The organism is Aeromonas sp. 604282 (assembly GCF_049170575.1).
GTDB lineage: Bacteria > Pseudomonadota > Gammaproteobacteria > Enterobacterales > Aeromonadaceae > Aeromonas > Aeromonas veronii_A.
Map to the genome: position 1 here is coordinate 57672 of NZ_JAAKMV010000013.1, position 89272 is coordinate 146943.

An 89272-nucleotide genomic window follows, 5' to 3' on the forward strand; every position below is an offset into this window, starting at 1 on the left:
TCAACAACGTCTCCCGCGGGGTCACGCTGGCCAATCAGACCGGGCAGGCCATCGCCAGCATTCAGAATCACGCCGCCAACCTCACCGGTCTGATGGGAGAAATCAGCCACACCCTGCGCGAGCAATCCACGGCCGCCAACGAGGTGGTCTCTACCGTCGGCAACATCACCTCCCTCTCCGAACAATCGGGGGATGCCGCTCGCCATGTATCCCAAGAGGCGGCCAAGCTCAAGCAACTGTCACGGGTGTTGCGTCAGGAGATGGGGCACTTCAAGCTTTAAAGAACGCTGCAAAGCAAAACGGCTGCCCGCAGGCAGCCGTTTTTTATTCGGGGTTATCCCCGTCATTCAGTATCTATCAACCACGCAGGGCGGCGATACGCTGTTCGATGGGCGGGTGGCTCATGAACAGCTCGCTCATGGAGCGCTTGCCGTTGATACCAAAGGCCATCATGGAGCCTTCCAGCTGCGGCTCGGCACCACGGGAAAGTCGCTCAAGGGCGGCAATCATCTTGTCGCGCCCAGCCAGCTTGGCGGCACCGGCATCGGCCCGGAACTCGCGCTGACGGCTGAACCACATGACGATGATGGAGGCCAGAATGCCGAACAGCATCTCCAGCACGAACACGGTAATCATGTAGGCAAAACCGCCAGAGCTGCTGCTCTCTTCCTCATTGTTGGAGCTGAAGAAGTTACTGATAACGCCAGCCACGATGCGGGCGAAGAACATCACGAAGGTGTTCACCACCCCCTGGATCAGGGTCAGGGTCACCATGTCGCCGTTGGCCACGTGGCTCACCTCGTGGGCCAGTACCGCTTCCGCCTCGTCACGGCTCATGCTGTAGAGCAGGCCGGAGGAGACAGCCACCAGTGAATCATCGCGGCGGGCACCGGTCGCAAAGGCGTTCATCTCGGGAGAGTCGTAGATCCCCACTTCCGGCATCTTGATACCCGCTTCGCGGGCCTGACGGGCCACCGTGCTCACCAGCCAGTGCTCGGTCTCGTTACGGGGTTGCTCGATGACCTGGACGCCATAGCTGCGCTTGGCCATCCACTTGGACATCAGCAAGGAGATAAAGGAACCCCCAAAACCGAACACGGCACAGAACACCAACAGCCCGGAAATGCTGGACTTGTTGATCCCCAGAACCGAGAACAGGATATTGAGTACCACCCCCAGCACCAGCATGACGGCCAGGTTGGTCACCAGGAATAGCATAATTCGCTTCATATAGACTCCTTGTGAAGATAAGGGACATGACCGGGGATCACTCGGGATCCCCACCTGATCATGTTAATGTCGACATTCTAGGGAGATTCGATGAATGTTCGCTGAATATGCCGTCAAAGTAGCGGCGAGATATCGAGACGCCCCTGCAAATCGGCTTCAAGCGGATTGTTTATAAACGGAATTTCGCCGAGGAAGGGAGCAGGCAGCAAGCCCCTCAGTGTGTCCAGATTTTCCTGATAATGGCTCATGGAGCCATGGAGCCGATTAATTACCCAGCCCGCTACCGGCAGCTGATCATTGCGAATGGCGGCAAAGGTGAGCAGCGCATGGTTGAGGCAACCCAGCTTGGCCCCCACTACCATGATCACCGCCATGTTCTCCTGTTTCACCCAGTCCGACAGCAGATGCTTGCGATCGAGCGGCAGATACCAGCCCCCTGCCCCTTCCACTACCGCCAGTTCAGCCCCTGCCTGTTCAATATTGCGCAGCCCCTCGCTCAACCCCTGCATGGTGATGGGCTGGCGTGCCTCGCTAGCTGCAATGTGGGGCGCAATCGGCGGCTCATAGGCGAACGGATTGACCACCTCATAGGGCAGCGGCAGGCTCGCCGCCTCCTGCAACAGAACAGCATCCAGGTTGCGCAGCCCGTCCGGGGTGCGGGCACATCCGGCCGAGACCGGCTTGTAACCCGCACACTTGATTCCCTGTGCGCTGAATTCGCGCAGCAGGGTGCGCGCCACCAGCGTCTTGCCCACATCGGTATCGGTGCCGGTGATAAAGAATGATTTCATACGGTTCTCTCCTTGGCAGGGAGTGGCACACTGCCCTGTACACACTGCGATTCCCGGCGCTCAGCGAGGCTTGCTGAGGTGGCCGAGGCACACCCGATAACTGGCGAGCAGCCTGCCATCGGGCTGGCGAAATGCTTCATATGCCTTAGCCAGCTGCTGCAATCTGGCGCGACCGCTCAGACCGGCCGGGGCGGCACTCCCCTGAGTGTCATTGACCTGATTGGCCCCAATCCCCTTGAGATCGCGCAACAGCTGCGGCAATTCAAGATAGGCGAGATCCCAGGTGATACAACGCAGCTCGGGAGCAGATACCCCGGCTCTAGCCAGCGCCTGCTCCAATTGTGGCAGGCTGAGGAAGCGATTGACATGGGCGCGACCATCAAGCTGCTGCCAGGCGGCGCGCAGTTGCCAGAGCGATTCATCAAGCAGGGTGGAGAAGAAGATCTGGCCACCGGGTTTGACCACTCGCAGCAGCTCGGCGAAGGCCTGCGCCGGTCGCTCGCACCACTGCAGCGCGAGGCTGGAGAAAACCCAGTCGAACACGTTATCGGCGAAAGGGAGCTGCTCCGCATCGCCGCAGAGCAGGCGGGCACCGCTGCCACGCAAGGCCGCCTGCTCCAGCATGCCGGGGGCGAGATCCAGCCCGGTCAGCCCGGCGCAGCGGGTGGCAAGATGAGGCAGGAAGAAGCCGGTGCCGCAGCCCAAATCGAGCCCGCAGCCCCGACGCTCCTCACGTACACCAGCCGCGCTCATCAGCTCGAGCAGCGCCAGCCCCACCTCCTGCTGAAAACGGGCATGGGCGTCGTAGTGACGAGCCGCAGCCCCGAAACGGCGGGCGAGCTGCGCCTTGTCCACCGTTTGAAAACGCTCAGCCATGGCAAGCCTCCACAACCGTTGCCTCTGCAGGGCAGGCACCCAAGGCATCGAGCAGGCGATCCACATCCTGCTCGCGGTGGGCTGCACTCAGAGTAATGCGCAGCCGGGCCGTACCGACCGGCACGGTGGGCGGGCGGATGGCGCCAGCCCAGACACCGCGTTCGCGCAACCGCTCGGCCAGTTGCAAAGCAGCAGAGCTCTCCCCCACCAGCAGCGGCTGGATGGGGGTATTGCTGGCCCCGAGTTGCCAACCCAACGCCTCTGCCCCTTGTCGGAAACGGGCAATGAGCTTACCAAGATGGGCGCGGGCCTCATCGGCGGCGCGTACCAATTCGATACTCTTGCTGACCGCGCAAGCCTGCGCCGCCGGCATATGGGTGCTGTAGACATAGTGGCGGGCAAAGTTGACCAGATACTCCACCAGCTCGCGACTGCCGCCGACAAAAGCACTGGCGACGCCAAGCGCCTTGCCAAAGGTGCCCATCTGGATGTGTACGCTGGCCGGGTTCACCCCCTGCGCAGCCAGAGTGCCGCGCCCCTCGGGTCCCAGCACGCCGAGACCATGGGCATCGTCGATCATCAGCCAGTTGCCGCTCCGGGCTGCGAGGGTTGCGAGCTCGCGCCAAGGGCCCTGATCCCCGTCCATACTGAACACCCCTTCCGAAACAATCAGTCCGCGATTTGGCTCAAGCTGCCGTTCAAGGGCAGCCATATCGTTGTGACCAAAGCGCTTCATCTTGCAGGGGAGCTGGCTGCCCATCTCCTGCAGGGAGGCGTGGTTGAGTTTGTCCTGCCACAGCAGGTGTTCCTTGCCGAGCAGCGCTTTGAGCACCGCCTGATTGGCCGAAAAACCGCAGTTGAACAGCAGCACCGCCTCCACTCCGAGCCACTCGGCCAGGGTCTCCTCGAGCTCTTGGTGGGCACGGCTGTAACCGGTCACCAGCGGCGAGGCGCCGGCGCCCGCGCCATAGCGCTCAATCCCCGCTTTGAAGGCGGTCTTGATGGCGGGGTGATCCGCCAGCCCCAGATAGTCGTTGGCAGAGAAATTGAGGTAGTCGCGCCCCGCCACCCTGAGCCGCCCGCTACTCGCCCCGTCGGTCGCGATGCGGTTGCGCAGCAGACCCGCCTGTTCGCGCTCGGCCAGCGCAGCGCCCAATGCAAAGGGGCCCGTTACTGCAGGGCCGTTCATGGCTGCGCGGCCCCGGCTCGGGGGCGGGTGGCGTCATAAAAGAGATCGCTTGGTTCGCTCTGGCGGCTCACCTCGGCCAGCAACTCCTCTTCTTGGACCTGATCCGGCTTCTGGGCCCGCTGGGCGGGACGAATGCCGAGCCGCTTGAACAGCTGCATATCGCTGTTTTCGTCCGGGTTGGGGGTGGTCAGCAGTTTGCAGCCATAAAAAATCGAATTTGCCCCCGCCATAAAGCACATGGCCTGCATCTGCTCGTTCATCTTCTCCCGCCCGGCGGAGAGGCGCACATGGGAGGCTGGCATCATGATCCGCGCCACGGCGATGGTGCGGATAAATTCGAACGGGTCGAGGTTCTCCTGATCCTCCAGCGGCGTCCCCTTTACCTTGACCAGCATGTTGATGGGCACACTCTCGGGGTGGCGCGGCAGGTTGGCCAGCGCCATCAAGAGGCCCGCCCGATCTTTTGCCTGCTCACCCATGCCGACGATGCCGCCGGAGCAGACCTTCATGCCGGCGCTGCGTACATGTTCCAGCGTATCGAGCCGGTCCTGATAGGTACGGGTCGAGATGATCTCGCCGTAAAACTCCGGCGAGGTGTCGAGGTTGTGGTTGTAGTAATCAAGCCCCGCGGCCCCCAGACGCGCCGCCTGATCGGCGGTGAGCATCCCCAGCGTCATGCAGGTCTCCATGCCGAGCCCGCGCACCTCCTCGATCATCCGGATGATGTAGGGCATGTCCTTCTCTTTGGGGTTGCGCCAGGCGGCCCCCATGCAGAAACGGGACGAGCCGTTGGCCTTGGCTTCGCGGGCCCGCTCCAGCACCTTCTCCACCTCCATCAGCCGTTCGGCCTCAAGGCCAGTGTGATAACGGGCGCTCTGGGGGCAGTATTTGCAATCTTCCGGGCAGGCACCGGTCTTGATGGAGAGCAAGGTGCTCACCTGCACTTCGTTCGGGTCAAAGTGGGCGCGGTGGACACTCTGGGCCTGAAACAGCAGATCGTTGAATGGCAGGGCAAACAGGGCCTGAACCTCGGCGAGCGTCCAGTCATGACGAAGGGCGTGACCGCCCGTAGTGAGAGCATTCATACATGGCTTCCGGTTGTTATTGGTGGGATCCTGCGCCCGCCATCCTTGCAAAAGGTCTTTGCAAGAGGTCCTTGCAAGAGCGTGAGCGCAAAACCCGCTGCCGGGCTCGTGCGAATCGAGATCTGCGCAGAGCCAAGTGGCTGAAATTGTTGGCTAGTGTAGAGAGCCCGCGTAGACTGTCAACACAGACCAGATCACACCAATTGACAACAGAACAACAAATGACCAACCAAGAATTCGACCTGCACCATGTGTGGCACCCCTACACCTCTCTCACTCACCCCCTGCCCTGCTATGAAGTAGCCAGCGCCAAGGGGGTGAAGATCACCCTCAGCGATGGCCGTGAACTGGTGGATGGCATGAGCTCCTGGTGGGCTTGCGTGCACGGCTATCAGGTGCCGGAACTGGACGCCGCCGCCACCGCCCAGCTCGGCAAGATGTCCCACGTGATGTTTGGCGGCCTCACCCACGCCCCGGCGGTCGAGCTCTGCCGCAAGCTGGTGGAGATCACTCCGAAGGGGCTGGATCGGGTCTTTCTGGCCGATTCCGGCTCGGTAGCGGTGGAAGTGGCACTCAAGATGGCCCAGCAGTACTGGCACGCCAAAGGGACGCCCAGAGCCAAATTTGTCGCCCTGCGCAGCGGTTATCACGGTGATACCTTCGGCGCCATGAGCGTCTGCGACCCGGATGGCGGCATGCACGAGCTCTACAAGGGATTCCTGCCGGAACACTATTTTGTCGACGCGCCGAGCTGTCGCTTCCACGCCGAGTGGGACGAGCAGTGCGTGGTGGAGCTGGCGACGCTCATAGCGGATCATCACGAGGAGATCGCCGCCATCGTGCTTGAGCCCATAGTGCAAGGGGCTGGCGGCATGCGCTTCTACCATCCCCGCTACCTGCAGTGGGTGCGCGCCCTGTGCGACGAGTTTGGCGTGCTGCTCATCGCCGACGAAATCGCCACCGGCTTTGGCCGCACCGGCCAGCTGTTTGCCTGCGACTGGGCCGGCATCACTCCCGACATCATGTGTCTGGGCAAGGCGCTCACCGGCGGCTACCTCACCCTCTCGGCGACCCTCACCACCGAGCATGTCGCCCGCACCATCTGTGACGGCAAGGCGGGGGTCTTTATGCACGGCCCCACCTTTATGGGCAATCCGCTTGCCTGCGCGGTGGCCAACGCCTCCATCGAGTTGTTGCTCGCCTCGCCGTGGCAGGAGCGGGTGCGCGCCATCGAACATCAACTGCGTACCGAGCTGGTGGAATTGACTCTCAACCCGGCGGTCGCGGATGTGCGGGTGCTCGGCGCCATCGGGGTGGTGGAGATGAAGGAGCGGGTGGACGTGGCACGCATCCAGCGCAAGTTTGTTGAACTGGGCGCCTGGATCCGCCCCTTTGGCAAGCTGGTCTACCTGATGCCTCCCTTCGTTATCACCCCCGAAGATCTGCGGGTGTTGACCGGCGCCATTAGCCAGGCGATTGCCGAGGGCGAGTTTTAAACATCATCGCGGGCGGCCTCACCGGTCGCCCGTCTGTGGCATCCCCATTTGATATATAAAGAGGGCAAGTTTATGCACCTCACCCCCCGTTCACTTGCCGGAATGTGAGCAAAACACCAGACCTGAGGCGCCAAGAGGGGTAGACTGCTGCGGTTTTACCATCAAGAAAGATTGCCCATGCGCCTCTCCATTGCTGCCAAAATCAACTTTTTCCTGCTCTTCATCTTCTCCATGGTGCTGGTCTTCTCCGCCGCCTATCAGGCGGTGCGCGAGCGCGACCTGATCCTGAGCCTCATCAAGGAGCAGAGTCAGGAGCAGACCGAAGCCTACTTCGACGGCCTCAACATGCTGATGCTGACCGGCAAGATGGATGCCCGCGACACCCTGCGCGCCAAGTTTCTCGAGCACGCTCATGTGGAAGATGCCCGCATCGTCCGTGGCGACGCGGTGAGCAAACAGTTCGGGCCGGGGCGCCCCGCAGAGCAGGGCAAGGATGACTATGACCAGCTGGCGCTGGCGGGTAAAGGGAGCCTGGAGGTGGTGCACAACGGCATGCACAGCCGGCTGGTAGTGACCCGTCCGCTGCTGGCCAAGAAGGATTTTCGCGGCACCGACTGCACCAGCTGCCATCTGGTACCGGAGAATACCGTGCTCGGCGCAGTCCGTTTTGATTACTCTCTCGACTCCCTCTTTACCCGGGTCGAGCAGAATATCCTCACCTCGGCGCTGATCCTCACCGGTATCTTCGGGCTGGGACTGCTGCTGACCCTCTGGGTCATCCGCACCTGGATCGTCCGCCCCCTCAACCAGCTGACCCGCTCGATGGAAGAAGCCACCGACATGCATGACTTCGGCCACCGGCTGGAGGGAGACGATGGCGACGAGATTGGCCGGCTGGCGCTGGCCTACAACCAGATGCTCGACAGCGTGGAGCGCCAGCTTGGCAAGCGTCCCGCTTGCAGCAAACCGGAAGCTCGCACTGGCGAATAGCGGACCACACCGCCAGGCATCGGCTAACCGGTGTAATAGAACAGCAGACAAGCAATAAGGATCAGCAGCAGGATCGCCAGATTGACGTGATAGGCATCATCCCTGCGCCGACTGCGCCTCCGCTCCAGCAGCAGTACAGCCAGGGTCAGCAGGCTGCAACCCCACAGGCCATACACCAACCAGGGAGTGAGTGCGGAATCCCAGTAATCGCGTACCTTGATGCCGCCGTACACCAGAAAACCATAGGCAATCTCCGGCCTGGCATAGTGATAGAGCGCAAGCAGGACGATAAAACCGCACCAGCAGATCAGCACCATTGCTCGCAACAGTCGTGTCAGCCAATCCGGCCCTTGTCGCCGCTCTTTCACTCGCCTCTCCTGTCCCGAGGGAACCCTGCTTGGGTGAACCATGCTGAAAACCCCACCAGAGTCCGACATTTTTGCTTGTTTATCAAACCCGCGCGGGTAAGATTGACGGCTTAGTCTGCCATGGTGGGCCATCTGTGCCCGGGCCAGACTCCCTAGTGTTGCAAATAGCGCTGCAAGAACAAGCTGGAGACAATATTTCGATGACGCACGCATCCGTAGTTGATGTGCTGACCGGTAAATATGCGGTTGGCACCACCCTGACTGTACGAGGGTGGATCCGGACTCGCCGTGATTCCAAGGCGGGGATCTCATTTTTGGCCATTTCCGATGGCTCCTGTTTCCATCCGGTACAGGCCGTCGTCCCCAATACCCTGGCCAATTACGAGAATGAAGTGCTGCGTCTGACCACCGCCTGCTCCGTGGAAGTGACTGGCATCATCGCCGAATCCCAGGGCAGCGGCCAGGCTTTCGAACTGCAAGCGACCGATGTGAAGGTTGTCGGCTGGGTCGAAGATCCGGACACCTACCCGATGGCCGCCAAGCGCCACAGCATCGAGTACCTGCGTGAACAGGCTCACCTGCGCCCGCGCACCAACATCGTTGGCGCCGTGACCCGGGTTCGTCACTGCCTGGCTCAGGCCATCCACCGCTTCTTCCACGAAGAGGGTTTTGTCTGGGTAGCGACCCCGCTCATCACCGCCTCTGACACCGAAGGTGCCGGCGAGATGTTCCGCGTCTCTACCCTGGATATGGAAAACCTGCCGCGCACCGACGCTGGCAAGGTGGACTACAACGAAGATTTCTTCGGCAAAGAGGCCTTCCTGACCGTATCCGGCCAGCTGAACGCCGAAACCTATGCCTGTGCCCTCTCCAAGGTCTACACCTTCGGTCCGACCTTCCGCGCCGAAAACTCCAACACCAGTCGTCACCTGGCAGAGTTCTGGATGGTGGAGCCGGAAGTGGCCTTCAACAATCTGGAAGATAACGCCGCGCTGGCTGAAGCCATGCTGAAGTACGTCTTCAACGCCGTCCTGACCGAGCGTCGCGACGATCTGGAGTTCTTTGCCCAGCACGTGGACAAGGATGCTATCGGCCGTCTGGAGCGTTTCGTCGCCTCCGACTTCGCCCAGATTGATTACACTGATGCCATCGAAGTGCTGAAAAACTGCGGCAAGAAGTTCGAGTTCCCGGTCTCCTGGGGCATCGATCTCTCCTCCGAACACGAACGCTATCTGGCCGAGGAGCACTTCAAGTCTCCGGTAGTGGTGAAGAACTACCCGAAAGATATCAAGGCCTTCTACATGCGCCTCAACGACGACGGCAAGACCGTTGCCGCGATGGACGTACTGGCTCCGGGGATCGGCGAGATCATCGGTGGCTCCCAACGTGAAGAGCGTTTGGAGGTGCTGGATGCCCGCCTGGCCGAGATGGGGCTGAAGCAGGAAGACTACTGGTGGTATCGCGATCTGCGCCGCTACGGCACAGTCCCGCACTCCGGCTTCGGTCTGGGCTTCGAGCGTCTGGTGGTTTACGTAACCGGTATGGGCAACGTCCGCGACGTAATCCCGTTCCCGCGTACTCCGCGTACCGCCGAGTTCTGATCAGCGGCATATTGCCACTACATTGCAAAAGCCGTCCTCAGGGTCGGCTTTTTTATTACCCCCGTTATGGGTAATACTCAGAACCAATCGACACAAGGAATGGGTCGTTCATGGGATATCGTCAGCTTCTGACACTCTTGCTGCTCTGGCTCCCCCTGCAATTGCGGGCAGAACCCGTGCACCTGACCACCCTGGAGTGGCCCCCCTATACCAGCCAGCATCTCCCTGATGGTGGCCTCACCGGCCATATCGTCAAACGTGCATTTGCCGAAGCGGGGCTGGAGGTTCAGTTTGACTTCTACCCCTGGCAGCGAGCCATGTTGCTGGCATCCGATCCCGCCCAGCACTACAGCGGCTACTTCCCCAAATACTTCGCCGATGATCTGGATAAACGGTGGCATATCTCCACCAGCGTGGGCAGTAGTGTGCTGGGCATGGCGCAGCAAGCCGGCCCCCCTATCCACTGGCAGCGACTCGAAGATCTCGCTTCCTACCGGATTGGGGTCGTCGCAGGTTATATCAATACCCGTGAATTTGATGCCCTGATGGCCAGCAAGCGCCTCAACACTTTTGCCGTTGGTGGCGATCACCTAAACCTGAGGAAACTGCAGCGCAACCGGCTCGATCTGGCCGTGATCGACCGTGATGTTTTCTACTGGCTCACCTATCACGATGACAAGCTCCACCCCGAAGAGCTGCAGTTCAATCCGAAGACCCTCGGGTACAAGAGCCTGCACATCATGTTCCGTCCCGATCAACAACAGTTGCAGCAGCAAGTGAACAATGCACTCGCCAGACTCGATATCAAGAAGCTTAGCGAACAGTATCAACGTCGCTATCTGCTATCAGCCCCCGCCCCCCGATGAACAGAGTGGCAAAACACCCCTTTTGGCGGAAAAGATGGCTTGAGCCTGCGTTTTTACAGCCTTTTCTATCCTGTTTCGGACCTTTTTCCACCCCTTCCTTACAGACTCATTTCCCATAATGGCGCTTCTGGTGCGCGCGGATGGTTAAGCCCCGAATGATACAACTCGCCAGAATAAGTAATGCCTTTATCAGTACGTGGTTTTTAAGTGGTTTAATCTGAAATTCATCGAGTTATTGAAGTAACTCAATTTTTTCACTTTTTCAGGGGAGCAGAATAGCAACTAACCCTTTTGGGCTAAATAAAACAGACAATGACAATTCATGGTTCAGGTGACCCACGGCAATAAGGGTTGAATCACACGAGGTAATGGAATGATCTTGATGGAATTTTTGGTGGTACTCGGCTGCTTGCTGCTGGGTACCCGCTTTGGTGGCATGGGGCTTGGTCTCATCAGTGGTATCGGTCTCTTCCTGCTGACCTTCGTCTTCGGTCTGGTTCCGGGCGAACCGCCGGTGCAGGTAATGCTGACCATTCTGGCGGTGATCGGTTGTGCCGCCACACTGCAGACTGCCGGTGGCCTCAACCTGATGATGCAAGTGGCCGAGCGCCTGCTGCGCCGTCACCCGCAATACATCACTATCCTGGCACCGCTCACGACCTGGACCCTCACCTTCCTGTGCGGTACCGGCCACGTGGTCTACACCATGTTCCCCATCATCGCTGACATCGCGCTGCAAAAGAACATCCGTCCCGAGCGCCCGATGGCTGTCGCCTCCGTTGCCTCCCAGATGGCCATCTGCGCCTCCCCGGTCTCCGTTGCTGTGGTCTCCATGGTCTCCATTCTGGCGGCTGGTCACGGTATCGGTCAGGCTTACGGCCTGCTCGACATCCTGATGATCGCCATCCCCTCCTCCCTGACCGGTGTCATCGTGGCAGCCCTGTGGAGCCTGCGTCGCGGCAAGGATCTGGACAAGGACGAAGAGTTCCAGGCCAAGATCAAAGACCCGGAGCAGCGCGCCTTCATCTACGGCGGTGGTGAAACCCTGCTCAACACCAAGTTCCCGAAAGAGGCCTACTGGTCTACCTGGATCTTCTTCGCCGCCATCGCCGCCGTGGTATTGCTCGGTGCCAACGAAGGTCTGCGTCCGGTGTTCACCATCAAGGACAAAACTGGCCCGCTCTCCATGAACCTGGTGATCCAGATGATGATGCTGATCGCCGGTGCCATCATCCTGATGCGCTGCAAGGTCAAGCCAGGCGAGATCGCCAACGGTGCCGTCTTCAAGGCGGGTATGGTCGCCATCTTCTCCGTATTCGGGGTGGCATGGATGAGTGAGACCTTCTTCCAAGCTCACATGCCGCTGCTCAAAGAGACCCTGGCCCACGTGGTACAGGCCCAGCCCTGGACCTACGCCCTGGTGCTGTTCCTCATCTCCAAGCTGGTGAACAGCCAAGCCGCAGCCCTCACCGCTATCGCCCCCATGGGTCTGGCGCTGGGTGTCGAGCCCAAGCTGCTGATTGCCTTCCTGCCAGCAAGCTACGGCTACTTCGTGCTGCCGACCTACCCGAGCGATCTGGCCTGTATCGGTTTCGACCGCTCCGGCACCACCCGCATCGGCAAGTTCATCATCAACCACAGCTTCATCATTCCAGGGCTGATCGGGGTGGTGACCTCCTGCTCGCTGGGCTTTATCCTCACCAGCATCCTGCTCTAATCGCAGCGGTGTTTACCACGCTATTGCAATACAGGCCCCCGCTTCGGGGGCCTGCTTTTTTCCAGCTCCGTTACCTCAACCACTTCCCCGCCGCCATTTCCGGACACTATGCCTTTACCTCTGCCCCCGCCGCTGGGTAGCATGCCCCCTCGTTCACCACCGGAATCTCATCCATGTCTCGCGTCATCCTGCTCTGGAGCGGTGGCAAAGATGCCATGCTGGCTCTCTGTCATGCCCGTCAAGCGGGCCATCAGGTGGTGGCACTGGCCACCTTTGCGCCGCCAGAGCCCCGATTTCTCGCTCACCCCTTGCCGCTGGTGCGCCGTCAGGCGGAAGCCCTCGGGCTGCCCCATCTGCTGGTCACCATCGAAGCGCCGTTCGAGCAGAGCTATGAGACGGCGCTGAGCCACTTGCAGCAGGAGTGGAACCTCGACGGGGTAGTGACCGGCGATATCGACAGCGTGGGGGGCGCACCACACTGGATCCGAGAACGCTGCCGCCCGCTCGGGCTCACCGTCCACACCCCGCTCTGGCAGCAATCTCGCCAAGCCTTGCTGGCGGATATGCTGGCCCGCGGCATCGTCGCCCACCTCTCCTGCATCGATACCCGGGTGCTGGCGCCGGAATGGGCCGGGCGAATGCTGGATGCGGCCACCCTGACCGAGTTGCAGCAACTGGCCGAGCGCGAGGGCTTCGATGCCTGCGGCGAGCAGGGGGAGTACCACACCATGGTGACTGACGGCCCGGGCTTTGCCGCCCCGCTGCGCCTCGATGGCTGGCAGGTAGCACGGCAGGATCATCTGGCCTATCTGGCTGAGCCACAGGGGTAACGGCCTCAAGCCATCTGGCGCGCTCGTTCAGGGACGCGCGAAAAATCGAGATAAAAAAAGGGAGGCAACAGCCTCCCGTTTGGAGTGGAGCGGACCAATTTTGAGCGGGCCATGATGACCCGAACAAGGGATAAACCGGCTTATTTCGCCAGCTTGCCCAGCACCCGCTGCAGCAGGCGGATGCGCGGCTCGATGCTGTCCAGCAGCAGGAATTCCGCCTCCGAGTGAAAACCGCCCCCCATGGGGCCGAAACCATCGAGGGACGGCACCCCCGCGGCGGCGGTAAAGTTGGCATCCGAACCGCCACCGGCCTCCAGCCAGTTGAAGGAGATCCCCTCCTCTTTCGCAGCCGCCTCCACCAGCGCCATCACAGCTTCTGTATCGCCGCTCGGGCGCATCGCCGGCTTGAAGGTCTGGCGATCCACCTCGACCCGACAGCCCGCAAGGAAGGGGTTGTTGGCCATAAAGGTGAGCCGCTCGTGCACCGCAGCGGCCTCTTCGTTACTCCAGAAACGCAGATCGACGATTGCCTCGGCAAAGTCGGGCACCACGTTAACGCCGGTGCCGCCCTGTACCACGCCGACGTTCATGGTGGTGCCCGTGGTCATGTTGACCTGCTCGTTAATGGCCAGCACCCAGTGCGCCAGTTCGGTAATTGCAGAGACCCCTTCGGTCAGAGCCGAACCGGCATGGGACGCCTTGCCGTGAAAAGTGATGCGGTACTTGGCATTGCCCTTGCGGGCGCTGATGAGATCCCCGTTGGGGCGCGCCGCTTCGGCCACCAGCACGCAGCCGCTCTGTTTGGCCTTCTCCACCAGCCAATCTTTCGACCAGGGGGAGCCAATCTCTTCGTCGCAGTTGCAGCAGACCAGCACCTTGAGCTTGGCCAGCTGCACCGGATCCATCTCTTTAAGTGCATAGCAGATAGAGAGCAGGCCACTCTTCATGTCCGAGACACCGGGGCCAAAGGCTTGATTGCCTTCGATTTTCAACGGGCGCTTGGCCGCTGTTCCCTCGGGGAAGACGGTGTCCATGTGGCCCACCAGCATCACGTCGTAGTGAGCGGCACCCGGTGCATTGGTTGCCTCGAGGCAGGGGCCGCACTCGGCAGCAAACTGGTGGCGGGTCACCTGCCAGCCGATGGCCTCATATTTCTCGGTCATGATGTCGGCCACTTTGGCCACCCCGGCCGGGGTGCGAGTACCGCAATCGAGGTTGATGAGCGGGGCCAGATCTGCCAGGTAGGCATCCAGAGAAAAAGCGTTGCGAGAGTCTGTCATTGTCATCTCCTGGGACGGGAGGGCAGGCCTCCCGTCCGACAGCCGAGTGAAAGGGGCGGACAGCTCGTGCCGTCCGCCACCCGCTTACATAAACAGCAGATAGTTGAGGGTCAGCGCCGTCACCAGCGCCCCCGCCATCGGCACGCTGGTCCGTTTGACCACGGTAAAGGGCGACACCTTGGCAATCCCCGCACAAGCGATCAGCACCGCCGCGATGGGAGAGATGGTGCGGCCGATACTGGAAGCGAGCTGCATCGGCAGCAACATGGTCACCGCAGGCACGCCAAACTTGGCCGCCACCGCCGGTGCCAGGGTCGAGAAGCTCAGGAACGCCGCGTTGCCGGAGCCCATGATGACCGCCGCCACCATGATGAGGCCCACCATCACCAGGGTCATCAGGCCGCTGCCGATACCGGCATTGCTGGCAGAGTGCAGCAGGGTATCGATGGCGCCGATGGCCTTGAGAGATTCGGCAAACAGCTCGGCACAGACGATGAGCGCCACCACAGGGCCAAACACCTTGCCCATGCCATCGAGGAAGCTCGACAGCCCCGCGAATGCGGTTCGCACCGAGCGGCTACGCAGCAGCTCGCACAGCATGCCGATAAAGACCGACAGCAGCATGGCCACCTCCACGCTCATCTTGATGTCGCTCACCAGCAGCTTGGAGAAGGTCATCATCAGCACGAAGGGGATTATCGGCAGCAGGGCATACCAGGTGGGCGCCTGCACGCTCTCGGTGCCCTGCTCGTCCAGCTCGGCGTGATCGCCGCGATGGAGCGCAGGATCCCAGCCATCCTTGCGATCGCAGTGACGCTGCCAGAAGAAGTGCAGCACCATGGTCACCAGCAGCATGGGGGCCACCAGCCAGATCTGGTAGTCAACGAAATAGCTGGTCGGATCCATGCCGGATTGACCGGCGGAGAAGATGGCGTTGGTCTGGGTCGGGCCAATTTCAAACGCCTGGGAGGTGGCGATGACACCACAGGCGGAGGCCGGGCTGATGCCGAGGTTGCGCATCACCGGATACATGGTGACCATCAACAACAGGCCAAGGCCGGTGGCGGAGGTGACGAACAGGGAGACAAAGACCGCCACCAGATAACAGATGGCAAGCATCAGGTAGCTGGACTGGATGCCCGCCACCGGCTTGACCGCCACCCGCACCAGCGCCTGAGAGGCCCCGATATGGGACATGTAAGTGGCAAAACCCGCCACCGCCATGATGGTGAGGCCGAGGCCCGCCGCGCGGTAGGAGAAGATCCCCCTGAACACTTCGAACAGGTCGAACAGGGCGAAGCCGGTGCTCTTGTCAGCGGGGAGAATGGGGTGCAGCCCCAACCAGTAGGCCACTGCAAAAATGGCCATGCCCGCCAGCGCCAGCACCGCCTGCGGGTTGTAATCCTTGATGATGCCGTAGACCACGGCGACCAGAACGAGCAAGACGAATAAAAGTTCCAATATTCACTCCTGATAAATTTATCGAGGAGCGAAATCTAGTGATCTGACTACTGTTTGCCTTTGATCCCCATCAATAAAGGTGACGACATTGGGCTTTGACAGCACAATATGTTAGCCAAGTGCCAAATTTTCGTTTTTTCACCCACAGAAAAACCTTTACCATTCTCGGAAAGAGAATTGTCTGACGCGACTCCCCTCTTTTTTGCGTTGGATCAACATACGACAGCGCCGAAGTGGCGAAGATGCGCTTCGACATATAGCGACCATTTCGCGCCGGAGAGAGTTATGACAAGCCAAGCCACCGCAGGTGTCTCGACCTGCGACTACAAGCTGTGGGACATCCTCGTCGAGTCTGCAAAGGAACGCACTACCATTCGTTATTCCAAACTGGCCAAGCAGGCCGGGCTGGAACAGTGCCAGGATGAACTGCGCACCCTGCTGCAGCGCATTCGCATGTACTGCACAGAAAACAACCTGCCGATCCTCTCCGCCATCGTCGTGGACGACGTGGGCAAATACACTGGCCTCTCTTCCAGCCTGCCTGATGCACCCTGGGAACGGGCCCGGGTCTTTGACCATGAGTGGGCCCCCCTGCACTGATTGAGGTGCTTGATGATGCCAACCAAGACGCGCCCGCTGGCGCGTTTTGGCTATCTGGCGTTTGCCCTTTCTCTTTTTCTCCTGCGATAGCGGCTCTTCTCCCGCAATACCCGCCCCATCGGGCATACCCGCCGCACTGCTTCTGATCTTGATCTTGATCTCAAAATCGCCGTTCAGGTGTGACCAGTTCCGGTAAAACCCGCGAGCCGGACCATCGGCGTTGCCATGGGATTGCCACAATGCCAGAATCGAGCCCTTGCACTCTGTTGATTCGGATTTTCGGGCACGGCCACGGCCAGCGCCCACAAGAGAAGGACTCCCCATGGCCATCACCCTCTATGGCATCAAGAACTGCGACACCATCAAAAAAGCCCGCAAGTGGCTGGATGAGGCCGGTATCGACTACCGCTTTCACGACCACCGCGCCGACGGCCTGAACCCGGACGATCTGGACAGCTGGCTAGCACAACTCGGCTGGGAAGCCCTGCTCAACAGCCGCGGCACCACCTTCCGCGCCCTGCCGGACGAGGCCAAACATGGACTCGATACCGCCAAAGCGCGTGCCCTGCTGCTGGAACATCCGGCCATGATCAAGCGCCCGCTGCTCGACCGTGACGGCGAACTGACTCTGGGTTTCAAGGCCGATCACTACCAATCCCTCTTCTCCCGTTAAGGACAACTAAGGACAACTGATGTCGGATGTCATCGCACTGGCCAAGGATCTGATCCGCCGCCCCTCCGTTACCCCCCTCGATGAAGGGTGTCAGACCCTGATGGCGGAGCGCCTCGCCAAACTCGGCTTTGTTATCGAGCCCATGGTGTTTGAGGACACCACCAATCTCTGGGCCCGCCGTGGCAGCGAGGGGCCGCTGTTCTGCTTCGCCGGTCACACCGACGTGGTGCCCGCCGGGCCGCTGGACAAATGGCACACCCCGCCGTTCGAGCCGACCATAAAGGATGGTGTGCTCTACGGGCGCGGCGCCGCCGACATGAAGGGCTCGCTGGCTTCCATGGTGGTGGCGGTCGAACGCTTCGTGGCCGAGCATCCGGATCACACCGGGTCCATCGCTTTTCTCATCACCTCCGATGAGGAGGGGCCCTTTATCAATGGCACCACCCGGGTGATCGACACCCTGGAGGCCCGCAACGAGAAGATCCGCTGGTGCATCGTCGGCGAGCCCTCCTCTACCGCCGTGGTAGGGGATGTGGTGAAGAACGGCCGCCGCGGCTCCATCACCGGCGATCTGCTTGTACGCGGGGTGCAGGGGCATGTGGCCTATCCCCATCTGGCTGACAACCCGATCCACAAGGCGGCGCCAGCGCTGGCCGAGCTTGCCGCGACCGTGTGGGATGAGGGTAACGCCTACTTCCCCCCCACCAGCTTCCAGATCGCCAACATCTCGGCCGGCACCGGCGCCTCCAACGTCATTCCGGGCGAATTGCAGGTGCAGTTTAACTTCCGCTTCAGTACCGAACTGACCGACCTGGATATCCGCGAGCGGGTCGAGGCGCTGCTGGATAAACATGGCCTCGATTATCAGCTGAGTTGGACCCTCTCCGGCCAGCCGTTCCTCACCGACACCGGCAAACTGTTGGCAGCGGCGGTCTCCGCCATCGAGGCGGTCAATGGCCAGCAGCCAGCCCTGCTCACCACCGGCGGCACCTCGGATGGGCGCTTTATCGCCCCCACCGGCGCCGAAGTGATCGAGCTCGGCCCGGTCAACGCTACCATCCACAAGGTTAACGAGTGTGTGAAGGCGGATGATCTGGATCTGCTGGCGGACATGTACCAAGGGGTGCTCGAGAGATTGCTGGCATGACCCAGGAACAACTGCTGGGGCTCGACGAGAGCCACCTTATTCTGGTGGGGCAAGGCCCTCATCGTCTGACCGCCGCCACCGCGGCGGTCTTCAACGACATGCAGGTAGCCGCCGCCCACGCTGGCTTCAATCTGCAACCGGCCTCCAGCTGGCGCAGCTTTGATCGCCAGCTCGCCATCTGGAACGGCAAGTGGCGCGGCGAACGGCCACTGCTCGATGCCAACAGCCAGCCCATCGATGCCCTGCAACTGAGTGACGAGGCGCGGCTGCACGCCATTCTGCGCTGGAGCGCCCTACCGGGCACCAGTCGCCACCACTGGGGTACCGATCTCGACATCTACGACCCGGACTGCCTGCCCGCCGACACCAAGCTGGCGCTGGAACCCTGGGAGTATGAGGCCGGGGGCTGGTTTGCAGATCTCAGCGAGTGGCTAAACGACCATATGAGCGACTTTGGCTTCTTCCTCCCTTATGCCAAACCGGTCGGGGCGGGGAGCGGGGTCGCTTACGAGCCCTGGCATATCAGCTTCGGGCCCGAGTCCCGTGCGCAACGGCTCGACCCGACGACGCTGGCACTTTGCCTGCAACAGGCGGATATTGAAGGCAAGGCGACCATATTGGCCAACCTTGATGAAATTTTGGACCGTTATGTCACCACCAGTCCTGACGAAAGGAAAATCCCATGAATCTCTGGCTGTGGATAGGGTTGCCGCTGCTGTTCCTGCTCGGGCTGTTTCTCAATGCCATCAAAGACATGAAACGGCTGGAGAAGCAGTTGCCCAACTACAAGGACAAGATCCGCGAAGTAAAGGATGACGAGGACGACTGAGTCCCGCTCCATCCCGTGGGGAGCGCCCTTGTGCTCCCCTCTTTCTCTGCCGTGTCATTTCGCTTTTCCCCGCCCGCTCCTCTCTGCGCATCCCGATATCGATGCACCTTTTACACTGCTTTCGTTAACCCCGTCACAGTCAGAATATGGCGTAGCCATGAGGCAAAAAATGTAAAAAAGTGCAAATTGATGCACAAATAAGCCACACAAAGGGGACCTAACTGCATATAATGTGCCTACTTTGCACATTACCAAGAAGGAGTTCGCCCTTGGATGCCGCTACCATCAACAGTTTCTTTCTTGTCGCTGCCCTGTTGGTGGGAGCCAGCGTACTGTTGAGCGCACTCTCTTCCCGCCTCGGCATTCCCATTCTGGTCATTTTCCTCGCCGTCGGCATGCTGGCGGGTGAAGATGGTCCAGGTGGCATCCACTTCGCCGACTACTCCGTCGCCTATCTGGTAGGCAACCTGGCGCTAGCCATCATTCTGCTTGACGGCGGCATGCGCACCCGGGTCTCCTCGTTTCGGGTGGCACTCTGGCCAGCCTTGTCGCTGGCCACGGTCGGGGTGGCCATCACCACCGGCCTGACGGGCCTGGCCGCCGCCTGGCTGTTTGACCTCAACCTGATGCAGGGGATGCTGATCGGAGCCATCGTCGGCTCCACCGATGCGGCGGCGGTCTTCTCCCTGCTCGGCGGGCGCAGTCTCAACGAGCGGGTGAGCGCCACCCTGGAGATAGAGTCAGGCAGCAACGACCCCATGGCGGTGTTTCTCACCGTCACCCTGATTGAGGTACTTGCAACCGCCCAGCAGGGGCTGGATGCGGGCTTCCTGCTGCTACAACTGGTCAAGCAGTTTGGCCTTGGTGCCGGGATCGGCCTTGGCGGCGGCTGGCTGCTGTGGCGCCTCATCAACACCGCCCGCCTGGCCCCGGGGCTCTATCCGCTGCTCACCGTCAGCGGCGGCCTGCTCATTTTTGCCCTCACTACTGCCGTAGGCGGCAGCGGCATTCTTGCCATCTACCTCACAGGTCTGTTGCTCGGCAACCTCTCCCTGCGCAGCCGTAGCACAACCCTGTCGGTACTGGATGGACTCACCTGGCTGAGCCAAATCGGCATGTTTCTGGTGCTGGGGCTGCTCGCCTCGCCCCACAAGCTGCTACCCATCGCCCTGCCCGCACTGGCGCTGGCAGCCTGGATGATCCTGTTTGCCCGCCCGGTGTCGGTCTGGATTGGGCTATTGCCGTTCAAGAACTTCGCCCCGCGCGAGCGCTGGTTTATCTCCTGGGTTGGCTTGCGCGGCGCCGTGCCGATCATTCTGGCGGTGTTCCCCATGATGGCAGGACTGCCCAATGCCCAGCTCTACTTCAACGTCGCCTTCTTCGTGGTGCTGGTCTCGCTGATTTTGCAGGGTAGCTCGCTGCCGCTGGCATCAAAACTGGCACGGGTCGAAGTCCCGGCACCACCGTCACCCATCAATCGCTCAGGGCTCGAGATCGATCTCGACAGCCAGTGGGAGACCTTCGTCTACCAGCTGGGGGAAGAGAAGTGGTGTATCGGCTCGCCGCTGCGGGATCTGCAGATGCCTGCCGGCACCCGGATCTGTGCCCTGTTTCGTGGCCGCGAGCTGCTCCACCCCTCGGGCAGTACCTGTCTGCAGGCCGATGACATTCTCTGCGTGATCGGTCACGAACGTGACCTCCCCGCCCTCGGCCAGCTGTTCAGTCAGGCGCCGGAGCAAGATCTCGGCCCCCGCTTCTTCGGTGACTTCCTGCTGGAAGCAGCGGCACGGCTGGTGGATCTCGCCCCTCTCTACGGGCTGGATGTGAGCGAGGTGGCGGATCAGACACTGGGTGATTTTATTGCCAGCCAGTTGGGCGATAATCTGGTGGTCGGTGACAACATCGAATGGCAGGGCCTGATCTGGACCGTGGCCGAAATGGACGAGAGCGTGCCGAGCAAAATCGGGGTGCGCTTTCAGGAAGAGGACCCGGTCTGACCGACCGTCCCGTATCAAGTCCCCAGCAAGAAGGGAGAGCGTTATGCCATATCAAAGTTTGCTGTCCGGCCCCCTCCCCCCAGCTGCCAATCTGGGGGTCATTGAAGGTTTTTTTGGCAAGGGATGGAGCTGGCAGGCCCGCGCCCGCTACGCACAGTGGCTGCCACGCCACGGTTACGGCTTCTATATCTATGCACCGAAAGAGGATGGCTATCTGCGCAAGCACTGGGCCCTCCCCTGGCCCGAGCAGCAGCTGGCGGATCTCGCCGAGCTGGCGCGCCAGTGCCGCGCCAACGGGCTCGCCTTCGGGGTGGGCTTAAGCCCCATGGGGGCCCATCACGACTACGATCGCAAACGCCCGGCGCTGCTTGAGAAAGTGCGCTTCATCGACGAGATGCTCCAGCCCGATATCCTGGCGGTGCTGTTTGACGACATGAAGGGGGATACCCCGGATCTGGCCCGTCACCAGCTCACCATCGCCCACGATATCGCGGCCCACAGCAAGGCGACCCGCCTCATCTTCTGTCCCAGCTACTACTCGACCGATCCGGTGCTGGAGAAGGTGTTTGGCGCCATGCCTCCCCGCTATCTGGAGGAGCTTGGCGAGCAACTCGACCGCCGTTTCGAGATCTTCTGGACCGGCCCCAAGGTCTGCTCCAGCGAATATCCGGCCAGCCACCTCAAGCAGGTGACCGACCTGCTCGGCCGCAAGCCCTTCCTTTGGGACAACTACCCGGTTAACGATGGCAGCAAGGCGAGCAGCTACCTGCACCTGCGCGCTTTCGAGAACCGCCCCGCCGAGCTGGCGGAGCTGGTCTCTGGCCATGCGGTCAACCCGATGAAGCAGGCGGCGCTCTCCGCCCTGCCCCTCGCCACCCTGCCAATGAGCTACCGACTCGGCAAGCAGTACGACCCCGGCAAGGCGTTGCACGCCGCCCTCAACGCCACCTGTGGCCCGCAGATCTCGGCGATGTTCGAGGCCGACCTGCCGCTGTTTCAGGACATAGGGCTGGCCCAGCTGACCCCTGAGCAGGTGGCCCATCTCAAGGCCCGCTACCTGCCGTTTCGCGACCAATCCTGTGTCGACGAAATCGTGCGCTGGCTGGACGGGGAGTATGTGTTCGACCCCGACTGTCTGACCGATTGATCTGCCTCGGCAGGCGTGATGGGCACAGCCACTCTGGACAAGGTGTGCGCACAGTTACGGCAACGAAGAGTTAATCACTGAGAATATCGGGCATAACCCGGGGCCAGGATGGCAGTTAAACAGCCCTGACAAGATGGTTTCAAGGGAGCTTGTATGGATACACATCTGCTTTACCAGAATCTGGCGGTGATCGCCGCCTTCTTGCTGATCTACAGCCTGATCGCGGGGCGCTTCGAATCAAAACTGGTCAACGGCCCCCTGCTCTTTCTGCTGACCGGCTGGTTGCTGGGGCCTGGCGGGCTGGAGCTGCTCTCCCTCTCTATCGACAGTGACGGCATCAAGCTGCTGGCCGAGCTGACGCTGGTTATCGTGCTGTTCAACGATGCCGCCAACACCAACTGGCAAGTATTGCTGGCCAACCGGCAGCTCCCCATCCGGCTGCTGATGATCGGCCTGCCTCTTACCCTGCTCTGTGGCGCCCTATTTGGTCACTGGATCTTCCCCGACCTGCCACTGCTGGAGATGGCTATCCTCTCCACCATTCTTGCCCCCACGGATGCGGCGCTCGGCAAGGCGGTGGTAAGCAACCCGGCCGTACCGGCACCGGTGCGTGAAGGGCTCAATCAGGAGAGTGGCCTCAACGACGGCATCTGCGTACCGGTGCTGCTTCTGCTGCTGGCTCTTATTGCCCCCACCGAACAGCATGCAGGCACCGCCACTCTGGCCCTCACCCTGATGCTGGAGGAGATCGGCATTGGTCTCCTGGTCGCTTATGTACTGACCAGCCTCACTATCCGGCTGCTGAAAATCTCCTATCTCAACGGCTGGCAACTGCCGCTCTGGCGCCAGCTCACCATGCCGGGGCTGGCCCTGCTCTGCTTTGCGCTGGCCCAGACTCTCGGAGGGAGCGGCTTTATCGCCGCCTTCGTTGGTGGCCTGCTAATGGGACGCCGCCTGGGCGAGCACAAGCACGCCTATATGGACAGCTGCGAAGGCTACGGCGACCTGCTCTCCGTGGTGATCTGGATGGTGTTTGGTGCCACCCTGATGCCCATCCTGCCCGAGCTGCTGCACTGGCAATACTGGCTCTATGCCATTGCCAGCCTCACCCTGCTGCGGATGGTGCCGGTCTGGCTGAGCCTCATCGGCACCGGCCTCAAGCCCGAGCTCAAGCTCTTTATCGGCTGGTTCGGGCCGCGGGGCCTTGCCAGCATCGTCTTTGCGGTGATGGTGCTGCAAAACCAGCCTGCCCTTATCGGCCAGCGGCCCATCATCGCCACTGTGCTCTGCACCATCATATTGAGCGTCGTCCTGCACGGCCTCACCGCCAACCCCTGGGTCGAGCGTTTCAAACCGCGCTGAGCTACCCTGCGCCCATTAAAAATGCCACCGACCGGTGGCATTTTTCTTTGGTGGCATGGGTCACTGACGGCTCTTAACCGAGCGCCAGCCAGACCCCCACTCCCAACATCAGGGTACCGGCGATGCGGTTCATCAGGGTGACGTTGCCGCTCTTGGCGAGGAAGTGGCGCAGGGTACGACCGCCGCTGGCGTAGAGCAGCAGGCAGGAGAATTCGATGACCAGGATCAGCGCCACCAGCGCGCTGATCTGCGGCGCCATCGGCTTGTCGGCGGAGATAAAGGGGGGCAGCAAGGAGATCATAAAGGCCCATCCCTTTGGGTTGGCAATGGCGGTGACAAAGCCCTGCACCGCCAGCCCCATGGCGCTGGTCTGCTGACCGGCCGAGAGATCCGCCGGAATGGCCATCTTCCCCTTGGCCTGCCACATCTGGATACCTAGCCACACCAGATAGGCGCCCCCTACGTATTTAAAGGCGGCGAAGATCCCCGGATAGTTGAGCATGATGGCAGCAACCCCGATCACCGACAGCACCGAGACCAGGCCGACGCCGATCAGCTCCCCCCACATCATGTGCAGGGTGCGACGCACACCCAGGCTCATCCCCAGCGTCATCGACAGGGTCATGCACATGCCGGGGGTCACCGAGACAAAGAAAAAGGTCGGAATAAACAGAGCCAGAATGGCCGGATCGATCCAGCTGGACACAGCACACCTCCATATGACGAGAGCGAGAAATCACGAAAACGGGACAGGGTTGACACAACCCGGCCAGTTGTACCACATATTCAGGGGATTAAGCGCTCAATCATGCCTATATGGTGCCTTTCGCACAAGGAAAAACCTTTTCTTCAGCAAATTTCAGCAATAAAAGACTGTGACAGCTCCTGACGTAGATGTGTAATATGTCAGCTCCTCCCATTTCGGATTAGAGCCATTTATGTCATTGAATAATCTATCAATACGTGTCCAGGTCCTGATACCGCTGCTGCTGGCCAGCCTGCTGATGATGGTAATGATCGCCATCAGTAAACAGGGGCTGGACGATGCCATCCGTGACATAGATGAGACGACCCAGAGCGTAGTCCGGCACAAGGACGATATTGCCACATTGATCCACACCACCTACCGGCTGCGCACCAGCGCCATCTATGGCCTGTACGATGCCAAGCTGTTTGCCGCACTGCCCGCGAACCTCAACAGCGCCGAGCAGGAGATCAATGCCATCCTCGGTCGCTTGGTTGTCCCCGGTGCCGAGCAGGATAACCGTCAGGTCGCTGCTGCCCTGCAGGCCTACCTCAGCCACACCCGAAATAATATGCTGCCGTTACTGGCAGAAAAGCATCAGGGAGGTGGCGATCCGGTCGCCTACGAGGCGGCCCGCCTCCATTTCCGCGAACTGGGTGAGCAGCTGATCAAACAGATCGACAGTATGTCCGCCCACATCAACCAATTGATCCAGCAAGAGCTGGCCGAAGAGCAGGCTCACTATGACGCCACCCTGCTACGTACCCTGCTGCTCACCGCTGGTACCCTGCTGGCGGCGCTGATCTGCGGCTGGGTCCTCTCCGGTCGCATCGTCAGCCCCATCGGTCAGCTGCAAGAGGTGATGCACGCCGTGGCGCAAGGGCGCTTCAACGTGCGCGCCAAAGCGGAGGGCAACAACGAGCTGACCCGTCTGGCCAAAGATATCAACCTCACTCTGGGGCAACTTGGTAGCACCATCGAGAACCTGACCGGGATCAGCAACAGCGTCGCCTCCGCCGCCACCGAGCTGGCCGCCGTGATGACCCAGTCCGAGGCCAATGCAAAGCAGCAGCACAGCGAGATCGAACAGGTCGCCTCCGCCGTGACCGAACTCTCCAGCACCGCTGACAACGTCAACCACAACGCCGCTATCGCCGATGAGCTGGCGCGGGAGGCCAATGGCAGGGTTGAACAGGGGCTCGCCCTCTTTACCGAAAGCATCGCAGCCAACAGCCGGATGGCAGGCAGCCTGGAAGATGCCGCCGCCATCGTAGCCCAGCTCAAATCCCAGTCCGAGCAGATCGGCAAGGTGATTGAAGTGATCCAGGGGATCTCCGAGCAGACCAACCTGCTGGCGCTCAATGCTGCCATCGAAGCGGCCCGTGCCGGCGAAACCGGACGCGGTTTTGCCGTCGTCGCCGACGAAGTGAGAATGCTGGCAGCCCGTACCCAGGACTCCACCAAGGAGATCCAGGCCATCATCGAGCGGCTGCAGAGCCAGTCCCAATCCGCCAACAACGGCGTGCAGGAAACCCTGGAGATCCTCGGTCATAACCAACGCCTGTCAGCTCAGGTGCAGGATCTGCTGAGCGGCATTACCGGTGCAGTACGCCAGATCAACGACGCCAACGCCCAGGTCGCCACTGCCGCCGAGGAGCAGTCCTGCGTCACTGCCGACATCAACCGCAACATCACCAATATTCACGAGATCGTGAGCCAGAGCTCCGCCGGCATCAGCCAGAGCGCCTGTGCCAGCAACGAACTCTCGCAGCTCGCCGAACAGCAACGCAAGCAGCTGGCCCAATTCCAGCTGTAAGCGCACAACGTGGATCAGACAAAAAGGCCCGCAAGGGCCTTTCTTGTTGATGGTGCAATGGCTTTGTCTCTGTTTTAAACGCCATTTTTTGGCTTGCGGAGCCATAAGGGGCTGGGCTGAGGGGGCAAATGTGAGTATGGTAGAGGCACGTCACTTCCCCTCACGTGAGAACACCATGAGCCTGAGATTCAAGAAACCCGCCTTTATTGCCCTTGGGCTCATCGCCCTCATTTCTGCCGCCTGGCTCGACTACTACCTGCCAGAGCACACCATCGCCACCATCACCGGGGTCGAGGTGAAGCGCACCGACAAGGATGGTCCCATCAGCCAGAAGAACCCGGCTGACGGCCCGACCACCGACGTCTACTACATCTATACCGAACGCCCCGGCGAGAAGATCCGGGTGTTCAGAAATGAGGATACCGAGTGGGGCTGGCCCTTCTACTTCAAGTTCAACGCCGCCGACGTGCAGGCCAAGGCCAAGTCGATGGAGTTTGAAAAGCGTCTGGCCATCATTACTTCCTACGGCTGGCGCATCAACATGTTCTCCATGTTCCCCAACGTCACCAAGATTGAGAGTACCGAGCCTGATGCTTCCACCTGGAGCTTCTTCCGCTGGTTCTGGTTCGGTCTCTGGGCACTGGTGATGGGCAAAGCCGCCATCGCAACCTGGCGCTACTTCGATCGTCTTGAGGACGAGATATGAGCGAGCCGAGCAAGACCCGCACCAGCTTCTACCGGCGGCTCTACGTGGCCTGGCTGATCAGCCAGGGCACGGATACGGTGCCCGCCATCATGGAGGCGACCGGCATGCCACGCCGCACCGCGCAGGATACTCTAAGCGCGCTGGCCGAACTCGATATCAGCTGCGCCTTCGAGCAGACCGAGGGGGCGCGCCACCTGCAGGGGCACTACCGCATCAGCGACTGGGGCCCCATCAATCCGGCGTGGATCAAGGCCCAGCTGCCGCTTATCAAAGAGACGCTGAGCTATCCCTGATCCGGGAACTGCTCTGCAATCACACCCAGCGTTGAATTAAAGAGGGGCCAGCCGGCAAGGCTGGCCCCTCTTTTTTCAGGCCGATGGTGTGGTAGGTTGCCCTACTCGGGCAATGCCGAATCCTCCAGCTCCCCGTCAGACTCGCCACGGGTGCAGTCGATGATGGATCGCTTGGGGTTGTTGGGGTCGCGCAGCAGCAGGGGCGCCACACCCTCGTCATGCTTCTGCTCGTCGCCAAACTCGCTGCCGTAGGCGTTATGGGTCAAGCGGCGGGCGTTGGCGATGGGGGTATCGACAAACAGGGCGTGCACTTCGAAGCTGGAGGCGGGCACGATAAAACCGACCACCGGCAGGCCGTGCAGCTCCTCGTGCACCTTGTACCAGGCAAAGCCGTCGCTCACCTTGTAGGGGGTGTAATTGGCCAGTTGTAGATTGGCGGCCCTGCCCGTCTCATTCACATAGAGATCGGTAAATTCACAGGTCGCCAGCCCCTGCCACATCCGCTCGAATGGCGTCGCACAGCCTGTCAGTTGCAACCCGGCCAGCAGCGCCAAGCCTCTCTTCCACATTCCCCGCCCCTTCTTGCAAAAATGAACCGGCGCTCAGTCAAACGCCCGCAGCCGCGTCACCAGCAGATCGATAAAGCCCGGACGATCCAGCCCCAACAATACCAGCGCATTGGCTGGCTTGCCGGTCAGACCATAACGATCCACCACCGTCATCCCCACGGTATGCTCCCCCCGGGTCTCGATATCGACCCGGCACTCGACCCCGTGGAACAGCTCGGGAGCCAGCAACCAGGCAATGGTACAGGGGTCGTGCAGCGGCGCGCCAGCAAATCCCCACTTGGGATCCCGATGGTAGATCATGAAAAAGTCGAGCAGCCCGGCCACGCACTGGGCCACCGGATTGGTGATGGCGCGCACCCGCTCGATATCCTCGTCCATCACCTGCGCCTCGTGGGTCACATCGAGGCCGCACATGGTGATGGGAATGCCCGACTTGAACACCATATCGGCAGCTTCCGGGTCCACATAAATATTGAATTCCGCTGCTGGTGTCCAGTTGCCGGCCCCTGCGGCGCCCCCCATCAGCACGATGCGGGCAATCTTGCTCTTTAGCTCGGGGTGAGCAGCCAGCAGCAGGGCGATGTTGGTGAGCGGGCCGGTCGGCACCAAAGTCACGGGCTCCGGGCTCTCGCGCAGACATCTGGCCATCAGCGCGATCCCCGTCATCCCCTGCGGTGCAAAGGCGGGATCCGGCAGTTTGGGGCCATCGAGACCCGATTCGCCGTGAACGTTGTCGGCGATGATCAGCTCGCGGGCCAGCGGTTTCGGTGCCCCAGCCGCCACCGGAATATCGTCCCGCCCCAGCAGGGTGAGGATGCGCAGGGCATTGTTGAGGGTCTTGTCCGGCGTCTGGTTGCCCGCGCTGGTGGTAACTGCCAACACGTCAAGTTCAGGGCTGGCAAGCGCCAGAATGAGGGCGATGGCGTCGTCGTGGCCGGGATCACAATCGAGAATAACGGGCAGTGCCATGGGATGAGTCCTTACAACATAACAGGGAGCCATACCTTAACAAGCAAGCCTCGGATGAACTCGGGAAGGGGTCACAAAACGGGGCCTTGTTGCTGACCAGGGCGGTTTGCACGGCACACCGCCTCTCTCAACGCGGCTCATTATCAAAAGATTGCATGACGTCATTCCGTTCATTTTCCGAGGCTGCGCACCACCCATTCGCCCGGCCGCGCCGGTTCGGGTATGATCGCACCCTGTTTCCAGCCTGTGCCACCTATGTCCGTTATCGTCGACACCTTTATCGCCCCGCCCTGCAAGGCCTCCATCGAGATCCTGTTCGAGGATGAACACCTGCTGCTCATCAACAAGCCGAGCGGCCTGCTGAGTCTGTCAGGCAAGAACCCGCAGAACCTCGACTCGGTTCACTATCGACTGGTGCAGGATTTCCCCGGCTGCACCCTGGTGCACCGCCTAGATTTTGGCACCTCAGGCATCATGGTGGTGGCCAGAAACAAGGCCATCAATGCCCTGCTCTGCCAGCAGTTCAGTCAGCGGGCTGTGAGCAAGGCCTACAGCGCCCTGCTGTGCGGTCATCTGATTGACGACGAAGGGGTTATCGACGCCCCCATCGCCAAGGATCCGGCCCTCTTTCCGCTGATGAAAATCTGCGCCGCCAGCGGCAAACCCGCCCGCTCCCGCTATCAGGTGATTGGGCGGCTGGAGTTGCAGATGCAGGGGCAAATTGTGCCATTAACCCGGGTGCGACTGGTGCCGGAGACCGGCCGCACCCATCAGCTGCGCATCCACAGCCAGCTGCTGGGCCACCCTATCCTCGGTTGCGATCTCTATGGCGGCCTGCTGCCGCCCGGCTGCGAACTGGCGCCGCGGCTGATGCTGCATGCCAGCGAGCTGGATTTTGCACATCCGGTGAGCGGCGAGCCGATGCAGATCCGCTGCTCGCCCCCTTTTTAGAGGTAATGAGTAGAGACAACCAGCGCGAGTGCGACGGGATCAGTGAAAGGGGTGACGGGAGAGGAAAAGCGGTAAACGGCGGATAAAGATAGGGGCCGTGCTTTCGCAACGGCCCCCACCCCCCACTCTTTGTGGTGCTATCAGATCAGCTTGCGGGCAGCGCCCAGTACGATCTTGATGGCATCAGATTCGGTCTTCGCCATGGTTTCGGCGTTCGGGATCTCTTGCTGGGTACGGTTGACGATAACGCCAGCTACCATACCGGCACGCAGGCCCTGGCTGGAGCACATGGTCAGCAGGGTTGCAGATTCCATCTCATAGTTCAGCACGCCCATGGCTTGCCACTCTTTCATGGAACCCTGGAAACGGCTCACTACGCGGCCGGATACGGTGTCGTAACGCTCCTGACCCGGGTAGAAGGTATCGGAAGAGGCAGTCACACCGATGTGCAGCTTGGAGCCCATCTCTTTGGCGGTGTTGACCAGCGCGGTGGTGCAGTCGAAGTCGGCAACCGCCGGGAACTCCATCGGTGCAAAGTGCAGGCTGGCACCGTCGAGGCGCACGGAACCGGTAGTGACGATCACGTCACCCACGTTCAGGTGCGGCTGGATGGCGCCGGTGGTGCCGATACGCAGGAAGGTGTTGATACCCAGCTGGGCCAGCTCTTCTACCGCGATGGAGGTGGACGGGCCACCAATACCGGTAGAGCAGATGATCACGGCCTTGCCGTCCATCTCGCCGCGCCAGGTAGTGAATTCACGATGGCTGGCCAGGTGCACCGGGTTATCCAACAGCTCTGCGATACGCTTCACGCGCTCGGGGTCACCGGGGACGATCGCCAGGGTGGCGCCTTGCAGATCCGCTTTCTTCAAACCCAAGTGAAATACATCAGACATATTGGACTCCTGGTTGTCCCCTGCCAGCATGGTCAGGGCACAAGTTAAGATGATTCTTTATGATACTTTCAAGCCTTTACCCCCCTCTTCGGGGAGGCGCCAACTATGGTCGAAAGCGCTTTCCAATTCCTTGAAGCGCCTCACACTTCCACGCATTGACAGTGACAAACATTGCGCAAAACGTTTGCTAACTCAATGAAATAATTGACAAACGTTTTTCTGCAAATCGAGTCAGATGCGGGAAAGTCAAGCCTGGTTCAGCGCTTAATTAACGACTCGTGATCGACCCCGTAAAGTTGTAAACAAGATGCTTTTGTATCCCTTTCTAGATGGTAGCCTAGCTCTCAAATACCACTTAATGGCTAACTATAGGAAGTCCATCATGGCTACATTCAAGTTCTATATTCCCGCTATTAACCTGATGGGTGCCGGCTGTCTGCAAGAGGCCGCCGCCGATATCAAGGGTTACGGCTATCGCAAGGCGCTGATCGTCACCGACAAGATCCTCAACCAGATCGGCGTGGTCACCAAGCTCACCACCCTGTTGGCTGAACATGGCATTGAAAGCGCTGTTTTCGATGAGACCAAACCCAACCCCACTACCAGCAACGTCGAAGCGGGTCTGGCGATGATCAAGGCCAACGGCTGTGATTGCGTCATCTCGCTGGGTGGCGGCTCGCCCCACGACTGCGCCAAGGGCATCGCGCTGGTCGCCGCCAACGGTGGCAGCATCAAGGATTACGAAGGGGTGGATCGCTCCGCCAAGCCGCAGTTGCCGCTTATCGCCATCAACACCACCGCCGGTACCGCTTCCGAGATGACCCGCTTCTGCATCATCACCGACGAAGCGCGCCACGTGAAAATGGCCATCATCGACAAGCACGTTACCCCGCTGATGTCGGTCAACGATCCCGAGTTGATGCTGGCCAAGCCGGCTGGTCTCACCGCAGCCACCGGTATGGATGCCCTGACCCACGCCATCGAGGCCTATGTCTCCACCATCGCCACCCCGGTGACCGATGCCAGCGCCGTGATGGCTATCGAACTGATTGCCAAGCACCTGCGCACCGCCGTTCACCATGGCGATGACCTGCATGCCCGCGAGCAGATGGCCTACGCCCAGTTCCTGGCCGGCATGGCCTTCAACAACGCAAGCCTGGGCTATGTGCACGCCATGGCCCACCAGCTGGGCGGTTTCTATGACCTGCCCCACGGTGTCTGCAACGCCGTGCTGCTGCCCCACGTTCAGGCGTTCAACGCCCAGGTGAGCGCGGCTCGTCTGAAGGATGTCGCCCGCTACATGGGGGTGGACGTGAGCGCCATGAGCGACGAACAGGGCGCCGCCGCTGCCATTGCCGCCATCAAGCAGCTGGCGCTGGATGTGAAGATCCCGGCCGGTCTGGAGCAACTCGGCGTCAAGGCCGATGACTTCGATACCCTGGCCAGCAACGCCCTGAAAGATGCCTGCGGCTTCACCAACCCGAAACAGGCGAGCCACGAAGAGATCGTCGCCATCTTCCGCGCTGCAATGTGATTGTTGCCTGATTGCCAGAAAGGGTCGCAGTGCGACCCTTTTTATTGGCTGATGGATCAATGGCTTTTTACTTCCGTGGAGGGAGTCGGTATGATTTGCCGAGCCAAAAAAGACTGTATGGATGATCTGAACTCGATATGCGGATGAAACACCTGATTGCCGCGGCCTTGACCGCCCTCACCCTCTCCGGTTGCAGCCTGGTCTATCGTATCGATATTCCCCAGGGCAACTATGTGGAACAAAAACAGGTCGACAAACTGCGCCAGGGGATGACCCGCGAGCAGGTCAGCTATGTACTGGGAACCCCCATGCTGCGTGACGGCTTTGATCCCAACACCTGGTACTACCTCTATGAGTTCCAGCCGGGGCGCGGTGAGAAAGAGCGCAAGGAGCTCACCGTCACCTTCGCCAATGACAGGCTGACCACAGTGACGGGTGACTTCCCGCTGCCAGCAGCTTTCAATACCCCGCTCTGATATACCGCAAAACCGGCCTCGTGCCGGTTTTGTTTTATCCAGCCTCCGCACTATGTATCCTGCCCGTTATCCTGTCAGGGAATGTCGTGTCATATCCTCCCATTGCAGCTGCCTGCAAATTGGCTGATGCTGATCAGAACCATCATCGAATGAAACCGGGAGAACACCATGAGCCGGATCCTGATTGCCGGAGCCAGCGGCCTGATCGGTCGCGAACTGGTGCAGCAACTGCCTGCCGAACATGAACTGACCCTGCTCTGTCGCAAGCCGGGCAAGGAGGCGCACCACTGGCTACCGGTCAATTTTGATGATCTGGCCAGCGTCACACTCTCCCGCCCGGTGGATATCGCCTTCTGTGCCCTCGGCACCACCCGCAAGGAGGCGGGCTCTGCCGAGGCGTTTCGCCGGGTCGATCTCGACTATGTGGTCGCCTTTGCCGATCTGGCCCGCCGCCACGGTTGTCAACGGCTCATCGTGGTCTCAAGCATGGGGGCCAGTGCATCGTCCCCGGCTCTCTATCCGCGAACCAAGGGGGAGATGGAGCAGGCCCTGCTGGCCCAATCCTGGCCACGGCTCGCCATCGTACGGCCCGCTATGCTGCTCGGGGATCGCCAGCCACCGCGCCTCTCCGAGCAGATCTTTCAGACCATCTACCCACTGTTTCGGCCACTGCTGGTGGGCAAGCTCGCCCGCTGGCGCGCCATCGAGGCCCGTCAGGTGGCCCGCGCCATGATCGCCCTCTCGAAACTGCCCGCCGGGTGCGAGATTGTCGAGAACGAGCAACTGCTGACCCTCTGAACTAGGCCTTCCCTACTACTTACGCACAGTGCTGCAAAAACAGAGCCGCAAAAACAGCAGGGCAAGCCAATTGGCTTGCCCTTTGTCTATCTGTTGGCGAGGTCCCCTGACCGCCTCTTGCCATCACAGGCCGCGCTCGACTGTCAGGGCAACATCCATCAACCGCGAATATGGTCGATAAAGGCGTCGATCTGCTCGCGAGTGCAGGCAGGGTTCATAAAGACTGCCTTTTCCCCAGCGATGTAGGAGTACTTGCCACGGGCGTCATAGTCGGAATGGGCCACCGCCTCCACCCAGTTGGTGTAGAGCCCCACCTTGCCGCGCCCCTTGAACAGGCTGCGGTGGTAATCGGTATTGCGCTGCAGTCGCACCTTGTAGGCAGGGTCACTGGAGCGGGCCAGCTCGAAGGCAAATTCGGCCTCCGGATCGCTCACCCACTCGGGGTTGTAGATCTTGAAGCCGACGCTCGGCCCCTGATTCTCCTGCGCCACCAGCATGACGTTGCCCAGCTGGCTTAACCGGAAGCGGAAGTAGTTGGCATTTTGCAGGCAGTGGGCCAGCACGGTGCGATACCCCTCCACCCCCATATAGTTGAGCGCCGCATAGGCACCGAACAGACCACTCGCGCCGCGGGAGCACTCGATGGTGGATTGCAGGTGGGTCTGGCCCTGAATATCCCGCTCGAAGTAGGAGAAGTTCTCCGGGTCATTCTCCATCGCCTTGAGGTCATCCTGCTCTTTAATCATCACCAGACTGGAGGTGTAGGGTACATAGCCCCACTTCTGGAAGTCGACGGTGAAGGAGTCGGCATATTTGAGCTCGGCAAAGCGCGCCACGTTGCGCTCGATCCCCGCCAGAGTGGCGCTGTTGATGGCGAGCGGGTTGGCGGCAAAGTCGTAACCCAGGAAGAAGATCATCGACCAGCCGATGGCGGCATCGACGTGGATATGGGGCTTGACCGCCACCTCGAACTGCTCGCAGAGGCGATTGCGCAGCTCGAACACGGGTTTCACCTGATCTACCCCGAAGGTGTCGGTGGTGCCCATGGTGAGCATGATGGTGGGCACCACGTGTTTCAGGGCAAAACAGGCGGTCAGGGTGCGTTCGAGGTGGTCGAGATCGATGTCATTGTTCTCCCCCACCTGAATGCGGATGGTCTTGTTCTCGATGTCGACCCCGAGCAGGGAGAGGTTGGTGATGTTGGAGTAGTGACCGCCCTGGGAGTTGATGATGCGGTAATCCTGATAGTGGCCGAGCCCCTTGTGCTTGGCTTCGGGCAAGGTTTTGCGAATGCCGAGCAGGTAGCCGTAGAGGTTACAGAAGGTCCCCCCCTGGGTGAAGATGCCGGTGGCACGCTCGGGGTCATAACCCGCCAGCAGGGCAATCTGGCGCACCACCTTCTTCTCCAGCTCCTCGGCGACCCCGGCATATTCGGAGTAGACCAGATTGGGGTTGGCCAGAATGCCCAACTGGGCACCGTAAATGGCGGGATCCGCTGACATGGTGATGACGTTCTCGACGCTGGAGGGGTTCTCCCAATCCTTCGATAGAGCAGCGGCAAACAGCAACTCGGCCATCGGCTCGCCCGGGGTGCGCATGGTGGCGGGCACCGGCATGGTCTCGCAGAGATCGGCCAGGCGGGCACGGCCATCAGGCCAGGCGTTCAGGCGGGCATCCGGCGCCAGGCCACGGGCCCGAAATTCGTTGAGGGTGGCAAATCCGGGTTCGCGAAAAACGGGCCAGAGATCGGGATTACGCGAGAAAAAGTTGGCTTTGACGGTGGCGAAACGGGCGGAGAAATCGGGGTGGACGGCATTGACGCTGTCGTCTTTAAGATAAACTAAGTCACTCATTTTTATACCATTAGTACAGCAAGTGTGCGGCCGTTATACCCCTGTGTCAGCGGGGCCAACAGTGACAATATCTAATGGCCTACCCTACTTTTTGTCATGTATCAGCCATCACAAGGGCTGGCAAAAAGGCGCCTTTGAGGCGCCTCTTTATATTTCGTGATCTTGCTCCCATCCTGGCTGACAGCGCCCTCACTACCGGACCGCCATCAGCGCAGCCCTCAACGCAGGGAGGCCAACAGCCACTCGGCAAACTCCGTCAGCTCACTCTGCTGCTGCGGAAAGGCCGCCAGCCAGGGCTGCAGGCGAGCGGAAACAGCCTCCGCTCGATAGCCGCAACCCGCCAGTTCGGCCGCCAGCCGATCAAACGGGGCCGGCTCCAGAGTATCGCTAAAGAGCTGCGCCCGGGTGATGACCCCTTTCTCCACATCAAAGTGCAGCTCCACCCCGCCCCAGCTGAACCGCTCCTCCAGCAGATGGGTGAAGGCGGGCGCGTGGCCATAGTTCCACTCCCAACTGCGCTGGCGAGCGAAGGTCTCGGCAAAGCCCGGCAGATCCGGCATCTGCTCCGGGGAGATATGCTCGGGCTCAACTCGCGCGCCGTAATGATGGAAAAAGGCCTCCTGCAGCGCCTCGCTCACCTGTTGATGGTCGATCCCCGGCTGCAGTTCGCACAGATTGGCCACCCGGCTGCGCACCGAGGTGATCCCCTTGGCCGCCAGCTTCTTGGGGTCGGGGTTGAGGTAGTTGGCAAGGCGGCCGAGATCGGCATCCAGCAGCAGGGTGCCGTGGTGGAACCCGCGATCCAGAGTCTCCCGATAGGCCGACCCCGATACCTTGCGCTCCCCGTCCGGGGTGACCACCAGCAGATCGTTGCGACCGGAGGCAAACGCCTCGATCCCCAATCGCTTGAGCCCGTCCAGCACGATGGCGGTGGAGACGCTCTTGTCATACTCCGGCTTGCCCGCCATGAAGGTGAAGCAGCTGTTGCCAAGGTCGTGGAACACGGCGCCACCACCGCTGCTGCGACGCGCCAGGGTGACCCCGTCTTCTTCCATGCGGCGGGTATTGCACTCCTTCCACGGGTTCTGGGCACGACCGATCACCACGGTATTGGCATTGCGCCAGAGGAACAGCACCCGCTGGCCGGGGTCCATCTGGCGGAAGATGCACTCCTCAACGGCCAGATTGAACAGGGGATCGTGAGAGTCGGAGACAAGCAGACGCAAGCGGGACATAAAAAGACCTTATCCGGAACTGGGGGCAGCATGATAACACTGACGGGGTACCATCACTGAGCCATCGCACATTAACCGATGCGCAGCAGCCGCGATACATTTGCGTCACACCTGACCGCCCCATAAAAGTATCTATTGATATAACGACACAGCCTGACGTGCAACCACCGAGGAATCGCGGTTAAGCCGCAATCGAAACAATAAAAACGGGAGAAAATGGCTAGAATGCGACCACAGAGATAAGCCATATGGATCTCTTATTAATCACCTGGCTTACGAGAAACAGCATGTATATATCCAGTGTGATGAATGACAACAAAATGACTACCCAACCCACCGATGCCTCGTTGCAGAGACTTGTTCTCCCCTTGCAGGTTACAAAGAAGTGCTTGAGTCCAGCTTAGAATCTGCTGCTGTTTCACCACGACCGCGACCATGGTCCGTTCTAACGCGCAGCGAGGCACGAGAGGTAAGGTTGATCGCTCCCCAAAAGTGGAGTTCACCCGATAATCGCGCCAATCACGGCAATGCGCGACACCACAGCCCCGGCCCTGCGGGCTGTGTGGCTAGTGCAGAGACATCAACAGACCCTGGACACAGCTCCCGAGAGAAACATTGTATGACGGAGAACGCAGCCCCTCGCCAGCACCTCAGCTGGTTTCTGCCAATGCTGGTCGGTATGGTTATCGCCACTCTGACTTCAATCCCCGTGCGAGCCCGGGAGCAAGTCATCGTCCAGTTGCCATGGCAACACCAGTTCCAGTTTGCTGGTTACTATGCGGCCATCGCCAAGGGGTTTTATCGGGAGGCCGGTCTGCAAGTGACCCTGCGCGAAGCGGATTCCCGCACCGATGTGGTCAGCGAGGTGATCTCGGGAAAGGCCCATTTTGGCATCAGCGGCAGTGATCTGCTGCTGGATCGGGCAGCCGGTCGTCCGGTAGTGGTGCTCGCCGCACTGCTGCAGCACTCGCCTCTGGTTCTGCTCACGCGGGATCGGCCAGATATTCGCAACCCGGCCGATCTGGCCAACAAGCGACTGATGCTGGAGCCAGGCTCCAACGAGCTGCTGACCTACCTTTCCCACCAGACCCGCAGCCGCGACTGGGTCACCCTCCCCTACAAAGAGGGGATACAAGCACTGCTGGCGGGCAAGGTGGATGCCATCAGCGCCTACAGCACTACCGAGCCCTTCTATCTGCAACAAAAAGGGATCCCCTATCGGGTCTTCAGTCCGCGCACCATCGACTTCGACTTCTACGGCGACAACCTGTTTACCTCCGAGCGGGAGCTGATCACCCGACAGGATCGGGTATACGCCTTCCAGCAGGCCAGCCTCAAGGGGTGGCGCTATGCAATGGAACACCCCGAAGAGATGATCAACCTGATCATGGCGCTGTATCCCAACGCTGCAAGTCGTGAACAGCTTGAGTTCGAGGCCCGCGAAACCAGAGAATTGATGCAACCGGACCTTATCGAACCCGGGTATATGCAACAGGAGCGCTGGCAGCAGATCGCCAAAACCTATCTGGAGGCAGGCATGCTCACGGTATTGCCAAACCTCGACCGCTTTATCTACGACCCCACGCAGGAGCGGCTGCGCCAGCAACGGCAACTGCTCGACAAGAGCGTGGCGGTGGCCATGCTTATCACCTTTACCCTGATGACCCTGCTCGGCATCTTCTTGCACCTCTACCTGCGCCTGCGTCAGGAGGCGCTGGATCGCCAACGGCTAACCCGCGAGCTAGCCCAGAGTGAGCAACACTACCGCTTCGTAGCGGAGAACAGCGCCGATGTGATCTGGACCATGGATGCCGCCAGCTTGCGCTTTCGCTATATCAGTCCGGCCATCGCCTCCCTGAGCGGCTACGAGGCCCCAGAGCTGTTTGCCCTGCCCCTCAAACAGCTGCTGCCGGATGCTTCAAGACAACTGCTGCGCGAAGAGATCTCTGCCACCCTGGAGGCATGGTTACGGGGAGAGCATGACCAGACCCGCCGCGTCATTCGCACCCAGTTGCGCCACAAGGACGGCCATCTGGTAGCGACCGAGACCATTACTACCCTTCATGGTAACCACAAGACCCAACCGGAGGCGATCCTCGGGGTCACCCGGGATATCACCGAGCGGGCGGCGCGGGAGGAGATGATGCGCCGCCTCGCCTTCTATGACTCCCTCACTGGCCTACCCAATCGCCGCTTGCTGCAACAACGACTCAAGGAGCTGCTGGAGCAGGAGACGCCTCGTCCATTGGCTGTGATGTTTATCGATCTCGATCACTTCAAGCCGATAAACGATACCTTCGGCCATGAAACCGGGGATATCTTGCTCAATCTGGTGGCCGAGCGGATGAGCCACTGCGTGCGCAAACAGGACCTGGTAGCACGGCTGGGGGGCGACGAGTTCGTTATCTTGCTGCCGGAGACTGGCGACGAAGTGCTGGCGGTGGCCGACAAGCTGCACCAGCAGTTGCGCCATCCATTCCAACTGGAGGAGCAGAAGCTGCTTATCTCCAGCAGTATCGGGCTGGCGCTCTATCCCGAGCACGGGGAGGATGCCAAAACCCTGATGCACCACGCCGATCAGGCTATGTATCAGGCGAAGCATCGCGGCCGCGGCCGGGTCTGCCTCTTTACCCCGGGCCTTGATCCGGAACAGGGTGCCCTGCAGTGGCAACCCGGCCACGAATGCGGTCACCCGCGTATCGATGCCGAGCATCGTCAGCTGTTCGTGCTGACCAATCGGCTGCTGGAGCGGATGAAAGCTCAGCACGACAACCCTGCTCCGTTTTTGGATAGTCTTGAGAGACTGTTAGAGATGGCCCGCCATCACTTCGCTTTTGAAGAGCAGATGCTGGTGGAGATCGACTATCGGGAACTCGCCAGTCACCGTCAGGATCACCTGCGCCTGCTCAACAAGGCAAGCCAGTTGCTCCTCGCCGCCAAAGCGGGGACGCTGGGCAACGACGAGCTGCTCAACTTCATCATTCAGGAGCTGGTGGTCGGACACATGAGTCAGGCGGATCGTCGTTACTTCCCCCAGTTCAGACCAGAACGCTGCTTGCCTATTGCGGAAGGGACCGCCTAGTCTCCCCGCAGGGCGACCACGGGATCGAGGCGTACCGCCCGCAAGGCGGGAGCGACCCCGGCCAGCAGGCCAACCAGAGCGCTGCAACCGAGCGCCAGCAGCAGATAGAGAGGATGGAGGGTGAGCGGCAAGCCGGCCGCCAGCAGGGTGAGCAGCAGCTTGAGCCCGCCGAGCAGGGCCAGTCCCATGGCCCCGCCCAGCAGCGCCAGCACCACGGCTTCGAGTAGGAACAGCAATAGAATACGCCGCCGCGGACAGCCCAGCGCCATCAGCAGACCCACCTCGGGGATCCGCTCCTGCTGGGCGATGCTCATGATGCTGAAGATGCCGACCGCCCCGATCAGCAGCGAGATAATGCCGAGCCCGCCAACCACCAGCTTGATGATAGAGAGGATCTTGTCGAGGCTGGTCAGCATGTCCTGCTGGGAGGTGAGGGTGAAATCCTCGGCGCCGTGGCGGGCGATCAGCACCCGCCGGATCTGGGCTGTAATGTCGGCCTCCGTCTGCCCGGCGCGATAGATGACATCGATCTCCTGCAACCCCTCCTTGTTGAACAGCGCCTGGGCGTGAGCGGCGGGCAGATAGATCATGTCGTCCAGATCAAAGCCGAGAAATTGCCCTTTGGGGGCCAATACCCCGGCCACCCGAAAACGGCGATCACCGGCGCGCAGCAGACTGCCAGGCGCATCGCCGCCGGGAAACAGCTCTGCTGCCACCTTGGCACCCAGCACCGCATAGGCACGGGGCATGGCACTGTCATCCGCGGGCAGAAAACGTCCCTGCACCAGGGTGAGCCGCCAGCCTGAGAGCGCAGCCGGACCTGTGCCCAGAATGGCGGTGCTGCGGGTCAATCCGCGGCTGCGCACCTCCCCCTGCCCCTGCACCACCGGCAGCGCCGCCTCTACCCCTGCCAATCTGGCGAGGGCATCGGCATCCTCCAGCAGCAGGGGACGGCTGCTGGAGAGGATGCCGGGCGGGCCGCCGGCGGTTTCGGTCTTGCCCGGGGTTACGGCGATCAGCCGGGTACCAAATTGGGAGAAGCTGTCGAGCAGATAGAGCCTGAGCCCCTCGCCGATGCCGGTGAGCAGGGTCACAGAGGCGATCCCGATGGCAATGCCGAGCGCCGACAGCAGGCTGCGACTGCGCCCCGCCAGCAAGGCGCGCCAGAGCCAGAACAGCAGATCGGCGGCGCGCATCAACCACCGATCCACTGCCCGCTGCGCAGGCTACTGACCGGATCTTGCCGTGCCGCCCGGGAGGCGGGCAGCCAGCTAAAAAACAGCCCGGTCAGCAGGGCCGCCGGTATGGTGCAGAAAGTAGCAAGCAGAGGAACCGCCGCCGGAAATCCGGGCCAAATCACTCCGGCGAGGGCAACCAGGGCATAGCCCAACACAGTGCCAAACAGCGCGCCACTGCCGCTCAGCAGCAGCGCCTCCCACAAAAACAGCTGGCGGATCTGGCGGCTGTCGGCCCCCAGCGCCTTGAGCAGGCCGATCTCGCCGGTGCGCTGGCGGGTGCTGATCAGCGCCAGATTCATCATCATGATGCCCGAGACCAGCAAGCTGATGGCACCGATGCCGGCAACTGCCAGGGTGAGAGTCGAGAGAATGGTGGAGAAGGTGGCCAGCATGGCGTCACGGCGCACCACGGTCACATCGAGCACCCCGTGGCGCCCCTGCATCAGCTGCTCCAGTCGCGTGACCAGCGGGGGCACGGCTTGCCCCGCCAGCGGCTGGATCAGCAGCCGAAACAGCCCCTCGGTGTTGAACAGCCGCATGGCGCTACCGGCCGGGATCAGCGCCGCCTCGGCCATATCCATCCCCAGATTGCTGCTCTGGCTGGTGAAGACCCCCACCACCCGAAAGCGGCGATTGTCAAAACGCAGCCACTGGCCGACCGGATCGACCTGACCGAACAGCTCACGGGCCACCTTGGCCCCGAGCAGGACGGCCGGGCGATCCTCTGCGGCATCCCCCGGCAGCCAGCGGCCGGAGAGCAGCTCCAGCCCGTGGGTATCACGCAGCCCGTTGCTGCTGCCAAGCAGCATGGTCTGGCGCAGCCGCGCCCCCTGCTTGGCCTCGGCAAAGCCCATCACCAGCGGCACCAGCCGCACGTTTGGCTGGTGCTGGCCAAGGTAGTGCATATCATCGAGAGTGATCTGCCGCAGACTGTTTCCGGTGACCGGCGGCAGCCCGCCGGTGGTCTCCTTGCGGCCCGGGAACATCACCAGCAGATCCTTGCCAAGGGAACTGAACTGGTCGGCCACATAGCGCCTCGCCCCCTCTCCCAGCGCGGTGAGCAGCAGCACCGAGGTGACGCTCAGACTCACCGCCAGGATCAAGACCAGCGCCCGTGAACGCTGACGCAACAAGGCCACGGCGGCAAAGCGGATCACATCGGGGCGCCGCATTCAGCCACCGCCGCTATCAATGTTGATGCGGCCATCGTTCATCAGGATCCGCCTGCCCGCCCGATCACCGAGGCGCGAGTCGTGGGTTACCACCACCAGCGTGATCCCCTGCTCCCGGTTGAGCTCCTCCAGCAGGGTAATCACCTCCTCCCCGGAGCGGGAGTCGAGATTGCCGGTGGGCTCGTCGGCAAGGATCAGCCGCGGCGCCATTGCCATGGCCCGGGCGATGGCTACCCGCTGACGCTGACCGCCGGAAAGCTCGGCAGGGCGGTGTCCGGCCCGGTTCTCCAGCCCCAGCTCCCCCAGTAACTGCTGGCTGCGGCGATGGCGCTCGGCGGGGGCGATCCCGCACAGCATCAGCGGCAGCTCGACGTTTTCACGGGCGGTGAGGCGGGAGATGAGGTGAAACGACTGGAACACAAAACCGATGCGATGGCCGCGCAGCTGGGCCAACGCCGGCTCTGACAGGGTGGCGGTATCCTCCCCTCCCAGCCAGTAACGCCCCTCATCGGGCCGATCCAGCAGCCCCAGCACATTGAGCAGGGTCGATTTGCCGGAGCCCGAGGGGCCCATCACCGCCAGATACTCCCCCTCGGCAACCCGCAGGGAAACGCGATCGAGGGCGGCCACTTCGCTCCCCCCCAGAGTGAAACGACGGCTGACGGCATCAAGGCGAATGAGATCACTCATCCGCCTGCTCCGTAGCGGCGCCAAAAGGGCCCTCCCCGACAATCTGTCCGGGCTGGGCGGCCAGCCGATCACCGGCGGCGAGCCCCTCGGCGACTTCAATCCAGTTCCAGTTCTCCACGCCCCAACGGGGCACCACCCGCACCAGCTTATCCCCTTCCAGCCGCAGCACACTGCCATCGTCGGCCCGGCTGCTGGCCGCTACCCGCAGCACATCGGTGGCGCGGGTCACCTCGACCTCAAGGTCGGCACTGTAGCCGATAAGCAGGGGTACATCGGTGGGCACAGCGGTGAGCGCCGCCTCCACCTCCACGGTGCGGGCCTGCTTCTCCAGCTCCTTCACATAGGGGGCGATGCGGGTGACGGTGGCGGCAAAATCGCGCCCGGGCATAGCATCGAGCAGTACCCGGGCAGACTGGCCCACCTTGAGGCGGGCGGCATCCACCTCATCGATGGGGGCTGAGACATACAGACACTTATCATCGATAAGATCGATCACCGGAGGCATGGCCACTCCGGGCGGTGAGGGGGTCATGTATTCGCCCAGCTTGCTGTTGACCTCTGCCACCACACCGGCAAACGGCGCCTGCAGGCGGCGCTCGCTCAAGCGAGCCTCCACCTGGGCGACCTGCGCCTCGTCAACCCGCTCCTGCTGACGGGATGCCTGACAGACATAGCGGCGGGTATCGGCCAGATTCTGGGCCTGCTCGGCGAGGGTGCGGGAGGTGAGGTTTTTGGCCAGCAAGGTGGCCAGCCGGTTGGCCTCCCGCTCGTAGTAGGCCGCCTCGCTGCAACGCTCCTCGCGCTGGGTCTTGCCAAGGGCCTGCTGGGCACGGGCACGGGCAAGATCGGCGTGAATATCGTCACTCCAGAGGGTCAGCAGCAGATCTCCCCGGGCTACCCGCTCCCCGGCCTTGACGGCGATCTGCTCCACCACGCCGCCTCCGGGCAGACTGAGTCCGGCCCGCTGGCACGACTTGATGGTGCCAGCCCGGGTGTTGACCACAGTGACCAGCACATCACCCCGCCCGACCTCAGCCAGCCTGATCGGCGTCGGCTGCGGTTGCCACCACCATGCCACAGCAGCCGCCGCTACCACAGCGCCACTTCCCCACCACAACCAACCTCTCTTCATCGCGCATCCTTTCGCTAGTGACTCCCGTCATGTGCGTCGGGAGAGCAGGGCATAATAGAGCAAGGGTATCACCACCAGGGTGAGCAAAGTGGAGACCAGGATCCCGAAAATCAGGCTGATGGCCAGTCCGTTGAAGATGGGATCATCAAGGATAAACAGGGCCCCGATCATCGCCGCCAGCGCCGTCAGCATGATGGGTTTGGCCCGCACCTGCGCCGCTTCGATCACCGCCTGCTCGAACGCCACTCCGGCGCTGCGCTGCTGCTCGATAAAGTCCACCAGCAGGATGCTGTTGCGTACGATGATCCCGGCTAGCGCAATCATCCCGATCATCGAGGTGGCGGTAAACTGGGCCCCCAGCAGGGCGTGGCCCGGCATCACCCCGATGAGGGTGAGCGGAATGGGGGCCATGATGATGAGCGGCACCAGATAGGAGCGAAACTGGGCCACCACCAGCAGGTAGATGAGGATCATCCCCATCCCGTAGGCGATGCCCATATCGCGGAAGGTCTCGTAGGTGATCTTCCACTCCCCGTCCCACAACAGCGCCACCGCTCCCAGTTTGTCGGGCTGCTGCACGTAATATTGGGGCAGGTTGATGTCGGCACCGGCGGCAAACATGCCGTAGAGCGGGCTGTCGGTGTGACCGCCCATGTCGGCCACCACCATCACCATGGGCTGCATATTCTTGTGCATGATATAGCTGGGGGCCACCTCATCGCGGCGACTCACCAGCTCGGAGACCCGCACCAGCTGGCCGCTCTGGCTGCGCACCTTGAGCGCTAATACGCCCGCCAGATCCCGTTTGTCACCGGGAGCCAGCTCGATGCGGATCGGCACCGGATACTTGGCGCCGTGCCCCTGCAGCCAGCTGGCATCCTGATAACCCACCCCGCCATTGAGGGTGTTCACCAGATCGCCGAGATCGACCCCGATCAGGGCCGCCTTGCTGCGATCCACCACCAGCCGCCACTTGGGCTGCGGGTCGGTCAGATAGATATCCACATCCACCAGATCCGCGGTGGCTACAAAGCGGGCCTCTACGGCGCGCGCCGCAGCTTCTCGGGCAGCCTGAGTCGGGCCATAGATCTCGGCAACGATGGGTGACCAGACCGGAGGACCGGGGGGCACCTCAACGACTTTCAGGTTGCCACCCACCGCGCTGGCGATGGCCTGCAGCGGGGCCCGAACCGACTGGGCAATCTGGTGACTGCTGCGATGGCGCTCATGCTTGTCCACCAGATTGACCTGAATATCCCCCACGTTGGCACCGCTGCGGATAAAGTAGTGACGCACCAGCCCGTTGAAGTTGATGGGGGCGGCACTGCCGGCGTAGATCTGGTAATCCTTCACCTCGGGCACCTTGGCAAGCTCCCGCCCGACCGCCAGCAGAGTGCGCTCGGTCTGCTCCAGAGTCGCCCCCTCCGGCATATCGAGCACCAGCTGAAATTCCGATTTGTTGTCGAAGGGAAGCATCTTGAGCACTACCCACTGCACCATGGGCATGGCAGCGGCTCCCGCCACCAGCAGCAGGATAGCCAGCCAGAGCTTGTGCCTCGCTCTCCTGGCGCCAGCGCCAATCAGGAAAGGGGTCATCAGCCGCTGGAAGAGGCCGGCCCTGGCCTCGCCGTGGGTACCGTGCACCGAATCCTTGAGCAAATGGCTCGCCAGCCAGGGGGAGAAGATAAAGGCCACCAGCAGGGAGATGAGCATCCCCATGCTGGCATTGATGGGGATAGGGCTCATGTAGGGGCCCATCAGACCGCTGACAAAGGCCATCGGCAGCAGGGCCGCGATCACGGTCAGGGTCGCCAGTATGGTCGGCCCCCCCACCTCGTCCACCGCCCCCGGAATCAGATCCTTTAGCGCCCCCTTGCCCAAACCGCGATGGCGGTGGATGTTCTCCACCACCACGATAGCGTCATCCACCAGAATGCCGATGGAGAAGATCAGCGCAAACAGCGACACCCGGTTGAGGGTAAAGCCCCAGGCCCAGCTGGCGAAGAGAGTCAGTGCCAGGGTGATAACGATGGCCACCCCCACCACCAGCGCCTCACGCCAGCCCATGCTCACCAGCACCAGCAGCACCACCGCCGTGGTGGCAAAAATCAGCTTGCCGATCAGGGTGTTGGATTTGGTCTCGGCGGTGACGCCGTAGTCCCGGGTCACCGTCACCTCGACGCCAGCCGGGATCAGTCGGTTCTGCAAACTCTCGACCCGCGCCTCCACCCGCTTGGCCACATCGACCGCGTTCTGGCCCGGCTGCTTGCCGATGGCCAGGGTCACCGCCGGATAACTGGCTTGCCCCATCCCCATCCAGCTGCGCTTGGTCGGGGTCTCCTGACCCAGAGAGACCCTGGCCACCTCCCCCAGATAGACCGGCTTGCCGTCGTGCAGCCCCACTACCAGCTCTCTAGCCTCCTGCTCGCTTTGCAGGAACTGCCCCACCTGCACCTTGATCTCACTGTTGTTCTGCTCGATAGCCTGTGTGGTGCCTACCTGATTGGTGGCAGCCAGTCGTTGGCTCAGCTCGCCCCAGCTGATGCCGTGGGCGCTGAGGGCCGCCGGATCCGGCATCACCCGCAACACGGCGCTCTGGCTGCCCAGCGTGTAGATATCGCGGGTACCGGGAATGCGCTTGAGTTCAGTCTCCAGCTCATGGGCGACCCGGGTCAGCTCGGGAGCCCCCAGTTGTTTGCTCCCCTCTTTGCTCCATAAGGTCAAACTGACGATGGGGACATCATCGATCCCCCGGGGTTTCACCAGCGGCTGACCGACTCCGATCCCCTGTGGCAACCAGTCGCGGTTGGAGTCGAGCTGGTTGTTGAGATCGACGATGGCCTGCTCGCGGCTCACCCCCACCTTGAACACCACCACCAGCAGGGCGCCATCGGGCTGGGAGAAAGAGTAGAGGGTATCAATGCCCTTTATCTGGGAGACCACCTGCTCGGCAGGGGTGGTGACAAGAGACTCCACCTCTGCCGGGGTGGCTCCCGGGAAGGGGATGTAGACATCGGCGAAGGTGACATCGATCTGCGGCTCCTCCTCCTTGGGGGTCACCAGCACAGCAAACAGGCCGAGTAAGAGCCCCACCAGCGCCAGCAGCGGCGTGATGGCCGAGCCCTGAAACAGCGCGGCCAGCCGACCGGCAGGCCCCAGCCTCTCCTTGTTGCCGTTCAGCTCGCTACTCATGGGCCACCTCCTGCTGCTGCGCCCAGGCATCGGGAGCCAGCTTGTCACCGGCTTGCAGCCCGGCCAGGATCTCGCACTGCCCTTCAAAGCAATGGCCGACCCGCACCGGCGTCAGGGCCCAGCCAGCGGGCTGCTGCAGATAGACGCCGTTGAACTCCCCTTGCCGCAGCAGGGCGCGATCCGGCACCTGCAACACCTGACGCTCACCCTGCTTGAGCTGCACCTTGAGCCACATGCCGGGCAATACCCCGGCGGTTTGCGGCGGCAAGTCGAGACGCAACCTGAAGGCGTGGCTCTGGCTGTCGGCATAGTTAAAGCGGGTCAATTTGACCGGGGTAACAGACTTGCCATCCGGCAGCAGCACCTGCACATCCGCAGGCTCACGAGCCAGCGTCAGGGCGGATTGGGGCAACTCCACCTCCACCCGCAAGGTGTCGAGAGAGAAGCCGGAGAGCAGCGGGGTACCGGGGGCGACAGTCTCCCCCAGCTCTACCAGCCGTTTGGTCACGACTCCGGCGTAAGGGGCCAGAATGCGGGTATAACCGTAGGCCTCGCGGGCCTGAGTGAGGGCCGCATCGGCAGCGTTCACCTCGGCGCGGGCGGCGCGATCCGTCGCCTGGGCATTATCGAGCTGGGCGCGGGTGATCACCCCCTTGGCAATCAGCGCCTGAAAGCGGGCAAGCTGGCGCTCGGCTTCCACTTGCTGGGCCTGCGCCCGCGCCAGCCGCGCCTCGGCACCCGTGACGGCGGCAAACTGCTCTTTGCCGCTGATCTCCAGCAGCGGTTGCCCCGCCTGCACCTGATCGTTCACATCCACCAGCATGCGGGAGACCCGGCCGCTGGTCTGGGCCGCCACCGTCCCCTGATTGATGGCACTGACGGTGCCATCCAGCGTCAGCCAGTCGGTCACCGCCTGTGGCGCCACTGTCAACAGGGTCACTGTCAGTGGGGCAATAGACTCCCCGTCTGCGGCAAGGGCCTGGGGGGATGTCATGGCCTGCGATGTCATCACCAACATGGTGATCCCCAGCAACCGGATCTTTTCCATCATCACTCTCCTTCCCTGGCGTAATCTGTCACTTCACGGGATCAGGCGGTATGGGACTGGCGCACCTTATCCTTCCCCCGAGCTGGCGCCTTGGCCAGCACCCTGGCCAGTCCTTTGTCAAACAGCAAGATCCCGGCCACCATGGCCGCTATAAACAACATTATCATGGGCTGCCCGCTGGAAATGAGACTCAGAGCAGGCCCCGGGCAGATACCCACCAATCCCCAGCCGATGCCAAACAGCGCAGCCCCGCCGATCAGCCTGCGCTCGAGCCGAGGAGCTGGTACGGCGGCGATGGGCTCCCCCAGCACACTCTGGCGACGGGGTTTCACCAGCAAGAAGTAACCCGGCATAAAGACCAGCAGGGCGCCTCCCATCACGAAGGCGAGGCTGGGATCCCAGGCGCCAGCCAGATCGAGAAAACCGGTGACCCGAGCGGGATCCACCATGCCGGAGATGGCCATCCCCAGTCCGAACAACACACCCGCAAACAAACTTGTCAGCAACTTCATGGCGATCAGCCCCTTACAGCAGATGATGAGTGACGAAGACGGTGATAAAGCCAGCCGCCATAAAGGTCAGGGTGGCGACAATGGAGCGCAGGGAGAGCCGCCCCATGCCACAGATGCCGTGGCCGCTGGTGCAGCCATTGCCAAGACGGGTACCGATGCCGACCAGCAGACCGGCCAGCAGCACTACAGGCCAGCCGGGCAAGGTGGTGAATGCGGGCATGGTGGACCAACCCAGGGTCAGCGCCAACCAGGCGCCCGCCCCGAGCCCCAGCAGAAATAGCACCCGCCACGGCGTACGCTGTTGCAGCGCACCGGCCAGAATGCCGCTGATCCCGGCAACCCGGCCGTTGAACAACATCAGGATCAGGGCCGACAGCCCCGCCAGCATGCCACCGCCCAAAGAGAGCAGCCATTGGCTTTCCATCATCAAGATTCCTTATTTTCTGAGTGACAAAAATGGGTTTGCAGCGCGCCCAACACATCGGCGGCCGCCTCGCTCACCAGCGAGTAGTAGATCTGCTGGGAGACCTTGCGTGAACGGATCAGGCCGTAGCGCTTCAATACCGAAAGTTGCTGGGAGAAGGCCGACTGCCCGAGTTGGCTATGGGCCAGCAGCTCCCCGACCCCCTTCTCCCCCTCCACCAGCTGGCAGAGCACCATCAGGCGTTCGGGATGAGCCAACGCCTTGAGCAGGGAGGCGGCGGCTGTCGCATGTCTGTTCATCTCGTCGAATTGGCTCATAAGAGTAAATTAGCAATTGCTGATATTTGTTCTATTGTATAAAACAACACTAAATTAGCAACATCTAAAGTAGAGAGGGAGAAAGACCATGACAGTAGATAACGGAGTCAGAATCGTCGCGGGTTGCATGTTGCTGCTCTCGCTGATCCTTACCACCTGGGTGCATCCGGGCTTTGTCTGGCTAAGCGTCTTTGTCGGGGTCAACCTGATCCAGAGTGCGTTCACTGGGTTCTGCCCGGCAGCCCTGATCCTGAAGCGCTTGGGGCTGAAGTAACAGGTCGCGCAAGACAGGGGAACTCCTGCTATCGGGCATAGGTTCTGCTAGCGGGGCGTCATCGCGCAGCGATGGCTATCGTCGCTCCGTGATGCTTATGGAGATAACCAGTCGGCACCATTATTGACAAACTTGTATCTAAATGTTGCTGAAAGGGCGATAAGGCTTTACCTCACCGCTCTGGATGAGTACCATTTTGCCGTTCTTAACACAGCGGAGACCATCAGTGGGCAACTCATCAAGTGACAGTTGTAGACCGACCCTCATCGTCGGTACCAAGGTTGCGAGCTAGCCGCAGGTCTTCTTCTGCCGCAACTCGCAGCCCTGCGAGAAGCGGAAATCCACTCCCCTCTTCTCTTTATTTCACACTTGACGTCAGGTGATCTGGCTTTGCCATAACACCTTGCCTGCATAGTTTCTGCTTCCCACAAGGAGGCTGCTATGCGTTTTATTTCAACTCTGTCCGTATCCAACCGGACTTATCCCCTGCTGAGCAAGCTGGGGCGCGGCATGTTGCCACGCTGGCTGGGCGGCAAACCGCGCCAGCACCACTACCGGCTGCAGATCCGCTGCGAGGATCGTGCAGATATGGAACAGGTGCTGGATATGGTGAACCACACCCTGCAACCGGCCGGGCTACAACCGATGCAATCGATGAAACCGGGTCGCAGCGGCGGGCGTGAGCTGGTACTCAATGTGCACTGCTCTCCACCCCAACGCCGCTATCTGGTGCAGTTTGTCCATCAGGTCGGGGTAGCACATCCGGTACGCTGGGAGCTGCATCCGCGCATCGACACGGCTCCCGAGCTCAACTGACGCACATCCTGCTGCACTAACAACCGTTCAAGGGGCCAGTCACGCTGGCCCCGCTTGTTGCGTCCTCTCCGAGCGTCAGGGCATCTGATGATGCCCGCGCCCCGGAAGCCAAACCCGGGACGCTGCGTTTTTTCCTGCTGGTCATCCGCTCAATCCCCCTCTGATCCATCCGCCATCAGGCGTTTCATCATGGATTGTGCCAAGCCAGCCTTCATAAGAAGGAGTACGCCATGAAGATGTGGCAACAACTAGACATAATCTCCCTGCTCGACACTCTGGCCAGCCTGCTGCTCGCCTTTGTGCTCGGCAGTCTGGTCGGGCTGGAGCGCCAGTACCGCCAACGTACCGCGGGCCTTCGCACCAACGTGCTGGTCGCCGTGGGGGCAGCCCTGTTCGTCAGCTTGGCCCAGCGAATCTATGACCTGCACGGCGGCAACTACAACGTGGTCCATGTGGTGGCCTATATTGTCTCCGGCATCGGCTTTCTCGGCGCCGGTGTCATCATGCGCGAGTCAGGCAATATCCGCGGCATCAACACCGCCGCCACCCTCTGGGGCGTGGCAGCGGTCGGCGCCGCCTGTGGCGCCGGGCTCGCCATGGAGGCAATTCTGGGCGCCCTGTTCGTGCTCGCCGCCAACACCCTGCTGCGACCACTGGTCAACCAGATCAACCGTCGCCCGGTAGACAATCTGGATACTGAAGTCACCTACAAGGTGACTGCCCTGACCCCCCGTGAGCATCAAAAGGAGGTGCTGCACTGGCTCGAAGAGATGCTGGAGCAGGCCAACTATCCCATGAGCGAGCTCGACATCGAGCCATTTGGCGAGAGGGATCTGGAGATCTCGGCAGTGCTGCTGGCAACCTCCATCGATGGTGACGAGCTCGACGCCCTGATGGTGAAGCTCGGCATTCATCCCCATATCAAGCAGATATTCTGGCGCGCCAGCACTACGGATTGAGTTGTCGGTCAGAGGAATGGCTCCATCAACCAACGGCAAAAAGCCCCGCCAGCAATGGCGGGGCTTTCTCATATGGATGAGCGAAGAGTGGCTAGCGACGACTGCGCCAGCGCACCCTGGGGGCGATCACCTGGGCAGTCTGCGCAGGGGGATTACCCGCAATCAGTTGCTGCATCAGCTCGAAAGCGGCGTGGGCCAGCGCCGGACAATCCTGCGCCACCGAGTCGATGCGCATGGGAATGCAGTCGAGCAGGTCGTGATCATCGAAGGTGCACAGCCGCATCCCCGTCTCCATCAACCCCGCCTCGTTGAGGTAGCGCAGCACCCCTTCCAGCAGGGTAAAGGAGGCGGTAAAGAGCCCCTTGGGGGGCGCCCCCAGTTCGGCCACCAGCTCGGCCATCAGCTGATAACCGGAGATCGGCTGGTAGTCACGATGGCGTACCCGAGCTGCATCGGCTTCAAAACCGGCGCGATGGAGCCCCAGCTCATAGCCCGCCAGCCGGTGGCGGCTGGGGGAGAGATCCAGCAGGCCGCCGAAGTAGTAGATCTGCTCGCCGCACTCGCTGGCCATGTCCCGCACCAGCTCGGCGGTCGCCTTGCAGGCATCGGAGATCACCATGGGCAGGCGCGACTCGCCGATGTGGCGGTCGAGCTGCACTACCGGCAGACGATCGTGGATACGGGCATAGATGTCATCACTGTGGCCACTGGAGGCGACAATCAGCCCATCCACCTGACGGCTGATGAGGTTGTCCACCACCCGCTGCTCAAGGGCGGGATCATCCTCGGAGCAGGCGATCAGCAGCTGGATGCCCGCCTCCCGGCAGTGCGCCTCGAGGGCGCGGGCGATGCGGGCAAAACCGAAGTTGGTGAGATCGGGGATCACCAACCCCCAAGTGTAGCTGCGGGTCTCGCGCAGGGAGCGGGCATGAAAGCTCGGCAGGTAGTGACACTCCTCCGCCACCGCCTGAATGCGCTTGCGGGTATCGTCGGCAATCCGGTACTCCGCACTCTTCCCGTTGAGCACCAGACTGGCGGTCGCCTTGGACACCCCCGCCAGTTCGGCGATCTGGGCAATCGTGATCCGTTTCTTCTTCTCCACCTGGCCTCCCGGCTGACTAGAACCGGGCTATTGTACTAGGCACGCCGACAGCGGCCAGTGATTGAGGCAAATTTTGCAGCCATCATCGCCGTTACCTGATGATAGTTGCGGCTTTTCCCCGGGGAAGTAGCGCGCCGACAGGCTGTGACGCCCCTCATCGATGAAACACTCCAGACTGGAGCGATCACACAGGACGGTGATCCGCCCGCCAGCCCATGGGCTGCTGCGAGTCTCCCACGCTCCGCTCTGCCAGTTCTGGCGCCGCAAGGTGATGCGGTCCGGCTGCCACACTAACTCGGCCACGGCACCGAACCAGAAACTCCCCTCACCGCAGAGATCCAGATCGAGCCAGGCCGAGTCGATGGCCAGCCCCGGAAACTCGCCAAGCGTCCCCTCGAAACGGGTCAACTCTCCCTTCAATGCCGCGAGCTCCGCCACAGGCCGCTGGCAGAGCCACTCATCCTGCCAGAACAGCTCCCGCGGGCAGCTCATCTGGTGGATCCAGCCGTGAGCGACCGTAGGCTGGCTCATCTCGTTCTCCTCCGGCAGCCCCAGCCAGCCGAACAAGAGGCGGCGCCCCTGACTGTCCAGGGTAGTTTGCGGCGCATAGAACTCGAAGCCCCGGTCCAGCTCGTGGACAGCCCCGTGCTCGAAGCGCTTGCCGTCGAAGTTGCCAGCCAGCCAGCCGCACTGGTAGAGGTTGCGATAATCCTCGCCCACCGGGGCAATCCCCTGCGGGCAGCTGATCAGCACATGGTGCTCCCCCAGCGGGAAGAGATCCGGGCACTCCCACATATAGCCAAACTCACCCAGCCCCCCTCGCCCGCTACCGGCGATGGGGCCCACCCGCTGCCAGCTTTGCAGGGTCTCGCCGCGATAGAGCAGCACTTCGCCCTTGTCATCCAGGGTGCGAGCACCCAGCACCATCAGCCACTGCCGCCCGTCGTGCCACACCTTGGGGTCGCGCACATGGCCGCTGTAGCCTGCGGGCAGGTCCAGCATGGGTCCCAGCTTGGCAAAGCCCCCCTCACCGTCGGCGCGGGCCAGACACTGGTAGGCGGTGCGGCTGCCGTCCGGGTATTTGACGTTGCCTGTGTAGATAAGGGTCAGACGCCCCTGCTCATCGCTCACCGCAGAACCCGAATAGCAGCCGTGGCTCTCATAGGCTTCGGTGGGCAACAGCGCCACCGGCTCGTGCTGCCAATGCAGCAGATCGGTGGAGGTGACATGGCCCCAGCCCTTGTTGCGGTGCTCGCAGCCCAGCGGGTTCCACTGGTAGAAGAGGTGGTAGCGCCCGTCGTGCTCGATAAAGCCGTTGGGATCGTTAAGCAGCCCCACCGGGGCTGCCAGATGCCAGCGGGGCCGATGGGGATCGGCCGCCGCCTTGAGCTGTCCGGCCAGCAACGACCGGACAATCTGGTTGAGAAGATCGCTTTCCTTCATCACTCCACCTTGTACTTGAGCAGGTAGGAAGCGGCGAAGGCGGCGCCAAAGGCGATCACCAGCCCGATGATGTAATGAATCAGGCTCATGGGCTGGACGATGGCCATGCCGGGAATACCGGTCAGCCCCACCGCCGTCATCCCCACCTTGGCCGCCACCACGTAGGCGCCGCCGCAGGCCCCGCCAAACAGACCGGCGAGGAAGGGTTTGATATAGCGCAGGTTCACCCCAAAGATCGCCGCTTCCGTGATGCCCAGCAGACAGGACATGGCAGCCGGCACTGTGATGGCCTTGATCTTCACATCACGGGTCTTGAAGTAGACCGCGAGGCAAGCCCCGCCCTGTGCCACGTTGGCCATGGCCCAGATGGGCAGCAGGAAGTTGACGCCAATTTGCGGATTCGCCAGCAGCCCCGCCTCGATGGCGTGGAAGCTGTGATGGATGCCGGTGATGACGATAAGCGAGTAAGTGCCGCCAAACACCAGCCCCGCCAACCAGCCCGCCTGCTCATAGAGGGCACTCAGACCGAACGAGATGCCATCCCCCAGCACCCGACCCGCCGGGCCGATAAAGAGCAGCGCCACGAAACCGGTGATGATGACGGTGAGAAACGGCGTGAGGATCAGATCCAGCGCGTCCGGAATGCGCTTGCGCAGCTGTTTCTCCAGATGGGACATAAACCAGACCGCCAAGAGCACCGGGAAGACGGTGCCCTGATAGCCGATCATGGCGACATCGAGCCCGAAGAAATCCATGGTCTTGAAGCCACCGGCCACGCCCCAGGCGTTGGTCAACGCCGGGTGGGTGAGGATGCCGCCAAGGGTCGCCCCGAGGTACGGATTGCCACCAAACTCCCGCGCCGCCGTAAAGCCGATGAGGATCGGCAGTATGATAAAGGCCGCCGAGCTGAACATGTCGAGCATCACAAACAGGGCGCTGTCGGCATTGACCCAACCGTAGGTGCGCACCATGCCGAGCAGCCCCATCAGCAGGCCCGAGGCGACGATGGCCGGAATGATCGGCACGAAGATGTTGGAGAGGGTTCGCGCCAACCGCTGGGCCACGTTGAGCTTGGCCGCCGCCATGTCGGTCAGCTCCGCCTTGCTGGCGGTGCCGGTACCGGTCAGCGCCACAAACTCCGCATAGACCTTGTTGACCAGACCGGTGCCGAAGATCACCTGAATTTGGCCCGCGTTGCTAAAGCACCCCTTGACCCCCTCCAGCTTGTCGATGGCGGCCTTGTTTACCTTGCTGTCATCGGCCAGCACCAGCCGCAGCCGGGTGGCGCAGTGGGCAGCGCTGACGATGTTCTCCTTGCCCCCGAGCAGGGGCACCAGATCCTTGGCTATCGCACTGATATTCATATTCTTCCTCTTATGACCCGCCACGCTGGCGGGCCCTTGTCACATGAGAGTAGGGGCTGTCGAGCCGGGCTTCTAGCCGCAGATCAACAGCCGCTTGTGTCTGATCGCAAAAAGGCATCCAGTTCGGAGCGGGTCGGCAGCGCCGTCATCGCCCCCTTGGCGGTGGTAGCGAGCGCCCCACAGCCGTGGGCCTGAGCCAGGATGACGGGTAGCTCGGCCAGCGTCGGCAGCGACGAGCGCCCGGCCAGCGCCGCCAGCAGACCGGCGACGAAGGCATCCCCCGCCCCCGTGGTGTCGAGCGGGGTCACTTTCTGCCCCACCCACTCCAACAGCTCGCCACCCAGACGCGCCACCACCCCGGCCGCGCCCCGGGTCACCAGCACCAGCGCCGGGCCAGAGAGAGTTGCAAGCCCGGCGACCAGTTCATCCTCGCCACTCAGCAGTTGCAGCTCCTCAATGGAGAGCTTGACCACATCCGCCTGCGCAATAGCCTGACGCACCAGCGGCAGCATCTCGGCGGGGTTGCCCCACACCTCTGGGCGCAGGTTGGGGTCGAAGCAGACCCGCCCGCCTGCCGCCTTGATGGCTGCCATGGCCTGCAGGCAGCTGGTGCGCACCGGTTCGTTGGCGAGCGCGATGGAGCAGGTGAGCAGCCACTGACCGGCGTCGAAGCGGGGCAACTCATTTGGGGTGAGGAACTGGTCGGCACTGGGGCGCACCATAAAGGTGAAGCTGCGCTCCCCCTCATCATCCAGTGCCACCAGCACGGTAGAGGTGCGATGGTCTGGATCGAGCCGCAGCGCACCGATATCCACCCCCTCCCCGCTCAAGGTGTCGGCCATAAAGCGGCCGAACGGATCGGCACCAACCCGGCCGATAAAGGCCGCATCGCCACCCAGCCGTGCCACACCAACCGCCACATTGGCGGGGGCGCCACCCGGACACTTGAGGTAGTGCAACGCCCCTTCCGGGATCAAGTCCACCACCGCATCCCCCATTACCCACACACGATTCGTCACCTTGCTACTCCACTGCTGCATCGGATCCACGGTCAAACCCGAACTCTGTTCTGGTGGCTGACATTATCAGCTAAACCGTTTTAGCCAACCAACAGATCTCGGCACCGGCTGCCATTTTTGTGATCGGGATAACGAACTAGAACCAGGTTTCCATCTGTACGCCAAAGTTCCACTCGCCACCGGCGGTGAAGTTGCTCTGACCCATGGCATCGTCGCTGGCGTAGTTGTCAAGCTCGGAGGACCAGTCCATCCAGCTGGCGAACACCCTAAGCTCAGGCCGCTCGAAGAATCCGGCGGTCTGCGCCTTGAAGGTGGGGGCGAAGGTGAGTTTGGTGAAGTTGCCGTTCACCGCCTGGCGTCCCTTGTAACCCTTGGGATCGAGATCCATGTACTGCCAGGCCACCTCGTAGACCAGCTCGACGTTCTGACTCAGCACCTGCGCCACCCGGGTATTGAAGGTGAGCCAGCGGTACTCGTCCCCTTTCACGTAGCGATCCTGACTCTGCTCGGCCAGCAGGGCCGGGGCAAAACGCCAGCGCGGATTAAGATCGGTAGCGCCAAACACGGCGACCCGCACCGCATCGGCGTCCGGCAACAGCTCGCTGTCAGAGCCCAGCCCCTTGACCTCGGCCCCCAGCCCATGACCGTACAGCACCGCCGCCTTGACAAAACCGGGGTTGAGGCCAAAGAAGCTCTCGCCGTGGTAGGCCAGCAGGGTGTGGGCCCCCTTGTCCGCCGCCTCGCTGCCCGCCCCCTTGTCATTGATGCGGGCGTCATTGTCCTTTGCCGAGAGACCGTTCACCATCCACTGCCAGTTGCCGACGCGGTTGTTCATGGTGAGGATGTAGCTCTCGATATCGGAAAGACCGCTGGCGCTGATGTCGCCGTAATCGCGGCCATAGAGAGAGAAGTTGGCCTTCCAGCTGTCGGCCAGTTGCACGTCGTAAACGCCGCCGCCGGTACCGGCCAGGAACACCACGTCGGAATCGAGCCAGTGGATGTCGAAGTTGTCGCGATCAAAGCGCTTGCCCGCCCACAGCACCGCATTCTTGAAGGGGCCGTCGAAGCTCGCCAGATTGCCGATCTCGGCAAACACCTGACGGGTATTGAGGCTCGAATCGCTGGCGGTCCAGTCGTTGCTGGTCTCCACCCCGTCTGCCAGCATCAGCTTGTAGCGGGCCCAGCTGCCATCCTCGAAGGTCTGGGTTTTCAGCAGGTTGGCCTCCATATAGGTGTCATCCTCATTGCCAAGGCGACCGACGGCCCCGCCCACCGAACCGGCTGGCGTGATGTAGGGGCCGCCGCGCCCGCCGTTGCCATTGCCGTTGACCAACAGGCCCGAGCGGGCGTAGCCGTGAAACTCGAAGCCCTGGGCACCAGCGGTCTTCTCATCCACCTGCTGGCTGCGGTTGTCGGCCACCTGAGCCTGCTCGCTCGCCGCGCTCGCCTTCACTTCCGCCTGACTGGCACGGCTCTCTGCCGCCTCGGCTCTCGCTTCGGCTGCCTGTACCCGCGCCTCCAGCGCCGCCAATCTGGCCTCGACACTCTCACCTGCAATACTCGCCTGCGCCGCCCACAGCGGGCTGCTCATCCCCAATCCCAGCGCTACCGCCAGCGCCAACTTGCTCTTGAACATCATCATCTTCCTCACCTGTCATCTGTGGCCCGGACGGGCGCTGTTGTTATCGACAGCCAGAGCATAGCTAAACCAATTTAGCTAACTCAATATGACAACTAAACCGTTTCAGCAACAGTGTGAGCGGGATAACATTTGTACAGCAGGAATTGGCGGGAGTTGTGAGGAGGATCCCTCATCAGGATCCACTCAATAGGGCGGCTCTTGGCTAAACGGCGGGCAAAAAAAGAGCCGGCACAAGGCCGGCTCTGTTTATTCGGGTCGCTGAAATCAGCTGGTCAGATCGTCGAAGAAGCGTTTCACCCCTTCGAAGAAGCCTTCCGATTTCGGCTTGTGGGTCTTGGCAGCGGCACCGCTGAACGACTCGTCCAGCTGGCGCAACAGCTCTTTCTGCTGCTCGGTGAGATTGACCGGAGTCTCGATCACCACCTTGCACATCAGATCCCCTACCTGGCCGGAGCGCACGGACTTCACGCCCTTGCCGCGCATGCGGAACATCTTGCCGGTCTGGGTCTCCGGAGTGACCTTGAGCTTGACGCGGCCATCCAGGGTCGGTACTTCAATCTCGCCACCGAGGGCTGCTGCGGTGAAGCTGATAGGCACTTCGCAGTAGAGGTTGTTGCCGTCACGCACAAAGATCTCGTGCTCTTTGACGTGCACCTGTACGTAGAGATCCCCTGCCGGAGCTCCCGCTTCCCCCGCTTCCCCTTCACCGGAGAGACGGATGCGATCGCCGGTATCGACGCCCGCCGGAATTTTCACCGACAGGGTCTTGGTGCGCTGGTAGCGACCTTCACCGTGGCACTTGCGGCACGGATCCTTGATGATCTTGCCGCGACCGTGACAGTGCGGACACGCCTGCTGCACCGCGAAGAAGCCCTGACGCATCTGCACCTGGCCGGAGCCGTGGCAGGTCGGGCAGGTCTGGGCACTGCTGCCGGTGTGGGCACCGGAGCCGTTACAGACTTCGCAGTGAACCAGAGTCGGCACCTTGATCTCCTTGGAGACCCCGCGTACCGCCTCTTCCAGCGTCAGCTCCATGGTGTAACGCAGGTCGGAGCCACGGGCCGGGCCACGACGGGCACCACCACGGCCACCGCCGAAGATGTCACCGAATACGTCACCAAACATGTCGGCGAAGTCGGCACCGCCGCCAAAGCCACCGTGGCCACCGCCACCCTGGCTCGGGTCGACACCGGCATGGCCGTACTGGTCGTAACGGGCACGCAGGTTGGCATCGGTCAGGACCTCGTAGGCTTCCTTGACCTCTTTGAACTTCTCTTCGGATGCGGCATCACCCTGGTTACGATCCGGGTGATACTTCATGGCCAGGCGCTTGTACGCCTTCTTGATCTCGCGATCGTCGGCATCTTTCGCCACACCCAGTACTTCGTAGAAATCGCGCTTCGACATACTCATCCTGTGGTTACGCAGACGGGCGTTGGTTACCCAACGCCCGTGAATTCATTGACCAAGCCGATGGGCGAAGCGGACTCCGCCCATCTGGGTAGGGCTTACTTCTTGTCGTCTTTCACTTCTTCGAACTCGGCGTCGACTACGTCGTCGTCAGCCTTGGCAGAAGAGGAGGACTGACCGGCATCAGCACCGGCTGCACCACCCTGGGCCTGAGCCTGCTGCTGGGCAATTTCCATCAGCTTCTGGGACGCTTCCAGCAGAGCCTGCTGTTTGGCTTCGATAGCAGCCTTGTCGTCACCCTTGATGGCAACTTCCAGCTCGCTCAGCGCGGCTTCGATCTTGGTCTTGTCGTCGGCAGGCAGGGCCTCACCGGCTTCGGTGATCTGCTTGCGTACGGAGTGGACCAGACCATCAGCCTGGTTGCGAGCCTGTACCAGCTCTTCAAACTTCTTGTCCTCGGCCGCGTTGGCTTCGGCTTCGCGTACCATGCGCTCGATCTCGTCATCAGACAGACCAGAGGAGGCCTGGATGGTGATCTTCTGCTCTTTGTTGGTCTCTTTGTCTTTCGCAGAGACGTGCAGGATACCGTTGGCATCGATGTCGAAGGTCACTTCGATCTGCGGCAGACCACGCGGTGCCGGACGGATGCCTTCCAGGTTGAACTGGCCCAGAGACTTGTTGTCGCTGGCGCGCTTGCGCTCACCCTGCAGCACGTGAATGGTCACGGCAGACTGGTTGTCTTCGGCAGTGGAGAACACCTGGGACTTCTTGGTCGGAATGGTGGTGTTCTTCTCGATCAGCGCAGTCATCACGCTACCCATGGTTTCGATACCCAGGGAGAGCGGGGTAACGTCCAGCAGCAGTACGTCGGTCTTGTCACCGGACAGTACGGCGCCCTGGATGGCAGCACCCATGGCCACGGCTTCGTCCGGGTTGACGTCTTTACGCGGCTCTTTGCCAAAGAACTCGGCAACGGTCTTCTGAACCAGCGGCATACGGGTCTGACCACCGACCAGAATCACGTCGTCGATCTCGCCAACTGCCAGACCGGAGTCTTTCAGGGCGACACGAACCGGCTCCAGAGAGTCTTTCACCATGTCTTCTACCAGGGATTCCAGCTTGGCGCGGGTCACCTTGATGTTCATGTGCTTCGGACCGGTGGCATCTGCAGTGATGTACGGCAGGTTGACGTCGGTCTGCTGGGCAGAAGAGAGCTCGATTTTGGCTTTCTCGGCGGCATCTTTCAGACGCTGCAGAGCCAGCTGGTCGTTGCGCAGGTCGATGCCCTGCTCACGCTTGAACTCGTCTACCAGATAGTTGATGACGCGGTTGTCGAAGTCTTCACCACCCAGGTGGGTGTTACCGTTGGTCGCCAGAACTTCGAAGGTGGTTTCGCCTTCCACTTCATCGATCTCGATGATGGAGATATCGAAAGTACCGCCACCCAAGTCATATACGGCAACCTTGCGCTCGCCCTTGACCTTGTTCACGCCGTAAGCGAATGCAGCAGCAGTCGGTTCGTTGATGATGCGTTTTACATCCAGACCGGCGATGCGACCGGCATCCTTGGTAGCCTGACGCTGGGCGTCGTTGAAGTAGGCCGGAACAGTGATAACGGCTTCGGTTACCGGCTCGCCCAGGTAGTCTTCGGCGGTCTTCTTCATCTTCTTCAGCACTTCGGCAGAGATCTGCGGCGGTGCCATTTTCTTGCCCTTCACTTCAACCCAGGCGTCGCCGTTGTCAGCTTTGGCGATGGCGTACGGCATGATTTTCAGGTCACGCTGCACTTCTTCATCTTCAAAACGACGACCGATCAGACGCTTGATGGCGAACAGGGTGTTTTTCGGGTTGGTGATGGCCTGACGCTTGGCCGGCTGACCAACCAGGATCTCGCCATCATCGGCATAGGCAATGATGGACGGAGTAGTACGATCGCCTTCTGCGTTCTCGATCACGCGAGCAGTGTCGCCATCCAGAATAGCGACGCAGGAGTTGGTAGTACCCAGGTCAATACCGATGATTTTACCCATTTGACGAATCTCCAAATACTTTGAATAAACTGGCGAGGAACTCGCCTTAATGCGTTAACGGCTAGGTGGGGGCTGCCAATCTGGCTTTCAAGCTCCCGGCATCAATTTTTTTGTGCCGCCGTGGCCTTGCTACCTATATGGGGTCGCCAGACGCAGCTTCAAGCCCCAACCCTAAAAAACCACACCCTTTGTCATGGTTGCGCGGTCACGTTGAGCCGTAAACCGGGCAAGATGAACAGGGGCTGCACTACGAAACAAAAAGCCCGCCACGGGGCGGGCTCGGGCACCCACAGCCAATCAGTCAACCGCTTTGGCGATCATCACCATGGCAGGACGGATCACCCGACCGTTGAGGTCATAGCCCTTCTGCATCACTGCAATGACGGTGTTCGGCGCCACATCGGCACTCGGCACCATGCTCATCGCCTGATGGGCGTTGGGGTCAAACGGCTGGTTGATCGGATCGAGCGCCACCAGACCAAACTTGGCCACGCCGCTCTGCATGGATTTCAGAGTCAGCTCGACACCTTCGATCATCGGCTTGAGGGCTTCGTTCTCCTTGTCGGCCAGTTCGATGGCACGCTCAAGGTTGTCCAGCACCGGCAGCAGTTCATTGGCGAACTTCTCCAGAGCGAATTTGTGCGCCTTCTCCACATCCAGCTCGGTACGACGGCGCAGGTTCTCCATCTCGGCGGCGGTACGCAGGGCGCGTTCACGCTCTTCCGCCGCTTTTTGGATGGCGGTTTCCAGCTGCGCTTCCAGTTCGGCAATGCGGGCCTGCTCGGCTGTCACTTCACTGTCTACATCGGTCGGCTCGACTGGCTGGGCTTCCACTTGCTCCATCGCTTCAACCTTTTGCTCTTCGTGGTTCATGACATCTCCAATTCCGGGGTTACTTATGAGGGCCCTGACGTCTGGTTGAGCGACCGGACGACAACAGACCGACTATGTTGGCGCTATTATGGGGATGCATCCCCGGCTTTCAAGGGGTAAAGGGCAATCAGGGTTGCTGAATAGCCGCAACCGGCGGTTTATCCGGGTTGCCGCTCACCGTTTAACCAGTAACCTCAAGGGGATAGCCGGCCCCGTCACACGGGAGAGCGTCACAAGCGCAGCAAAGCACTGTATACTGGCCCGCAATACCCATCCCAGATCTGACTGACTATGGATTCTCCGTTCAAAACCATCGCCCTGATTGGCAAACCCCACCATGAGGGGGCCAACCAGACGCTGACCGGCCTGCATCAATACCTGACCGCCCGCGGCTTTCGGGTACTGGTGGAGAGCCGGGTCGCCCAGACCCTGAGCATCCTCGATGAAAACGTGATGGATCTGGTGCAACTGGGCCAGCAGGCCGATCTCGCCATCGTGGTCGGCGGTGACGGCAACATGCTGGGGGCGGCGCGGGTACTGTCACGCTTTGATGTGGCGGTGATCGGGGTAAACCGGGGCAACCTCGGCTTTCTGACCGATCTCTCGCCACAAGATTACCTGCTGCCGCTGGAGCAGGTGCTCTCCGGCCACTACAAGAGCGAACACCGCTTCCTGCTGGAAGCCTCGGTCTATCGCCACGGCGAGCGCAAGTCGAGCAATCTGGCGGTCAACGAGGCTGTACTGCACCCGGGCAAGATCGCCCACATGATCGAGTTCGAGGTCTATATCGATGGCAGCTTTATGTATAGCCAGCGCTCGGACGGCATCATTGTGGCCACTCCGACCGGCTCCACCGCCTACTCACTGTCGGCAGGTGGCGCCATCCTCACCCCCAAGCTCAACGCCATCACGCTGGTGCCCATGTTTCCGCACACCCTGAGCAGTCGCCCCATCGTACTCGATGCCGACAGCGAAGTGCGGCTGCTGGTCTCGCCGGATAATCAGGACGATGCCATGCAGGTCAGCTGTGACGGTCAGGTGACCCTGGCGGTCCACCCGGGGGACGAGATCCTCATCAAGAAGAGCCACCACCAGCTTCATCTGGTGCATCCCCTCGACTACAGCTACTTCCACGTGCTGCGCAACAAGCTCGGCTGGGGCAGCAAGCTGTTCTAATCAGCTTTGACCGACAACGGCATTGCCAGAGAGGGCGCCTGAATTGGCGCCTTTCTCATTTCTGTCTTAGCAACGTCCCCTGCACTCTCATATCCGTACCGCGTCCCAATAGTCAGTACCGCATTCTCATAGCCATGGCGCACTGGCGCGGCTTTCCTTTGTTAAAAATGGCGGCGCCCTCTTTACTGTATATAAGACCAGTATATACTGGATACATAAACAGTAATGTTGACCTATACAGGATGAGACCATGCTGACCCAGCTGACCGTCAACAACTTCGCCATCGTCAAGTTTCTCGAACTCGATCTGCAACCGGGCATGACCTGCATCACAGGTGAGACCGGCGCCGGTAAATCCATCGCCATCGACGCTCTCGGTCTCTGCCTCGGAGAACGGGCCGAAGCGGGCATGGTGCGACCCGATAGCGATAAAAGCGAGGTCAGCGCCCGCTTCCTGCTGGACAACAACCCGGCCGCCCGCGCCTGGCTCGCCACCAACGAACTGGAAAACGAAGGTGAGTGTATCGTGCGGCGAGTCATCTCCGCCGAGGGTCGCTCCCGCAGCTATATCAACGGCGTGCCCGTCCCTCTTACCCAGCTCAAGAATCTGGGCCAGCTGCTGGTCAACGTGCACGGTCAACATGCCCACCAGATGCTGCTCAAACCCGACTACCAGCTCGCTCTGCTCGACGGTTATGCCGGTCACCATCTGCTGCTCGACGAGGTGCGCCAGCACTATCAGCAATGGCGCCAACTGCAAAACGAGCTGAACCGGCTCAAGGCCGAGCAGCAACAGCGGGAGGCCCGCCGCCAGCTGATCGAGTACCAGGTGCAGGAGCTGGACGAATTTGCCCTGCAACCAGGGGAGTTCGAAGAGATAGAAGAGGAGCACCAGCGTCTCGCCAACGGCACAGAGCTGATGCAGGAGTGCGGCGCTTGCCTCGATCTGCTCTATGACAACGAAGAGACCACTATCGCAGGGCTGCTGCAATCGGCCGTCGATCGGGCCGAGGGGCTGGTCAGCATGGACAGCCGCCTCAACCCGGTACTGGAGATGCTGAATGAAGCGCTGATCGGGGTGCAGGAGAGCCACAGCGAACTGCGCAGCTACCTCGATCGGCTGGAGCTCGATCCCGAACGTTTCAACGAGCTGGAAGCCCGCCTCTCCAAAGCCATCAATCTGGCACGCAAGCACCACGTTAAACCGGCGGATCTGGCCCAACACCATCAGGAGCTTGCCTCTGATCTCGCCCGCCTCAACTCCGATGAGGAGCGGTTAGAGGGGATGGAAGATGAGCTGGCCGAGGCTCGTCAGGCTTTTGTCCAGGCCGCCGAGGCCCTGAGCCAGAGCCGTCAGCGTTACGCCCAGGAGCTGGGCGCCAAGGTAACCAGCAGCATGCACGAACTGGCGATGCCCGATGGCCGCTTTGCCATCGAGGTGCGCCCCGATGCCCAGAGCAGCCTCTCTCCGCTGGGTATAGATCGGGTCGAATTTATGGTCACCACCAACCCAGGTCAGCCCATCCAGCCGCTTGGCAAGGTAGCTTCGGGCGGTGAACTGTCGCGTATCAGCCTTGCCATCGTGGTGATCAGCGCTCGCAAGGTCTCCACTCCGACCCTGATTTTCGATGAAGTGGATGTGGGGATCAGCGGCCCGACTGCCGCCGTGGTGGGTCGCCTGCTGCGCCAGCTCGGCGAGTCCACTCAGGTGATGGTGGTCACTCACTTGCCTCAGGTGGCAGGCAACGGCCACCAGCATATGGTGGTGAGCAAGCATACCGATGGCAAAACCACCGAAACCCAAATGAGTGCCCTTGATGAGGCTGCCCGTCTCAATGAGCTGGCACGCCTGCTTGGAGGCGACCAGATCACCGACAACACTTTGGCCAATGCCCGCGAGCTGCTGCGTCGATGAATCAGGTGATAAAGCCGATTTGCAGCGATGGCGACTGATAGCGCTGACAGAACATGCTGACTTCGCAGGTACGGACGAGTGCCATGGCCTGCACAGTCAGCAATAGCCAATAGCCAATAGCCAATAGCCAATAGCCAATAGCCAATAGCCAATAGCCAATAGCCAATAGCCAATAGCCAACTGTGATAACTGAACTCGCGTCAGGATTACCGACCCAGATCAATAAAATGGCGAGTTAGGCGAAGCTGGCAGCAACATGGGCGTGGATCCGGTTGCCTTCATGTGGCGGATTTCGCATAGTGTTGCCCCCCTTTATGGGTATCCAATTGTGAGGCTTTGTCTATGATCCACGTTTTTGGTCACAAGAATCCTGATAGCGACAGTATCTGCAGTGCGCTGGTTATCACCGACTGGCTCAATGGCCAGGGCCGTCAGGCCACCCCATGGCGTCTGGGTGACCTGCGCACCGAAACCCGTTTTATTCTGGAGCAGGCTGGCGTCAGCGAACCCGAGTTGCTGACCAAAGATCTGACCGGTGAAGATGTCTGGCTGGTGGATTTCAGTGATCTGGAACAGGGCCCCGCCACACTGGCACAAGCCAATGTATTGGGTCTGGTGGATCACCACCGTCTCGGTACCCTGGTCACCCAGTCTCCGCTGGATGCCTGGATCCGGGCCGTCGGCTGCACCTGCACCATCGCCTTCGATCTGCTGAGCCAGCAAGGCACCGTGACCCGCAGCCAGGCTCGCCTGATGCTGGGTGCTATCATGAGCGACACCCTCTGTCTCACCTCGCCGACCACCACCGAGCAGGACAAAATCGCCTGTGAGCGTCTGGCACCGCTGGCCGAAGTACCGCTGGCCGAATTCGGCCAAAAACTGCTGATGGCGAAAACCGACCTGAGCGGCCTGACTCCGGCTCAACTGCTGCAGCAGGATGAGAAAGCGTTCCAGGCGGAAGGTTGCAGCTTCATCATGAGCCAGATCGAAGTGGGCAGCGAACAGCAGCTGGCCGAGCACCTGCCAGCCCTGCAGCAGGAGATGGCCCAGCGCGTGGCGAGCGAAGGGCTCGACTTCTTCGTGTTGATGGTGACTGACCTGACTGCGGCTGCCAGCCGAATCTACTTTACCGAACACGCCAAAGTACCGGCAGAGTCCAGCTACCACCCGGGCTTTGTCAGCCGCAAGAAGCAGGGGCTGCCCTGGGTGATGGATCTGCTGGCCAAGGCCTGACCTTCCCTCGCCATAACCTATTCCAAAGCCCTGCCTCTGCGCAGGGCTTTTTCATCGCCACCGCCAGCCGCACTCCCCCCTCTTGCTGATCATGTTGCTCACGACTGCGGCCTCTCGCTTACTCCTTTCTCGGCTTATTGACAGTTAACGCCATAACTTTGCTTACATATTTGCGGCTGTTATTTATCAGGGCTTTGCTGCAGGATAATCGCCGCGCACAACCTTTTCCGTTTCCATTCAGGTGATCGATGAACATAACCCCCAAGCAGAGAACACTGGCCATCACCATGCTGATCGCCGTGGTGCTCCTCGGCTGGCTGCTCTGGCCCAGTCAACCACCCAAGGCGATGCTGACCGCTCAGGTGACCCGCGAGGATATTGCCCAGACCGTGCTGGCCAGTGGTGTGCTGCAGGCCGTAGAGCAGGTGGATGTGGGGGCCCAAGTCTCCGGTCAGGTTACCAAGCTGGCCGTCGAGGCCGGAGATCAGGTCAAGCAGGGAGACCTGCTGGCCGAGATCGATCCCCTGATTGCCCAGAACAACCTCAAGACGGCCGAGGCGGAGCTTGCCAGCAACCGCGCCCAGCTCAAGATCAAGCAGGCACAACTCAAACAGAACGAGCTCGCCTGGCGGCGCCAGCAGCAGATGTTCAAACAGGAGGCGAGCTCACGGGCCGATCTGGAAAGTGCCGAGGCACTGCTGGCAGTCACCCGCGCCGAACTGCAAAACAGCCAGGCCAATATCGACAACGCCCTGATCAAGGTTGATAGGGCCAAGACCGAGCTGGGCTACACCAAGATCCTGGCGCCGATGGATGGCACCGTCATCAGCATTGTGACCCGTCAGGGCCAGACCCTGGCTGCCAGCCAGACGGTGCCGACCGTGCTCAAGCTGGCCAACCTCGAGACCATGACGGTCAAGGCGCAGATCTCCGAAGCCGATGTCACCAAGGTAAAAGCCGGCATGCCGGTCTACTTCACCCTGATCGGCGATCCGGATACCCGCTATCAGGGTACGCTTCGCGCCGTGGAGTTAGCGCCTACCAACATCAACGATCAGGCCACCACAGGCACCACCACCAACAATGCGGCTGTCTACTACTACGCCCTGTTCGATGTGCCCAATCCCGACCATACCCTGCGGGTGGCAATGACCACCCAGGTGACCATAGTGCTCGGCGAGCGCAAGCAGGTGCTCACTGTGCCGCAAACCGCCCTCGGCAAGTCGCTGGGTGACAACGAGTATGAAGTCACCGTGATCAAGGACGATGAAACAACCGAAACCCGCCATATCAAGACTGGTATGAAGGACGAGATCCGCATTGAGGTGATCAGCGGGCTAAGCGAGAAGGAGGAGGTGCAGCTCAATCACGGAGCCCCCGCCGACAATGATGAGATGGCGGTGATGCTATGAGTGAGCCCCTGAACCAGCTGCCGTTGATCCAGCTGAAAGGGGTCGAGCGACGCTACCAGAGCGGCGACAGCGAAGTCACCGTGCTCCACCCTATTGATCTCACCATCTCGGCAGGAGAGATGATCGCCATTGTCGGCGCGTCCGGCTCCGGCAAGTCGACCCTGATGAACCTGCTGGGTTGTCTCGATAGCCCGAGCAGCGGCCAGTACCTGTTTCGCGGTCAGGACACCGCCACCATGGATGCGTTGGCGCTGGCCCGACTACGCTGCCACCACTTCGGCTTTATCTTTCAGCGCTACCACCTGCTGCCCCACCTCGATGCCGCCGCCAACGTGGAGATCCCGGCCGTCTATGCCGGCACCACTCGCCCGGATCGCCAGGCGCGTGCGCGTCAGCTGCTGGGTAGACTGGGTCTGGCCGATCGCAGCCACCATACCCCGGGCCAGCTCTCCGGCGGTCAGCAGCAGCGGGTCAGTATCGCCCGGGCGCTGGCCAATGGCGGCGAAGTGATCCTCGCCGATGAACCGACCGGCGCACTGGATAGCCAGAGCGGCAAGGAGGTGATGGCAATCCTCAAGGAGCTGCACGCTCAGGGCCACACCATCATTCTGGTCACCCACGATATGAACGTGGCCAGCCATGCCGACCGGATCATCACTCTCAAAGATGGTCGGATTGAACAAGATAGTGGCCCCAGCCAAACGGCCGTGTTGGCTCCAGCCACCGCCACACCCCCTCAAAAAATAGTGTCCACTAAAGGTGCCATGGGTCACGACTGGGATCGCTATCGGGAAGCGGGACGGATGGCGATGCATGCCATGCTCGCCCACCGGATGCGCACCTTCCTCACCATGCTCGGCATCATCATCGGCATCGCCGCCGTGGTGAGCGTGGTGGCGCTGGGGCAAGGGGCGCGCGCCAAGGTGATCGACCAGATCAATGCGATGGGCACCAACACCATCGAAATCTTCCCGGGCAAGGGATGGGGCGATGAGAAGATGGCCAGCATCCAGACCCTCAACAAGGGGGATCTCGATGCTCTGCTGGGGCAACCCTATCTTGCGGGCGCCAGCCCCGAGATTGGCAGCTCCGGCCAGTTGCGCTATCGCAACAAGACCAACAGCGGCAATGTGACCGGGGTTGGTAACGACTATTTCAAGGTGAAGGGGATGACGCTGGTCAGTGGTCGCTTACTGGAGTGGCAAGATATCCAGCAGCGGGCAGCCGTTGCCGTAGTGGACAAGAAGAGCATCACCAGCCTGCTTGGCAAAGAGGAACCGGTCGGCAAGGTGGTACTGGTCGGCACCTTGCCGGTGCGGATTGTCGGTGTGGTTTCGCAGGAGACCGGCTTTGGCCCCACCAGCCAGTCGGTCAATATCTGGCTGCCCTACAGCGCGGTGATGAGTCGCCTCATCTCGCAGCACCACTTCAGCCAGATCACCATCCGGGTCAAAGACGGGGTACAACCGGCACTGGCCGAGCAGGCGGTGATCGAGCTGATCACCAAGCGCCACGGGGTGAAGGATTTCTTCACCTTCAGCAGCGACAGCATCATCAAATCGGTGGAAAAAACCACCGCCACCATGACCTTGATGGTCTCGGCCATCGCGGTGATCTCGCTGATCGTCGGTGGGGTGGGCGTGATGAACATCATGCTGGTGTCGGTGGTGGAGCGTACCCGCGAGATCGGCATTCGCATGGCCGTGGGCGCCCGCCAGTCGGATATTCTGCAGCAGTTTCTGATTGAGGCTGTGATGGTGAGCCTGCTGGGGGGGATCTTCGGCGTCGGCCTCTCGCTCGGTATTGGCGCGCTCTTTTCACTGCTGGTGGACTCCATCAAGATGCAGTTCTCGCTCTTCTCCATCCTGATGGCCTTTGGCTGCTCGTCACTCATCGGGATCCTGTTTGGTTACCTGCCGGCACGCAATGCGGCGCGGCTCGACCCTGTTGTCGCACTGGCGAGGGAATAACAATGCACAAACTCTCCTGGCTGGCTCTCTCTATGGCCCTCAGCGGCTGTAGTCAGCACAGCACCTATCAAAGACCCGAGCTGGCGATCGCCCCTGCATGGCAACAGGCAGAGGGCGCCCAACTGGCTACGCAGGCTGGCCCCTGGTGGCGGGAATTTCATGATCCCCAGCTCGACAAATTGGTCGAGGCGGTACTGGCCGCCAACCCGGACATGCATGTGGCGGCCCTCAAGCTCAAAAGCGCCCGTCTGGGCGCCGAGCAGGCCGATACCAACCTCACCCCCTCGGTCAATGGCACTATCGCAGCCAGTGGCAACAAGGATCTGAAAACCGGCAAAGACACCAACAGTCTGGGCCCCTCGCTGAGCCTCAGTTACGAAGTGGATTTGTGGGGCAAGCTTGCCTCGGTGCGAGATCAGGCAAGCTGGGAAGCGGCGGCAAGCGAGCAGGATCTGGCCAGCACCCGACTACTGCTGATCGGCAATACTCTGGAGCAGTATTGGCAGCTCGGCTATCTCGGCTCTGCCATCGCGCTCGGAGAACAGCAGTTGGCCAACCTGTCCCGAACCGAGCAGCTAACCCAGACCAAATACCAGGCTGGCGCCATTACTCGGCTGGATCTGGCGCAGGCACGACAACTGTTGGCCGGAAAACAGGCTGAGCTGGCCTCCCTCAAAGCGCAGCAGGAGCAGGCTCGCAATGCCCTGCGTCTGTTGCTGGGCCGCAGCAACGGGCCACTGGAGTATGCACCCGCTTCCCTTGCAACCCAGACCATTCCTGAACTTGCGGTGGGTATTCCGGCTGATGTGCTGGCTCGGCGCCCCGATGTCAAAGCGGCCGAATTGCGGCTGCGCAAGACGCTGGCAAAAGGGGACGAGATCCGCACCAGCTTCTACCCCAGCCTGACCCTGACCGGCAGCGCCAGCACCGCATCCGATAGATTGGCGCAGGTGCTGCAAAATCCGGTTGGTACGCTGGGAGCCAGCCTCGCCCTCCCCTTCCTTGAATACAACCGCACCCAGCTCGCCATCGCAAGCTCAGAGCTGGATTACCAAATCGCTGAAACCGAGTTTCGCAAACAGCTCTACACCGCACTGGTGGAAGTGGAAGACAATCTGGCCGCCCGCCACTATGGCCAGCAGCGACTCGATTATCTGCAGGAGCAGCTGAGTTATGCCCGGGAGGCCGAACGGCTGGCCAAAGCTCGCTTTCAGGCGGGTGCGACCGGCGTGCAAGCCTGGCTCGATGAGCAGAACCGACTGTGGGATGCCCAGCAAAGCCTGTTGGCCCAGCAAAAAGAGCAGCTCACCACCACAGCCAAAATCTATCGCGCCCTGGGTGGCAGCGATAGCGTAGCGCCCCGATAACGCCTCACACCGATATTCCCCACTCTGCCTTGCAGAGTGGGGAATATCATCGTCATAGACCATACAGAATATCCTCTCCCACGCTGCAGCCGAACTCCACTGTTCATCATCAAGGGGCAATAGTGTCGTCACAACCAATTCCATGCATCGGCGACCCTGAATATCCCGGCCATTGCAGCTATCCCTGTACCTCACGCCCCCTGATCAGAGATAACGATTACCGGATATTCCATCTGTAGAGGGCCAGGGCCCATTTTACCGGATGATGCCACGTTAATCGTGAGAGGCATTTTCGAAACACGTATCTGCACGACCTATACAAATAGCGATATCGTGCCGGTGAGCCATACGACGAAATTAATCGCAAACAACGAGTGATATTGAGATAAGTAACAGTGCAGGGAAACGATGGTAAAAGGATACAAGCGAGGATGTAGATAGTAATGGGGCGGGAAAGCGGATTGGATAACCACGGGTAAAACGGCAAAAATAATGCCGCCCAAGGGCGGCATTATTCAATCTCTGAACCTGACGAATTAGATCAGGAAATCGTTCAGGTCTTTACCCAGAGCGACTTGAGCAGCAATGGCTTTCGGCATACGGCCTTGACCGGTCCAGGTTTTTTCCTGGCCATCTTCTTCGTACTTGTATTTAGCCGGACGGGGAGCACGCTTGCTCTTGGCAGCGCCAGCCGCAGCAGCCGGAGCAGCAGCAGTCGCCAGCAGCTCGCGAGGATCAATACCAGCCTGCTGCAACATTTCGGTGAATTCATTCAGCTTGCGCTGACGCTCTTCCTGTTCAGCACGCTCCTGTTCGACAGAATCGGCGCGCTCTTGGTAAACCAGGTCAAACTTCTCTTTAGCTTCCAGCAGTTGCTCAAACGGCAGCTCACGAATAGCCGCACGCAGACTGCGAATGTTCAGCAGAACTTTCAGAAACTCGTTCATTATTTCCTCACAAAAAATCGATCACAGGGATTACCGTGTCAGAATAGCATGGACAATTGATAACAACATACTGTTTTTCTGTATTTGTATTATTTTTTATTTTGTACTCTCTATGCTCTCTTGACACGAAGCGTGATAACAAATCAATGCTCCGTTGTGATCGCAATCCCCCCTCCCTCTGATGGATTATGACCTCAAATATCATAGGGCTCATTAATACCCCATTACGCTCTATCAGAAGACTCCCGTTATAGTAGGTCCAAATATGTCAAACCACAGCAACCTTGATATTCATCAGGTGAAATACTAAAACTAGCAAGTAACTTGTTTGCAGAAAAAACTCAAGCAACCATAAAATTTAACCATTGAAATCATAGTGTTAGAATGCTTTCGATAATGATTTCATATGTCTGAAGAAACATGAAAAGCCTGCATTTGAACATAACAGGCTTTAACCTTTTGTTAGATTACGCTAATTAGAGAGAGCATTACTTTGTACCGATTGCTCAACACTACTGGTCACCGATGTCGCTACAGAACCAGTGAGAAGAGGCTCAGAAGGATAGAGTTTGAGAGCTTCTAGACGCATCGCATTAGCAGCCTCTTTGCGACCTAGTGCGTTAAGTGCGATCACCATATTGGCGTATATGTTGGCACGTGGAGTATGACGTACAAAGGCCTGCCCCCACTCCAGATAAGCCTCCAGTTCAGCCTTGTTGTGTGTCTGCAAACCGACCATTAGACGGACAGCGTTTACATCAAACTCTACTCGTGTCAGCCATGCCATAGGATTGATAATCTCCAGCAACAGCGTCGGCTCTTTATAACCTCCTCGCTCGTATTTGGTGACGACCCAAGCGGTATGAAGGGCAGTCAGCATAAATGGGACAACCAATAAAGGAATGGCTATTGCAATAAATCGCAACAACAACCAGGGACGATACCCCATATCCCACCACGATGATCTACCACAACGCACAAGACAGGTTTCTTCAATCTCGCTGTCAACGACATAAATCAGCGTCAGCAACAACCACCACAACACGATCGCATGGTAAAAGGGATATTCCGTCTGGGTATGGAGCAATATCGGTGTAACCAGGGCAAGCAGTGCCATGGCATTTACCCAACGAACCTTCGCCAGACGCCACAACAATGCCCCTCCCATGATCACTATGCCAACCATGGGGGCAATGCCCCCCTCAACAGACCAATAGAGAAACTCGTTGTGGGGGTGGTCGAGGTTGTAAATTACCATTCCAATATTTGGATCTACCTGCCGAGCCTCTGTGTATGCGTGGAAGAATGCAGATTCAAATCCACCATATCCGACTCCCAGTAACCAGTTCTGAAAAAGTAAACGAAACGTAAAAGGCCAGATATCTGACCGGGCACCACCCGAAAGATATTCATTCATCCCCCGACTCACACCTGACACCCAATACTGAGAAGCGAATCCAAGAACTGCTCCCAGCAAGACCAGGCCAAGCATTCGTACCAATAAACGTTGACGATGCAACTGGGGTCCAAGCAGGATAAATGCTAGCAATCCCCCAAGCTGCCCCACCCGAGACTGCAGCACAATCAACAACAGGCTTGCGGCCAAAATCACGCCATAGCTAACCCTTCGCAACCAAACATGATCATTGCCACGTAGCACCAGCCAAATGGCCAACGCAATCCCGGTGGCCATAAAGGTCGCCATCACATTTGGCTGTTGAAAGATCCCGTATGGACGATTTGCGTTGGTGTCGTAGCCAATCCAGTTACCTGGCGTCAACAAATAGAACTGTACAAGACCAAGAGCAGCTTCCATTGCGATCGCAATCAAGACGAGATAGAGCAAGCGATCACGCTGTAACCGTTTAAAGCGCCATTGATACAGACCGAATAAAAACAAGAGACCAGCAAATAGCCCCAATAATCTGGGCATAGCATAATCCTTGAGTGGAAATCCTGGATAGAACATGGGAAGCAGAAGCAAAAGTGCACCAATCCATAAAGCCGCTTGTAGTCGAGAAAAGACCAAACGTTGGCGTAAAGTCACTTGCCACAACCCCAACCCAATTGCCAGCGAGGCAAATATCCATCCCCATGCGTTAAACGGCAGATAGAGCCCAGCGCCTCCCGGGTTATGCATAAAAAAATGCATCCCCAGCAACCAATAGAGCGCACATAAAACCATCATGATTCGCGTTAACATCACAGCCCAGCTCCTTAGGCCCACCCATTATTGAAAGGGCATACAAGATACAGACAAAAAGAGAGGGGGCACATTGCCCCCTCGATTACATCAACGATTCCTATTATGCCTCTTCTGGTCGGCGAAATGCATAGCGAATCAGAACAATACCAATACCAACCATTCCTCCAAGCAGGGTCGCCAACACCACAATCAAGGGACGTTTCGGCTTGTCACGGCTAAGGGCTTCATCTGGAGCATCAAGATAGGAGAAAGGACGAAATGAAATACCGTCCAAAGATATGCTTTTTAAACGTGCCATCTTTACCTGCAGAGACTGCAATTTGGGTTGATAAACCTCAAGGTCGATGGATTTCAGTAATGACAGTTTTTCCTCCAAACCTTTCGAACCCAAAGAAATGAGGAGACGATCCCGAACGTTATAATTTTCCAATGGAGCACTGACTCCAGCCGCTTTGGCTACTTTGTTAGCCATCGCCAATTCTACTATTTCCTGTTGCAGGGCACGTTTAGTGTCCTCCTGCATGATCAGGTACTCAGTTTTCATGCCATCCAACTGCAGATCACGCTGTTCAGTGAGACGGTATATCAACTGCTTTTGTTGCAGCTTGACAATATAGTCAACATACCCCTTCAACATTGCCAGCGACCTTTCGGAAGTGGGGGCCGCAAACTTGAGCTCAACACCCGGCACCTCCCCCTTCTTATCTACGGGCTGAGCCGTGACGGATTTACTCCAGTCGCGCAGCCAACGCACCTGCGCCTTGCTATCCAACCCATGGTTTTTTACAACCTCGGCAAATAAAGGGCTGGCTTTGAGATAGTTACGGCGATTCTCGTAACTGTTGAACTCCAGAATAAATTCCTGGTGTAGATTTTTGCCACTGGGAAAACCGCCAAGACCCAATGCAGTTGCATGCTTTGCCACTTTCAGCATCGGAGTCATGTCCTCCGGCTTAGGCTCTGCAATCACTGCCGAAGCTGACCACTGCTGCGGAGCCAACAACGCATAAGAGATACCACACACTGCAAATACGCCAGCAATAAGCACTATCAGCAGCTTCTGGCGCCACAACACCAGCATCAGCTCACGAAAATCAATCTCATCAGAGGCAGCAGGTACTACCCACTGTGCCGGTACATCTGGACTTTTTTCTTTCATCACTGTCTCACGTTAGGTTAAAACAAAAGATACAGGCATTTCAGTATGTAGCAACTCAAACAATTCGATATATGCACAAGGACTGGACTAAAATAACATGAGTGCCCAGTTAACTAAAACTCATTGTTTCCGTCTAATCCAAGCTAAAAAACGCCATATTGAATTCAACCCCCACAAATAGAGCATAAAAAAACATAAAAAAAGAATAAAACTTAATAATTCAGGAGCTCGTATTGACTCGAAGTAAATACCAATTACAGCACATACTGTTGCCAAAAAACAAATAAAGCACAACGCCTGATTAGGAGATAACCCCGCACGCATACATATATGATGTAAGTGTTCTCTGTCAGGTTTAAAGGGGGAGTGTCCTTTACGAATGCGCCTAATCATAATCGCTACCATATCAATCAACGGTATAGCAATTAACCATAATGCTGTGACAGGATACATCTGCGCTTTAGGACCTTGCGTACCTTGTAGCAAGGTCCAGATAACTGTAAAGCCTATCAGCATACTTCCAGCATCCCCCATAAAAACCTTGCGACGCGTTCCAAAAGGAAATCCCAGATTAAGAATGACATAGGGGATGACAACAATCATCATCAATAAACAGAAGCGAGCCAATAATAACTGTTCATCAATATAATTAAGGTACGCTAACCCACCAAAGGTGACTAGAGTTAGCCCGCCTAGCAAGCCATCGATACCATCAACCATATTAAAAGCATTGATGGCGCCCAGAACGGCAAAAACAGTCACAATATAACCAAGAGGCCCTAATACAATTTCATGGCCAAATGCTAACCCCCCCAAACTTTTTAGAGAAAGTCCAGCACCAAAGATCATGGCGCAAGAGATTAATATCTGCACGACCAAGCGAATACGATAGTCAACATCATATTTATCGTCTATTGCACCCATGATAACCAAGACGGAGGCACACAAAACATAGATATCTGAACTAGTTAATAAGTCAGGTTTGAACCATAACGCCAACATCAAAGTCAAATATATAGAAATGCCACCAACCAAAGGAATTGCGCCTTGGTGTAGTTTTCGCTCGTTAGGTCGATCAACTAGATTTATTTTTTTAGCCACCTTTCGTAAAAAAAATAAGAATATAAAAGCTGTAATGAAAAATGTTGCATATTCCATTCTATGCCACCAAAGAAAGATATAAATATATGGTTAGAAATAAAATCAACTCAATCAAAAATAAAATCCAGCCCCTAATAAATTAAGCAATTAAAATCAGTGTCAATGAAACGATTAAACGAAAAGCTGTTCATATTTATCGACTATACTACACCATTGATAATTATCACTTGCAATTTGCTTCATCCTCTCCCCAGAATGAACTACATGTTCATCATACTTTTCAATAAGCTGGCGCAACGTTTCTATGCTATTAAAATATAGAGCACTGTTATCTGTAGTATAGCGATTGAAAATACAATCAAATGCATATATTGGCATGCCAAATTGCATGGCTTCAACCAAAGAAGGATTGGTACCACCAGCAGAATGACCATGCACGTACCCCTTACATTGCCTTCTCATCTTATAGAGCACGGAGATATCATAGATAGGATCAACAATCTCTATATTTTCATAATGCGAAAACCTGCTTTTAAGCGCACGTCCATATTCACTTGCCTCCCAGTTACCAATGAAGCACAATTTCTCTCTAGATTTAGAAAAGGCAGTCAGGATCAATTCAATATTATTCTCAGGCTCTATCCGACAAAGTGAAAGATAAAAATCATCTTTGACATAATTTTCCTGGTGCTCGACTTGTAATGCATGGTCTCCACCATAAGCTATGACCTCACTGACAACACCATATTCATCCATTACATAATCAGCGATACCCTGATTATCTGATACGACAGTATCTGAAAAACGAACAGCAAGTTTTTCCGAAAATTTCAAAAATTTTTTCGTCAGCCATCCCCACTTATCTCGCCGCCACTCCAGTCCATCAATATTCGTAACAATACGTGACGAACTAAACAACCGATAGATGGGTAAGAACAAACAACCAGAGACCCCCAATATCAATGTGACATCAGGTTTTTTCTTAAGGCAAATTATCAGACTTAATATATCATAGGGTATACTAGAGACCCCATTAGCCTTGATCGGGAGATATAACAACGAAGCATCTTTATAATTATCAGATTTTATTTGATAAGCGTGAGAAGAGCAAAATATATGATATTCTACACTGTCTGACTGAAAGTCGACAAGATTTTGCACTAAAGATTCAAAACCGCCATAGCAAGCCGGTATACCGACAGTACCAATTACAGCAACATTATTCATCAAATCGAGCCCTAATTATAAATATTTATCACCACGAATTCTTTATCTGAAATATTTCAGAACTTCATAAATGGGAGACGATATATTTTTATAGAAGATATTTGTTTTTGATAGACAAATTGTAATGGCTAGTACTCTTATAAAAAGATCACGTGTTGTCGCTGATTGTATAGAGACATATCGAGTATTCTGTCATCTATAATTGGATAAGTAATCTCCCCTGCGCAATATCTCACTCCCATTGCTCATGTTTAGATTGTTTAGATTGTTTAGATTGTTTAGATTGTTTAGATTGTTTAGATTGTTTAGAAACATAAAATCAGGGAAATCTTGACTAACAAGAGAATACTTTATAGAAAATGAACGATTTAAGATGTTTGGAAGTCCCTAGAGCATTAACCCTGATCTTTATTTTTTAACCGTAGTGCAAGTTGATATGCCTCTAATGTTTGTTTAGCCGTGTGGTGCCAAGTAAACATAGAAGCAATTCTATTTTTTAAATCTGGATTAAATTCCTTGCTCATAACGGATATAACCCCCTTCCTTATTGACTCAACATCTCCTGGTTCACAATACTCTGCATAATCCTCAAAATAAAATTTTGTATCCCCTCGATCAGTAACCAGAATATTGCAATGCATCATTGCGGCTTCAAGAGAGGATAGACCAGGAGTCTCCATCCAAGATATTAACGCATGAGCCTTTGCTACATGGTACAACTCTGCTAGTTCTTCTTGATCTACATGATTAATAAACACCACATTCGCGCCAGCTTCACGAACACATTCATCATAATAGGCTTTACTATTGGGACTTGGCTTGCCCACGATAACTAATTTATAGGGTAAATCTTTTACGGCCTTAATAAGGTCTAATTGACACTTTCTGATTTCAACACGAGCAGCACTAAGCAAACAGCCTTCAAACTCTTTATATTTACCTGAGAATTTTTTTGAATGATCGAAAACTGATGCATCAACTGCATTAGCTACCCATAAACCGTTATATGTATCAAGCTTCATATCAGACACAACACGATCGAGCTCAGTAGGACTATTTGGTAAAAGTACATCTACATTTTTTGCAATAAATTGTTGTGACAGATAATGACCTTTAAATAGATAAAGCAACATTCCAAAATGGAAATTACCATTAAGAATAATCCTGGCAGTAGTTTTAAGATATTCTAAAGTGTATTCTGAAACATTATTAGCAATCCATTTCTGAATACCTTCTCGCTCTTTTCTATCACATTCAATGTAGCTTCCCCAAATTGTTGAAAGCACCATTGGTATATCTTTTTTCTTTGCTCGCTTCACATTAAAAAGTAAATCTTGTGGATTTCTTAAATTAAAAAAATGGATCAAGTCATAGCCATCAAGGTTAGGTTTAGAACAATTTGCTATTTCAACAACAACACCTAATCGCTCAAGATACTCTTTAGTTTTTTTCAGTTGAACTGTATCACCACCTGGTCCACTAAAGACCGTTGGGCGAGTTATAAATAAAACATTCATAATTTAACCTTGAAGGAGGATAACACACCATTAAAGAAGCCACAAACTTGGGCAACATACATAGGATAGGTAATGAGTTTCTTTCTTCCGAGAAGAACTAACATAAGCAATGGTAGAGGAAAGATAATTAAAAAAAACCTAACAAGATATTTATATAGAAACAATCTCTGCATCCCTTCACCGATACCATAATTAAAGACCTTTTTCATTGTCTCTTTAAAGCCACTTGGCAATTCCCAATAAACAATAGCCTCTCTACAAAAAATAACATTATCCGTTAATTCAAAAATTTTTATATCGAACAGTGTATCTTCTGCGGTATATGATGTTTCTGGATAACCACCTACAGCCTCCCATAAAGACTTTTTGAATCCTAAAGATCTGGACGAAGGTAAAAAGTCCTTAGCATTATCAACTTTAACCTCAGGGCAGAATACATCAGATATATAGGTCTGAAAATGGTTCCCAGATTGAGCCATGTAGTTACCAGAAACAATATCGGCCCCCGCTAGAAAAGATTTCTTCATGTTTTTTACCCAATTAGAATCAAGTATACATCCTGCATCAGTAACTAGTATTACATCATGGCTGGCTTTTGATATAGCCACATTTCTACCTTTTGCTATTGGCCCCACGCAATATTTCTTACTACATGTTTCATCAACTATTATTTTTAAATCGATATCATGGACAATATTATCTTTAATTAATTTTACTGTAGAATCAGTAGACCCCCCATCGACTACAATAAATTCATCAACCAGCTCCGTTTGCGAATTTATACTTTTTAAAAAAAGCAAAATATTATTTTCTTCATTAAAAACTGTAGTTATAAGTGTAAATTTCATAAAACTCCATATATATGAACTATCTGACAAATCTGTTATGCACTTTTAAAATACTGCTTAGGAACCAGCAACGCGATATAAAACATCAGAACCATAAGAAGTTGAAACTCGAACCTAAAGTAGTAATTATATATAAGCAAGACACATAAAATGGCTAAAGGTATCGACTTCCTCATTAATAATATGGATGTAAAGAACGGTATGATTAAATATAGTCCTAAACCTAAAACCCCGTATCTTAGCAAGAAGGTAGCGACAAAAGTATGAGGATTGTAGTATTCACCGTTCTCGATTTCCTTCAATGGAAAACTTTTTTCATCTAATTTTTCATTCAATGGTGGTGGAGAATATTCAAAATTAAAGTGGGAGCCAAAACCTTTACCAAACAAGAGAACGTACAAATTCTTATCGGCATCATTTGCAATATTAATAATTTCATGTTTACGAACAAGTGCTGAACCAGAGGGAGTTGAATTGGAATCAAGAGTAAACTCTGATGCTTTCCACATGATAAAATCATATAAACGTTCATTTGTTATCGATATAGAAACAAAAAACGTCAACAAAGTAACAGATAAATATATCACAATTCGCCCACACTTCTTTAAGCTACTTAGCTTATCATCAACATTACTTTTAATGAGAAATACTAATATCAAAAGAAAAAACAAAGATAATAAGACAATTGCCATAACACTCCGAGAAGTAGTTAAGAGTGATATTAAAACCAAAGAGAAAATTAACGGGTTAGAATAAATAGCAAAGTACTTATTTTTTGTAAGCACATAGAAATACATGGCACAAATAGAAAGCAAAGGCTGTGTCATTAAATCTAGTGATGGATTTTTTAGTGCGAAATCACTAACAATAAAAAACACAGCTCTTAAACCTAAGATTGGAGGTATTAAAGCAATCAATCTAACAAGCAAGTCAACAACGATAGCCTTATTATAATTTCCATTTAAAACAAGTATTGATACAAGGCTAAAAACTAATGTAAAAATATAATATTTAGAGGAAGTTATTAACTGAGGAAAAGAAAAAAAAGTTCTAACCTGTAGATCTAAGATAGTCGACATCAAAGAAATACTAAACATCAACAAAAAAAAAGGAATCGTTAAAACTGCATAGCGGTGTACATGCTTCACTTTTAGAATAGCAATAAACAAGAAATAGAATATAAAAATATTAGTTAACGTTAATGGGCCAATTTTCACGCTGGAGATAACATTATATTCAACATCCCCAATATTCAGTGAGGCATAAAGGTCTAATATGTTTCGAGGAAACTCCGGAAATAAAACACAAGTAAACCAAAAAAACAGAATCGCTCTCGCTAGATAAAAGACACTATAAACAGACAAAAAAATAAATATCAATATACTAATTATTACACCAGAATAATTTAAACTAAAAAAGTCTATAATTAGATAGCTAAAAAAGGCTGGTGTAAATATCAGAATAAAAGAATTATTTTCCATCGATGACACTCTTAAGGCTAGTAAATGCCAAATCTTTTTCTAACTTGATTAACTCTGCATTGCTTGAAAAACTCTCTATTATAGAATCAAAGTCAGCTACATAGTCCACAGCGCTGAGTTGAATTATATATTGCTTGGATGACTCAGGATGGAATTTGGATACAAATCGTTCAACTTTTGGCGAATACGATAAAGCAACATACGGTGTACAAGTCAATTCGGATAACACAACTGAGTGCAAACGAAATCCAATATGAAACTTTGCATCACAAATTAAAGCGGCCACATCATCAACCTTTACTTCGTGATAAATCTTAATCTTATTCTTAAAGACAACTCCTTCGATAACTTTTTCATGAAACTTATTATCAGTAGACTTACCTTGATGAAAAGGAATGAAATATACATCAACATTATATTTACTGATCACCGAGTTAACTAAATCAATGCATTTACTAACAACATGTAGGTTCGCAGAATAATCATAGTGCCCGGTAAATGTTATATAGGATTTTGTTATATTGCTATTTTTTGAGGTCATACCTAAGTTAGGTGCGAGAAAAAAAAGATCTCCGGCCTTTGATACTTTGTCAATATTACTACAATTATCAATCACGTAGTTATATGAATTTTTTTCCCTCAAAGAAATTGTAGTACACTTGTCTAATATAGAACTTACCAATCCCTTACCTTCACTCGTAACTATATTACCAACGCCAACTGATACAAAATGCACTTCAACTTTAAAAAAAGAACACAAGCTCATTATTTTTTTAATAAAAGCTAGCCCAGATAATCCTTCTGAATCATACAAACATGTTCCACCAATCCACAAAAGTTTACTGGACGTAAAGATTGATTTTAGTAGTCTTAATTTTCCTACATGGCCACAAATGTTTATATACTTAACTTTTTGCTCTCGACTTTCTAAATCATCAGTACGGAAAACATCAATTGCATCGATTTCATCAACCAGAGAATAAAAATTTAGAGCACTACTTAGCATTACTTCGTCACCAATATTTCCTTTGCCGAAGTACCCAAAAATTGTAATTTTCACTATGATATAATTTCCAAATTTAACTCAAGAATGCCTAGATAAGTATAACTTATTATCTTTCTTCAATTTTAAGAATAACTCCACATCTCTGTGACCTATTATCTTAGCTGGATTCCCTGCAACAATAGAATAAGCATCCACATTTTTTGTCACGACTGACTGTGCAGCAATAACAGCACCTTCACCAATGTAAACACCTTTCAAGATCGTGACACCGAGACCAATCCAAACATGATCGTCTATTGTTATTGTCCCAAGCAAGTCCTCATCATTTTCACCATATGGTATATAATTCATAGATCTATAGTTATGTGAAGAACTCCATAACACAGATTTTGGACCAATAATGACATTATTACCAATAATCACCCCCCCCTTGGCAGACCAGTATGCATCAGGTCCAATATAACAAGTCCCACGAAAATGTATATTATCTGTAAATTCAAAATAACCACGCTTGGGAAAAGTTACACTTTTCCATTTTGCTCTAAAAGCAATATTTTTATATATACGATTAATTGTGTCTAGAAGCACTATATTTTAACTCCTTTATGGATAGAGTTGTAATTGCTAACCAACTGATTAACCTTGAAACGAAGATTCCGATTGCTATACCAATTAAGCCGATGTCGCGGATCAATAGAGTCTGTAACAAAACCATTACTAATAATTGAACAAATCGAATACATAAAACAATGTATGGTTTATGGGCGTAAAAGTAACTTTCAAAAGGAGTAAAGTAAATCCCTCCTAGATAAGCAACAACAAGTAGCGAAAATACATTACCACCTCCAATATATCTCTCCCCATACAGAAGATTGAATATATATGGCGATAATAAATAAACTGAAATTGCAACTATTGGAAGAATGAATATGAGCCTTTTTTGTTTGTCAAAAATCACAGCCAAATAATCAACTCCTGATTCAGACATTTTCTTTAAAAACACATTCATGATAGATGCTGTAATTAACGGAAATGCCAATGCAAGGCTACTGGATGCCGCATAAATCCCTAATGCCTCAAACCCTAAAAAGTGTTCAATTATCAGTAGATCTACTCGCATGATAACAATTGATAAAAACGCAATAATACCTATGGGAAGTAAAGTTCTGAAGAAACTATGATGAAAAGCTTTAGTGAGTTCTTTAGAACATTTTTCTTTTTTTACTTTTGGATATATAAAATAAACAATAATAAGAAGAACAAATGGATACAAACAAAAACCAACTAGTGCGGATTCATACATATTAAAACTAGAAATAAATGTAGGTAAAGCAAAAACAAAGGATAATATAAGTATAGACTTTACAATGTTATTCAAGATATTTAACTTGTTATACAGCAACCAACAACCAAAAGATTGCAATGAAGATATATAGAACCTAAATAAAGTAAAAAGTGAGAATGAAGAGTATAAACAGACTAACTCAAGTCTATCAAGTGAATATTTACTAGCAAGAAAATATATTGCTAAAAGCGAAATAACATTAGTTGCAAAGTACCAATACTTATATATATATTCTATATATCCACAAGCAACATATTCACCATATTCATCTTTAGCCTTATTATAAAAAATGACTTGCGAAGAATTAAACCCAAAGTCAAAAATAGTATATAAAACAGTTACCAAAGAAAAAATCAGAAATATTCTACCGTATTCATCAACGTCTAACAACCTAGCCAATACAATATTCAGAAAAAAACCTAATCCAGCAGCCATGAAATTACTGAATATAACCGAATATATATCTTTCTTTATTGTGGACAATTTGACTACCTTAAAGCATTAGCAGAAAAATACTATTTGATGACTAACATCATCAAACATTGCTTCACTAACCAAACCGCTCTTTGAAAACTATGCGCCTCCGCGTAACAACGCAGTTCTGGCGCATTACCAGAAGGGCGAAAATGAACAACCTCTCCATTATTTAACGTCATACGAAGACCATCGGTAGTATTAACATTCACCACATCAAGCTCCCCCATCCCTAAGCTGACTAATAACGCCTTTGGATTAGCTATTCCTCGTTCTAGGATAGCCAAACTATTATCACGCGCAAAGTTTTTTATACGGTCACTCGCTGTGTAAATTTCGGGTAACATTTTCACTAAATCAGAAATAGCCGTTGTCCTAGTCATTGCCAATACAGCCAACACAGGCAAGACCGCATCACGAGTTGGCAACGCACTCAGCGATACACCATTAACATCAATGTCAGCCCCCAATAAAAAGCCACCATTGGCCTCAAATCCCGCAACTCGGGCACTTAATTGCTGCAAGCGTTCAAATGCCTCAATTACATAAGGCGAGCCAATTTGCGTGCGCTCAACATGCTTGAACGAACCGCAAGCCTCAATCGCAGAGTTACAACTAATAGGGACTGCTAATACTTCAATTCCTAGGTTTTTAGCCGCAAGCAAACAAAGGATATCACCACGCAAGTAGTTGCCCGTTTCATCAGACAAAAGAGGCCTATCACCATCACCATCAGTTGAAAAAATGGCATCAAGCTCATACTCTTTTTGCCAAGTAATTGCCTGCTCGATATCAGATTGACTCACAGCCTCAGTATCAATAGGAACAAAATTATCACTACGACCAAGACTAATAACCGTAGCTCCTAACTTCTCAAACAAACCTGAATACAAGTCACGCCCAGCACTTGAATGCTCATAAATGCCAATACGCTTTCCCTTTAGTGTGTTCTCATTAAATATTTTTAGGTAACGTGCAGAGTAATTATTCGCCGCTCGTTCAGATACTTTAGGTAACACAACAGTAATCAGTTCAGGCAATATGACATCAGCAGTTAATATTGCTATTTCATCCGATTTACTGATTTCACCGTCAGGGCGATAAAATTTAAGGCCATTTCTATCAAATGGAATATGGCTCCCTGTTACCATAATAGCTGGAATACGGTCAGCCATTGAAGTAACCGCTAGAGCAGGCGTAGGAATAACACCGTAATAATCAACCTCAACTCCAGCCAATTTTGCAGCAGCAATACAAGCAGTTGCAATTTCAGGGCTGCTTGGGCGATTGTCAATAGCTAGCGCCAAACGGTTAAAGCAAAAGCTTTGCCGCATCACTTTGATAAAAGCCAGAGTAAATGCCGCGCAAACCTCTGGATTAAAATCAACGACTAAACCACGCGCACCACTAGTGCCAAAGGAAATGCCACTAGTTTTTATGATATCTGAAACGATTGGTTTACTCATTTTTCAGACCTGCCGTATCTGTCTTCAAAGCGCACAATATCATCCTCTCCTAAATAAGCCCCTGATTGCACTTCAATTAACTCTAATGGTACTTTCCCAGGATTTTCTAGTGCATGTACAACACCAACTGGAATATAAGTGGATTGGTTTTCGGTCAGTAACATTTCCTTATCACCATTGGTAACTTTGGCTGTCCCGGTTACCACAATCCAATGCTCAGCTCGGTGATGATGCATCTGGATAGATAACTTTTCCCCAGGCTTAACCGTAATACGCTTAACTTGAAAGCGGTCTCCACGATCAATAGAATCATATTTACCCCAAGGGCGGTAAACTTCGCGGTGATGTTGCCATTCGCTGCGCTGCTCTGCTTTAAGCTGCTCTACAACTTGTTTAAGTTGCTGCACTTCAGACTGTTTCGCCACTAAAATAGCATCTTTGGTTTCGACAACAACAACACCATCTAAGCCAATGGTCGTGACTAGTTTCTCAGAAGCGTGTACATACGTGTTACGGGTATCGACATTGATCACATCTCCGCGGCAAGCGTTGCCAAGCTCGTCTTTTTCAGACACTTCCCACAACGCAGACCAACTGCCTACATCACTCCAACCACAATCCATGGGAATAACCACAGCTTGGGTAGTTCTCTCCATTACCGCATAGTCAATCGAATCATCAGGACATGCTTCAAAAGCAGCTTTATCGACACGAACAAAATCCAAATCAGACTGTGTTTCAACCATCGCTTGCTTACAAGCTGTGAAAATTTCTGGACACAGCTCATTTAGTTCTTTCAAATATGTGCTGGCTTTAAATAAAAACATACCACTGTTCCAGTAGTACTCACCCGAAGCCACGTAATCTTTCGCCGTGGCTAAATTAGGTTTTTCAACAAACTTAGCAACTGAAAACCCCAAATTATTACCTTGGACATCGCCACGTTTAATATAGCCATAGCCTGTTTCAGGAGCTGTGGGCACAATACCAAACGCCACTAACTTGTCAGCCTGAGCAAAAGGCACAGCCTGCGCTACAGATGTACAAAATGCAACTTCATCATTAATCACATGATCAGCAGCCAACACTAAAAGCAGAGGATCATCACCAATTTTCAATGCTTGCATTGCAGCAAGAGCAATTGCTGGTGCTGTATTACGTCCAACAGGCTCCAATACAATGCCACTAGTTTTAATGGCATTGGCACGAAATTGCTCAGCGACATTAAATCTATGTTCTTCATTACAAATAACCATGACTGGTGCATGCTCAATTCCCTTTAAACGATGCACGGTGGTTTGCAGCATAGAATGACTGCCGAGTAGTGTTAAAAATTGTTTGGGGAATTGTTGGCGTGAAAGCGGCCATAAACGCGATCCTGAGCCACCAGCCATGATCACAGGTAAAATCATTTATTATCCTTAATAAGCAATCAGTGTATTTTATTGCACCCATTAAGAAATATCATAGTTTAAAATTTTCTATATAGGCAACTTAAATATATAATGAAAAACCACATTCAAATTAAATAAATTACAGTTTCTTGTGACATTAAAACTATTTTTATCTATGTTACCTATAACCTTACTCAGCTAATGCATTTAAAATCCTTTCACAAGATAATCCATCACCGTATGGATTATGGGCAAAACTCATTTCGGTATATACGTCAATATCATTTAGCAATACCAAAAGCCCAGCTACGATTTTATCAACATTTGTGCCTACTAATTTAACGGTACCTGCAGCAACAGCTTCGGGGCGTTCTGTTGTATCACGCATCACTAATACAGGTTTCCCCAGCGAAGGAGCCTCCTCTTGGATTCCACCCGAATCAGTTAAAATAATATAGCTACGCATCATTAAATAAATGAATGGCAGATACTCTTGAGGCTCAATCAAAATAATATTTTCGATACCACCTAAAATGCGGTTAACTGGCTCACGTACATTAGGATTTAGGTGCATTGGGTAGAGAATCTGCACATCAGGATTGGCTTTAGCTGTGATAGCTAAAGCTTCACATATTCGTTCAAACCCATCGCCAAAACTTTCGCGGCGATGTCCAGTAACCAAAATTAACTTTTTTGTCTCATCTAAAAATGAGAACCGAGAGGCTAATGTAGCTTGCAGAACACTATTTTGTTCAATCTTATTTTTTACCATAAGTAGCGCATCAATTACAGTATTTCCGGTAACGATTATGCTATCTTCAGCATAGTTTTCTTTAATCAAATTTTGCTTAGATGTTTCGGTAGGTGCAAAATGGTATTTTGCCAATGCACCAGTGAGCTTGCGATTTGCTTCTTCAGGCCATGGAGAATAAATGTTCCCTGTGCGCAAGCCTGCTTCGACATGTCCTACAGCAATTTGCTCATAATAAGCAGCCAAACTGGCAGCAAAGGTAGTTGCAGTATCGCCATGTACTAACACAACATCAGGTTTAAATTCTTGTAGAACCGGTTTTATCTCAAGCAAAATACGGGCTGTAATATCATTTAATGTCTGCCCAGCCTTCATAAGATTCAAATCATAATCTGGTTTAATCTCAAATAATGATAATACTTGATCTAGCATTTCACGATGCTGGGCGGTGACACAGACTTTCGCCTCAAAACGTTCATCAGCAGCTAAAGCATGTACCACAGGTGCCATCTTTATTGCTTCTGGCCGGGTACCAAATACCGTCAACACTCTCTTTTTTAACATATCAATAGCCTTTTAAATTCACTTTTAAGTAGCTGTTCACCAGATTACGAAATCTGACATGCTTAAAGGATTTGAGAAAGGAACTAATTGTTCTTACTCACCAGCTTTTGATTCATCTTCACATTTAACTTAAAACTAATTTTCCTGCCAACTTATACAATGCGATACTCACCTTATCGAACTCCAATATTTAACCGATAATACAATAAAGCACCTATCACCAAACATCCTAAACTTGCGGCCAATAATACATCTTACAGTAATATCCACTGAGCCACCGCCGGACTAACTTTTCAAAATATTGTAATATGGTATTCAAAATTAGGCGTGTACAAACATTCACCTTGTGGGCATCTATTTACATTTAAAAGGTAACCGCCAAATTCAATGTAACAGCATCTTGATCTTTCTTTGACAAACTCACCTTACTTGTCATCGGCCACCTAATCCCGACTAGTGGGTCATCCCAATGGATTGAGCCTTCACTCTGCGGTGAATAGTAATTGGTTGTTTTATACAAAAACTCGGCCGTCTCTGTCAGAGTAACAAAGCCATGCGCAAATCCTTCCGGGATCCACAGCTGTCGCTTGTTTTCTCC

Annotated in this window: 77 protein-coding genes and 1 pseudogene (1 of these 78 running past the window's edge); 32 read left to right on the plus strand and 46 right to left on the minus strand. The window is 56.7% G+C overall.

Annotated features, from left to right (window positions below; all coding sequences use genetic code 11):
• Positions 1-281 carry the end of a methyl-accepting chemotaxis protein gene (locus G5367_RS15285; RefSeq protein ID WP_421244619.1) on the plus strand. The gene continues 1432 nt to the left of window position 1, outside the view, so only the last 281 of its 1713 coding nucleotides appear in the window; its start codon lies beyond the left edge, outside the window; it ends in the stop codon at positions 279-281.
• A 76-nt stretch (positions 282-357) separates the two neighbouring features.
• On the opposite strand, the gene htpX is transcribed toward G5367_RS15285, so the two are convergent.
• The 5 genes from htpX to bioB all read right to left on the minus strand — a co-directional run bounded on the left by htpX (position 358) and on the right by bioB (position 5171).
• The gene (gene htpX, locus G5367_RS15290) at positions 358-1230 is read right to left on the minus strand and encodes a protease HtpX (RefSeq protein ID WP_005344374.1); all 873 of its coding nucleotides are present in this window, start codon (positions 1228-1230) and stop codon (positions 358-360) included.
• A 113-nt stretch (positions 1231-1343) separates the two neighbouring features.
• Positions 1344-2021 (minus strand): dethiobiotin synthase, encoded by a 678-nt coding sequence (gene bioD / locus G5367_RS15295; RefSeq protein WP_005344372.1) that lies wholly within the window; start codon positions 2019-2021, stop codon positions 1344-1346.
• Between the two features lie 60 nt (positions 2022-2081).
• On the minus strand, positions 2082-2897 hold the full coding sequence (bioC, locus tag G5367_RS15300) for a malonyl-ACP O-methyltransferase BioC (RefSeq protein WP_421244618.1): 816 nt from the start codon (positions 2895-2897) through the stop codon (positions 2082-2084).
• Complete coding sequence (bioF, locus tag G5367_RS15305) at positions 2890-4086, minus strand: 8-amino-7-oxononanoate synthase (protein WP_421244617.1); 1197 nt, start codon at positions 4084-4086, stop codon at positions 2890-2892. The genes bioC and bioF overlap by 8 nt, the downstream gene beginning before the upstream one ends.
• On the minus strand, positions 4083-5171 hold the full coding sequence (gene bioB, locus G5367_RS15310; protein ID WP_201906851.1) for a biotin synthase BioB: 1089 nt from the start codon (positions 5169-5171) through the stop codon (positions 4083-4085). Before bioB ends, bioF begins: the two co-directional genes overlap by 4 nt.
• Positions 5172-5392: 221 nt before the next feature.
• Between bioB and bioA the strand changes: the two genes are divergently transcribed.
• Complete coding sequence (gene bioA / locus G5367_RS15315) at positions 5393-6667, plus strand: adenosylmethionine--8-amino-7-oxononanoate transaminase (RefSeq protein WP_421244616.1); 1275 nt, start codon at positions 5393-5395, stop codon at positions 6665-6667.
• A 177-nt stretch (positions 6668-6844) separates the two neighbouring features.
• On the plus strand, positions 6845-7657 hold the full coding sequence (locus G5367_RS15320) for a HAMP domain-containing protein (RefSeq protein ID WP_421244615.1): 813 nt from the start codon (positions 6845-6847) through the stop codon (positions 7655-7657).
• Positions 7658-7680: 23 nt separating this feature from the next.
• Here the strand turns inward: G5367_RS15320 and G5367_RS15325 are convergent, their stop codons facing one another.
• On the minus strand, positions 7681-8025 hold the full coding sequence (locus G5367_RS15325; RefSeq protein WP_421244614.1) for a hypothetical protein: 345 nt from the start codon (positions 8023-8025) through the stop codon (positions 7681-7683).
• Between the two features lie 200 nt (positions 8026-8225).
• Here G5367_RS15325 and asnS point away from each other — a divergent pair, with 200 nt between their 5' ends.
• The 4 genes from asnS to G5367_RS15345 all read left to right on the plus strand — a co-directional run bounded on the left by asnS (position 8226) and on the right by G5367_RS15345 (position 13039).
• Positions 8226-9626, plus strand: a complete 1401-nt coding sequence (gene asnS / locus G5367_RS15330) for an asparagine--tRNA ligase (protein WP_005344365.1) — start codon at positions 8226-8228, stop codon at positions 9624-9626.
• 110 nt (positions 9627-9736) lie between these two features.
• Positions 9737-10492, plus strand: a complete 756-nt coding sequence (locus tag G5367_RS15335) for a substrate-binding periplasmic protein (RefSeq protein ID WP_421244613.1) — start codon at positions 9737-9739, stop codon at positions 10490-10492.
• Positions 10493-10865: 373 nt separating this feature from the next.
• Positions 10866-12209, plus strand: a complete 1344-nt coding sequence (locus G5367_RS15340) for an anaerobic C4-dicarboxylate transporter (RefSeq protein WP_005337916.1) — start codon at positions 10866-10868, stop codon at positions 12207-12209.
• A 173-nt stretch (positions 12210-12382) separates the two neighbouring features.
• Positions 12383-13039, plus strand: coding sequence for a hypothetical protein (locus tag G5367_RS15345; RefSeq protein WP_421244612.1), 657 nt, complete (start codon positions 12383-12385; stop codon positions 13037-13039).
• A gap of 140 nt (positions 13040-13179) precedes the next feature.
• On the opposite strand, the gene G5367_RS15350 is transcribed toward G5367_RS15345, so the two are convergent.
• Both G5367_RS15350 and dcuC read right to left on the minus strand, forming a co-directional pair.
• Complete coding sequence (locus G5367_RS15350; protein ID WP_421244611.1) at positions 13180-14319, minus strand: M20 family metallopeptidase; 1140 nt, start codon at positions 14317-14319, stop codon at positions 13180-13182.
• An 84-nt stretch (positions 14320-14403) separates the two neighbouring features.
• A complete protein-coding gene (dcuC, locus tag G5367_RS15355; protein WP_421244610.1) occupies positions 14404-15780 on the minus strand; it encodes a C4-dicarboxylate transporter DcuC in 1377 nt (458 codons plus the stop codon).
• A 285-nt stretch (positions 15781-16065) separates the two neighbouring features.
• Between dcuC and G5367_RS15360 the strand changes: the two genes are divergently transcribed.
• The 8 genes from G5367_RS15360 to G5367_RS15395 all read left to right on the plus strand — a co-directional run bounded on the left by G5367_RS15360 (position 16066) and on the right by G5367_RS15395 (position 23535).
• On the plus strand, positions 16066-16380 hold the full coding sequence (locus G5367_RS15360; protein ID WP_005344357.1) for a hypothetical protein: 315 nt from the start codon (positions 16066-16068) through the stop codon (positions 16378-16380).
• Between the two features lie 322 nt (positions 16381-16702).
• Positions 16703-17053 (plus strand): ArsC family reductase, encoded by a 351-nt coding sequence (locus tag G5367_RS15365; RefSeq protein ID WP_288726945.1) that lies wholly within the window; start codon positions 16703-16705, stop codon positions 17051-17053.
• A 19-nt stretch (positions 17054-17072) separates the two neighbouring features.
• Positions 17073-18200 carry a succinyl-diaminopimelate desuccinylase gene (gene dapE / locus G5367_RS15370; protein WP_421211764.1) on the plus strand — a complete coding sequence of 376 codons (1128 nt, stop codon included), beginning with the start codon at positions 17073-17075 and terminating at the stop codon, positions 18198-18200.
• Positions 18197-18886 (plus strand): M15 family metallopeptidase, encoded by a 690-nt coding sequence (locus G5367_RS15375; protein WP_421211762.1) that lies wholly within the window; start codon positions 18197-18199, stop codon positions 18884-18886. Before dapE ends, G5367_RS15375 begins: the two co-directional genes overlap by 4 nt.
• Complete coding sequence (locus G5367_RS15380) at positions 18883-19029, plus strand: hypothetical protein (RefSeq protein ID WP_005337933.1); 147 nt, start codon at positions 18883-18885, stop codon at positions 19027-19029. The genes G5367_RS15375 and G5367_RS15380 overlap by 4 nt, the downstream gene beginning before the upstream one ends.
• Positions 19030-19298: 269 nt before the next feature.
• Positions 19299-21026 carry a potassium/proton antiporter gene (locus tag G5367_RS15385; RefSeq protein WP_337073590.1) on the plus strand — a complete coding sequence of 576 codons (1728 nt, stop codon included), beginning with the start codon at positions 19299-19301 and terminating at the stop codon, positions 21024-21026.
• 43 nt (positions 21027-21069) lie between these two features.
• The gene (locus tag G5367_RS15390; RefSeq protein ID WP_421244609.1) at positions 21070-22173 is read left to right on the plus strand and encodes a beta-N-acetylglucosaminidase domain-containing protein; all 1104 of its coding nucleotides are present in this window, start codon (positions 21070-21072) and stop codon (positions 22171-22173) included.
• 153 nt (positions 22174-22326) lie between these two features.
• Positions 22327-23535, plus strand: coding sequence for a cation:proton antiporter (locus G5367_RS15395; RefSeq protein WP_319920183.1), 1209 nt, complete (start codon positions 22327-22329; stop codon positions 23533-23535).
• Positions 23536-23608: 73 nt separating this feature from the next.
• Here G5367_RS15395 and G5367_RS15400 read toward each other — a convergent pair whose 3' ends face one another.
• Positions 23609-24241, minus strand: coding sequence for a LysE family translocator (locus G5367_RS15400; protein ID WP_069554739.1), 633 nt, complete (start codon positions 24239-24241; stop codon positions 23609-23611).
• A 232-nt stretch (positions 24242-24473) separates the two neighbouring features.
• Between G5367_RS15400 and G5367_RS15405 the strand changes: the two genes are divergently transcribed.
• The 3 genes from G5367_RS15405 to G5367_RS15415 all read left to right on the plus strand — a co-directional run bounded on the left by G5367_RS15405 (position 24474) and on the right by G5367_RS15415 (position 27095).
• Entirely contained in the window at positions 24474-26096 is a 1623-nt protein-coding gene (locus G5367_RS15405; RefSeq protein ID WP_216979139.1) for a methyl-accepting chemotaxis protein, read from the plus strand.
• A gap of 175 nt (positions 26097-26271) precedes the next feature.
• Positions 26272-26802 carry a DUF1523 family protein gene (locus G5367_RS15410; protein ID WP_005344342.1) on the plus strand — a complete coding sequence of 177 codons (531 nt, stop codon included), beginning with the start codon at positions 26272-26274 and terminating at the stop codon, positions 26800-26802.
• A complete protein-coding gene (locus G5367_RS15415; RefSeq protein ID WP_005344341.1) occupies positions 26799-27095 on the plus strand; it encodes a winged helix-turn-helix domain-containing protein in 297 nt (98 codons plus the stop codon). The genes G5367_RS15410 and G5367_RS15415 overlap by 4 nt, the downstream gene beginning before the upstream one ends.
• A gap of 101 nt (positions 27096-27196) precedes the next feature.
• Here G5367_RS15415 and G5367_RS15420 read toward each other — a convergent pair whose 3' ends face one another.
• Both G5367_RS15420 and rihA read right to left on the minus strand, forming a co-directional pair.
• A complete protein-coding gene (locus G5367_RS15420) occupies positions 27197-27664 on the minus strand; it encodes a hypothetical protein (RefSeq protein ID WP_216979140.1) in 468 nt (155 codons plus the stop codon).
• 33 nt (positions 27665-27697) lie between these two features.
• On the minus strand, positions 27698-28633 hold the full coding sequence (rihA, locus tag G5367_RS15425) for a pyrimidine-specific ribonucleoside hydrolase RihA (RefSeq protein WP_216979141.1): 936 nt from the start codon (positions 28631-28633) through the stop codon (positions 27698-27700).
• Positions 28634-28855: 222 nt separating this feature from the next.
• Here rihA and G5367_RS15430 point away from each other — a divergent pair, with 222 nt between their 5' ends.
• On the plus strand, positions 28856-29584 hold the full coding sequence (locus G5367_RS15430; RefSeq protein WP_421244608.1) for an RluA family pseudouridine synthase: 729 nt from the start codon (positions 28856-28858) through the stop codon (positions 29582-29584).
• A 140-nt stretch (positions 29585-29724) separates the two neighbouring features.
• Here the strand turns inward: G5367_RS15430 and udp are convergent, their stop codons facing one another.
• On the minus strand, positions 29725-30480 hold the full coding sequence (udp, locus tag G5367_RS15435) for a uridine phosphorylase (RefSeq protein WP_005344336.1): 756 nt from the start codon (positions 30478-30480) through the stop codon (positions 29725-29727).
• A gap of 382 nt (positions 30481-30862) precedes the next feature.
• Here udp and yiaY point away from each other — a divergent pair, with 382 nt between their 5' ends.
• From yiaY to G5367_RS15450, 3 genes are all read left to right on the plus strand, one after another.
• Positions 30863-32014 (plus strand): L-threonine dehydrogenase, encoded by a 1152-nt coding sequence (yiaY, locus tag G5367_RS15440; protein WP_421244607.1) that lies wholly within the window; start codon positions 30863-30865, stop codon positions 32012-32014.
• 137 nt (positions 32015-32151) lie between these two features.
• Positions 32152-32490: an outer membrane protein assembly factor BamE gene (gene bamE, locus G5367_RS15445; RefSeq protein WP_005344334.1), complete on the plus strand. Its 339-nt coding sequence runs from the start codon at positions 32152-32154 to the stop codon at positions 32488-32490.
• A 168-nt stretch (positions 32491-32658) separates the two neighbouring features.
• Complete coding sequence (locus tag G5367_RS15450; protein ID WP_288726925.1) at positions 32659-33288, plus strand: NAD(P)H-binding protein; 630 nt, start codon at positions 32659-32661, stop codon at positions 33286-33288.
• Positions 33289-33446: 158 nt separating this feature from the next.
• Here G5367_RS15450 and G5367_RS15455 read toward each other — a convergent pair whose 3' ends face one another.
• Positions 33447-35141: a pyridoxal phosphate-dependent decarboxylase family protein gene (locus G5367_RS15455; protein WP_421244606.1), complete on the minus strand. Its 1695-nt coding sequence runs from the start codon at positions 35139-35141 to the stop codon at positions 33447-33449.
• A 218-nt stretch (positions 35142-35359) separates the two neighbouring features.
• On the minus strand, positions 35360-36376 hold the full coding sequence (locus G5367_RS15460; protein ID WP_421244605.1) for a lipoate--protein ligase A: 1017 nt from the start codon (positions 36374-36376) through the stop codon (positions 35360-35362).
• Between the two features lie 619 nt (positions 36377-36995).
• Here G5367_RS15460 and G5367_RS15465 point away from each other — a divergent pair.
• On the plus strand, positions 36996-39458 hold the full coding sequence (locus G5367_RS15465) for a diguanylate cyclase domain-containing protein (protein ID WP_216979146.1): 2463 nt from the start codon (positions 36996-36998) through the stop codon (positions 39456-39458).
• On the opposite strand, the gene G5367_RS15470 is transcribed toward G5367_RS15465, so the two are convergent.
• The 9 genes from G5367_RS15470 to G5367_RS15510 are packed head-to-tail and all read right to left on the minus strand — an operon-like array spanning position 39455 to position 49183.
• On the minus strand, positions 39455-40654 hold the full coding sequence (locus G5367_RS15470) for an ABC transporter permease (protein ID WP_421294616.1): 1200 nt from the start codon (positions 40652-40654) through the stop codon (positions 39455-39457). The genes G5367_RS15465 and G5367_RS15470 overlap by 4 nt on opposite strands.
• On the minus strand, positions 40654-41868 hold the full coding sequence (locus G5367_RS15475; protein ID WP_421294618.1) for an ABC transporter permease: 1215 nt from the start codon (positions 41866-41868) through the stop codon (positions 40654-40656). The genes G5367_RS15470 and G5367_RS15475 overlap by 1 nt, the downstream gene beginning before the upstream one ends.
• Positions 41869-42558, minus strand: a complete 690-nt coding sequence (locus G5367_RS15480) for an ABC transporter ATP-binding protein (protein WP_216979148.1) — start codon at positions 42556-42558, stop codon at positions 41869-41871.
• Positions 42551-43690, minus strand: coding sequence for an efflux RND transporter periplasmic adaptor subunit (locus tag G5367_RS15485; RefSeq protein ID WP_421244602.1), 1140 nt, complete (start codon positions 43688-43690; stop codon positions 42551-42553). Before G5367_RS15485 ends, G5367_RS15480 begins: the two co-directional genes overlap by 8 nt.
• A gap of 27 nt (positions 43691-43717) precedes the next feature.
• Positions 43718-46882, minus strand: coding sequence for an efflux RND transporter permease subunit (locus tag G5367_RS15490; RefSeq protein WP_421244601.1), 3165 nt, complete (start codon positions 46880-46882; stop codon positions 43718-43720).
• Positions 46875-47930, minus strand: a complete 1056-nt coding sequence (locus G5367_RS15495; RefSeq protein ID WP_421244640.1) for an efflux RND transporter periplasmic adaptor subunit — start codon at positions 47928-47930, stop codon at positions 46875-46877. Before G5367_RS15495 ends, G5367_RS15490 begins: the two co-directional genes overlap by 8 nt.
• 41 nt (positions 47931-47971) lie before the next feature.
• Entirely contained in the window at positions 47972-48442 is a 471-nt protein-coding gene (locus G5367_RS15500) for a YeeE/YedE family protein (RefSeq protein WP_042054014.1), read from the minus strand.
• 13 nt (positions 48443-48455) lie between these two features.
• Positions 48456-48869 carry a YeeE/YedE family protein gene (locus G5367_RS15505; RefSeq protein ID WP_421244600.1) on the minus strand — a complete coding sequence of 138 codons (414 nt, stop codon included), beginning with the start codon at positions 48867-48869 and terminating at the stop codon, positions 48456-48458.
• Positions 48869-49183, minus strand: a complete 315-nt coding sequence (locus tag G5367_RS15510) for an ArsR/SmtB family transcription factor (protein WP_005338008.1) — start codon at positions 49181-49183, stop codon at positions 48869-48871. Before G5367_RS15510 ends, G5367_RS15505 begins: the two co-directional genes overlap by 1 nt.
• 88 nt (positions 49184-49271) lie before the next feature.
• Here G5367_RS15510 and G5367_RS15515 point away from each other — a divergent pair, with 88 nt between their 5' ends.
• The 3 genes from G5367_RS15515 to G5367_RS15525 all read left to right on the plus strand — a co-directional run bounded on the left by G5367_RS15515 (position 49272) and on the right by G5367_RS15525 (position 51232).
• Entirely contained in the window at positions 49272-49457 is a 186-nt protein-coding gene (locus G5367_RS15515) for a DUF2892 domain-containing protein (RefSeq protein WP_337073604.1), read from the plus strand.
• Positions 49458-49898: 441 nt separating this feature from the next.
• On the plus strand, positions 49899-50273 hold the full coding sequence (locus G5367_RS15520) for a hypothetical protein (RefSeq protein ID WP_216979154.1): 375 nt from the start codon (positions 49899-49901) through the stop codon (positions 50271-50273).
• Between the two features lie 230 nt (positions 50274-50503).
• A complete protein-coding gene (locus G5367_RS15525; RefSeq protein ID WP_236346443.1) occupies positions 50504-51232 on the plus strand; it encodes an MgtC/SapB family protein in 729 nt (242 codons plus the stop codon).
• Between the two features lie 91 nt (positions 51233-51323).
• Here G5367_RS15525 and G5367_RS15530 read toward each other — a convergent pair whose 3' ends face one another.
• The 8 genes from G5367_RS15530 to grpE form a co-directional block, all read right to left on the minus strand.
• On the minus strand, positions 51324-52334 hold the full coding sequence (locus G5367_RS15530; RefSeq protein ID WP_005344295.1) for a substrate-binding domain-containing protein: 1011 nt from the start codon (positions 52332-52334) through the stop codon (positions 51324-51326).
• Positions 52335-52361: 27 nt separating this feature from the next.
• Complete coding sequence (locus G5367_RS15535; protein WP_421244599.1) at positions 52362-53777, minus strand: glycoside hydrolase family 32 protein; 1416 nt, start codon at positions 53775-53777, stop codon at positions 52362-52364.
• A complete protein-coding gene (locus tag G5367_RS15540; RefSeq protein WP_042657031.1) occupies positions 53777-55141 on the minus strand; it encodes a sucrose-specific PTS transporter subunit IIBC in 1365 nt (454 codons plus the stop codon). The genes G5367_RS15535 and G5367_RS15540 overlap by 1 nt, the downstream gene beginning before the upstream one ends.
• 83 nt (positions 55142-55224) lie before the next feature.
• Positions 55225-56181 carry an aminoimidazole riboside kinase gene (locus tag G5367_RS15545; RefSeq protein WP_421294624.1) on the minus strand — a complete coding sequence of 319 codons (957 nt, stop codon included), beginning with the start codon at positions 56179-56181 and terminating at the stop codon, positions 55225-55227.
• A 115-nt stretch (positions 56182-56296) separates the two neighbouring features.
• Positions 56297-57802 (minus strand): carbohydrate porin, encoded by a 1506-nt coding sequence (locus G5367_RS15550; protein WP_227340912.1) that lies wholly within the window; start codon positions 57800-57802, stop codon positions 56297-56299.
• A gap of 264 nt (positions 57803-58066) precedes the next feature.
• Entirely contained in the window at positions 58067-59209 is a 1143-nt protein-coding gene (gene dnaJ / locus G5367_RS15555; protein WP_005338032.1) for a molecular chaperone DnaJ, read from the minus strand.
• 101 nt (positions 59210-59310) lie between these two features.
• On the minus strand, positions 59311-61242 hold the full coding sequence (gene dnaK, locus G5367_RS15560; protein WP_421294626.1) for a molecular chaperone DnaK: 1932 nt from the start codon (positions 61240-61242) through the stop codon (positions 59311-59313).
• A gap of 297 nt (positions 61243-61539) precedes the next feature.
• Positions 61540-62115, minus strand: a complete 576-nt coding sequence (gene grpE / locus G5367_RS15565; protein WP_005338036.1) for a nucleotide exchange factor GrpE — start codon at positions 62113-62115, stop codon at positions 61540-61542.
• Between the two features lie 291 nt (positions 62116-62406).
• On the opposite strand from grpE, the gene nadK reads away from it, so the two are divergent.
• The 6 genes from nadK to G5367_RS15595 all read left to right on the plus strand — a co-directional run bounded on the left by nadK (position 62407) and on the right by G5367_RS15595 (position 71188).
• On the plus strand, positions 62407-63291 hold the full coding sequence (nadK, locus tag G5367_RS15570) for an NAD(+) kinase (RefSeq protein WP_005338038.1): 885 nt from the start codon (positions 62407-62409) through the stop codon (positions 63289-63291).
• Positions 63292-63541: 250 nt separating this feature from the next.
• Positions 63542-65206: a DNA repair protein RecN gene (gene recN / locus G5367_RS15575; protein WP_270904457.1), complete on the plus strand. Its 1665-nt coding sequence runs from the start codon at positions 63542-63544 to the stop codon at positions 65204-65206.
• 342 nt (positions 65207-65548) lie between these two features.
• Positions 65549-66439: a manganese-dependent inorganic pyrophosphatase gene (locus G5367_RS15580; RefSeq protein ID WP_270904456.1), complete on the plus strand. Its 891-nt coding sequence runs from the start codon at positions 65549-65551 to the stop codon at positions 66437-66439.
• 248 nt (positions 66440-66687) lie between these two features.
• The gene (gene macA / locus G5367_RS15585; RefSeq protein ID WP_047439138.1) at positions 66688-67851 is read left to right on the plus strand and encodes a macrolide transporter subunit MacA; all 1164 of its coding nucleotides are present in this window, start codon (positions 66688-66690) and stop codon (positions 67849-67851) included.
• Entirely contained in the window at positions 67848-69821 is a 1974-nt protein-coding gene (locus G5367_RS15590; RefSeq protein WP_270904455.1) for a MacB family efflux pump subunit, read from the plus strand. The genes macA and G5367_RS15590 overlap by 4 nt, the downstream gene beginning before the upstream one ends.
• 2 nt (positions 69822-69823) lie before the next feature.
• Positions 69824-71188: an efflux transporter outer membrane subunit gene (locus G5367_RS15595; protein WP_421244591.1), complete on the plus strand. Its 1365-nt coding sequence runs from the start codon at positions 69824-69826 to the stop codon at positions 71186-71188.
• Positions 71189-71724: 536 nt separating this feature from the next.
• Here the strand turns inward: G5367_RS15595 and G5367_RS15600 are convergent.
• The 15 genes and pseudogenes from G5367_RS15600 to G5367_RS15670 all read right to left on the minus strand — a co-directional run.
• Positions 71725-72135 carry an H-NS family nucleoid-associated regulatory protein gene (locus tag G5367_RS15600; RefSeq protein WP_040065985.1) on the minus strand — a complete coding sequence of 137 codons (411 nt, stop codon included), beginning with the start codon at positions 72133-72135 and terminating at the stop codon, positions 71725-71727.
• A 472-nt stretch (positions 72136-72607) separates the two neighbouring features.
• Positions 72608-74338, minus strand: coding sequence for a Wzy polymerase domain-containing protein (locus G5367_RS15605; protein ID WP_421244590.1), 1731 nt, complete (start codon positions 74336-74338; stop codon positions 72608-72610).
• 103 nt (positions 74339-74441) lie between these two features.
• A complete protein-coding gene (locus G5367_RS15610; protein ID WP_421244589.1) occupies positions 74442-75500 on the minus strand; it encodes an LPS O-antigen chain length determinant protein WzzB in 1059 nt (352 codons plus the stop codon).
• Positions 75501-75620: 120 nt separating this feature from the next.
• A complete protein-coding gene (wecA, locus tag G5367_RS15615) occupies positions 75621-76658 on the minus strand; it encodes a UDP-N-acetylglucosamine--undecaprenyl-phosphate N-acetylglucosaminephosphotransferase (protein WP_421244588.1) in 1038 nt (345 codons plus the stop codon).
• 114 nt (positions 76659-76772) lie between these two features.
• Positions 76773-77828: a DUF1972 domain-containing protein gene (locus G5367_RS15620; protein WP_421244587.1), complete on the minus strand. Its 1056-nt coding sequence runs from the start codon at positions 77826-77828 to the stop codon at positions 76773-76775.
• A gap of 395 nt (positions 77829-78223) precedes the next feature.
• On the minus strand, positions 78224-79345 hold the full coding sequence (locus tag G5367_RS15625) for a glycosyltransferase family 4 protein (protein WP_421245214.1): 1122 nt from the start codon (positions 79343-79345) through the stop codon (positions 78224-78226).
• Positions 79342-80193: a glycosyltransferase gene (locus G5367_RS15630; RefSeq protein ID WP_421245213.1), complete on the minus strand. Its 852-nt coding sequence runs from the start codon at positions 80191-80193 to the stop codon at positions 79342-79344. Before G5367_RS15630 ends, G5367_RS15625 begins: the two co-directional genes overlap by 4 nt.
• A gap of 35 nt (positions 80194-80228) precedes the next feature.
• Positions 80229-81674: a hypothetical protein gene (locus G5367_RS15635; RefSeq protein WP_421245212.1), complete on the minus strand. Its 1446-nt coding sequence runs from the start codon at positions 81672-81674 to the stop codon at positions 80229-80231.
• Entirely contained in the window at positions 81664-82734 is a 1071-nt protein-coding gene (locus G5367_RS15640; protein ID WP_421245211.1) for a polysaccharide pyruvyl transferase family protein, read from the minus strand. Before G5367_RS15640 ends, G5367_RS15635 begins: the two co-directional genes overlap by 11 nt.
• 96 nt (positions 82735-82830) lie before the next feature.
• Positions 82831-82971, minus strand: a pseudogene (locus G5367_RS15645) (acetyltransferase); the annotation flags it as partial.
• Between the two features lie 277 nt (positions 82972-83248).
• Entirely contained in the window at positions 83249-84508 is a 1260-nt protein-coding gene (locus G5367_RS15650) for an oligosaccharide flippase family protein (RefSeq protein ID WP_421245210.1), read from the minus strand.
• Positions 84509-84540: 32 nt separating this feature from the next.
• The gene (locus G5367_RS15655) at positions 84541-85965 is read right to left on the minus strand and encodes a phosphomannomutase (protein ID WP_421245209.1); all 1425 of its coding nucleotides are present in this window, start codon (positions 85963-85965) and stop codon (positions 84541-84543) included.
• Positions 85962-87377 (minus strand): mannose-1-phosphate guanylyltransferase/mannose-6-phosphate isomerase, encoded by a 1416-nt coding sequence (locus G5367_RS15660; protein ID WP_421245208.1) that lies wholly within the window; start codon positions 87375-87377, stop codon positions 85962-85964. Before G5367_RS15660 ends, G5367_RS15655 begins: the two co-directional genes overlap by 4 nt.
• 172 nt (positions 87378-87549) lie before the next feature.
• A complete protein-coding gene (gene wecB, locus G5367_RS15665; RefSeq protein ID WP_421245207.1) occupies positions 87550-88674 on the minus strand; it encodes a non-hydrolyzing UDP-N-acetylglucosamine 2-epimerase in 1125 nt (374 codons plus the stop codon).
• A gap of 364 nt (positions 88675-89038) precedes the next feature.
• Positions 89039-89272: dTDP-4-dehydrorhamnose 3,5-epimerase family protein (locus G5367_RS15670; protein WP_421245206.1), on the minus strand; the 234-nt coding region annotated here is incomplete at its 5' end.

Bases quoted from the DNA above. Each gene is read 5' to 3' on its own strand.
- htpX (WP_005344374.1), bottom strand. From the start codon at position 1,230: ATGAAGCGAATTATGCTATTCCTGGTGACCAACCTGGCCGTCATGCTG.
- bioD (WP_005344372.1), bottom strand. From the start codon at position 2,021: ATGAAATCATTCTTTATCACCGGCACCGATACCGATGTGGGCAAGACG.
- bioC (WP_421244618.1), bottom strand. From the start codon at position 2,897: ATGGCTGAGCGTTTTCAAACGGTGGACAAGGCGCAGCTCGCCCGCCGT.
- bioF (WP_421244617.1), bottom strand. From the start codon at position 4,086: ATGAACGGCCCTGCAGTAACGGGCCCCTTTGCATTGGGCGCTGCGCTG.
- bioB (WP_201906851.1), bottom strand. From the start codon at position 5,171: ATGAATGCTCTCACTACGGGCGGTCACGCCCTTCGTCATGACTGGACG.
- bioA (WP_421244616.1), top strand. From the start codon at position 5,393: ATGACCAACCAAGAATTCGACCTGCACCATGTGTGGCACCCCTACACC.
- G5367_RS15320 (WP_421244615.1), top strand. From the start codon at position 6,845: ATGCGCCTCTCCATTGCTGCCAAAATCAACTTTTTCCTGCTCTTCATC.
- asnS (WP_005344365.1), top strand. From the start codon at position 8,226: ATGACGCACGCATCCGTAGTTGATGTGCTGACCGGTAAATATGCGGTT.
- G5367_RS15335 (WP_421244613.1), top strand. From the start codon at position 9,737: ATGGGATATCGTCAGCTTCTGACACTCTTGCTGCTCTGGCTCCCCCTG.
- G5367_RS15340 (WP_005337916.1), top strand. From the start codon at position 10,866: ATGATCTTGATGGAATTTTTGGTGGTACTCGGCTGCTTGCTGCTGGGT.
- G5367_RS15345 (WP_421244612.1), top strand. From the start codon at position 12,383: ATGTCTCGCGTCATCCTGCTCTGGAGCGGTGGCAAAGATGCCATGCTG.
- G5367_RS15350 (WP_421244611.1), bottom strand. From the start codon at position 14,319: ATGACAGACTCTCGCAACGCTTTTTCTCTGGATGCCTACCTGGCAGAT.
- G5367_RS15360 (WP_005344357.1), top strand. From the start codon at position 16,066: ATGACAAGCCAAGCCACCGCAGGTGTCTCGACCTGCGACTACAAGCTG.
- G5367_RS15365 (WP_288726945.1), top strand. From the start codon at position 16,703: ATGGCCATCACCCTCTATGGCATCAAGAACTGCGACACCATCAAAAAA.
- dapE (WP_421211764.1), top strand. From the start codon at position 17,073: ATGTCGGATGTCATCGCACTGGCCAAGGATCTGATCCGCCGCCCCTCC.
- G5367_RS15375 (WP_421211762.1), top strand. From the start codon at position 18,197: ATGACCCAGGAACAACTGCTGGGGCTCGACGAGAGCCACCTTATTCTG.
- G5367_RS15380 (WP_005337933.1), top strand. From the start codon at position 18,883: ATGAATCTCTGGCTGTGGATAGGGTTGCCGCTGCTGTTCCTGCTCGGG.
- G5367_RS15390 (WP_421244609.1), top strand. From the start codon at position 21,070: ATGCCATATCAAAGTTTGCTGTCCGGCCCCCTCCCCCCAGCTGCCAAT.
- G5367_RS15395 (WP_319920183.1), top strand. From the start codon at position 22,327: ATGGATACACATCTGCTTTACCAGAATCTGGCGGTGATCGCCGCCTTC.
- G5367_RS15405 (WP_216979139.1), top strand. From the start codon at position 24,474: ATGTCATTGAATAATCTATCAATACGTGTCCAGGTCCTGATACCGCTG.
- G5367_RS15410 (WP_005344342.1), top strand. From the start codon at position 26,272: ATGAGCCTGAGATTCAAGAAACCCGCCTTTATTGCCCTTGGGCTCATC.
- G5367_RS15415 (WP_005344341.1), top strand. From the start codon at position 26,799: ATGAGCGAGCCGAGCAAGACCCGCACCAGCTTCTACCGGCGGCTCTAC.
- G5367_RS15420 (WP_216979140.1), bottom strand. From the start codon at position 27,664: ATGTGGAAGAGAGGCTTGGCGCTGCTGGCCGGGTTGCAACTGACAGGC.
- rihA (WP_216979141.1), bottom strand. From the start codon at position 28,633: ATGGCACTGCCCGTTATTCTCGATTGTGATCCCGGCCACGACGACGCC.
- G5367_RS15430 (WP_421244608.1), top strand. From the start codon at position 28,856: ATGATCGCACCCTGTTTCCAGCCTGTGCCACCTATGTCCGTTATCGTC.
- udp (WP_005344336.1), bottom strand. From the start codon at position 30,480: ATGTCTGATGTATTTCACTTGGGTTTGAAGAAAGCGGATCTGCAAGGC.
- yiaY (WP_421244607.1), top strand. From the start codon at position 30,863: ATGGCTACATTCAAGTTCTATATTCCCGCTATTAACCTGATGGGTGCC.
- bamE (WP_005344334.1), top strand. From the start codon at position 32,152: ATGCGGATGAAACACCTGATTGCCGCGGCCTTGACCGCCCTCACCCTC.
- G5367_RS15450 (WP_288726925.1), top strand. From the start codon at position 32,659: ATGAGCCGGATCCTGATTGCCGGAGCCAGCGGCCTGATCGGTCGCGAA.
- G5367_RS15455 (WP_421244606.1), bottom strand. From the start codon at position 35,141: ATGAGTGACTTAGTTTATCTTAAAGACGACAGCGTCAATGCCGTCCAC.
- G5367_RS15460 (WP_421244605.1), bottom strand. From the start codon at position 36,376: ATGTCCCGCTTGCGTCTGCTTGTCTCCGACTCTCACGATCCCCTGTTC.
- G5367_RS15465 (WP_216979146.1), top strand. From the start codon at position 36,996: ATGACGGAGAACGCAGCCCCTCGCCAGCACCTCAGCTGGTTTCTGCCA.
- G5367_RS15470 (WP_421294616.1), bottom strand. From the start codon at position 40,654: ATGCGCGCCGCCGATCTGCTGTTCTGGCTCTGGCGCGCCTTGCTGGCG.
- G5367_RS15475 (WP_421294618.1), bottom strand. From the start codon at position 41,868: ATGCGGCGCCCCGATGTGATCCGCTTTGCCGCCGTGGCCTTGTTGCGT.
- G5367_RS15480 (WP_216979148.1), bottom strand. From the start codon at position 42,558: ATGAGTGATCTCATTCGCCTTGATGCCGTCAGCCGTCGTTTCACTCTG.
- G5367_RS15485 (WP_421244602.1), bottom strand. From the start codon at position 43,690: ATGAAGAGAGGTTGGTTGTGGTGGGGAAGTGGCGCTGTGGTAGCGGCG.
- G5367_RS15490 (WP_421244601.1), bottom strand. From the start codon at position 46,882: ATGAGTAGCGAGCTGAACGGCAACAAGGAGAGGCTGGGGCCTGCCGGT.
- G5367_RS15495 (WP_421244640.1), bottom strand. From the start codon at position 47,930: ATGGAAAAGATCCGGTTGCTGGGGATCACCATGTTGGTGATGACATCG.
- G5367_RS15500 (WP_042054014.1), bottom strand. From the start codon at position 48,442: ATGAAGTTGCTGACAAGTTTGTTTGCGGGTGTGTTGTTCGGACTGGGG.
- G5367_RS15505 (WP_421244600.1), bottom strand. From the start codon at position 48,869: ATGATGGAAAGCCAATGGCTGCTCTCTTTGGGCGGTGGCATGCTGGCG.
- G5367_RS15510 (WP_005338008.1), bottom strand. From the start codon at position 49,183: ATGAGCCAATTCGACGAGATGAACAGACATGCGACAGCCGCCGCCTCC.
- G5367_RS15515 (WP_337073604.1), top strand. From the start codon at position 49,272: ATGACAGTAGATAACGGAGTCAGAATCGTCGCGGGTTGCATGTTGCTG.
- G5367_RS15520 (WP_216979154.1), top strand. From the start codon at position 49,899: ATGCGTTTTATTTCAACTCTGTCCGTATCCAACCGGACTTATCCCCTG.
- G5367_RS15525 (WP_236346443.1), top strand. From the start codon at position 50,504: ATGAAGATGTGGCAACAACTAGACATAATCTCCCTGCTCGACACTCTG.
- G5367_RS15535 (WP_421244599.1), bottom strand. From the start codon at position 53,777: ATGAAGGAAAGCGATCTTCTCAACCAGATTGTCCGGTCGTTGCTGGCC.
- G5367_RS15540 (WP_042657031.1), bottom strand. From the start codon at position 55,141: ATGAATATCAGTGCGATAGCCAAGGATCTGGTGCCCCTGCTCGGGGGC.
- G5367_RS15545 (WP_421294624.1), bottom strand. From the start codon at position 56,181: ATGCAGCAGTGGAGTAGCAAGGTGACGAATCGTGTGTGGGTAATGGGG.
- G5367_RS15550 (WP_227340912.1), bottom strand. From the start codon at position 57,802: ATGATGATGTTCAAGAGCAAGTTGGCGCTGGCGGTAGCGCTGGGATTG.
- dnaJ (WP_005338032.1), bottom strand. From the start codon at position 59,209: ATGTCGAAGCGCGATTTCTACGAAGTACTGGGTGTGGCGAAAGATGCC.
- dnaK (WP_421294626.1), bottom strand. From the start codon at position 61,242: ATGGGTAAAATCATCGGTATTGACCTGGGTACTACCAACTCCTGCGTC.
- grpE (WP_005338036.1), bottom strand. From the start codon at position 62,115: ATGAACCACGAAGAGCAAAAGGTTGAAGCGATGGAGCAAGTGGAAGCC.
- nadK (WP_005338038.1), top strand. From the start codon at position 62,407: ATGGATTCTCCGTTCAAAACCATCGCCCTGATTGGCAAACCCCACCAT.
- recN (WP_270904457.1), top strand. From the start codon at position 63,542: ATGCTGACCCAGCTGACCGTCAACAACTTCGCCATCGTCAAGTTTCTC.
- G5367_RS15580 (WP_270904456.1), top strand. From the start codon at position 65,549: ATGATCCACGTTTTTGGTCACAAGAATCCTGATAGCGACAGTATCTGC.
- macA (WP_047439138.1), top strand. From the start codon at position 66,688: ATGAACATAACCCCCAAGCAGAGAACACTGGCCATCACCATGCTGATC.
- G5367_RS15590 (WP_270904455.1), top strand. From the start codon at position 67,848: ATGAGTGAGCCCCTGAACCAGCTGCCGTTGATCCAGCTGAAAGGGGTC.
- G5367_RS15595 (WP_421244591.1), top strand. From the start codon at position 69,824: ATGCACAAACTCTCCTGGCTGGCTCTCTCTATGGCCCTCAGCGGCTGT.
- G5367_RS15600 (WP_040065985.1), bottom strand. From the start codon at position 72,135: ATGAACGAGTTTCTGAAAGTTCTGCTGAACATTCGCAGTCTGCGTGCG.
- G5367_RS15605 (WP_421244590.1), bottom strand. From the start codon at position 74,338: ATGTTAACGCGAATCATGATGGTTTTATGTGCGCTCTATTGGTTGCTG.
- G5367_RS15610 (WP_421244589.1), bottom strand. From the start codon at position 75,500: ATGAAAGAAAAAAGTCCAGATGTACCGGCACAGTGGGTAGTACCTGCT.
- wecA (WP_421244588.1), bottom strand. From the start codon at position 76,658: ATGGAATATGCAACATTTTTCATTACAGCTTTTATATTCTTATTTTTT.
- G5367_RS15620 (WP_421244587.1), bottom strand. From the start codon at position 77,828: ATGAATAATGTTGCTGTAATTGGTACTGTCGGTATACCGGCTTGCTAT.
- G5367_RS15625 (WP_421245214.1), bottom strand. From the start codon at position 79,345: ATGAATGTTTTATTTATAACTCGCCCAACGGTCTTTAGTGGACCAGGT.
- G5367_RS15630 (WP_421245213.1), bottom strand. From the start codon at position 80,193: ATGAAATTTACACTTATAACTACAGTTTTTAATGAAGAAAATAATATT.
- G5367_RS15635 (WP_421245212.1), bottom strand. From the start codon at position 81,674: ATGGAAAATAATTCTTTTATTCTGATATTTACACCAGCCTTTTTTAGC.
- G5367_RS15655 (WP_421245209.1), bottom strand. From the start codon at position 85,965: ATGAGTAAACCAATCGTTTCAGATATCATAAAAACTAGTGGCATTTCC.
- G5367_RS15660 (WP_421245208.1), bottom strand. From the start codon at position 87,377: ATGATTTTACCTGTGATCATGGCTGGTGGCTCAGGATCGCGTTTATGG.
- wecB (WP_421245207.1), bottom strand. From the start codon at position 88,674: ATGTTAAAAAAGAGAGTGTTGACGGTATTTGGTACCCGGCCAGAAGCA.